Here is a 108,361-nt window from a genome sequence, read left to right as displayed (position 1 = left end):
CTGTTCCCGTCGAGCCGGTGGCACATGCCGCGCCGGAACCGGTGCATGCCGAACCCGTTGTGGTGGAGACGGTCGCAGAGGAGCCCGTACATGCCGAGCCGGCAGGGGAACCCGCCCGGGCAGAGCCGTCGCATCCCGAGCACGCCCACTAAGGTCCGCAGGTCATGGCGCTTCCGTTCGAAACCGCGACGCAGTTCGCGGCACTGGGGCTGACCCTGGTCGCCGGCTGGTTCCTGGGGCTGGCCAGCCGCTCGGGCGGGGCAAAGTGGCGCGAGCGCTATCAGGACGAGGAGCTGGAGCACGCGCGCTACCGCGACGAGGCCGAGGAGCGTATCCGCGCGCTTCAGGCCGAAGTGAAGACGCTGCGCAGCCAGGTGCCTGCCGCCGCGCCGGTCGCCGACGACAAGCCGGGCGCCGCCTGGCGCGGCTGGTTCGGCTGGGGTCGCGACAATCTGGTGCGGATCAGGGGCATCGACGAGCCGCGCGCCAAGCGGCTCAACGAGCTGGGCATCAAGACCTATCGCGAGATCGAGAAGATGGCGCCGGCCGACGAGGCGGCGCTGGAGCAACGGCTCGAACTGTCCGCCGGGACCATCGCCGAACAAGGCTGGCGGGAGCAGGCCGCGCTGCTCGCCGCGGGCAACGAGCGCGAGCATGCGGAGAAATTCGGGCAGGGCTGAGGGCCGCCTGTAACCGTCATCCCGACGAAAGTCGGGATCTCGTGCGGCTCCTTCCCCGCGCCATCGCCTGAGATCCCGACTTTCGTCAAGATGACGGCTTTTGTGCTAAGGCTGATGCACCGGCAGGCAGAGCATGACGGGCGTGTAGTTCTCGACCACCTCGGAGAGCGGACGGCCCTGCCCGTCGAGCACCACCGCGCGCTGACGCACGACATAGGGCGCCACCGTTGCATCCTCGCGCTGCGTGGCGATGCCGAGGGTGCGGCGGCTGGGGGCGAGCGGGCGGATCGCGGCGCCGAAGGGGGTGCCGCCAGCGAGCGCCGCGTTCATCTCGGGCGTGAGACGTGCGGGGATGTACCAATTCTCGGCGACCGACAGCGACACCGGCCCGCATCTCAGCACGACGCTGCGATAGACCACCGGCTCGGCCGGGCCGACATCCAGGTGCGCGCGCTGCTCGGGCGTGGCCGGCTTCTGCGCGCGGTTCACTTCCGCACGGATCGGCGTGGTGCAGCGGCGCTGGAGTACCGCGGTGGCGCTGCGGGCGGCGACAAGCTCCTGGCGGAGGGTCTCCGCCGGGTCTGTCTGGACCGCCAGCAGCGCCGCGAGGATCACGCCCGGCGCAGTGCCGCCTGTGCCGCCGCCAGCCGCGCGATCGGCACGCGGTAGGGCGAGGCGGAGACGTAATCGAGCCGGGTCTCTTCGCAGAAGTCGATGCTGGCCGGATCGCCGCCATGCTCGCCGCAGATGCCGAGCTTGATGTCGGGCCGCGTCGCCCGTCCGCGCTCGGCGGCGATCGCGATCAGCTCGCCCACACCCTCGACATCGAGGCTGACGAACGGATCCTTGGCGTAGATTCCCTTCTCCACATAGGTGGTGAGGAACTTGGCCGCATCGTCGCGCGAGACGCCGAGCGTGGTCTGGGTCAGGTCGTTAGTGCCGAAGGAGAAGAAGGCGCCCGCTTCGGCGATATCGCCCGCACGCAGCGCGGCGCGGGGCAGCTCGATCATCGTGCCGACCAGATATTCGATCGTGCGGTCCTGCTCATCGAACACGTCGCGGGCGGCGCGATCGACCACGGCCTTCATCAGCTCGAGCTCGCGCTTCGTCGCGACCAGCGGGATCATGATCTCGGGGATCGGCGCCTCGCCGCTATTCTCCGCGACGATGCACGCCGCCTCGAAGATCGCGCGGGCCTGCATCTCGTAGATCTCGGGATAGGTCACGCCCAGGCGGCAGCCACGGTGCCCGAGCATCGGGTTGAACTCGTGCAGCTCGGCGGCGCGGCGCTTGAGCGTCTCGACATCGAGGCCGGCCGCCGCCGCGACTTCGGCGAACTCGCTCTCCTCGTGCGGCAGGAATTCGTGGAGCGGCGGATCGAGCAGGCGGATCGTGCAGGGCAGCCCCGCCATCACCTCGAAGATCTCGACGAAATCGCTGCGCTGCTCGGGGAGCAGCTTCTCGAGCGCGACGCGGCGGCCCTTCTCGTCGGCCGCGAGGATCATCTCGCGCACCGCAGTGACGCGCGAGGGCTCGAAGAACATGTGCTCGGTGCGGCAGAGGCCGATGCCCTCGGCGCCGAAATCGCGCGCGGTGCGGCAATCGAGCGGCGTCTCGGCATTGGTGCGCACCTTGAGCCGGCGCTTGGCGTCGGCCCAGACCATCAGCGTGCCGAAATCGCCGGCCAGCTCGGGCTGCACCGTCGGCACCGCGCCGAGCATCACTTCGCCGGTGGCGCCGTCGATCGTGACGAGGTCGCCTTCACGCACCTCGCGCTGGCCGACGCGGAACAGCTTCTCGCGGGCGTTGATCGCCAGCGTGCCGGCGCCCGAGACGCAGGGCCGGCCCATGCCGCGCGCGACCACCGCGGCGTGGCTGGTCATGCCACCACGTGCGGTGAGGATGCCCTTGGCGGCATGCATGCCGTGGATGTCCTCAGGCGAGGTCTCGACGCGGATCAGGATCACCGCCTCGCCATTGCCCGCGCGCTTCTCGGCGGTGTCGCTGTCGAACACCGCGATGCCCGATGCGGCGCCCGGCGAGGCGGGCAGGCCCTTGGTCAGCACGTCGCGCGGGGCGTTGGGATCGAGCGTCGGGTGGAGCAGCTGGTCGAGCGCCTGGGGATCGACGCGCAGGATCGCCTCCTCCTGCGTGATCAGCCCCTCGCTCGCCATGTCGACCGCGATCTTGAGCGCTGCCTTGGCGGTGCGCTTGCCCGAGCGGGTCTGCAGCATCCAGAGCTTGCCGCGTTCGACGGTGAACTCGATGTCCTGCATGTCGCGGTAATGCTTCTCGAGCGTCTCGAAGACCGCCGCGAGCTGCGCATACACTTCGGGCATCGCCTCTTCCATCGAGGCGGGCTTGGCACCCGCCTTCTCGCGGGCGGCTAGGGTGAGATATTGCGGGGTGCGGATGCCGGCGACGACGTCCTCGCCCTGCGCGTTGATCAGGAACTCGCCATAATATGCGTTCTCGCCGGTCGAGGGATCGCGGGTGAAGGCCACGCCGGTCGCCGAGGTGTCGCCCATATTGCCGAACACCATCGCCTGGACGTTGACTGCGGTGCCCCAGTCGCCGGGGATGTCGTTGAGCCGGCGATAGACCTTGGCGCGCTCCGACTGCCAGGAGCCGAACACCGCGCCGATCGCACCCCAGAGCTGGTCATGCACGTCCTGCGGGAACGGCTTGCCCCACAGCTCCTGGACGATCGCCTTGTACTCGGCGACCAGCGCCTGCCAGTCCCTGGCGGTCAGCTCGGTGTCGAGATTATAGCCGCGATCCTCCTTGGCGATCTCGAGCGCTTCCTCGAAGCGGCCATGATCGAGCTCGAGCACCACGTCCGAATACATCTGGATGAAGCGGCGATAGCTGTCCCAGGCGAAGCGCTCGTCGCCGCTGATCGCGGCTAGGCCGACGACGGTGGTGTCATTGAGGCCGAGGTTGAGCACCGTGTCCATCATGCCGGGCATCGAGGCGCGCGCGCCCGAGCGGACCGAGACGAGCAGCGGATCACTGGCGTCGCCGAATTTCTTGCCGGTGATGCCCTCGATATGGGCGATGCCGTTGGCGACTTCGGCCTTCACGCTGTCGGGGAAGATACCGCCTTGGTCGTAATAGACCGCGCACATCGGCGTGCTGATCGTGAAACCGGGAGGCACCGGCAGGCCGATCGAGGCCATGCCATCGAGATTGGCGCCCTTGCCCCCGAGCAGGTTCTTGTCACCCTTGCCCCCGTCCGACACATTCCCGCCGAAGCGGTACACATATTGCGTCATCCACGTCCCTTCTCACGACTTGGGACAGGCGCCTACCGCAGGTGCGAACAAGGGGAAACCCGCTGACTACGTTGTCAGAAGGCAAGTTTTGCTTGGCCGTGATCAAATCACGGCAAGACACCGGTTACGTAAGATAAATCATTGTAGAGACCCAGGCAAATATGCCGGCAATCCACCGACGTGCCCGGCTTTTCCCCGGCGAAGGCCGGGGGCCCAGACTAAGCGTGCGCGGCGAAGACGCGCTATCGCGCGTGATTTCAAGGACTGGGCCCCGGCCTTCGCCGGGGAAAGCGAGGGCGCCGCGGAGGCGCCCTCGTGTTCGATCAGCCTTCGATCTTCGAGAAGTCGGCGACGTTGTTCACCGCGTCGCGGATGCGGGCGAGCAGGCCCAGGCGCATCTCGCGCTTGAACTCGTCCGGATCGACCACGGTGACATCGTCGAAGAACGTGTCAATCGGCGCGCGGAGCGAGGCGAGCGCGGCCATTGCCGCCTCGTAATCCTCGGCCTCGACCGCGGCTTCGGCCTTGGGTTCGGCGGCGTCGAGCGCTTCGCGCAGCGCGGCCTCGGCGGGCTCGGCCTCGTAGATCTCGTTGTCCGCGACTTCGCCCGGCGCCCAGCTCTCCTTCTTGAGGATATTGGCGGCGCGCTTGTAACCGGCGAGCAGGTTCCTGCCGTCCTCCGAGGTGATAAAGGACTGGAGCGCGTGGACGCGGGCGAGCAGGCGGACGAGATCGTCCTCGCCGCCCAGCGCGAACACCGCGTCGATCAGGTCGTGACGAACGCCGGCTTCCTTCTGCTGGACCTTGAGGCGGTCGGCGAAGAAGTCGAGCACGTCCTTGCTGACCGACTTGGTGAGCGGGAAGCGCAGGCCATTGTCGAGGATCAGCGCGATCACGCCGAGCGCCGAGCGGCGCAGCGCGAACGGGTCCTTGGAGCCGCTGGGCTTCAGATCGACGCCGAAGAAAGACGTGATGCTGTCCAGCTTGTCCGCCAGCGCCACCGCCACCGTCACCGGTGCGGTGGGGACGTCGTCGCCCTGGCCAACCGGCTTGTAGTGGTCGCGGATCGCTTCGGCGACCGCAGCCGGTTCACCCTGTACGGCGGCGTAATAGCCGCCCATCAGGCCTTGGAGTTCGGGGAACTCGCCGACCATGCCGGTGACGAGATCGGCCTTGGCGAGGCGCGCGGCACGCTCGGCCATGTCCGCCAATTCCGTCATCCCGGCGGAAGCCGGGATCTCGTGCGGCTCCGTTCCCGCGCCATCGCCCGAGACCCCGGCTTTCGCCGGGGTGACGATGTTGGATTCGACCAACCACCGCGCCAGCTTCGCCACGCGATCCACCTTGTCAGCCACCGTACCCAGCTTCTCGTGGAAGACGATCTTCTCGAGCTTGGGGGTGAGGTCCTCGAGCCGGGTCTTGAGATCGGTCTCGTAGAAGAAGCGCGCGTCGCTCAACCGGGCCGCCAGCACCTTCTGGTTGCCCTCGACGATCTTCGCGCCGCCGTCGGCCGCGTCGATATTGGCGACGCAGACGAAGGCGTTGGCGAGCTTGCCCGAATTATCGCGACAGACGAAATACTTCTGGTTCACGCGCGCGGTGAGCTGGATCACTTCGGGCGGCACGTCGAGGAACGCTTCGTCGAAGCGGCCGAGCAGCGGCATCGGCCATTCGGTGAGGCCGGCATTCTCGTAGAGCAGCCCCTCATCTTCGATCAGCGTCAGACCGGCCTTCTGCGCGGCCATCTTGGCGCCCAGCGCGATGATGTTGCGGCGCTCGGCACCGTCGATGATCACATGGCAGGCGCGCAGCTTCTCGATGTAATCCGCGGCCGAGCCGATCGTGATCCCGCCCGGATGGTGGAAGCGGTGACCGACGGTGACCGAGGCGCTCTTCACGCCCGCGACTTCGACCGGCACCAGCTTGTCGCCGAGCAGCGCGATGATGCCCTGGAGCGGGCGCACCCAGCGCAGGCTCTCGGTCGTCTCCGAGGCGGCGCCCCAGCGCATCGACTTGGGCCAGGGGAAGGCGGTGATGACATGGCTGATCGCGCTGGCGAGCACCGAGCCGGCGACGATGCCGGGGCGGTCGATCACCGCGAACAACACCTTGTTGCCCTTGCCGTCGTCGCGCTCGACGAGTTGCTCGCGCGTCAGGCCGGTCGAGCGCAGGAAGCCCTCGATCGCCTGGGCCGGGGCGTCGGCGCGCGGGCCCTTGCGCTCCTCGCTCGCCGCCGCGGTCATCTCGGCGACACCGCGGACGATCAGCGCGAGGCGGCGCGGGGTGGCGTAGCTCTCGATGCTTTCGAACGGCAGGTTGAGCGCCTGCAAGCGCGCCTCGAACAGCGCGGCCAGATCGGCGCGCGCCTTCTCCTGCATGCGGGCGGGAATTTCCTCCGAGCGGAGCTCAAGCAGGAAGTCTTGCGCGCTCATACCGTCCACTCCGGATACTTGGCCTGCCAGCTGGGCGTCATGTGCTGGATCCAGGCTTCGCAGCTGCCCTTGGCCAGGTCGCGCACGCGGCCGATATAGGCCTGGCGCTCGGCGACGGAGATCACGCCGCGGGCCTGGAGCAGGTTGAACAGATGGCTGGCCTCGATCGCCTGCTCATAGGCGGCGATGGGCACATTGTTGTTCAGGCAGTTCTCGCATTCGGCCACGGCCTTGCGGAAGCCCTCGAACAGCGTCTCGGTGTCGGCGACTTCGAAATTGTACTTCGACATCTGCTTCTCGTTCTCGAGAAACACGTCGCCGTAGGTCACGCCCTGGTCGTTGAAGGCGAGGTCGTACACGCTGTCCTTGTTCTGGATGTACATCGCCAGGCGCTCGAGCCCGTAGGTGAGCTCACCGGCGACGGGCTTGCAATCGAAGCCGCCCATCTGCTGGAAATAGGTGAACTGGGTCACCTCCATGCCGTCGCACCAGACTTCCCAGCCCAGGCCCCAGGCGCCGAGCGTCGGCGATTCCCAATCGTCCTCGACGAAGCGGATATCGTGCCTGGTGAAGTCGATGCCGATCGCCGCGAGCGAGCCCAGGTACAGGTTCTGCAGGTCGGGCGGGCTCGGCTTCAGGATCACCTGATACTGGTAATAATGCTGGAGCCGGTTCGGGTTCTCGCCATAGCGGCCGTCGGTCGGGCGGCGGCAGGGCTGGACGAAGGCGGCGTTCCACGGCTCGGGGCCGAGGGCGCGCAGCGTCGTCGCCGGGTGGAAGGTGCCCGCACCCATGCGCATGTCATAGGGCTGGAGGATCACGCAGCCCTTCTCCGCCCAATAGTCATGGAGCGTGAGGATCATGCGCTGGAAGCTGAGGGGCTCTGCCATAGTGCCCCGCGCTTTGGCGTCTCCTCTCCAACCGGTCAATGGCGACGCTGGATCAAGGTCCGGTTCGGGGCTACCGGTCGGGGATGATCGCACGCCCGATGATCCGCCGCCTGATCCCCGCCCTCGCCGCGCTAACCCTCTGGGGCTGCGGGCAGAAGCCTGCCGCTCCGGCCGAGAAGGCCGATCCGGCGCTGTGGGTGGTCAAGGACGCCGACACCACCATCTACCTGTTCGGCACCGTCCATGTTCTCAAGCCTGGGCTGAGCTGGTTCGACGACGGGATCAGGAAGGCCTTCGATGCCTCCGACACTTTGGTGCTCGAGCTGGTGCTGCCGCCCGATGCCGAAATGCAGCAGATCGTCGCCGAGCTGGGCACCGCCGCCGGTGGCCCGCCGCTGACCGAGCAGCTGCCTGCCGCAGAGGCGGCGAAGATGCGCGCGGCCTTGCCCGGATATGGCATGGCGCCCGATTCGCTCGACCGGGCCGAGCCCTGGCTGGCCGCCACCTTGCTGTCGGTGATGCCGCTCAAGCAGCTGGGATATGACGACAAACAGGGCGCCGAGCTGACCCTGACCAACGCCGCCAAGGCCGCGGGCAAGAAGATCGAGGGGCTGGAGACCGCGCGGCAACAGCTCGGCTATTTCGATGCGCTGCCCCTGCCCGCCCAGCGCAAGCTGCTGATCGAGACGATCGACGACCTGCCCCAGGCGGGCAGCAAGATCGACCAGGCCGTCACTGCCTGGCGCAAGGGCGATGCCGAGGGCCTCGCCAGGCTGGTCAATGCCGACATGGCCTCCGCCCCCGAGGTGAGCCAGGCGCTGCTGGTCAACCGCAACCGCAACTGGGCGGGCTGGATTTCCAGGCGAATGCAACAGCCTGGCACGGTGTTCCTGGCGGTTGGCGCCGGGCATCTGGCCGGCAGCGAGAGCCTGCAGGCCGAGCTGGCGCGGCGGGGGCTGAAGGTCGAGCGGGTTCGGTACTGAGCCGCTGATTCCCCTGAGCTTTTCCCCGGCGAAGGCCGGGGTCCAGGCCTTGAAAATCACGCGCCTTGCCGCGTCTTCGCCGCGCACTGCTTAGTCTGGGCCCCGGCCTTCGCCGGGGTAAGGCTTGTGGATGCCTCGTACCCCTAGGCGAGCAAAGGTGGCGCCGGATTGACATCGTCCCGGACTTAATATAGCTCATCGGTTAAATAACCCATGAGTTAGATATGGACGCCCTGAGCAACACCTTCGCCGCCCTTGCCGACCCTACCCGCCGCGCGATCCTGGCGCGGCTGGCGCTGGGCGAAACCACGGTGGGCGAGCTCGCCCAGCCCTTTGCGATGAGCGGGCCGGCGGTGACCAAGCACCTCAAGGTGCTCGAGCATGCCGGGCTGATTTCGCGCAGCCGGGTGGCGCAGCAGCGCCCGGCCAAGCTGGAGCCGGCGGCGCTCAAGGCGGCGAGCGACTGGATCGCCGAATATCGCCGGTTCTGGGACGCGAAGTTCGACGACCTCGATGCCTATCTCGATGAGCTGCAGAAGAAGAATGGAGAGAGCAAATGACCACGACGGAACTCGGTGTCGGCTATGAAGTGACCATCGACCGCACCTTTGCCGCGCCGCGCGACCTGGTGTTCGACTGCATGACCAAGGCCGAGCATCTCGCCCGCTGGTGGGGTCCGCATCATTTCGACGTGCCCTTCGCCGAGAGCGAGGCGCGGCCGGGCGGCAGGATCCGCCTCGATATGCGCGGGCCCGAGGCGTACGGCACCAATGAAGTGCATGGCGAGTATGAAGTGGTCGATCGTCCGGACACTCTGGTCATGGTTCTTCGCGCCTTCGGTGCGCCGGACGGCAGCTGGGGGATCGAGCACCGCACCCGGATGGAATTCACCGACGCCCCCGGCGGCGGCACGCACATGCACATGACCACGGTGGTGCTGCAGGCGAGCGAGGAGCTGCTGCCCGCGCTTTCGGGCATGCGCGAGGGCTGGAGCCAGAGCTTCGAGAAGCTGGACGCGGTGCTGCCCGAGCTGGTGTAAACTTCGGGGGCCGGAATGTCCTCTCTCCGCTGGCGGGGAGAGGGTTGGGAGAGGGGCAGGACTGGACCGCGCGCGCTGGCGCCCGTGGATCGAGACACACTGCCCCTCTCCCCGGCCCTCTCCCCGGACGGGGAGAGGGAGTAGACTCACCTTGCTTTTCCCGCCTTCCCCCGTTATGCGCGCGCCTTCCGTGCCAGGGTCATCCCTGGAGGCCTGGCCGGATCGAACTAACTTTAGCTGATTGGAACGACACATGAGCGATACGCTTACGCTGTCGGCCGAGACGCGCGAGCAGGTTGGCAAGGGAGCCTCCCGCGAGCTTCGTCGTAATGGCCGCGTCCCCGCCGTGATCTACGGCAACAAGCAGGACCCGAAGAGCATCCACGTCGAGGAGCGCGAGCTCTATCGTCTGCTGATGACCGGGCACTTCTTCAATTCGATCATCATGATCAATGGTGAACGCACCCTGCCCAAGGACGTGGCTTTCGACCCCGTCACCGATCGTCCGGTGCACGCCGACTTCCTGCGCATCAGCGAGCACGCGACCGTGCACGTGAACGTGCCTATCGTCTTCGCCGACGAAGAGCTCGCTCCGGGCCTGAAGCGCGGCGGCGTCCTGAACGTCGTCCGTCACGAACTCGACCTGGTCGTCGACGCCGCCGAGATCCCCAGCGAGATCACCATCTCGCTCAAGGGCCTCGAAGTCGGCGATTCGCTGCACATCTCGGCAGTGACCCTGCCGAAGGGCGCGACTTCGGCGATCACCGACCGCGACTTCACCATCGCGACCGTGGTTGCTCCGTCGGCGCTCAAGTCGAGCGAAGGCGACACGACCCAGACCGAAGCCGAAGGCGAGGAAGCCGGCGAGTAATCGCCCCCTCGAACTTCGCGGTTCAAAAAATCGCCTCCGCGCCCTAGGTGCGGAGGCGATTTTCGTTTGAGCAGGAATTGAGATGCAGCTGTGGGTCGGCCTGGGCAATCCGGGCCCGCAATATGCGATGCACCGGCACAATGTGGGCTTCATGGCGGTGGACGCCATTGCCGAGACCTATGGCTTCACGCCCGAGAAGAAGCAGTTCCAGGGCTGGACCCGCGAGGGCCGGATCGGGACGCAGAAGGTGATCCTGCTCAAGCCCGGTACGTTCATGAACGAGAGCGGCCGTTCGGTGCGCGCGGCGATGGACTTCTACAAGCTGACCCCGGAAGACGTGACCCTGTTCCATGACGAGCTCGACCTGGTGCCGATGAAGGTCAAGGTGAAGCGCGGCGGCGGCACCGCGGGGCACAACGGCCTGCGCTCGACCGACAAGCATCTCGGCCCCGACTTCCGCCGGGTGCGGATCGGCATCGGCCATCCCGGGCACAAGGACCGGGTGCACGGCTATGTGCTGGGCAACTACGCCAAGGCCGAGCTGGCCCCCCTCGCCGACATGCTCGGCGCGATCGCCGCCGAGGCGCCGTGGCTGGCAGCAGGCGACGATGCGCGGTTCATGAGCGACGTGGCGCTGCGGCTGCAGGACTAGGCGGTCAGGCCGAGGGCGGCGGCACCACTCGGTTGGGATCGAGCTTCGAGGCGAAGGCCGCCGACTGCATGATGATCAGCACCGCTATGCGTGGATCGAGGATTTGCAGCGTCTTGCCGAAATTGGCGATGGCGGCCCAGGCAGCGATCGCCGGCCAAAGCCGCACCGGCACCGGATAGTGCCGCTCGCCGATCTTGACGACGCGCCCGATGAAGCATTCCAACGCGTGCGGCCAGACTCCTCGGAGGAGCTGGTCGATCGGCAGATGTGGCTGGTGTGCTTTATCGACCGTGGGGAAGCCTTCTCCCTCCCCGCCCAGCTTCTCGGCCATCGGGCTGAAGATCTCCGCCGGGCTCGGCATGCGTTCGGGCGCGAGCCCGTGTGCCTGCGCCGTTCCGGAGAGCAGCGCCCAGAGATTGCCGTTGGGATCGCCCTGACCGCCGAAGAACTGGGTATTGAGCGCGTCGCCAACGAAATAGCGATGGCCGTTGGTCGCGTTGAGCGTCATCAGCTCGCCCTGGCCGAACTTTTCGCCATTGGCGGCTCGCTGGAACACGGCACACTGGCCACTATAGCCGCAGATTGCGCCAGCGGCAGCGAGCAGCGTCTCGGCATGCACCCGCCCATCGACTTCGATCCACATGGGCAGGCTCTGGGCGAGCCCGGCATAGGCAAGGTTGCCACCGGTCTCGAACTCGCCGCCCTGCCAGGACATCGCCGCGGCGCGACCTCCACTTGGCGCCGGCCCTTGAGGGGGTGGCGGGGGAGCCGGTGGGGCAGTCCCTTTCCTTCCGAAGATTCGCCTGATCATCGCCAAGGTTAGAATGGCCGGGCCCGCGAGATCGAGTGGAATCGGCGCCGCCAAGCCATGAGAAACCACGTTTTCGGCGCCATGGCCGAATCCGGCGAAGCATGGCCTTGTGGTTCAGTCGACACCGAGAAACCGAGGCTGGTGGCAGGGAACGACGCGCGGTTCGTGAAGCACAGGGCGATCTTTCGTGAAGACAGCCATGCAACGACAATCCGATGGGCCACACCCATCTTCCTTAACATGGATCAGCAAGATCCAATAGTTTCCGCAAAGGTAACGACGCCATCGTCATCATCGATTCATCTTTTGGATCGATCTATTTCATCGCGAAGCACGCGCGATGCTCGCGCTCCACGGCATAAGGGGAAGACAATGCCCACTTATACTGGCACCAGCGGCACCGATTACATCACCGGATCAAGCAGCGGCGACACGATCTACGGCCTGGGCGGCAATGATACGCTGGATGGCGGCGCCGGTGCCGACCTCATTCGCGGCGGGGACGGCAACGACACGATCCTCAGCGGCCCGCTCTTCGAGAACAGCTACGACCGGCTCTATGGCGAGAATGGCGACGACACGATCACCGCTGGCGCCGGCGACCTGGTCGATGGCGGATCGGGCACCGATCGGCTCAACGGCAATTACCAGAACGCCACCTCGGCGCTGACGATAGACTTCAGCGCGATCTGGACCGGAGGCTCGATCACCGTCGCCGGCGCCGCGATCACCAATATGGAGAGGCTCGGCACCATCTATGGCTCGGCCTATAACGACACGTTCACCACCGGCAGCCTCGCCGGGAGCAGCACCTCGCTCTACGGCTGGTCGGGCAGCGACGTGCTGATCGGCGGCGCCGGCCGCGACTGGATCGAGGGCTTTTCCTACACCGGCAATGGCGACAGCGAAGCCGATCTCCTCTACGGCCTGGATGGCGACGATCTGCTCGGCGGCGGGGTGAACGACACGCTCGACGGCGGCAGCGGAATCGATTCGGTACGCCTCGTCTTCACCGCCGCCACCTCGGGCGTCACGGCCGATTTCACCGCGGTGCTCGGTGGCAGCACCGCGACGATCGGCGGCATCACGCTCACCAGCATCGAGCACATCCAGACCGTGCTCGGCTCCGACCATGACGATGTGTTCGACGTCAGCGCCGATGCCTATGGCGGCCTTCCCTGGGGCAGCACCGCGCTCGAGGGCAATGGCGGCAACGACATATTGATCGGCAGCGCCACCGGCAATGTCCTGAACGGCGGCACCGGCGACGACTTCATGTCCGGTGGTGCAGGCGGCGACACCTATTCGGTCGACAGCCTGGGTGACGTCATTGTCGAAGCTGCCGGTGGCGGTATCGATGCGGTCAATTCGAGCATCAGCTACACGCTCGGCGCCGAGCTCGAGCAGCTTAGCCTGACCGGCACCGCGGCGCTCGACGGGACGGGCAATGCGCTCGACAACAGCCTCTCGGGCAATTCGGGCGCGAACATCCTGATCGGCGGCGCCGGGCGCGACCAGCTGACCGGCGGTGGCGGTGGCGACACGTTCGGCTTCGCTTCGGGCGATTTCGCCGGGCTCACGGCCAGCACCGCCGACCTGATCTATGACTTCAGCCAGGCGGAAGGCGACCGGATCGACCTGAGTGCGATCGACGCAGTCGCCGGGGGCGCCGATGACGCCTTCGCCTTTCTCGGGGCGGGCGCCTTCACCGGCGTCGCGGGAGAGCTGCGCTACGAATATTCGGGCACGCGGACGATGATCTATGGCGATCTCGACGGCAACGGCGTCGCCGATTTCGCTATCGCGCTGACTGGCAATATCGCGCTGGCCGCGGGCGACTTCCACCTGTGAGGCCAGGGGTGCGGGTCGCTTTGCAGCGGCCCCCCCCCCCCGTGAGCGGGTGGAGCCCCAGGCCCCACCCGCCGCATACCATCACTGCTGCGGCAGCACCGGTGCCGTGAAGGCGCCGTCGACCGAATTGCCGTCGAGGCCATTGTTGCCATAGCTGCGGATGACCGCGCCGGTGCCGGACTGGAGGCCGGCATTGTTGCCGGTGATCGTCGAGTTGCGGACGCGCACGGTGGCCGTGGCGCCGCCGGCGAGGATGCCGCGGTTGCTGTTGTCGAAGATCCCCGTGCTGTCGATCATCACCGCCGCAGTGGTGGTGCCGGCGGGCGTGTTCACCAGCACGCCGATGGGATTGGAGGAGATCATGCTGTCCTTGACCAGGACGATGCTTCCCCCGGTGGCGGTGTTGCCGACGGTATCGACCTGCAGGCCGCTGCCGCCATTGTTGAAGATCCTGACGTCGTTCAGCACGACACGCCCCGTGCCCAGGGCACCGGTGGGATTGACGAAGATCCCGCCGCCCGAGGTGCCGTTGCCGTTGCCGGTGATCGTCACATTGGTCAGGAACAGCTTGGCCGGGCGGCTCGGCTGGAACGAGACGCCATATCCGTTGCCGTTGTTCTGGACGATGACGTTGTCGACGATCAGCGAGGCGCCCGAGATGAAGCGGATGCCGTTCAGCCCCTGAGTCGTGCCCGCCCCATCGACCGACAGGCCGCGCAGGATGACCTTGATGGTGCCCGGCGTCCCCGTAGCGCTGTCGTTGACGATGAAGCCGTTGGTCGCGGAATTCAGCGTGCTGCCGAAGGTCCCGGTGCAATCGATGGTGATCGACTTGGTGATCGTCACCGTGCCGAAGCCGCCCGGATCGATGCAGTTGATCTCGCCGCCCGCCGCGGTCTTCGAGATGGCGCCGGCGAAGGTCTTGCACGGCGCGGTGCGGCTGCACGGGTTGACGTCGTCGCCGACACCCGAGACCCAGGTGCGCGTCGCCTGCGCCTGCGCCTGACCTGCAAATAGAAAACCGCTCCCCAGAAGAGCGACGCCCGTCAACGCGGCGCGCATCACAATATTTGCCATAGCTGAACCCCTTTTAACCAAAGAGGGAGTCGTCTTATCACCATAACAGATCAATCGACAGTCACATCGTTCGAGGTTCTTCACTCGGATCGTGCGGCCGACGAGCGAAGGCCTGCGTCGTTATTTCCTATATTTTTCATCGATATTGAGGGCGGAACTTCCGACATCGCGCGTCTGCGGCCGGCATCAGGCGGCCAGAAGCGGTTGCACCGGCACGGCACAGGGCGCCGTTTTCCCCAAAGAAAAGGGGCCCCGGCGAACCGGAGCCCCTTCGCTGTCTGCTTGGGTGGTGCGGCTTACTTCTTGCCGACGACCACGCCGATCAGGCTCTGGTTGGCGCCGCCGAAGCTGCCGGTGGCCGAGAAGACCGTGCCGACCTGCTCGCCCTGCGAACCGAAGAAGCCGCCGGCCAGCGTGCCGGTGAGCGGGCTGCCGGTGGTGAAGCTGCCGGTCCACTGGTTCTGGCCGACCGGGATCGCGCCCTGGGCGGTGAAGGTGCCATAGGCGACCGGCGCGCCGCCGCCCGTCGGGATCGTCGACAGGGTCAGCGTCATGGTGACGGCGCCGGTGGCGAAGTTGGTCGCCATGGTCACGGTGCCGGTGACCTGGTTGATCGCGGTGGTGGCACCGACGGTGCTTACCAGGCGGCCGGTGACGGTCAGCGTGCTGTAGTTGACGGTGCCGGTGGTCGGCATGTCGGTATAGGCGGTCGAGAAGCCCCAGGCGGTATAGGCGAGGCGCTTCTGGCCCGCGGTCGAATCGCCGCGCCACCAGTTGGCGTAGCTCACCCGGGTGAGCGCCAGCGCGGGGTTGGCGGTGACCTTGTCCTTCACGACGTTGTTCAGGAACTCGACCTGGGCGAACTTGCCCGCGGTGGTCGCGTCGTTGGTGCGGAAGATGAACTCGGGGTTGGTCGTCTCGGCACCGGTGACCAGGGTCGAGGTGCAGGTCTGGCCGGTCGGCACGCAGAAGCGCGATTCCTCGGTGTTCTCGCGCATCACATAGGTGCCGGTGGCGATCGCCGTGTCGGTGGCGAGGCGGACGCGGGCCAGGGCCGTCAGCGCTTCGGTGCTGACCGGGCCGAGGGTGACCGCGCTGGTCGCCGGATCGCCGGTATAGCTGATCGCGGCGTTATAGGTGTTGAACTCGGCCGGGGCGCTCAGCGGGAAGGTGGCATAGGTCGGCGACGCGGTCGGCGTCGGGGTGGGCGTCGCGGTCGGCGTCGGCGTCGCGGTCGAATCGTCGCCGCCACCGCAGCCCGACAGCGCAACCGTCGCGGCAAGCGCGCTCATGAACATGTGACGGCGAATCATTCCCTGCTCCTTAAAACACGCGGGCACCGAAAGGGCCTGCCGCCCCTGTACCCCAGATGAACGGCCCCCAGTCAAGCCGTTCGCGTCCGGCTAATCCGGTCGCAATACGGCGCTTTGAGGGCCTTAGAAGGCGAAACCGCGCGTCGCAACTTCCGCCTTCTTCCCTGTCGGGGACGGAGCCGCCGGCGCCATCCCGCAACCACCCGCGGTTTCCGGCGCGGTGAAGGGCTTCAGGCGTCCTTGTCCTTCAGCGACTTGCGCAGCGCCTCGATGCGGAACATCCGCGCCACCTTGTCCTTGCCAGCGAGCGGACCCTTGCCCATTTCCGCGACGAACTGGACGCACTGCGCCACGGTGTTGAGCCCGCGGCCGCTGCGCTCGGCCGGCGAGACCGTGCCGTCGCCATTGCTGTCCTTGCCGGCGCGGAACTTGGCCTCGACCGTCCTCGGATAGGCCCAGTCGGCATAGTCCTGGATCGTCGCCTTCGACAGCGCCGGGGCGCCGTCGTCGCCCGCCGGGAGCGTCTGGTCGCCGAGCGCGGTCTCCAGCTTCTCGCGGTAATAATCCTCATAGACCTTGGTGTCGCCGGCCCCGGCGGCGGCGATCCCCGCCTTCTGCCAGCGCAGTGCCGAGAGGCAGTCGAAGCTGTGCTCGACGCCTTCCTTCAGCTTCTGGGCCTTTTCGGCACCGGCGGCGCGAGCGGCGGCTTCCGCATTCGCCTTCTGGTTGGCCGCGCTGTCGTCGCAGGCCGACAGGCCGAGCGTGAGCGCAACGCCGGCCGCGGCGAAATAACCGAAACGGATCATATGGTTCGTCCCCTCTTTTATGGCGTCACTGTGCCATGCGCGGCCCCCAAGTCAACGCGCTGGCAAAAGCGGCGCTTTCGCTCTATCGGGGCGCCTTTCCCCAGAACATTGGAACAGGCTTCACATGGGTTTCCGCTGCGGCATCGTCGGGCTTCCGAACGTCGGCAAGTCCACGCTCTTCAACGCGCTGACCGAGACGGCGGCGGCGCAGGCGGCGAACTATCCGTTCTGCACGATCGAGCCGAACGTCGGCAATGTCGCCGTGCCGGATCCGCGGCTGAACAAGCTGGCCGAGATCGCCGGCTCCGCGAAGATCATCGAGACGCAGCTAGGCTTCGTCGACATCGCCGGGCTGGTCCGCGGCGCGAGCAAGGGCGAAGGCCTGGGCAACCAGTTCCTTGGCAACATCCGCGAGGTGGACGCGATCGTCCACGTCCTGCGCTGCTTCGAGAATGACGACATCCAGCATGTCGACAACAAGGTCGATCCGATCGCCGATGCCGAGACCGTCGAGACCGAGCTGATGCTCGCGGACCTGGAGAGCCTCGAGAAGCGCGTGCCCAACCTGCAGAAGAAGGCGGCGCAGGGCGACAAGGACTCGAAGGTCGCGGCCAGCGTGCTCGGCCAGGCGCTCGACCTGCTGCGCGACGGCAAGCCCGCGCGGCTGACCGAGCCGAAGGACCCGGACGAGGCGCGCGCCTTTGCCCAGGCCCAGCTGCTCACCGGCAAGCCGGTCCTGTACGTGTGCAACGTCAACGAGGAAGACGCGGCGAACGGCAACGAGCTGTCGGCCAAGGTGTTCGCCAAAGCCAAGGCCGAGGGCGCCGAGGCAGTGGTCGTCTCCGCCGCGATCGAAGCCGAGATCGCGACGATGCCGGTGGAGGACCGCGGCGAGTTCCTCGGCGAGCTGGGCCTGGAGGAGACCGGCCTCGCCCGCGTGATCCGCGCCGGCTACAAGCTGCTCCACCTGCTGACCTTCTTCACCGTCGGCCCGAAGGAAGCGCGGGCCTGGACCGTCGATGACGGAGCCACCGCACCGAACGCCGCCGGCGTGATCCACAGCGACTTCGAGAAGGGCTTCATCCGCGCCGAGACGATCGCGTACGACGATTTCGTCGCGCTGGGCGGCGAAGCCAAGGCCCGCGAGGCCGGCAAGCTGCGCGCCGAAGGCAAGGCGTACATCGTCAAGGACGGCGACGTGATGCACTTCCTGCACAGCTAAGGTCGAAGCCGAACCGGAGGGGAGAAGCCCGGCATTGCCCGTAATTCCCCCGTCACCCCGGCCTTGTGCCGGGGTCCACCGCGCGGTGAGGGTTGAACTCTAGGTTCCGGGGCATCCAGTGCGGCACTGTGGACCCCGGCACAAGGCCGGGGTGACGCAGTTCTCTATGGGAATAGGAGTCCCCACCCCTTCGCGCATCGAAACGACCTCACGGCCGCTTCACCCCCGGCAGCGTCGCGAGGCGGGCCTTGGGGATCTTGAGGACCATGCCCGCGGCGGCCCCCGGCACCGCGCTCACCCGGTACTCGGCGATCGTGCCGTAGACCTGCGCGATGTCGGCAGGGGCCAGGCCATAGTCCGCCGCCAGCCAGGCGAACATGCTCGACGAGGCGGCGCGGAACGAGGCGTCGAGCGAGCCCTCCATGCCGATCGCGACGAGATGCGTCGGCGTTTCGATGCGGACCCGGCCGGCGCTCTTGCCGCGGATAAGGTCGACCTCGACCTCGACGTCCATCGAGGTCTCGAGCGCGTCGCCGGTGGTCTCGCCGTCGCCCTGCAACGCATGCGCATCGCCGAAATAGAGCAAGGCGCCCGGCACCGCGACGGGAAGGTAGACAATGGTCCCCTCTCCCATCTCGTTGAAGTCCATGTTGCCGCCGAAGCTGCCGACATCGCCCGATCCGGGCGCTGCACCCCGCGGGTTCACTGCCACGCCGATGCCGCCGAGCATCGGCTTGACCGGTACTTCAAAGCCCCTGAGCGCATCGCTCGGCGCATCGGGCGTGGCGACGCCCTTCTCGCGATCGAGCCGCCAGGTGACCGGCTTGCCCGCCCCCGCCATGCGCACCGCAGTGCGCGCATCCTGCCCGCGCTCGGTCATGCCGCTGGAGCTGATCGCCGTGTCGCGGTTGAGCCGTAGCCTGCGGATGCGGACGACAAGCGTATCGCCGGGCATCGCGCCGTCGACATAGAAGGGGCCGGTCTGCGGATTGCCGGGGGCCGCGCGGCGCACCCCGTCCGCATCGATCCCCGCCGCGTCGATCGTCGTCGTGTGGATCGTGTCGCCCGGATTCACGTGCAGCGCCGGCGGATTGAACGGCGAGAATTCGCGGTAGAAGCGCGTCGGCACGAATTCGCGGCGCTGGGGCGCGGCGCCGCTCGGCTGGGGCGGTCGCTCGGCGGTGAAGGTCAGGCGGTGCGGGATGCGCGCCGGCTCGCGCCCATCGACCAGCATCATCTCGCCGGTGATCCTGCCCTTGACCAGCCGCGCAGTGACGTCCTCCGAGCCGCCGGAATTGTCCTTGGCAAGGAAGCGGATCTCGCTGCCCTTCACCGTGCCGGTCAGCACGTCGCCGGTCAGGTCGCCGCTGATCTGGCTGCCGTCCTGCTTGAGATCGAGCGTCCAATAGGTCGGCGTGCCGAAATAATCGACGGTGACGATCCAGCGTCCCGCGACCTGATCCTGCGCCTGCGCCGCCACCGGCAGCGCGCAAACCAGCGCCGCCGCACTCCAGAAACCACCCCGCATATCGCCCTCCCTGCGACTTCGTTTCGATCAAGCAATGGTTCGGAGGCTGAACTTCGAATGAACCCGAACGCCCCCGCGCGACGGTTCGGCTTGCGCTTGCGGCGGCGTGCGGGTGAGATGGCGCCATGCAGCGATCCCCCGCGCGACTCCTCCGCCTGATGGGCATGATCTCCGGATATGGCGTGGCGGGGCTGGGCCTGCTCTACGCGCTGGTGATGGCGATCGGGCTGATCGCCCTGCCCGTGCCCGGCGCGCCGATCGGCCAGCCCTGGTTCGGCATGATGGAAGTGCTGATCCTGCTACTCGTGCCACTTCTGCTCGGTCTGGCCGCGGCGGTGCGCGGCACCGGGCTCGGGCCACGATTCACGCGGCTGGCGCTGCCCTTCATGGCCGCCGCGCTGGCGCTGACCAGCGTGGTGCACCTGTCGATCCTGATGCTGGGGGTGGAGGATTCGTTCGCCTGGCCCTCTTTGCCCTATGCGCTCGACATCATCGCCTGGGACGGGTTCTTCGCAGTCGCCGTGCTGCTGATGGCGCCGGCGTTCCGCGGTGCCGAGGACGAACGGACGGTCCGGCTGCTGTTGATCGCCAGCGGCGTGCTGGCGCTGCTCGGCTGGCTGGGGCCGATCACCGGGGTGATGGGCCTGCGGATGATCGGCGTGCTCGGCTATGCGATCGTCTTCCCGCTCGCCGCTTTGCTGATCGCGCGCTGGTTCAGCCGCTGGAGGCCGGCAGCGCGAACTTGACCGGCGCGGCATCGACCCGGCCCGGCAGCGCCGGCATCGTCCCGTCGCGCAGGAAGCGCATCGTCGCCGCATCGAGATCGGGATGATCGCGCAGCAGCCGGCCACTATGCTGGCCGCGATGGACGATCAGCGCGCGGGCATTGGGGAACCAGGGCAGCACGTCGACCAGATTCTCGACCGGGGTATTGGCGTCCCAATCGCCCTGGACGAACAGGATCGGCGTCTCGTCGCGCACCGGCTGGCGGAAGGCGTCGCCCAGATCGGCGGTGGGCCAGAGATCGGCGGTGGCGGCATAGGCGGCGAAATTCCACGGGCCGAGCATGTCGAGCGCGGGATCGCTCTGGATCTGCGTCCAGCGCGCCGCGGTGACGCCGGTGGCGGTGTCGATCAGCGGGCCGATCAGCGAGGCGGTGCTTGCCTTGCGCGTCTCGGCCTCTTCGGCGGCCCAGGCCTGGTAACGGCCGTTATAGGCATCGATCACGAAGGCCGGCCAGCGGCGCGCATCGGTGACATGGCTGAGCAGCGCGCGCTGGAAGTCGCCGACGCCGAGCACGACCTTGCCGGTGCCGGGCACCTCGACGGTCACCGGGCCCTTGGCGAAGCGGTCGCGCACGGTTCGCGCCGCCGCGATCAGCCCGCCTTGCGGGATGAAGGGTCGGAGCGCCGGGTCCTGCTCCGCCTCGAAGGCGACGCGCTGCATCACCGCGAAGACCTGGGCGGGCATGTCATAGCCATTGGCGAGCGGCTCGACCAAGGAGATCAGCCCCCGTGCGACCGTGCCCGGATGGCGCTTCAGCACGGCAAAGGCCCATTGCGAGCCGAAGCTCGCGGCGGTGAGGCTGATCCTTTGGTAACCGAAGGCGCGGCGCACCGAGTCCACGTCGTCGGCGCATTCGGCAATGGTGTAGCCGGTCAGGTCATGCCCCGGATTGGCCGCCGCTGCACCCTCGGCCAGCTTGCGGGTCACCGCGATATCGTCCTCGATGCGGCTGGGCTGGTCGAGCGGGGCGGCGGGATAGCGCAGCTCGAGCATGTCGCCGCGCAGCGTGTATCCGCGCTGCTCGACGATCACCAGGTCGTTGGCCGCGGCATGATCGAGCCACATGCGCAGCCGGCGCTTCGCGAGCGGGCTGGGATCGCCCAGCGTGTCGAGCAGGGTTACGCCGGGGCCGCCGACGAGCAGGAAGATCGGCGGCTGGCCGATGTCCTTCGCCGCCCTGATGCGCAGCACGCCGACCTTGATCTTGCGGCTGCCGGGTTTCGCGCGGTTCTCGGGGACCTCGATCGCGCCGGCTTCGTAGCGGACGGGGCTGCCGTCCGAGGCGGTCTCGGTTCCGGGGGTGAGGGAAAGCCTGTCCTGCGCCGCGGCGGGCACCGCCAGCCCGAGCGCAACCACCACCGCAAGCAGCATCCGCATCCCGATCCCCTCTTTTCCTGCATCGTGGCGAAGGCGAAATGAACGGCAGGTTAGCACGGCATCCGGAACGAGAGGATTTCGGGAAGGGCTTCAACGACGCGGGGAAGACCCCTTATGCTGATCCCGCCGAAAGGAGATTCGATGGGCCTGCTGGACAAGTTGCTGCGCCGTGGCGGCGCGAAATCCGAGCCGTTGCCGACGGATGACGAGGGCGTGCTGGTCAACGCCTATGCCACGGTGCGCGACCTGCCGCCGCTCGGCTTCTCGCATATATGGCACAACCAGCGCGACCTTTCGGATCCCGAGCTCGCCGCGCATCTCGACGGCTTCGCCGGCTATGTGATGAGCCGCGGCGACGGCCAGATGACTGCGGCACGCTATCATCTGTGGCGCCATGTCCAGCGGGTCCGCCACCAGCTCAGCTTCTCGGTGTCGGCGGAGGCACTGGGCGAGATCGAGCATTGGGCCCGCGACGCCAATGCGATCCTGTTCCTGCCCGACGGATCGGTGCGCGCGCCGGACGGGGCGGTGCTGATCAACGGCGCCGGGGAAAGCGATCCGGCCGCCGCCCTGCCCTATCCGCCCGACGCCGTGGCGCGCCGCGAACGGACGCTGGAGCATCTCGCCGGGATCACGCCGCGCCCGCCCGCCAGCATGCCGCCCGCGTTGGGCGAGGCCGAGTTGCTGCTGCGCCCGGCAGGCGAGACGCTGCCCCGGGCGCTCGCGCTGGCCTGTGTGGCGGTCCATGCCGAGAACCTGCAGAACGGCGACGACGATATCCGGCCCCGGCTGCGCGAGCTGAACCTGATCGGCATGGCGTCGCTCACGCCGAAGGAGACGGCGTTCCTCGAAGCCGAGTCCCCTGATGCGCAGACCGTCACCCAGATGGGCTGGCGCTATGAGGCGCTGAATACCCTGCTCTGGGCACTGGGCAACGAGGCCGTCATCCTCGACGCGAGCGACCGGATTGCGGACGCGGCAGTCCTGGCGCGCGCCGCGCTGGAATTCGCACAGGCGCCACACGCCGATCCGCGCTTCCGCCCGATCCCGGAAATCCTGGATGCGCTCGACCGGACCTGGCGCATGCAATGGATTGTCCGCGAAGCGCACAAGACCGGGCCGGCGCCCGCGGGGCTGAACCCCGATGTGCTGACGGAACGCCATGTCGCGCTGAACTGGCTGACCGGTTTCCAGAACGATCCAGGCACCCCGTGGGACGAGATCGACACGCCGAGCTGATCGCCTAGCCCTCGAACGCCGCGAGGATCGGGCACGGCCCCGCGCCGCCCTTGCCGCATTCGTGCGCGAGCTTGCCCAGCGCGTCGCGGGCGGCGGTGAGCTCGGCGATCTTGCGGTCGAGCATTTCGATCTGCTCGCGGGCGAGCGCACGGGCGCGGGGGCGGTCGTCGCGGGCGTCGAGATCGAGCAGCTCGGCGATCTGCTCCAGGGTGAAGCCCGCGGCCTGGGCGGAGCGGATGAACCTGAGGCGCCGCAGATCGCCCTCGCCATAGCGGCGCACCCCGCCAAGATAGCCGCGCTCGGGCTCCGCCAGCATGCCGCGCCGCTGATAATAGCGGACCGTCTCCACCCCGACGCCGCCCGCTTCCGCCAATTTCCCGATCGTCAATGACATGCCTTGACTCCGTACCATGGTACGGACCCTATATGGGTGCGCATGACAGGGAATGCAAAGCGCGCGACGCTCTACCGGATGGTGATGCCCGATCACGTCTGCCCCTATGGACTCAAGTCCAAATGGCAGCTCGAGCGGCATGGCTATGTGGTCGACGATCGCTGGCTGACCACGCGGGCGGAGACCGACGCGTTCAAGGCCGAGCATGATGTGAAGACCACGCCGCAGACCTTTATCGACGGCAGGCGGATCGGCGGGAATGACGACCTGACCCGCTTCTTCGGGGGCACGGTGGCCGAGCCGGGGACGACCAGCTACCAGCCCGTGATCGCGCTGTTCGCGATGACCGCGGCGCTGGCGATGGCGGCGAGCTTCGCGGTGAACGGCACGCCCTTCACGGTGCGCGCGGCGGAGTGGTTCGTCAGCTTCAGCATGTGCGTGCTGGCGATGCTCAAGCTGCAGGACGTCGAGAAATTCTCGTCGATGTTCCTGAACTACGACCTGCTTGCCCGGCGCTTTGTACCCTATGCCTATGCCTATCCGTTCCTGGAGGCGCTGGCCGGGGTGCTGATGGCCGCGGGCGCACTGACCTGGTTCGCGGCGCCGCTGGGGCTGACGATCGGCGGGATCGGCGCGATCTCGGTGTTCAAGGCCGTCTATCTCGACCGGCGCACGCTGAAGTGCGCCTGTGTCGGCGGGAGCAGCAGCGTGCCGCTGGGCTTCGTCTCGCTGACCGAGAATCTGTTCATGATCGGCATGGGGCTGTGGATGCTCGCCCGGCCGGCCGCGATGGGAATGTAAGAACATGAAGAAGCTGCTCCTCACCACCGCCGCGCTGCTGACGTCTCCCGCTGCCTTCGCGCAGGATCATAGCGGGCATTCGATGCCGGGCATGGACATGCCGGCACCCGCCCCTGCTCCGACGCCTGCGCCGCAGGATCATTCGATGCACGACATGCAGGGGATGGATGGGGAGGACTCCCACGCCCCGGCTGGTGCTGCAAACAGCGCGATCGGATCGGGCACCTCGCGCCTGCCGGTCTCGGACGGGATGAACGGCGGCTTCCATGTGATGACCGGCGACTGGATGCTGATGGCGATGGGATCGGCGACGCTCGCCTATACCGACCAGGGCGGGCCGCGCGGCGACAATGCGACCTACACGGCGAACATGGCGATGTTCCAGGCGCAGCGGCGCTGGGCGGACGGGACGAAGCTGACCTTCGACGTGATGGGCAGCCTCGACGCGGTGAACGGCCAGCGCGGCTATCCGAACCTGTTCGCGAGCGGCGAAACCGCGCATGGCGAGCCGCTGATCGACCGCCAGCACCCGCACGACCTGTTCATGGAGCTGACCGCCCGGCTCGACGTGCCGCTGGGCGGGGGCGTCTCCGGCTTCGTCTATGGCGGGCCGGTGGGCGAGCCGGCGCTGGGGCCTTCCGCCTTCGTCCACCGCAAGTCGGCGCGGTACCTGCCGCTGTCGCCGATCTCGCACCATTGGTTCGACAGCACCCACATCACCTATGGCGTGGTGACCGGGGGCCTCTACACCAATGGCGTGCAGCTCGAGGCATCGGCGTTCCGCGGGCGCGAGCCGGACGAGAAGCGCTGGGACATCGAGAGCCCCAAGCTCGACAGCTGGAGCCTGCGCGCGACCTGGACGCCCTCGCCCAACTGGGTGGTGCAGGCGAGCCATGGCCGGCTGAAGAATCCCGAGGAGATGCACGCCGGCCAGGACGAGAACCGCACCACCGCGAGCGTGCAATATGGCGGCAAGGGCGTGTCGGCGCTGCTCGCCTTCTCGGCCAAGGACCGGGTGCCCGGCGACACGCTGACCGCCTGGATCGCCGAGGCGAACTGGGACCTGAGCAGGCACCACAGCCTGTTCGGGCGGGTCGAAAATGTCGCCAATGACGAGCTGTTCCCCGACCATGCCGACCCGCTGCACGACACCAGGTTCCGGGTGACGCGGTTCGAGGCGGGTTATGCCTATCGCATCCCGCTGTCCGACAAGGGCGAGGTGGCGCTGGGCGGGTCGCTGGCGACCTATGCCAAGCCCGATGCACTCGACAGCGCCTATGGCAAAGCGCCGTTCAGCTACACGCTGTTTGCCCGGCTGGGCCTGGGGATGTAACGACTTACCCCCGCAACATTTCGCTGTCAGGGGGCCGCCCATGCGCTGGTATTCGAAGATCGCCGCCGCGGCGCTTGCCGCCGTCCTCCAGGCCTGCGCGACCGCGCCGGTGGCGGCGCCGCCGCCCGCCGCCGCGCCCGCCCCGGTCGCCGAGCAGCGCGCGCCGGTGACGATCCTCGTCTCGATCGACGGGTTCCGCAGCGACTATCTGCAGCGCGGCGTGACGCCGAACCTGTCGGCGCTTGCCGCAAGCGGCGTCACCGCGCCGATGCACCCCAGCTTCCCGTCCAAGACCTTCCCCAATCACTGGACGCTGGTGACCGGCATGTATCCGGACCATCACGGCATCACCGCCAACAAGATGGAGGATGCCGCGCGGCCAAAGGAAGTCTTCACCATGCAGAGCGACGATCCGTTCTGGTGGAACGAAGCCGATCCGATCTGGGTGGACGCCGAGAAGGCGGGCATCCGCACCGGCACCGAGTTCTGGCCGGGCTCGAACGTCGCGATCGGCGGCAAGAAGGCCGACAAATGGCCCTATGAGATCCAGGGCGGCACCCGGCCGAGCGACTGGGCGCAGTTCAACCAGGTGATCACCGGGGAGCAGCGGGTCAATGCGCTGATCGACTGGCTGCGCCGCCCCGCCGCGACCCGGCCGAAATTCCTGACGCTCTATTTCGACACGGTCGACAGCGCCGGGCACATGTATGGCCCGGACGACCGGCGCACGACCGCGGCGGTGGCCGATGTCGACCGGCTGGTCGGCCAGCTGGTCGACGGGCTCGCCGGGCTGGGCCAGCCGGCCAACCTCGTCATCGTCGCCGATCACGGCATGGCGGCGACCAGCGGCGAGCGGACCGTCGTCGCCACCACCGGGCTGGCACCGGAGGATTATCACCTGGTCGAGGCAGGCCCCTATCTCAGCCTGACTCCGGCGCCTGGCAAGGAAGCCAAGGTCGAGAAGGCGCTGCTCGGCAAGCACGACCATTATGAATGCTGGCGCAAGGGCGAGATCCCGGCGCGCTTCCACTATGGCACCAATGCCCGCATCCCGGCGATCCTCTGCCTGGCCGAGACTGGCTGGTCGGTGAGCGACAAGCCGGGCCGGGCCGGCGAGAGCGGCGGCAATCACGGCTTCGACAATATGTCGCCCGAGATGAGTGCGCTGTTCATCGCCAACGGCCCGGCGTTCAAGCAGGCGGTGCTGCCGGCCTTCACCAATGTCGACGTCTACCCGCTGCTGCGCGACTTGCTCGGCCTGCCGACCAAGGCCGGGGTGGACGGCAGCGATACGCCCTTCCGGGATGTGCTGGTTCGGTAGGCATTTCGCGCCATCTGGGCGCGGGCGGAGCCGGCCAGAAGTGCCTTTCGTTTTCGGAAGCGCTTTCCCCGGCGAAGGCCGGGGCCCAGACTTGAAAATCACGCGCCTTGGCGCGTCTTCGCCGCGCACTGCTTAGTCTGGGCCCCGGCCTTCGCCGGGGAAAACCGTGCCGGCTACCGGTAGCCCATCCCCCTCGAATGAAAGCGGTACGAGGTGGAAGGCGTGCGATGGGTACTTGCCAAGGATCGGTTTTCATCCGAAACTGATCCCATGCTCTATCTGGACGATATGCAAGTCGGCACGAAGCGGAGCTTCGGCCGGTATGAGGTCACGCGCGAAGAAGTGCTCGACTTTGCGCGGAAGTATGACCCCCAGCCCTTCCATCTTTCCGACGAGGCGGCGGCGCAGACGCATTTCGGCCGGCTCGCGGCGAGCGGCTGGCACACCTGCGCGATGACCATGTCGATGTTCGTCGCCGAGATGGGGGTGAATCCGCAGGCCAGCCTGGGCGCGGCGGGCGTGGACGAGCTGCGCTGGCTCAAGCCGGTCTATCCCGGCGACGTGCTGCGCTGCGAGAGCGAGATCCTCGAGGTGAAGCCCTCGCGCAGCCGGCCCGAGATGGGCAGCATGCGGACCCAGACGACGACCTACAACCAGCATGACGAGCCGGTGCTGCGGTTTGTCGCGCTGGCGCTGATGCGGCGACGGGTGGGTTAAACGCTCGCCTCCCTGAAAGGGAGGGGTTGGGGGTGGGTCGATGCACGCGTTACGGCAACCGCCTCGCCTACCCTTCCAGTATCGCCCGGACCCCACCCACCCCTAGCCCCTCCCTTTCAGGGAGGGGAATTGGAAGGGCGCGTCGCCCCTCAATGCCCGTCGAACGCCACCAGCGAATGGACGTGGATTCCATCGCCGCGCAGCGCGTCGGCGCCGCCCAGTTCGGGCAGGTCGACCACGAAGGCCGCCTGGGTGACTTCGGCGCCCGCCTTGCGCAGCAGGCGGACCGCAGCGCGGGCGGTGCCGCCGGTGGCGATCAGGTCGTCGACCAGCAGCACGCGCGCGCCCGGCGCCAGCGCATCGGCATGGATGGCGATCCGGTCGGTGCCATATTCGAGGGCATAGTCCTCGGCGATCGTCGCGCCCGGCAGCTTGCCGTCCTTGCGGACCAGCAGCATGCCCGCGCCGAGCTTCACCGCCAGCGCCGCGCCGAACAGGAAGCCGCGCGCCTCGATCCCGGCGACCAGGTCGACCGGACCGTCGATCGCCTCGGCCATCCGGTCGATGGTCAGCTTCAGCCCCTCGGCATCGAGCAGCAGCGTGGTGATGTCGCGGAACATGATGCCCGCCTTGGGGAAGTCGGGGATCGTCCGGATACGCTGCCGGATGTCGTCATTCATCGAAACTGGACCCTCTGAACACAGGAATCCCGCCCAGGCCGAGCCGGGGCGGGATCCAGATTGATCGGCATTTACCGCCGGAGCGGGATCAGTGCTTAACGCCTGCCCAGACCGAGCGATAGGCACCATAGGTCAGGAAGCCCAGCACGATGAGGAAGGCGAGCACCGCCCAGCCGGCCGTGCGGCGCGTCTGGAGGGTCGGCTCGGCCGTCCACACCAGGAAGGCGGCCACGTCGGTCGACATCTGGTCCACCGTCGCGCGGGTGCCGTCCGAATACTGGACCTGGCCGTCCTGGGTGAGAGGCGGCGGCATCGCGATGTTGAGGTTAGCGAAATACGGGTTGAAGTGCATCCCGTCGGGCGTCTTGGCGAATTCGGGGAAGTGCTTCAGCGCCTCGGCCGAGGGCTTCTCGTTATAGCCGGTCAGCAGCGAGTGCACATAGGCCGCGCCGTCATGCCGCGCCTTGGTGATCAGGCTGAGGTCCGGCGGGGTGCCGGTGCCCGGATAATAGACCTTGGGGAAGCGGTCCGACGGCACGTTGTCGCGCTCGCCCCAGGTGCCGCCCTTCTCGTCGAACACCGGCTGTTTGACTGCCCAGTCCTTGGCGATCTTCTTCACCTCGGGATCGGTGTAGCCAAGGTCCTTCAGATTGCGGAACGAGACCAGGTTGAGCGAGTGGCAGGCCGCGCAGACTTCCTTGTAGACAAGGAAGCCGCGCTGCAGCTGGCGCGCATCGAACTTGCCGAGCGGGCCGTCCGAGGCGAGCTTCAGCTCCTTGGGATGCTTGTGCATCGCATGCTCGGCGGTTTCGGCGGCCGGCTCGTTGACCACGCCCCGGACCGAGCCATAAAGCGCGATCAGCAGCACGAGGATAAAGCCACCGCCGACCAGGAACTTGATCGATTTGATGAACAGTGAAGTCATTGTTCCCAGTCCCCCTTACGCGCCGGTCTTGGCCAGCACGGCCTCGGTGATCGAGCCCGGCAGCGGCTTCGGCGTCTCGAGGTGCGAGATGATCGGCACGATGATCAGGAAGTGCGCGAAGTAATAGGCTGCCGCGATCTGGCTGAGGATCACGTAGAGCGGTTCGGCCGGAGAGCCGCCGCAATAGCCGAGCACCAGCACGTCCGCCACCAGCACCCAGAAGGCGATCTTGTACATCGGGCGATAGCTGCCCGAACGCACCGGCGACTTGTCGAGCCAAGGCAGGAAGAACAGGAGCAGGATCGAGCCGAACATCGCCAGCACGCCCCACAGCTTCGCCGGCAGGATGAAGTCCGCGGTGAAGGCGCGCAGGATCGCGTAGAACGGCCAGAAATACCATTCGGGGACGATGTGCGCCGGGGTGGAGAGCGGATTGGCCGGGATGTAATTGTCCGGATGGCCCAGATAGTCCGGCGCGAAGAAGATCAGCACCGAGAACAGGATCAGGAACACGACCACGCCCAGGCCGTCCTTCGCCGTGTAATATGGGTGGAACGGCACGGTATCCTGCTCGCCCTTCACTTCCACGCCGGTCGGGTTCGACGAGCCCGGGATATGGAGCGCCCAGATGTGCAGGATCACGGCGCCCGCGATCACGAAGGGCAGGAGGTAGTGGAGCGAGAAGAAGCGGTTCAGCGCGGCATCGTCCGGCGCATAGCCGCCGAGCAGCCAGACGCGGACCCAGTCGCCGACCACCGGGATCGCCGAGAAGAAGCCGGTGATCACCTGCGCGCCCCAGAAGCTCATCTGCCCCCAGGGGAGCACATAGCCCATGAAGGCGGTGGCCATCAGCAGCAGGAAGATCACCACGCCGAGCAGCCACACCATCTCGCGCGGCGCCTTGTACGACCCGTAATAGAGGCCGCGGAACATGTGGATGTAGATCACCACGAAGAACATCGAGGCGCCGTTGGCGTGGGCGAAACGCAGGAACCAGCCTGCGTTCACATCGCGCATGATGCCGACATTGACCGAATCGAAGGCACCTGCGGCCGACGAATGGAAGTGCATCGCCAGCACGATGCCGGTGATCAGCTGGCAGACCAGCGCCACCCCGGCGAGCACGCCGAAGTTCCACCAGTAGTTGAGATTGCGCGGCACCGGATAACCGGCGCCGACGGCGTTGTAGACGAAGCGCGGCAGGGGCAGACGGGAATCCACCCACTGCATCACCGGATTCTTCGGCTCATAATGCTTGGCCCAGGGAAAGCTCATCGCGCTCTAATCCTCACCCAACCACGACGACGGTGTCGGACGTGAAATTATATTTTGGAACCTCGAGGTTCTTCGGGGCGGGACCCTGGCGGATGCGACCGGCAGTGTCATAGGCCGAACCGTGGCAGGGGCAGAAATAGCCGCCGAACGGCCCGCGATTCTCGCCCTCGCCCGCGCCCAGCGGCACGCAGCCGAGATGGGTGCACACGCCCAGCGTGATCAGCCAGTTGGTGTGGCCCTTCGCCGTGCGCTGCTCGAGCGTCTGCGGATCGCGCAGGGCCGAGACCGGCACCGCATCCGCCTCGGCGATTTCCTTCGGCGTCAGGTTGCGGACGAACAAAGGCTGCTTGCGGAAGCTGGTCTTGATCGCCTGGCCTGGCTCGATCTTCGACAGGTCCACCTCGGTGGAGGACTGCGCGAGGACGTCGGCCGACGGATTCATCGAATTGACCAGCGGGAACACCACGACGCCCGCACCCACCGCCGCCACCGAAACGGCGGCATATTGGAGATAATCGCGACGACGGGGATTCTCGGGACCGGACGGGTCGTCAATTGCCATGTTTACCCCTTGCACTTCGAACTTACCGCGACGAACGCGCGGGTAGGACGTGACGCTTACACGGGCGCTAAGGGCCCCCTCGTTGCCCTTCGATGTCCCCCGAATAGGCGCGCCGAGGTGATAGACGGCGGTCGCTCGCTTCCGCAACAGGCTTTTTCAGCGGCTTGTTACGCAAGGGAATAGAACGCTAGGAGCGAGGCCATGCGACTAGCCCTGTTCGAACCCGATATTGCCGGCAATGTTGGCGCCGTGCTGCGCCTGGGCGCCTGCTTCGATACGCCCGTCGACCTGATCGAGCCGATGGGATTCGGCTGGAACGACGCGGCATTCCGCCGGGCGGCGATGGATTATGGCGGCGCGGCGGACGTGGCGCGCCATGCCGATTTCCACGCATTCGCCGAAAAGCTGCCCGGCCGGGTGATCCTGTTCACCACGCGCGGATCGATCCCGCTGACCGAGGCGGTGTTCCAGCCGGGCGACACGCTGCTGTTCGGTTCGGAGAGCCGCGGCGCGCCCGATTACGTCCATGACCGTGCCGACCTTGCCGTGCGCATCCCGATCCGCGCGGGCCTGCGCTCGCTCAACCTTGCCGTGTCGGCGGGCATCTCGCTCGCCGAGGCGCTGCGCCAGACCAATGGATTCCCCCCGCAATGATCGAGCTCGACGACCAGCAGCAGCGCGCCCGGGCGTGGTTCGAAAGCCTGCGCACCGCGATCTGCACCGAATTCGAGGCGATCGAGGCCGAGGCGGGATCGGACGCGAAGTTCGAGTATATCGGCTGGGACCGCACCGATCCCAGCGGCGAGCCGGGCGGTGGCGGCGTGCGCGGGGTGATGAAGGGCAAGGTGTTCGAGAAGGTGGGGGTCAACGTCTCCACCGTCGGCGGCAGCCTGGAGGGCGATTTCGCCAAGTCGATCCACGGCGCCGGCGAGGACCCGAAATTCTTCGCCACCGGCGTCAGCCTGGTCGCGCACATGGCCAATCCGCATGTGCCGGCAGTGCACATGAACACGCGCTTCCTGACCACGACCAAGCGCTGGTTCGGTGGCGGCGCGGACCTCAACCCGCCCATGCCCTATGACGAGGACACCGCGGAATTCCATGCCGCGCTCCAGGCGGCATGCGACGCGCATGACGCCGAGCATTATCCGCGCTTCAAGCAATGGGCGGACGAATATTTCTACATCCCCCACCGCAAGACGCATCGCGGCGTGGGCGGGATCTTCTACGACCATCTGGAGGGCGGCTGGGAGGCGGACTTCGCCTTTACCCAGGATGTCGGCCGGGCGTTCCTCGACGTCTATCCGCGCCTGGTCCGCAAGCGGATGGGGATGGAGTTCACCACCGAGGACAAGCAGCGCCAGCTCGAATGGCGCGGCCGCTATGCCGAGTTCAACCTGATCTACGACCGGGGGACGCTGTTCGGCCTGAAGACCGGCGGCAATATCGACGCGATCCTGATGAGCCTGCCGCCAATGGCGGCGTGGTCGTGACTTCCACCCTTTCCGTCTCCTCCCCTTTTTTCGTCATCCCCGCGCAGGCGGGGATCCAGAGTCACGACGGACGTCGCTCTGCTACCCTGGATCCCCGCCTGCGCGGGGATGACGGAGTATTGGGGGATAGCAAAGCCTCCTCGGACGAGGGTTGCACATGGGCCTGATCCCGGTCGCGGGCGACCAGATCGCCACGGTCGTCACCGCGCTCGAGATGCTGGCGAAGCCGCGGCCGCGGCCCCTGCCCGATTCGCCGCTGCGGCTGGTGCGCTGGAACGCGCCCGACCCGGCCAAGTACCGCGCGCTGTTCCGCCGGGTCGGCGAGCCCTGGCTGTGGTTCTCGCGGCTGGTGATGGACGATGCACGGCTGACGGCGATCATCCACGATCCCGAAGTGTGGGTGCATGCGGTGGTCGACCGGGGCGGCATCGAGGTCGGCATGCTCGAGCTCGATTTCCGCGCCGAGGCCACCTGCGAGCTGGGGTTCGTCGGGCTCGTCCCCGAACTCGCCGGCAAGGGGCATGGCGGCTGGCTGATGGCGCATGCGCTGATGCTGGCATGGCGGCCAGGGGTCAGCCGGGTGTGGGTGCATACCTGCACGCTCGATTCGCCGGGCGCGCTCGGCTTCTACCGCAAGCATGGCTTCGTGCCCTACAAACGCACGGTGGAGACCTTCGCCGATCCGCGGCTCGCGGGCGTGCTGGCGGCGGATGCCGCGCCTCAGATCCCCTGCCTGGGTGCGCTGCCGAGCCGATAGGCGGCGATGCGGATCAGTGCGAGCGCGGTCCAGGCCGCGCCGCCGAACAGCGCGGTGGCGAGGTAGGAGACGGCCGTGACTGCCTGGGCACCGCCGACAAGCCCGGCGATCGTGCCCAGGATGCCGCCGGTGAGGATCACCAGCCCGAAGGCCAGGAAGAAGACCATCGAGGCGAGGCCGATCAGCGCGAAGCCGGTCACGCCGCCGCTGCGCCGCCAGCCTTCGCGGAACGCGCCGAACACGCCGGCGCCGGGATCGGCGGCGAGCGCCGGTCCGGCGAGCCAGGTCCGCGCCAGCACGAACAGGCCGGGGATCACGAACAGCGACAGGCCGAACGAGAAGAGCAGCCCGGCGATCAGGTTGAGCACGAAGAATGCCGGGAAGCGCCGGAGCGCGAGCAGCAGCACTTCGCCCAGCGTGCGCCCGCCGCCCTGGAGATAGAGGTTGAAGATCGCGAAGCAGCCGAAATCGATGACGAGGTTGATCGCCAGGATCGGCAGCAGATTGGCGGTGTAGAAGGCCATGAACGCCGCGCGCAGCTTCTCCGGGTCCTCGGTCGCGGGCAGGTCGAGCCCGCCGAGGAGCAGCGCAGCGCCCAGCATCGGCGCAACGAAGAACAGGCCGGCGACCGGCACGAGCAGCGCCCGCTCGGCGCGCCACAGGGTGACGGCATCGAGGAAGATGCCGCGGCTGGTGAGGCTCATGCGCGCAGCACGCCTTCGCGCAGCCCCGCCTCGGCGGTCAGCGCAAGATAGAGCTTGGCAGTGAAGGCGGGGACCAGCACGGTGAAGCCGGTCTGCACCGCCGCGACCACTACCGAGGTGAGCACCCCGGCCAGCGAGATGCCGTCCGCCGGCCCGCCGGCGACTAGCGTGAAGATGCTGCCGAACACCATGTTGGCGGCGAGGATCGAGACCCAGGAGACCAGGGCGAAGAGCAGGATCACCCCGATGATCCGCCAGGTCATGCCGCGGGTCAGCTTCCACGACTGGCGCAGCGCCGAGAACATCCGCTTCTCGCGCACGATCACGGGATTGGTGACCAACAGCCGCGCGCCGAGCCACAGGATCAGGCAGAGCGCGACCAGCCCGTAGAGCGCGATGCCCCCCGCGATCTGCGGGCTGAGCGAGACGGCGTTGCCGCGCGCGATCTCCATCAGGTCGTAGCCGCCCATCTGCAGCACCAGCGGCACCGGCAGCGCCAGCACGAGCATCGCCGCGAAGATCAGCACCGAGACGGCGAGCGCCGGCAGCAACCGCTCGCGCCCGATCCGCCCGGCGGCGCGGACATCGGCCATGTCGAGCGCCATCGCCGCGATGGTCAGCGATCCCCAGATCGAGAGGATGCCGAACGCGATCTGGACCAGATAAAGCGACAGGACCAGCGCCGGCCCCGCCCCGGTCTTGGCCGCCTGGAAGCTGCCCTCGATCGAGGCGGGCACGAAGAAGGCGAGCAGCGCCACGGGCAGGATCGCGCCCAGATTGTCGCTCAGAAACTCCGCCGTCCGATCCCAGACGGTCCCCATCTTCGCCATGCGACCCATGCCTCCCTTATCGGAGCGGTGTTAGCGGGCGGACATTCTGTTGCCAATGCTTGCGGAATCGTCCCGGCATGCGCAATTCGCGCCCATGACCAAGGATATCGAATGGCGGGTCGCGCCGGAGCCGATCGAATATGGCGCCGCGCTCGCCGAGATGGAGGCGCATGTCGCCGCGCTCACCGCCGGCACCGCGTCCGAGCGGATCTGGCTGCTCGAGCACCCGCCCGTCTACACCGCCGGCACCAGCGCCACCGATGCGAGCGAGCTGGTCGACACGACGCGCTTCCCGGTGTTCCGCACCGGGCGCGGCGGGCGCTACACCTATCACGGCCCCGGCCAGCGCATCGGCTATCTCATGATGGACCTTCGCGAACGGAAGCGCGACGTGCGCGGATACGTCCATGCCGTCGAAGGCTGGGTGATCGCGGCGCTGGCCGAGCTGGGCATCGAGGCGTTCCGCGCCGAGGGCCGGATCGGCATCTGGACGCTCGACGGGCAAGGCCAGGAAGCCAAGATCGGCGCGATCGGCGTGCGCATCCGCCAATGGGTGACGATGCACGGCTTCGCGGTGAACCTGTCGCCAAACCTAAATGATTTCAACGGGATCGTCCCCTGCGGCATCGCCGAATTCCCGGTCACCAGCGCCGAGGCGCTGGGCAAGCCGGTAACGCCCGGGCAATTCGATTCGGCGCTTCGCGCCACATTTTTGCCGTTTTTGGAGGCTCTCTCCTAGGCGAGGTCAAATTTCGAGTCTTGAGGGGTTTGCCCGAACCGTCTAATGTCCACTTCGGTTTGGGTATTAAACGGCTATCCGTAATCCAGATCCATAATCTAGGGAGCTTTCTACATGCGTGCAGTCATTTCGAAGATCGTTGCAGGTTCGATGATCGCCGGCGCGGCCCTCCTGGCCTCGGCGTGCACCAGCAACGAGTCGACCAACGTGACCAACACCACCGAAGTCGTTCCGACCGAGAACGTCACCACCACCGACACCATGGTGACCAACATCGACGCCGCCGCCACCGAGAACGGCGCTGTTGTCGAGAACACCACCACCGTCGAGACCAACACCACCACCAACGCCGCGCACTAAGCAGCGCGCCCGTTAGGGTGTTGTGAAAGGGCCGTCCGGGCGACCGGGCGGCCTTTTTCGTTTCCGCTTTTGCGATGAAATGCCGGGATGGCACGGCTCATGGTAAAAAAGGGCTTCAACGCGGACTCGTAAACCCGTAACCCCATGCCCACGGGGTCAATTGGTAGTTTTCGAGGGCAACATGCTCGCATCGCGTATCGCACTTGGGTTGGCCGGGGGGCTCGGCCTGTTCGTCTCGGCGCCGGCTTCGGCGCAGTTCTTCCTCAAGCCGGCCAATCTCGAGAGCGGCCGCGTGAACGGCACCGAGCCCGGCATGACCGGCCCGGCACTGCCCGGCGCCACCGCCGACGAGTTGCGTGCTGCGCTCGCCTGGAACCTGCGCGCCGCATTGAACGTCGCCGCGCTCCAGTGCCAGTTCGAGCCGACCCTGTTGTCGGTCGACAATTACAACTCGCTGATCAAGGATCACGCGATCGAGTTGCGGGACTCATACGCTACGCTCGAGAAATATTTTGCAAGAACGTACAAGAACAAGAAGCAGGGCCAGCTAGAGCTCGACAAGTACGGCACCCGTATCTACTCGGGCTTCTCGACTGTTCAGGGGCAGCTCTCTTTCTGCCAGACTGCCGCCTCAATCGGCCATGATGCCGTATTCGTGAAGGCCGGCAAGTTCAGCGAGCTGGCGCAGGACCGCATCAAGGAGCTTCGCGCCAGCCTGGGCCCATGGGGCGAGCAATATCGCCCGCAGGGCTATGTCGTCACCGGCATGTACGGCGTGAAGATGCCCCCTTTCGGCAACGACAAGTGCTGGAAGAAGGGCATGTACCAGGTCAAGAAGTGCGGGCCGCTGCTGCTCGATTGAGCGCCTGAGCAATCCCCCTCCCTGCAAGGGAGGGGCTAGGGGTGGGTTAGAAAAGGTCGGGCTCGATGCCCGGCCTTTTCTGTTTTTACTGGTCGCATGGCCGAGCTCGCTGCGCTCGCCACCCACCCCCTACCCCTCCCTTGCAGGGAGGGGGGTCAGAAGAGGTACGCCCCTATCGCAGCCCCAGCATCTTGTGCGTCTGCAGCGTCAGCCGCCATTTCGGCCGGTCCATCGCGAAGGCAATCGCCGCCTCGATATTCTCCTGCGCCGCAACGCTGTCCATCGGCTGGATCAGGAAGTTGGCGAAGTCCCAGCCCTCGATCGCCTCGACATCGGTGCCGGGCTGGGGCCAGACCAGCTTCAATTCGTCGCCCGAGCGCTGGACGACCTCGCTGCCCGCCTTGGGGCTGATGCACACCCAGTCGATGCCGGGATGCGCGGGAAGCGTGCCATTGCTCTCGATCGCGATGCGGAAACCGCGGGCATGGAGCGCGTCGACCAGCGCATCGTCCACCTGCAGCATCGGCTCGCCGCCGGTGAGCACGACGAAGCGCTTCTCCGCCCCCCTGCCCCAGAAACCCTCCACTGCATCGACCAGAGCCTCCGCCGTGGCGAACTTGCCGCCGCCCAGCCCATCGGTGCCGACGAACTCGGTGTCGCAGAACTGGCAGATCGCGCTGGCCCGGTCCTGCTCGCGGCCGGTCCACAGGTTGCAGCCGGCAAAGCGGACGAACACCGCGCGCGCGCCGGCATTCACGCCCTCGCCCTGCAGGGTGAGGAACATCTCCTTGACGCTGTAGGTCATAGCCGGGCCCTTACGGCTTGACGGCGTAGCGCGTCGGATCGGGCACGCCGGCTTCCTCGAAGCCCCGGGAGCGCAGACGGCAGCTGTCGCACAGCCCGCAATGCAGGCTGCCCGGCGCCGGATCGTAGCAGGACCAGCTGAGCCCCAGGTCGAGCCCGAGCCGCGTGCCTTCGCGCACGATATCGGCCTTGGTCATGTGCTGGAGCGGCGCGCGGATATGGAAGGGCTCGCCCTCCACCCCGGCCTTGGTCGCCAGCTCGGCGAGCTTCTCGAAGCCTTCGATGAACTCGGGGCGGCAATCGGGATAGCCGGAATAATCGAGCGCATTGACGCCGATATAGATGTCGCGGGCGCCCGAAGCCTCGGCCCAGCCAAGCGCCAGGCTGAGGAAGATCGTATTGCGCGCCGGCACATAGGTGACCGGGATATCCTCCCCCACCCCGGTCTTCGGCACGTCGATATCCGCGGTGAGCGCGGAGCCGCCGAACGCCCGCAGGTCCATCGGCATCACGATATGGCGCTCGGCGCCCAGCGTGGTGGCGATCCGGCGCGCGGCGGCCAGTTCGACCTGGTGGCGCTGGTTATAGTCGAAGGAAAGGGCGAACAGCCGGTGCCCCGCCTCACGCGCGAGCGCGGCCGAGATCATCGAATCGAGGCCGCCGGAAACCAGCACAATTGCAACGCTGTCAGTCATCGCAGGCCCCTAGCCCGATTCATGCTGCAAGGCAAAATGGACCACGTAAGCCGCAGATGCAAAATGGGCCGCTCGGAAGCGGCCCAGTTGTTGGGAAAACCCATGCCAGAGAGGAAAGTGCTCACTAGGAGCAACGCCACGGTAGCCCAGCAGCGATGAAATAAGGGTTAAGCCCCGTTCAGCTGCAGGTGCCGACCTTGCGCGCCTCATATTCCTGGTCGAAAGGCGACCCGTCGAGCACGCCCTGGGTGTCGATCCGAACGAGCCGCGGCGTCTCCACGGTGATCGTGGTGCGACCCAGGCCATGGCCGGCACAGGTATAGCGGATCGTCGAGGCGCGCTGGTCCTGCGCGACGACGAACTGCTCGCAGGGAATGGGGCCGTGGCCGAGCTGGATGAAGCTGTTCGGGCCGGTGAAGCAGATCTTGCGCTCGGTGCCCAGCTTCTCCTTGAGCAGCCACTGGCCGCGCTCGATCTGCGACAGCGCGGATTGCGTGCCGGAGCGCCGCGCCGAAGCCGGCCCGTCATTCACGAGAAACAGCGATGCGGCGGCAATTGCCACGCACATCATACGCCCGAACAACATGCGCAATGTCCTCCCGTCACGAACCCGAAGGTTCGCGCCCCTTGGCACCGATATGGCGCAAGGGGCGCGAATTACAACGCCGGCGGAACGAAATCCTCGAGCCGCACCGGGAATTTCTTCGAGCAGAAGGCACAGTCGACGCTGATCACGCCATGCTCGTCCGCCATCTCCGCCCGCTCCGCTTCGGGGAACTTGGCGAGCACTTCGGTGATGTAGCCCGGATCGCAGCGGCAGCCGCGCGACAGCTCCGCGCCGCTGAGGACGCGCACCTCTTCCTCCTCGTTGAACAGCCGCCAGATGAGCGATTCGAGCGGGATCGCCGCATCGGCGAGCTCGTCGACGCCCATGGTCGAGCCCAGCGCCTCGACATGCTGCCATTCGGGATGGTCGAGCCGCACGTGCAGCCGCTCGCGCCCCGCCTCGCCCTCCGGCAGATGCTGGAGGAACAGGCCGCCGCCAACCCACTTGCCGCTTTCCTTGTCGCGCTGGGCGCCCAGCCGCACCAGGCTGGGGATCTGCTCCGACTGGAGGAAATAGCTCTGCGCCGCCTCGCCCAGCGTGCCGGCGTCGAGCGGCACGATGCCCTGGTAGCGCTCCTTGGTGGTCACCTGGTCGAAGGTGATCGCCAGATGGCCCTTGTGGAACAGCGCGAACAGCGACGGATTCTTGCCGAGCTGCGACAGGCGCAGCGCGTCGAACTGCACATAGCCGCGCAGTTCGCCGTCCTTGTAGTCGCACACCAGCAGGCTGACGATGCCGCCCTGGCTCTGCGCCTGGAGCGTCATCTGCCCCTCGGCCTGCTTGAGCGTGGAGCCGAGCAGCGCGGTGAGGGTCAGCGCCTCGGCGAGCAGCCGCTCGATCTGCGGCGGATAGGCATGCGCCGACAGGATCTCGTCGAGCACCGGCCCCAGCCGCGCAACGCGGCCACGGGTGTGGCGACCGGGAATGGTGAAGCCGATCACGCGATCGAGATCGGTGGGGGGCACAGTGTTGGTCACGTCGATATCCTCGCTGCCCGGCGTTTAGGCCGGGATGCCGTTCGTGGCACTTATTTTCGGAAAGTTGCCGGCTATGTAGGGCGTCGCGGCCCCAAGACAACTCAGGCCGGCCGCGCGCGCGCCATGCACCACGACGCGAACCAGAGCAGCCATCCCGCAGCCAACGCGGAGAGGGCCGTCGAGAAGAGCGCCTCGACGATCCGTCCGGCCACCGCCACGAACGCGACAAAGCCCATGAGACTGCCATCGTCGGGAACGACCAGACGGGCCCAGTCCGCAAAACTCCCGAATGCGATGGCCGCGCCTATCCCGACCATGACGAGCCAGAGGGCAGAGCCCTGCAGCCCTGCGTGGGGACGCCGTCCGAGGCGCGCAACCATCGCCGCGTTTGCAGCGGCAATGAGCCGCGCGGCCAGATAGGGCATCCGATCGGCATAGCCGGCATCATCACGGGGTACGAACCAGAGCAGCGCGAGCAGCGCCGCCAGACCCAGGGCAACCAAGGCTGCGATACGGACCGGCGGCATGGCGCTCCCCTCAGATCTGCCCGAAGCACCACCTTAGCACGGCCTTCTGCGCGTGGAGACGGTTTTCCGCCTCCTGCCAGATCAGCGACTGCGGGCCGTCGATCACCGCGTCGACCACTTCCTCGCCGCGGTGGGCGGGCAGGCAGTGGAGGAAACGGGCATTCGGCTTGGCCGCGGCCATCAGCGCCTCGGTCACCTGGAAGGGCATCATCGCGGCGAGCTTGGTCTCGGCATGGGCCTGGCCCATCGAGATCCAGGTATCGGTGACGATGATGTCGGCGCCTTCCACTGCTTCCTGCGGCGTACCGACGACCTTCGCCCGGCCCTTGCCGCGGGCAAGGTCTTCGTCGCTCGGCTGGTACCCCTGCGGGCAAGCGGCGACCACGTCGAAGCCCATCAGCCCGCCGGCCTCCATGATCGAGGCGAGGACGTTGTTGCCGTCGCCCAGCCAGGCGACCTTGAGCCCCGGCAGGGTGAAGCCGGCCTCGAGGATCGTCTCCATGTCCGCCATGATCTGGCAAGGATGCGAGGCGTCGGTGAGGCCGTTGATCACCGGTACGCTGGCATATTTCGCCATGTCGACCACCTTCTGGTGATCGTCGGTGCGGATCATGATCGCGTCGCAATAGCCCGACAGGATGCGCGCGGTATCGGCGATCGTCTCGCCGCGGCCGAGCTGCATGCTGCCGGCGTCCATCACGATCGAGGTGCCGCCGAGCTGGCGGATCGCCATGTCGAACGAGACGCGGGTGCGCGTCGAGTTCTTCTCGAACACCATCGCGAGCACATGGCCGGCGAGCGGGGCATCGGCATCGACCCTGCCCTTGGTCCAGCCGGTACGGGCCTTTTTCCGCTCGATCGCATCGTCGAGCATCGCCTGGATGCCGGCGGTGCCGGCGTCGGACAGATCAAGGAAGTGGCGGGTCATCGAAAATCCTCCCTCGCGCAGCGGGGGAGGTGGCACGCGAAGCGTGACGGAGGGGGCATCGCCCCAAGCGTCACAGCTCGTGGAGGTGCCCCCTCCACCATGCTGCGCATGGTCCCCCTCCCCCACTTCGCGAGGGAGGAATTGAACTCAATCATCGCTCGGCGGGGCGAACGAACGCGCGCCTTCGCTCAGGCGCTCGATGCACTCTGCGATGTGATCCTCGTTGATCACCAGCGGCGGCAGCACACGGAACACGTTCTCGCCCGCCGCCACGGTGAGCAGCCCGTGATTGTCGCGCAGGTGCGCCACGAAGTCGCGGCTGACGACACTGTCCTTCATCTTGATGCCGAGCATCAGCCCCTTGCCGCGAATCTCCTCGAACAGGTGATCGTGGTTCGGGATCAGCTGCTCGAACGCCTGGCGCAGGCGCTCGCCCATCTTGACGACATGCGGCAGGAAATCGGGCTCGAGCATCACGTCGAGCACTGCCTGGCCGGCCGCCATGGCGAGCGGGTTGCCGCCATAGGTGGAGCCATGGGTGCCGATCACCATGCCCTTGGCCGCTTCCTCGGTCGCGAGGCAGGCGCCGAGCGGGAAGCCGCCGCCAATGCCCTTGGCGACGGTCATGATGTCCGGGGTGATGCCGTAATGCTCATAGGCCCACATCTTGCCGGTGCGGCCATAGCCGCACTGGATCTCGTCGAGGATGAGCAGCAGGCCATGCTCGTCGCACGCTTTGCGCAGGCCCTGGATGAACTCCGGGGTGCCGGCGGTCATGCCGCCCTCGCCCTGCACCGTCTCGACCAGGAAGCCCGCGGTCTCGCCGTCGATCTTGGCGAGCGCGCCTTCGAGGTCGTTGAACTTCACATAGTCGAAGCCCGGCAGCAGCGGTTCGAATCCGTCCCGCATCTTGGCCTGGTCCGTCGCCGAGATCGCGCCGATCGAACGGCCGTGGAAGGCGTTCTTGAAGGTGATCAGCTTGTGGCGCTGCGGATTGCCGTTGACGTAATGGTAGCGGCGCGCGGTCTTGATCGCGCACTCGATCGCCTCGACGCCGCTGTTCGTGAAGAACACCGTGTCGGCGAAGCTGACATCGATGATCCGCTGGGCCAGCGCCTCGCCCTGGGGCGAGCCGTAGAGGTTCGACACGTGCATCAGCGTGGCGACCTGGTCCTGCAGTACCTTGGTCAGATGCGGATGGCCATGGCCAAGCGCGTTGACCGCGATGCCCGCGGCGAAGTCCAGATATTGCTCGCCGCGCTCGCCATAAAGGTACACGCCCTCGCCTCGCACCGGCCGCACAGCGCACCGCGGGTAGACGGGCATGAGCGGGGTGATGGTCATGGGAACGTACTCCTTCAGGTAAAGCTCGGAAACGAGACTCCAGAAACGACAAAGGGCGGCCTGTCGGGACCGCCCGAGGCGGGTGTTTACGAGGGGTGCCCGGGAGAGGTCAATAATCGTTTCGGCGAGGGGCATGCCGGGGCGTTATCGAGCCTTCTACTCCCCTCCCTGCAAGGGAGGGGTTGGGGTGGGCTGCGCCTCCGGCCTTCCGGAGGCGCCCAGCGAGACGGCAGCCCTAAACAGAGAAGGCCGGGCATCGAGCCCGGCCTTCTATAACCCACCCCTGGCCCCTCCCTTGCAGGGAGGGGAATCTGCATGTCGGAAAGCCTAATTCTTGATCTTCCAGCCCTTGCGCAGCAGCGCGTAGCAGAGGAAGCCGAGCACCACGTCGAGCGCCAGGATCACCAGGCTGCCGATCAGGATCGGCGAATCGGCAACACCGAGGAAGCCGTAGCGGAAGCCCGAGATGATGTAGAAGAACGGGTTGGCATGGCTGACGATCTGGAAGGCCGGCGCGAGGCGCTCGACCGAATAGAAGGTACCCGACAGCAGTGCGAGCGGCGCGACGACGAAGTTGGTCACCGCGGCGCTGTGATCGAACTTCTCCGCCCAGATCGAAGTCAGCACACCGAGGAACGAGAGCAGCACCGAACCGAGCAGCCCGAACCACAGCACCGCCCAGGGCTGCACCGGCACCGCCGCGGTGCCGAGATAGAGCAGCATCGCCAGCCACACCGTGCCGCCGACCATGAAGGCACGCGTCACTGCCCCGCCGACCATCGCGGCAAGCAGCTCCGCGGTGGACAGCGGCGGCATCAGATAATCGACGATCGTGCCCTGGATCTTGCCGACGAGCAGCGAGAAGCTCGAATTGGCGAAGGCGTTGTTGAGCATGCCCATCACGACCAGGCCGGGCGCGATGAAGGCGGCGAACGGCACTTCCGTCCCGCCGAGATGCACCGCCCCGCGCGAGCCCAAAGCCGTGGTGAAGACCACCATCAGCAGGAGCTGCGAAATCGCCGGCGCCCATATCGTCTGGAGCTGCACCTTGAAGAAACGGCGCACCTCCTTGATATAGAGGGTGCGCAAACCTCCCCAGTTGACGTTGCGGATAACCGGAACGCCGGGCTCGGGGAGCTGTTGACCGAATTCAGGCTGGCTGCTCATCGCGCGATCGCGTAACCGCTGCACGTGCCGCCTGCAAGGTGAAGGAAGAGAAGTTTTGAGCTGGACCGAAGAGCGGATCGATACGCTGAAGAAGATGTGGGACAGCGGCCTGACCGCAACCCAGATCGCCGAGGAGCTGGGCGGGGTGAGTCGCAATGCCGTGATCGGCAAGGCGCACCGCCTGGGCCTGCCTGCGCGTCCGTCGCCGGTGAAGCCCAACGAGCCCAAGGCCGCTGCCGAGCCCAAGCCGGCCCCCGCGCCGCGCCCGACGCCCGCGCCGACCGCTTCGGCGGCGCCGGCCGCTGCCGCGCCGCGCGCGCCTGCACCCGCCCCCGAATCGGACGATGACGATACCGATGCACCCGCGCCCGCGCCCAAGCGCGAAGGCCCGGTGCTCCGCTCGGTCGGCCCCGGCGGCTTCGTGCGCCAGAATCCGGGCGAGCAGACCCCGCCGATCGCCCCGGCCCCGCCGCGCCGACTCGTCCCGGCCAAGCCGAGCGAGGCGATCGCCGGCAAGACCAGCCTGCTCGATCTCAACGACAAGATCTGCAAATGGCCGATCGGTCACCCGGGCGAGCCGGACTTCCACTTCTGCGGCGACAAGGTGAATCCCGGCTTCCCCTACTGCGTCGACCATTGCGGCCATGCCTATCAGGCCCAGCTGCCCCGCCGCGACCGCCGCCCGCCGCCGCCGCTGCCCTTTGGCGGCCCGCGCGTCCGCTGACTTTTCATCGGGCTGCGGAGCGATCCGCAGCCCGATTGTTTTGAGCCCTACACAGGCGTAGACTGGCGTCCGTCTCGCAAGGGGGCCGGCGATGGCATCTGCGGCTGGAAGCATAGGCGACTATCTGTTCGGGGCGGCATTCGATCATGCCGCGGCGATGGGCCGGCATTTCGGAGACGGCGCCGATGCCAGGCTGCGCGAGATGACCGCGCAGGCCGGTCGGGTCCTGACCGATGAACAGGCGTCCGACGCCGAGATTGAGGCCGCCCGCACGGCGCTGCTCGCGCTGCTCGACCATGCCGCCGAACTCGCCCGCGACCTGCCCGACTATCCCGACGACCTGCTCGGCGAACGCAGCTTCTATCCCGCGCTTTCCTGGTTCTGCCCCCGCCACCCCTTTTGCTGAGGCGCGGGATGGGCACCAGCATCGAAGGGTTCAAGGCCGCGATCGACATCGCCAAGCAGGTCATCGCGCTCTCGACCGGCGCCGTCGCCTTCACCGTGACCTTTCTCGACAAGTTCGTCAGCCGCCCCGCCGGGCAGGCCGCGGTGCTCCCGGCAAGCCTCTACGTCGCCTGGGTGCTGTTCGGCGCAGCGATCTTCTTCGCGATGTTCCAGCTGATGGGGATCACCGGATCGCTCGAGAGCATCGACCGCAAGGCCAATGGCTGGACGATGACCCCCGAGCAGGAAGCCGCAGCGAGCGGCGGCACCGCGCATCTGCGCTGGCCGGCGGTGCTGATGCTGTTCTTCTTCCTGGCGGCGGTGGCGGCGATGATCGTGGCGGGATTCGGCGCACGCTGAACCCGCGCTCACACGTATACGTAATTTACAGTAATGACGTGGTTTACGCGTTTATAACCTATGTAGCCCTAGACGGGCGTAATGAACCGTATTGGAGTAATCTTCGCCCGCCACGCTCTGGGTGCGCAACTCGCACTGGTCGCGGTGGCGCTCGTCTGCGCAGCCTTCTGGCCGCCCAGCCAGGGACGGATGCTCCTCGTTCCCCTGTTTCCCGGCAGCGCCAACCACATGCTCGCCGGCGCGATCGACGGTGGCGCGCAGCTGCTCGGCAGCGGCCCCTTCCCCGGCAGCTTCGTGATCAGCGGCGACCATCTCCCGGTCGCATCCGCGCTCAGCGGCCAGGCGATCCTGATCCTCGCCGCACCGCCCGCGCTGTGCGGAGGGCCGGCGGCATGAGCGAGATCGACCGCCTGCGCCGCCGCGGCGTGCAGACCCTGGTGATCGCCGGCTGGGTCACGGTGCTGGTGGTCTTCCTGCTCGGCCTGATGCTGCGGGGCAGCCAGCGCGAGTGGATCACCCTGCTGCTCGGCGCGGCCGCCAATATCGCGCCGACCATCGTCGCGCTGCGCCATCGCTATGATTCGTCCGCCCGGCTGATCGTCGGCACGCTCGCCGCGATCCATCCCGGCCTCGCCGTCTATGCGCTGTCCGGCCATCCCTGGCAGATGGACACGCACATGTATTTCTTCGTCGCGCTCTCGGCGCTGACGCTGCTCTACGACTGGAAGCCGATCGCGCTCGCCTGCGGGCTGATCGCCGCGCACCACATCATCTTCCAGCTCGCGCTGCCGGCCTGGGTGTTCGAGGGCGGCGGCGATTTCGGGCGGGTCGTGTTCCATGCCGTGGCGGTGCTGCTCCAGTTCGCGGTGCTCGCCTATCTCACCACCCAGCTCGTCCGCCTGATCGAGGCGCAAGCAGAAGCCCGCACCCAGAGCGAGCGCTTCGCCCTGGACGCGACCGCGCGCCGCGACGATGCCGAGGCTGCGCTGACCGCGGTGCGCGCCGCCGAATCGCGCGAACGCGCCGAGCGCGAGCGCCGCGAGGCGAGCGAGCGCGGTGCCGCAGCCGAGCGCCGCCGCGAGATGCTGGCGCTCGCGACGGCCTTCCAGGAATCGGTCGCCGAGACGGTGCGCGAAGTCACCCGCGCGGCGAGCGACCTCGACCGTTCGGCCCATTCGCTCAACACGCTTGCGCACCGCGCCAGCGGCGAGCTCGCCGCCACCGCGCGCATCGCGACCGAGGCCTCGGATACCGCGGGCGGGCTCGCGCACGGCGTGCAGCAGCTCACCGCCTCGATCATGGCAATCGCGTCGAGTGTCGACCAGCAGGCGACGCTGAGCGGCGCGGCGCGCGGCGTCTCGCGCTCGGGCGAGGATGCGGTGCGGGCGCTGGCCGAGCGGGCGAGCACGATCACCGTCTTCGCCGAATCGATCCAGGACATCGCCGCGCGCACCAATTTGCTCGCGCTCAACGCGACGATCGAGGCGGCGCGCGCCGGCGACATCGGCCGCGGCTTTGCGGTGGTCGCGCACGAAGTGAAGGCGCTCGCCAACCAGACCGGCCACGCCACCGAGGAGATCCGCACGCTGGCGGGTACCGTCCATGGCGGCGCCGAGCAGGCGCATGACGCGCTCGGCGAGATCGCCAGCACCGTCGCCGAGGTCGCCGCCGCGGCGGAGGCGATCCGCAACGAAGTCGATGGCCAGCGCTACGCCGCCGGCATGATCGAGGCCACCGCGCTCGACACCGCCGCCGGCGCCACGCGCATGGCCGAGCGGATCGGCGCGGTCGCCACCGTGGCGAGCGATACCGAGGCGCTGTCGGACAACGTCTCCAGCGCCGCGACCGGGCTGTCCGAGGCGGCACTCGCGCTCGAAGTGGCAACCGACCGGTTCATCGCCCAGCTGAAGGCGGCGTAACCAAATCAGATCCTCCCCGAGCTTGTCTCGGGGAGGGGGACCGCGACGCGAAGCGTCGTGGTGGAGGGGCCGCCGCGCAGACGGCGGTGTTCCACCGCCCGCCCCTCCACCACCGGCTTCGCCGGCGGTCCCCCTCCCCCAGCAAGCTGGGGGAGGAATTGGATGCCCCCGCATCCCTTGCACCCTTCCCCCCGCACCCCCTATACGTTCTCCATGGCTGCTGAAGACTTGTTTGCCGCGCCGGGCGTGCCCTCCGGCACCTATGACGCCTCCTCGATCGAAGTACTCGAAGGGCTGGAGCCGGTACGGCGCCGCCCTGGCATGTATATCGGCGGCACCGACGAGCGCGCGCTGCATCACCTTGCCGCAGAGATCCTCGACAATGCGATGGACGAAGCGGTGGCCGGCCATGCCAACCGCATCGAGGTGCTGCTCGAGGCGGGCAACCGCATCACCATCACCGACAATGGCCGCGGCATGCCGATCGATCCGCACCCGAAATTCCCCGACAAGTCGGCGCTCGAGGTGATTCTCTCGATGCTGCACTCGGGCGGCAAATTCTCGGGCAAGGCCTATGCCACGTCGGGCGGCCTGCACGGCGTCGGCATCTCGGTGGTCAACGCGCTGTCGATCGACACCACCGTGGAAGTCGCGCGCGACAAGCAGCTCTATCGCCAGCGCTTCAGCCAGGGAAAGACGCTCGGGCCGCTCGAGCATGTCGGCGGCACGCCCAACCGGCGCGGCACCTCGGTCAGCTTCATCCCCGATACCGAGATCTTCGGCGAGATGCTGTTCAAGCCGACCCGGCTCTACAAGCTGGTCCGCTCCAAGGCCTATCTCTTCGCCGGCGTCGAGATCCGCTGGAAGTGCGATGCCGAGCTGATCAGCGACGACACTCCGCCCGAGGCGGTGTTCCAGTTCCCCGGCGGCCTGGCCGATCACCTGAAGGAGCAGATCGGCGCGCGCGAATGCGCGACCGCCGATTTCTTCGCCGGGCGCCAGGACTTTCCGGGCGAGAATAACGGCCGGGTCGAATGGGCGGTGTCCTGGCCGCTGTGGAGCGACGGCTCGTACAGCTGGTATTGCAACACCATCCCGACCCCCGATGGCGGCACGCACGAGGCCGGCCTGCGCGGCGCGCTGACCAAGGGCATCCGCGCGTTCGGCGAGCTGATCGGCAACAAGAAGGCCAAGGACATCACCGCGGACGACGTGATGACCGGCAGCGAACTCATGCTGTCGGTGTTCATCCGCGAGCCGCAATTTCAGTCGCAGACCAAGGACCGGCTCACCTCGCCCGAGGCGACCGGCCTGGTCGAGAAGGCCGTGCGCGACCATTTCGACCATTTCCTCGCCGACAACATGGACCGCGGCAAGGCGCTGCTCGGCTATGTGCTCGAGCGGATGGACGACCGCCTGCGCCGCAAGCAGGAGCGCGAGGTCAAGCGCAAGACCGCGACCAGCGCCCGCAAGCTGCGCCTGCCCGGCAAGCTCACCGACTGCTCGGCCGACGATCCCGCCGGCACCGAGCTGTTCATCGTCGAGGGCGATTCGGCAGGCGGCAGCGCCAAGCAGGCGCGCGACCGCAAGACTCAGGCGATCCTGCCGATCCGCGGCAAGATTCTCAACGTCGCCAGCGCCACCTCGGCCAAGATCCTGGCCAACCAGGAAATCGCCGACCTGATCCTCGCCATGGGCTGCGGCACCCGCAAGGACTGCGATCCGTCGAATCTCCGCTACGAGCGGATCATAATCATGACCGACGCAGACGTGGACGGCGCCCACATCGCCACGCTGCTGATGACCTTCTTCTTCCAGGAAATGCCCGATCTGGTCCGCCAGGGGCATCTCTACCTTGCCCAGCCGCCGCTCTATCGCCTGACGGTGGGTTCGAAGAGTCTCTACGCCCGCGACGACGCGCACCGGCTGGAAATAGAACAGAACCAATTCAAGGGTAAGAAAGTCGAGGTCAGCCGTTTCAAGGGCCTTGGCGAGATGAATCCCAACCAGCTCAAGGAAACCACGATGGACCCCGCCACACGGGGTCTGCTGCGTATTACCCTGCCGCAAGAATATGAGGAGCGGGCGGGCGTCAAGGACTTGGTCGACCGGCTGATGGGGAACAATCCGGCCCACCGCTTCGCCTTCATCCAGGAGAATGCGGCACGGCTCGACGAGGAAGTCATCGACGCATGATGCCGTTGCGCGCCGCCGTGCTGGGAGGCGCGCTGCTGCTCGCCCCTGTCCTCGCCCAGGCGCAGGACAAGCAGGAATCCGACATCGTCGTCACCGGCACGCCGCTCGACGAGACCGACAAGGCCCTGCGCGACTGCCTGGCGCGGCATTGCCCGCCGGCGGAGGACATCAAGGCGACGCTGCGCCATTCGGAGAACCAGTTCCTCCATGGCGATTATCGCGGCTCGCTCGGCACGCTGCGCCAGTCGGGCGGGCGCAACCGCGAATATCGCAAGCAGGTCGGTCCCGAATTCGCCGACCTGATGCGCGCCACCGCGCTGGTCTCGCGCCATCTCGGCGAGGACCAGCTCTACCGGGTCAGCACCCTCTCCGCCCAGGAAGTGCTGGCCGACACGCTGCCGCCGAACGATCCCGCCCGGCTCACCTCGCAGCTCGAGATCGGCGACATGTACGGCCATGTCGGCCGCGTCGCCGAGGCCGAGAGCAATTACCGCGACGTGCTGGGCAAGGCCAAGGCCGCCGGGCTGGCCGATATCGCCGCCTCCGCCCGGCTGCGCATCGTCAATCTCTACATCCTGCTCGCCCAGTCGCCGGCGGCTGCCAGCACCTATCAGCGCAAGGCGCATGCGATCCTGGCGGACATGGCCGCGGACCCCGATCCGCGCGCGCAGCGCTTCCTGCTCGCCGGCAAGCTGATGGTCGCGCGCATCGCCGCCGACCGGGGCGACGAGAAGGAGCAGAACGAAGCGCTCGCCTATTACAAGGCGCACGCCACCACGCTCAATCCGGTGCTGATCTCGAGCAAGGCGGCGGACCTGCGCGAGGGCCGGCTTTCCGACACCACCTCGTTCAGCAAGAGCGTCAACGGCGCCGACAGCCGGGCGACCCAGCAGCTGGATGGCCAGTGGTTCGACGTATCCTTCTGGGTGAAGCCCGACGGCCGGGTCGAGAGCGTCGATGTGCTGCGCAAGAGCAAGCAGCTCGCCGGCCCCTGGGCAAAGGCGGTGCTCGATACGATCGCCTCGCGCCGCTACGCCCCCTTGCCGCTGCCGCCGCTCGATCCCGGCGTGCTGCGCATCGAGCGCTATACCTATACCTCCCCCTATCGGCGGATCACCGAAACGCGGATCATGCAGCACTCGCCGCATGGCCGGATCGAGATGATCGACCTGTCCAACGACGCCGGCGACCGGCCCAGGCCCGGCGGCTGAGACGGCGATGCCGCTGCTCCGCGCCGGCCTGCTGACGGGAGCGCTGCTCGTCCTGCCGGCTGCGCTCGGCGCGCAGCAGGCGGGGCAGGACAAGCCGAAGGGCGAGAGCGAGATCGTCGTTACCGCGCGGCCGCTCGCCGAGACCGAGAAAGCGCTGGCCGACTGCATCGCCCGCCCTTGCCCGCCGGCCGAGGACATCAAGGCGAGCCTGCGCCACGCCGAGAACCAGTTCCTCCACGGCGACTATTGGGCTGCACTCGGCACGCTGCGCCAGTCGGGCGGGCGCAACCGGCGCTATCGCGAGCAGGCCGGGCCCGAATTCGCCGACCTGATGCGCGCCACCGCGCTGGTCTCGCGCCATGTCGGCCTGGACGACATCTATCGCACCAGCACCCTCTCCGCCCAGGAGGTGCTGGCCGACACCCGCCCGCCGAATGATCCCGCGATTCTCACGGCCGAGCTGGAGACCGGCGACATGTACGGCCATCTCAGCCGCGCTGCCGAGGCCGAGAACAGCTATCGCTCGGTCCTCGGCACGGCGAAGAAAGCCGGTCTGCCCGACGTGGCGGCCTCTGCCCGGCTGCGCATCGTCAACCTCTATATCGCCAAGGCCGCGCGGCCGGCGGTCCAGGCTCTCTATCTCCGCAAGGCGCACGCGATCCTCGACGAGATGGCCGCCGATCCCGATCCGCGCGCGCAGCGCTTCCTGCTCGCCGGCAAGCTGATGGTCGCGCGCATCGCGGCGAACCGCGGCGACGAACGCGAGCTCGACGCGGCGCTGGCCTATTACCGGGCGCACGCCACCTCGCTCAATCCGGTGCTGATCACCGCCAAGGTTGTCGATCTACGCGAGAGCGGACTGGGCGATGGCGGCCTGGTCAACGCCGCCAACCGCTATCCCGCGCAGCTGATGGACGGCCAGTGGCTCGACGTCGCCTTCTGGGTGAAGCCCGACGGGCATGTCGACGACGTCGATATCCTGCGCAAGAGCAAGCGCCTCACCGGGCCGTGGAGCGCGGAAGTGCTCAAATCGGTGCGCGGCCGCCGCTATGCGCCGCTGCCGCTTCCGCCGCTCGACCCCGGCGTGCTGCGCATCGAGCGCTATACCTATACCGCGCCGTTCGAGCGGACGACCGGATCGAAGATCATGAAGCGATCGCCGCATGGCCGCATCGAGATCGTCGATCTCTCCAACGATGCAGGGGCGCCGCCGGCCGCCCGGCCGGCGGATTGAAGAAATGTTGATATCATAATTTATCGGCGGTATGACGGCCGCGCAACGAATCACGATGCCCGTCAAGGAGCCGCCTGCATGCGTCATCTGCTTCTCGCCCTGCCGGCATTCGCCCTGGCATTGCCCGCAACTGCGCAGACCGCCGCCCCTGCTGCATCGGCCGCGGCGGTGGCTCCCAAGGCCGATCCCACCTTCACCGCGCGGCTGAACGAGCTGCTCGCGATCCTCAACGGCGGCGGCGACTATGCGGCCTATTTCGCGCCGGGCTTCCAGGCCCAGGTGCCCAAGGCGGCGTTCGATTCGGTGACCGCGCAGCTGGTCGCCGAGAACGGCAAGCCGGTCGCCATCCTCGGCGTCGAGCAGAAGTCGCCCTGGCACGGCGTGGTGCGCGTCCAGTTCGCCTCGGCCGTGGCGGTGATGCAGCTCGCCGTCGATTCCGCCGCGCCGCACCAGGTCGTCGGCCTGCTCGTCACCGGCTTCGATGCCGCGGAGAAGACGCTTCCCGATGTCGAGCGCGCGCTCGCCGCGCTGCACGGCGATACCGGCTATGCGATCGCACGGCTCGGCACGGGCGCGCCGCAGCTGCTTGCCGGCCGCAACGCGGACAGGCCCTATGCGATCGGCTCGGCCTTCAAGCTGGTGATCCTCGCCGAGCTGGTGCGCGTCACCAATGCGGGATCGCGGAAATGGGACGATCTCGTCACGCTCGACGGCAGCCCGCTGCCGGCCGGCGGCTATAACCGCAAGCCCAGGGGCAGCCAGGTCAGCCTGCGCGAGCTGGCCACGCAGATGATCTCGATCAGCGACAACAGCGCCACCGACATCCTGCTGCACACGCTGGGACGCGAGAAGGTGGAGGCGATGATGCCGGTGCTCGGCATCGCCGATCCGGCGCGCAACCGCCCGTTCCTCTCGACGCTCGACATGTTCAAGCTCAAGGGCGTGGCCGGGCTGGGCGACCGCTATCTCAAGCTCGACGAGGCGGGCCGGCGCGCGCTGCTGGCCGGCGAGGTGGCGGGCGTGCCGCTGATCCTGATCGACCAGACCAGCTTCCTGAAGAAGATCCCGAAGATGATCGACACGCTGGAATGGTTCGAGAGCCCGAACGATCTGGTCCGGGTGATGGACTGGCTGCGCCGCAACACCGAAGGCCCGGCCGGCGCCGATGCGCGCGCGGTGCTGTCGAAGAATACCGGCATGGGCCCAGAGGTCCGGGGCAAGTGGCAATGGGTGGGCTACAAGGGCGGGTCCGAGCCCGGGGTGATGAACATGACCTATCTGCTCCAGGCGGGGAATGGCGACTGGTACGCGATCACCGGCAGCTGGAACGACATGCAGAAGGAGGTCGAGCAGGGCCGCTTCGCCGCGCTGATGGGCAAGGCGGCGGAGCTGACCGCCCCGCCCGCCCGCTAGTTCCGGCTCAGTTGTTGCCCCCGATGAAATTGCCCAACCCGCCGAGCACCGAGCCCTCGCCGCGATTCTGCCCGCCAAAGCCGCTTGCCGCCGACAACATCCGCCCGGCAAGGCGCGAGAAGGGCAGAGACTGAATCCATACCTTGCCCGGCCCGCGCAGCCGCGCGAAGAACAGCCCCTCGCCGCCGAAGAACACGCTGCGCACCCCACCGGCGGTCACCAGGTCGAACTCCACCGACGGCGTATAGGCGGCGAGGCAGCCGGTATCGACGTGCAGCTCCTCGCCGGGCGCCAGCTGGCGCTCGACGACCATGCCGCCGAACTGGACGAACACCCAGCCATCGCCTTCGAGCTTCTGCATGATGAAGCCCTCGCCGCCGAACAGGCCGGTCATGATCCGCTTCTGGAAGGCGATGCCCATCGACACGCCCTTGGCGGCGCAGAGGAACGCGTCCTTCTGGCAGATCAGCGTGCCGCCTACGCTGTCCAGCTTGAGCGGCACGATCGCCCCCGGCACCGGTGCCGCGAAGGCCACCCGTGCCTTGCCCGAGCCGCTATGCGTGAAGACGGTGGTGAACAGGCTCTCGCCGGTCACCAGCCGCTTGCCCGCGCCGAGCAGCGCGCCCATGAAGCCGCCGCCCTGCTGGCCGCTGCCGTCGCCGAACACGGTGGTCATCCCCACCGCCGCGTCCTTCCACACCAGCGCGCCCGCCTCGGCCACCGCGCTCTCGCCGGGATCGAGCTCGATCTCGACGAACTGGAGCTCCTGCCCCTTGATCTCGAAATCGATATCGTCGGAGACACCGCTAGTGCGGCTATGGCTCCAGGGATTCTGCGGCATTGGTCGAAATCTCCTCCTGCACTTGCCCGGTTCCTAACCCGTCCTCGGGCCGGGCGCTATTGTTCTGGACAATTCGAGAGGAATCAGTCCTAATTACTGGCGAAAAGAGGGGAGAAGCAGAATGCGTGCTTTGTTGATGCTCATGGCCATGGCCACCACCGTTACGCCCGCCCTGGCCCAGGAACACCGCCAGGATGCCGGCGGGGCGATCATCGTCACCGGCAGCGCGCTCGCCGAGACGAGCAAGAAGCTCAAGGATTGCATCGCGCGCCATTGCTCGCCGAAGGACGACATCTCGGCGACGCTCGTCCATGCCGAGAGCCAGTATCTCGCCGGCGACTATGACGGCGCCTGGACCACGCTTTCGCGGTCGAACAACCGCAATGCCCGCCATTCCGCCGAGTATCCGCAGGAAGTCGCCAATCTCCAGCGCGCCTATGGCCGGCTGACCGACATCATCGGCCTTCCCGAGAATGGCCGCGTCCTCCAGATCTTCGCGTTCGACACGCTGCGCGACAGCCTTGGCGCGAACGATGCCCGCACGCTCGACCAGCAGCTGGCGACCGGCGACTATTCGCTCGGCACCGGCCGCCTCACCCGCGCGATGGACGTCTATCGCCGCGTCGAGCGCAAGGCCCAGGCCGCCGGCCAGCTCGAGGTCCAGGGCCGGGCGATGCTGCGCCAGGCGGGCATCTATTCCACGCTGGCGACGCGCGACCGCGGCTATGCCAGCCTGGCGCGCGCCAATATCGACCGGATCGCCCAGACCACCGCGCCCGAGCTCGCCACCTATCGCACCGCCGCCGAGATCCTGCGCGCCCGCCTGACGGCGTCGCGCGGCGGCGCGGAGTCGATCGACAAGGCCGTCGCCGGCCTCTCCGGCAAGGCCGTGGGCGTTCCGATCGAAGTCTACAGCCCGCCGCTGCTCGGCCTGGATCCGGGCGTCGGCACCCTGGCCCCCGCCAACCCCGAATGGATCGACGTGCGCTACCGCATCGAGCCGTCGGGCCGGGTCGAGGACATCGAGCAGCTGAACAGCTCCGAGAAGATCACCGGCGACTGGGCCAAGCAGGTCCGCGCTTCGCTGGCCAAGCGCCGCTATGCCCCGGTCGATCCGGGCGCGGACGGCGAGGGCCTGGTCCGCACCGAGCGTTTCAGCCTGGTCTTCGACATCACGCGCGAGACGCAGAGCCGCGTCCTGGGTCGGAACGGCAACCCGCGCATCGTCACGCTCGACCTCGCCGACAAGCCGGAACAGGGCGCTCTATAGGGTCGGACCTGCTCGCCAGTCCGCAGGCAGCAGGCCATAGAGGGCGGTGTCGCGCACGCCGATATGGGTCTCCCATTCGGCACGCAGCACCCCCTCGAGCCGGAAGCCGAGCCGCTCGAGCAGCCCGCGCGACGCGCGATTGTCCGGATCGGTATCGGCGAAGACGCGGCGCTGCCCTTCGGCGAAGAGCCGGTCGATCACCGCGCTGACCGCCTCGGCGGCGATGCCGCCGCCCCAATGCGCCCGGGCGAGCATATAGCCGATCTCGGACACCCCGCCCTGCCGCTTCTCGCCCGCGGCGACGAAGCCGATCGCGCTATCCTCGCCCTTCAGCGTGATCGCCCAGCAGCGCCAGCCCGGCGCCTCGCGGGCGAAATCCGCGCGGGTCTGCGCCATATTCTCATGCGGCGGTCCCGACCAGAAATGCATCAGCTCGGGATCGGACAGGCTCGGGAACAGTGCCGCGGCGTCGCCGGGCACGCGCAGGCGCAGGCGGAGCCGCTCCGTCTCCAGCACCACCGTCTCGCGCGGCGCGGGGCCGGCCGGGTTCACGACGCCAGCGCGTCGACCAGCGACTTCACCTTCTTCTGCCGCCACTGCGGCAGCGGCGCGACCAGCCAGTAGCCGAGCTTCGAGCTCTTGGGCTCGCCGACCACCACTACGCGGCCGGAAGCGATGTCGCTGCGCGCAAGCAGCTCGGGCACGGTCGCCCGGCCCAGCCCCTCGGCCGCGGCATCGAGCGCAAGGCCGGCATCGGCGACACGGACCAACGATCCGGCATCCTCGGCCATGCAGCCCGGCCAGGAGATGCGCACGTCGATGCTGCCGCCCGGCCGCTCGACCGTGACCATGCCGTCGCTCTCCAGCGCCTCGCCCTCATGCTCGCCCGGGCCTTCGCCCCAGCGGATGGCGAGGTCGAGATTGGCCTCGGTGAAGTCGAGCGCGTCGTCGGCGGGCACCAGCACGAAGCGCAGGTCGCTGTCGACCCGGGCGATCTCGGCCAGCCGCGGCATCAGCCATTTGGCGGTCAGGTCGCGCGGCGCGGCGATGGTCAGCGACTTGGACGACTGCCCCGCCTGCATCGCCCGCACGCTCTCCTCGAACTGGAGGAAGCCCGCGCGCAGCGCCGACAGGCCGGCCTCGGCCTCGGGGGTGAGCTCCAGCCCCTTGGTCGTGCGGCGGAACAGCACGACGCCGAGCGTATCCTCGAGCGCGCGGATCTGCTGCCCGACCGCGGCAGGGGTCACCGCCAGCTCGTCCGCCGCGCGGGTGAAGCTCAGATGGCGTGCCGCGGCATCGAGCACGCGCAGGCCGTTGAGGGGGAGATGGGTCCGCTTCATTCCGCCACCGCCGGCGCGGTCAGCGCGAACTTGGGGATGCCGACGTCGAACGCCGAACCGTCTTCCCCGATCATGTGATAACTGCCCTGCATATTCCCCGTCGGCGTGCTAAGCGGGCAGCCCGAGACATAGTCGAAGCTTGCCCCCGGCGCGATCATCGGCTGCTCGCCGACCACGCCCTCGCCTTCCACCGTGTGGCGCGCGCCGCGCCCGTCGGTGATGATCCAGTGGCGGGTGAGCAGCTGCACCGTCATCGGCCCGCTATTCTCGATGCGGATGTGATAGGCCCAGAACCAGCGGCCGCGATCGGGCTCACTCTGCTCGGGCAGATAGCTCACCGACACGCGCACGGTGATCCCGCGCGTTTCCTCCGCATCGGTGAACAATGCGTCCATCACAATCCGGCGGCCCTCAGCGCCTGGTCGAGATCGGCGATCACGTCGTCCGCGTCCTCCAGCCCAACATTGAGCCGCAGCATGCCCTCGGTCACGCCCATCTCCAAGCGCTTCTCTTCGGCGACGCTGGAATGGGTGGTCGAAGCCGGGTGCGTCATCAGCGAGCGCGAATCGCCGATATTGTTCGAGATATCGACCAGCTCGAGCGCGTCGAGCAGCGCATGCGCCTGCTTGCGGCCGCCATCGACCTCGAACGAGAAGATCGGGCCGGCGGCCTCCATCTGGCGCATGAACAGATTGTGCTGCGGGTGGCTGGGCAGCGCCGGGAAGTTGATCTTCGGCACGCGCTTCTCGAGGAAGCTGCCCACCTTCAGCGCATTCTCGCTCTGGCGGCGGATGCGCAGGTCGAGCGTCTCCATCCCCTTCAGCACAACCCAGGCATTGAACGGCGACAGCGTCGGGCCGGTGTTGCGGGTGAAGGGCAGCAGCACCTCGTTGATGAACTGCGACGAGCCGGTGACGGCACCGGCGAGCACACGGCCCTGCCCGTCCATCATCTTCGTCGCCGAATAGGCCACCACGTCCGCGCCGAACTCGAGCGGGCGCTGGAGCGCGGGCGTCGCGAAGGCATTGTCGACCACGGTGGTGATGCCGTGCTTCCGGGCGATCGCGCAGACCGCCTCGAGATCGACCACGTCCATCGTCGGATTGGCCGGCGTCTCGAAGAAGAACACCCTGGTGTTCGGGCGGATCGCGTCCTCGAACTGCTGCGGGTCGCGCGCATCGACGATCGTGGTCTCTACGCCGAAGCGGGGCAACAGGCTGTCGGTCAGCCAGCGGCACGATCCGAACGCGGCGCGGCCCTGGACGATATGGTCGCCGGCGCTCACCTGGCAGAGGATCGCCGCGGTCATCGCCGCCATGCCGGTCGCCATGGTGCGGCAGGCCTCGGCACCTTCGAGCAGCGCGATCCGCTCCTCGAGCATCTCCACCGTCGGGTTCTGCAGGCGCGAATAGGTCATGCCGACCTGCTCGCCCGCGAAGCGCGCGGCGGCGTCGCCGGCGCAGTCATACGCATAGCCGGAGGTGAGGAACATCGCCTCGCTGGTCTCGCCCCATTCGGAACGCGCGGTACCTCCGCGCACGGCCTGGGTGGCGGGTTTCCAGTTGCGGGTGACGCTGCGGTCTTGGCCTGTACGACGCTTCATAGTGCGGGATGCTTTGCGGCTGAGGGGCCGGGGCGTCAACCAAACAAAAAATCCTCCCTCGCAAAGCGGGGGAGGTGGCGCGCGCAGCGCGACGGAGGGGGCGTCTCCGCGAGCCAATCGCCTGCGGCCATGCCCCCTCCACCACGCGCTGGCGCGCGCGGTCCCCCTCCCCCGCTTCGCGAGGGAGGATTTTTGAGGGCATGACGGCCACGAAACGGTCAGCTATCCCACCCGCCATGCTCGATCGCCTCAAGGCCCTGCGCGACCGTCCCTGGACCGTCGCCCTGCTCCTCGCCGTCATCGCCGAGGCGCTGTTCCTGATCCATCTCGATCAGCCCAGCGTGATCATGTTCGACGAGATCCACTATCTCCCCGCCGCCCAGGCGCTGCTCGACCTGTCGGGCCCGCGCAATGTCGAGCATCCGATGCTCGGCAAGGAGCTGATCGCGGCGGGCATGGCGCTGCTCGGTGACAATCCGTTCGGCTGGCGCATCGCCTCGACGGTCGCCGGCACCGCCACCGTGCTCGGCGTCTTCGCCTTTCTCTGGCTGCTCACCGGCAGCATGCGCGCAACTCTGGTCGGCGCGCTGCTGACGCTGCTCAACCAGACCGTCTATGTCCAGGCACGCACCGGCATGCTCGACATCTTCCTCGGCTGCTTCCTGGTCTGGGCGCTGGTGATGGGCCTGTGGTCGATGAAGAGCGGCGGCAGGCACGTCTGGTGGCGATGGCTGGCGGTCGGCGTGCTGCTCGGGATGACCACTGCGGTCAAATGGGCGGGCGTGCCCTATATCGTGCTGGCGGGCCTGGCCTTCCTCGTCATCCGCATCCGCGATGCGCGCCAGGCGAAGAAGCCGGTCCTCGCCGCGCTCTCCGGCAAGGATCAGCCGCACTGGCCCGGCCTGCCCGCCATTCCGGCGCTGCTGGCGATGGGCATGGTCAGCGTGGTGACCTATTTCCTCACCTTCCTCCCCGCCTTCTTCTACGCAACCGATCCGCTGAGCCTGCCCGGCCTGTTCGCCCAGCAGCTCCATATGTGGCAGATGCAGACCCAGATCCTGCCGCACCACACCTATCAGTCGAGCTGGTGGAGCTGGCCGCTGATGCTGCGGCCGATCTGGTATTTCTATGAATGGGATCGCGGCGCCCAGCGCGGCGTGCTGCTGATCGGCAATCCGCTGATCATGTGGGGCGGGCTGGTCGCGGTGCTCGCCTGCTACTGGGCGTGGGTGAAGGACAAGGCGATCCGGTCGCTGGCCATGGCGCTGCTGTGGACGGCCAGCCTGGCGATCTATGTCGTGATCCCCAAGTCGATCGGCTTCTATTACTATTACTACCCCAGCAGCATCTTCCTGTGCATGGCGCTGCCGGTCGCCTTCCTGCACTTCGACAAGGGCAGGAATCGCGGCTGGGAGGAATGGTTCGTAGCGCTCTCGCTGCTGATGTTCGGCTATTTCTACCCGATCCTCTCGGGCGCGCCGCTCGCGGACAGCCAGGGGTTCCTTCACTGGATGTGGATCGGCAGCTGGCGGTAAAGCGCCAGCCTCATTCCCCTCCCTGCAAGGGAGGGGTTAGGGGTGGGTTAGAAAAGGTCGGGCTCGATGCCCGGCCTTTTCTGTTTTCCGATACCGTCTCGCTGGGCGCCTCCGGAAGACCGGAGGCGCAACCCACTTCGCCCCTCCCTTGCAGGGAGGGGAGATTTCAGTACCGCCCCCAGACGAAGCGCGACGACAGCGCGAAGTTCCACACCGCCGCCACCGCGATTCCCGCCAGCGCCGCGAAGCGCCAGTCACCATGCTGGACATTGTGGAGGAACGCCGCGACGCCGACATTCGCCGCAGCACCGATGCTGCACACCAGGCAGAACGACACCCAGCCGCCCAGCATCGCCTTCGCCCCCTTCAACCTTTGCTCGCGATAGGTCAGCGCGTTGTTGAGGAAGAAGTTGAAGGTCATCGCCGCCGCGGTGGCGAGGATGGTCGCACCGACGAACGGCCAGTTCAGCCCACGGAAGAACAGGCCGAGGATCAGGAAATGCACGCCGGCGCCGAGCGCGCCGATGCCCGAGAACATCACGAAGCGCACCGGCACCACCCGGCCGAACATCCGGTCGTACAGCGCGATCAGATATTCCATCGCCACGACGTAATCGAGCTTGGACTCGCCCAGCGCCCGGGTGCGGAACACATAGGGCAGCTCGAGGAACTTCAGCGGCTTGGGCGACGCCGTCATGATGTCGAGCAGGATCTTGAAGCCGATCGCCGACAGCGTCGGCACCAGGTCGCGCACGATCTGGGTGCGCATCGTGAAGAAGCCGCTCATCGGGTCGGACAGGTCCGCCTTGAGCACCCGGCGCGACAGCCTGGTGGCGAAGGCAGACTTTGCCACCCGCTCCCGGTCCCACTCGCCCGTGCCGCCGCCATCGACGAAGCGCGAGCCGATCACCACGTCGAGCGTGGAATCGCCTTCGAGCGCGTCGAGCATCCTGGGCAGCAGGGTCTCGTCATGCTGCAGGTCGCCGTCGATCACCGCCACGAACGGCGCGGCGGTCGCGCACATGCCCTCGATGCAGGCGGACGAGAGCCCGCGCCGGCCGATCCGCTGGATCACCCGCACCCGCGGGTCGCGACGGCCCAGCGCGCGGGCGGCATCCGCCGTCCCGTCCGGGCTGTTGTCGTCGACGAAGATCGCTTCCCAGTTCCGCCCCGCCAGCGCCGCATCGAGCTTCTCGATCAGCAGCGGTACGTTCGCCCGCTCGTTGAACGTCGGGATGACGACCGCGAGCTCGAGCTGGTCCGGAATCACGCGAGCGCCTTGAGCACCGCGTCGCCCATCTCGGTCGTCGACATCGTGCCGCCGAGGTCCGCCGTCCGCGCACCGCCGGCAAGCGCCGCCGCGACGGCCGCCTCGACCTTCAGCGCCGCTTCCTCGTTGCCCAGCGAATGGCGCAGCAGCATCGCCGCCGACAGGATCGCCGCGCAGGGATTGGCCTTGCCGGTGCCGGCAATGTCGGGCGCCGAGCCGTGGATCGGCTCGTACATGCCATTGTCCCCGCTCCACGCGCGCAGCGAGGCCGAGGGCAGCATGCCGATCGAGCCGGCACACATGCTCGCCTGGTCGGACAGGATGTCGCCGAACAGATTGCCGGTGACGATCACGTCGAATGCCGACGGCGCGCGCACCAGCTGCATCGCGGCATTGTCGACATACATGTGGGTCAGGTGGACGTCGGGATATTCGGTCGACAGCTCGTTGACCACGTCGCGCCACAGCTGCGACGTCTCGAGCACGTTCGCCTTGTCGACCGAGCACAGCTTCTTCTTGCGCCGCCGGGCCATTTCGAAGCCAACGCGGGCAATACGCTCCACTTCGGCCTCGTTGTAGCTCATGATATCGAAGCCTTGGCGCAGCCCCTCGGCGTCATGGCGCCGGCCCTTCTCGCCGAAATAGACGTCGCCGACCAGCTCGCGGACGATGACGAGGTCGAGCCCGGCCACCACTTCGGGCTTGAGCGGCGAGGCATCCGCAAGAGCCGGGAACAGGGTCGCCGGGCGGATATTGGCGAACAGGCCGAGCTCGCGGCGGATGCCGAGCAAAGCCGCCTCGGGGCGGAGCCGGCGCTCCAGCGCCTCGAAGCGCGGATCGCCGATCGCGCCGAACAGCACGGCATCGGCCTTCTTGGCCAGCGCGAGCGTCTCTTCGGGCAGCGGCCGCCCGGTCAGCAGATAGGCCGCGCCGCCGACGGGCGCCTCCTCGAAGTCCAGGCCCAGGGCCAGAGCTTCCAGAACCCGGCGCGCCTCGCGCGTAACCTCAGGCCCGATCCCGTCACCGGGCAGAACAGCAATCAGTGGCAATTCATGCTCCCCACGTCTTCGCTGCCCGCTTTGCCGCTGTTGTGGCCGTCACGCAACAGCGCGCTTCAACCGATCGACCAGCCGGGCACGCGCCGCGAGCAGTTCCGCACCCTTTCCGATCAGCAGGTCGCGCTCGAGGAAATGGCCGGTGAGCCTGATTCCGTCGAGGATATCCTCCCACCCGGCCTCCCCGCCCTCGACCAGGAAGCGCGGCAGGCGGAGCAGCCGGTTCTCATAGCCCTCGGCACCGAGCCGACTGACCGCGATGCCACTCTTGGGGCTGACATAGACAAGGTCGTCGTTGCGCCCGGTCGCCGCGCAATGCTCGAGGTCCAGCCCGAACCCCAGCTCGGCGAGCAGGAGCAATTCGTATCGTACCATAGCCACCGCCCACCCCCGCGCCGCCGGCGCCGCCTCGATCGCCGCCAGCACGCCATCGAGCGCGGCGAAGAGCCGCGGATAGGGCAGCCCCTCGGGCAGCGAGAAGGCGGTGAGCGCGGTCGTCCATTGGAAGGCGGCGGCCGGCAGCGCCTCGGAGAACATTGCCGCGCGGCTGTGGAGCAGCTCGACCGTCAGCCCGGCCAGCGCATCCTCGGTCCGCGAACGCCATTCGCCCTGCACCAGGTTCGCCGGCTGGAGCACCGGTCGCAGCGTCCGGCCATGGCCGCCGCGGACATAGCCCGGCTGCACGCCGTCCTCCTCGGTCAACGCCCGCACGATCGCCCCATGCTCGCCATGGGCGCGGACGGAGAGGATGATGGCTTCGGCGCGGAGATGCATGGGGCGCTATATAGGCTCCCCGCGCCGGGCTTGGGAATTCAGCCCCTCGGCTTGCGGAACCGGTAGATGAACTGGTCGGTCTTGCCGCGGATCTCGGGGGTGAAGACGTTGGCGGTGTGCGGATCCGCGGCGTTGCGCAGCAGCGGCAGCTCGCCGTCGAACTTGAAGCCGACGGATTCGATCTCCGCACGGGCGGCGGCGGGATCGATGCGGTGGAGCGTCTGCGGCAGGGCAAAATCCGGATCGGAATTGGCGGCATGGTCGATCACCAGCAGCACGCCGCCCGGCTTGAGCGAATCGTAGAGCTTCTGCGCGATCGCCTTGGCGGCGCCCGGAGGGGCGGCCTTGAGGTGCAGGTCGTGCCAGTTCTGTACCGTCATGATCGCGTCGAGCGGCTCGGGAAAGGCGAAGCTCTTCAGGCTGTCGCTCGACGCCACGACATTGGCGCGGCCCTCGACCGCGGCCTTCTGCTCATCGCCATAGGCGGCGCGGAACTGGATGAACTCGGCGGGCTGGTACGCATAGACCTTGCCCCCCGGCCCGACGATGCCGGCAAGGATGCGCGTCCAGTAACCGCCACCCATGATGAAGTCCGCGACCTCCTGGCCGGGCGCGATGCCGGCAAAGGCGAGGATCTCGCCGGCATGGCGCGACGCGTCGCGGTCCTTGTCCGCCTGGGGCCGGCTGGCATCGCCGAGCGCGGCGGTGATCGGCGCGGGGACGGTCTGGGCATGGGCGGCGAGCGGTGCGGCCAGCGCGAGCAGCGCGGCGGAAAGGGCGAGCTTCATGGGGACGACTCTCCTCGGTGTGTTTGAGTGGAGCATGACACATCCGTGTGGCCGTTCAAGGCATCCCCCCCACTCCGTCATCCCGGCGAAAGCCGGGATCTCGTGCGGCTCCTGCCTCGCACCTTCGCCTGAGATCCCGGCTTTCGCCGGGATGACGATAAGGGCGGGATGACGATATGGTCGCGATCAGGGAGTGGCGGTCGCGCGCTTCCGCGCCTAAATCCCCTTCGACGATGTCCGATCCCAATTCGCCCAACCGCTTCAACGAAGAGACCGCCACCTATGCCGTGCGCGGCGCCGATGCGCCCGACCTCGAAGCCGGGGTGGCGGCGATCCGCAACGTGCTCAAGACGCTGCCGGTGCGCCCGGGCGTCTACCGGATGCAGGACGCGCGCGGCGACGTGCTTTACGTGGGCAAGGCGCGGGCGCTGAAGAACCGCGTGACCAACTATACCCAGGTCATGCGCCTGTCGAAGCGGCTCCAGCGGATGGTGGCGCAGACGCGCTCGATGACGATCGTCACGACGAACAACGAGGCCGAGGCGCTGCTGCTCGAGGCGCAGCTGATCAAGCGCTTCCGCCCGCCCTACAATGTCCTGCTGCGCGACGATAAGTCGTTCCCCTTCATCCTGCTGCGGCGCGACCACGACTATCCGCGCATCCAGCTCCACCGCGGCGCGCGCAAGGTGAAGGGCGATTATTTCGGGCCGTTCGCCGGCGCCGGCCAGGTGCGCAAGACGCTCAACGCGCTGCAGAAATTGTTCCTGCTGCGCAGCTGCACCGACAGCTTCTTCAACACCCGCGACCGGCCGTGCCTACTCTACCAGATCCGTCGCTGCTCCGCGCCGTGCGTCGATCGCATCGAACCGGCGGCCTATGAGGAACTGGTCGACGACGCGCGCGACTTCCTGATGGGCAAGTCGACCAAGGTGCAGGCCAAGCTCGGCGCGCAGATGCAGGACGCGGCGGAGAATCTCGATTTCGAGCTGGCGGCGATCCTGCGCGACCGGCTCAAGGCGCTGACCTTCATCCAGGGCAGCCAGGCGATCAATGCCGAGGGCGTTGGCGATGCCGACATCTTCGCGCTCGCCAGCAAGTCGGGCGTGATGGGCATCCAGGCCTTCTTCATCCGCGGCGGCCAGAATTGGGGCCATCGCAGCTTCTTCCCGGCGCACACCAACGATGTGTCCGAGGACGAGGTGCTCGCGGCGTTCCTGATGCAATTCTACGAGGAAGTGCCGCCGCCGAAGACGATCTTCGTCGATCGCAACCTGGAGGAAGCGGCCCTTCTCGCCGAGGCGCTGCGGGAACGCGCCGGGCACAAGGTCGCGCTGGGCGTGCCGCAGCGCGGGCCGCGCCGCCGGCTGCTCGAGCAGGCCAGGCGCAACGCGGTGGAAGCGCTCGACCGGCGGCTGGCCGAGGGGACGACCCAGGCCAAGCTGCTCGCCGAGGTCGCCGACCTGTTCGAACTGCCCGAACCGCCCGAGCGGATCGAAGTGTACGACAACTCGCATATCCAGGGCACCAATGCGCTGGGCGCGATGGTGGTGGCGGGCCCCGAGGGCTTCCAGAAGAACCAGTATCGCAAGTTCAACATCAAGCGCGCCGAGACCGTGCCGGGCGACGATTACGGCATGATGCGCGAAGTGCTCACGCGCCGCTTCGCCCGAGCAGTGGAGGAGGACCCCGACCGGCAAGGCGGCACCTGGCCGGACCTGGTGCTGCTCGACGGCGGGCGCGGGCAGCTCAATGCCGCCAAGGCGGTGCTCGAGGATCTCGGCATCGAGGACGTCTGCATGGTCGGCGTCGCCAAGGGGCCGCATCACGGGCGCGACGGGCGCGAGGTGTTCCACCTGATGGACGGGCGCGAGCTGATGCTGCCGGTCAACTCGCCCTTGCTCTTCTATCTCCAGCGGCTGCGCGACGAAGTGCACCGCTTCGCGATCGGCGCGCACCGCGAGAAGCGCGCCAAGGCGATCGGGGCGAGCCCGCTCGACGAGGTCCCCGGCATCGGCCCGGCCCGCAAGAAGGCGCTGCTGATGCATTTCGGCACGGCGCGGGCGGTGCGCGCGGCGAGCCTGGAGGATCTGCAAAAGGCGCCGGGGGTGAGCGCCGGCGTCGCGCAGCAGGTCTATGATTATTTCCACGCCCGCTGAGCCGGAAACACTAAAGCACCATTTCTGCACAGATAATCCGCATCTCCTCGCTTGTGGCGGCAGGGCGGGGCGCTAGGCTCCCCTCCGGAAATTCGGGGGGATTATCTTTGCGTATCGTTCTGTCGTCCGTCGCGCTCACTCTGCTGACGGGCACCGCCCATGCCGGCGACAAGCCGCTTTACCAGCCCGCACCCGCCTGGGTGCGGCCCGCGCCGGCGCCCGACGCCGCCAAGCTGACCGATGCCGATCCGGCAACGGTGCTGAGCGACCAGCAGCAGCGCCTGAGCAGCGGGCAGGTCTGGGCCTATAACGACCAGGCGACGCGGATCGTCTCGCCGCAGATGCTGACGCAGTTCGGCACGGTACAACTGCCCTGGCAGCCCGAGGAAGGCGATCTGATCGTCCACAAGGCCGAGATCATCCGGGCAGGCGAGCATATCGACCTGCTCGCCGGCGGGAAGGGCTTCGAGGTGCTGCGGCGCGAGGAGCAGCTCGAACAGCTGCAGATCAACGGCACGCTGACCGCGACGATGACGGTGCAGGGGCTGCGCGTCGGCGATGTGCTGCGCCTCTCTTATTCGGTAACCAGCCATGACAAGGCGCTGGGCGGCAACGCGCAGACTTTCGTGCCGCTGGTCGCGGCGCCCGAGCGGGTGGGCTATGCGCGGGCGCGCGTTTCCTGGCCCTCGGGCACGCCGCTGCGCTGGCGCAGCTATGCCGATGGCGCCGTGCCGAAAGTGACCAAGCAGGGCGGCTTCGACGAGATCGAAGTGACGCTGCCGCTCCCCAAGCCCGCCGAGCTGCCCGCCGATGCGCCAGGCCGCTACCAGAAGCCGGCACTGCTCGAAGTGACCAGCTTCACCGATTGGAAGTCGGTCTCCGCCGTGATGGGGCCGCTCTACGCGACCGAGGGACTGATCGCGCCGGGCAGCCCGCTGGCGGCCGAGGTCGACAAGATCAAGGGCAGGTCGGCCGATCCGCGGGTGCGCGCCGCGCTGGCGCTGCGGCTGGTGCAGGACGAGATTCGCTACCTGTTCGAAGGGATGAACGGCGGCAATTACGTGCCCCAGAAACCCGCCGACACCTGGACGCGCCGCTATGGCGACTGCAAGGCGAAGGCGCTGCTGCTGCTCTCCCTGCTCCGCGCCATGGACATCGAGGCCGAGCCGGTAGCGGCCAGCATGGGCATGAGCGGGCTGGTCGCCCAGCGCCTGCCCAGCGCCGGTGCCTTCGATCATGTGCTGGTGCATGCGACGATCGGCGGCAAGCCGCTGTGGCTCGACGGCACCGGCTCGGGCACGCGGCTGGAGGATCTCGACGATACCCCGCCGTTCCGCGACGTGCTGCCGCTCCGGCCCGGGGGCGCGGAGCTGATTCCGCTGCCGATGCATGCGCCGGCGCGCCCGATGATGGAAACCGCGCTCGAGTTCGACCAGCGGGCCGGGCTCAGTCTGCCGACGCCGTTCACCCTCACGATCAAGATGCGCGGCCAGATGGCCGAGATGGTGCGGGCGATGTCGAGTCAGGCGAGCAAGGAGCAGCTCGAGGATATGGGCCAGGGCATGGTCGCCGGCGTGATCGGGGATGCGCTGGTGGTCGAGCGCAAGCTCTCCTACGATTCCGAGACGGCGACCGCGACCGCGACGGCAAGCGGCATCGTCGGCTCGCCCTGGAAACTGAACGAGCGCCGGTACCGCGCGCAGCTCGACCGCATCGTCTCCGCTGCCGATTTCTCGCCGGACCGCGCCCGGCCGGCCTGGAAGGACATTCCGGTGGTCACCACGCCAGTGCCGTTCGCAGCGGTGATGCGGACGCGCATCCGTCTGCCCGGGCAGGGCGCCGGCTTCACGCTGGATGGCGACCAGACGCTGCCGGCGCGGTTCGCAGGCATCGGGCTGACACGCAAGGTCACCGTCGCGAACGGCGAAGTGGTGGTCGAGGACAGCCTGGCGAGCGACGCGGCGGAAGTGGCGCCGGCGGACCTGCCGGCAGTGCGTGCGCAGGTCGCGCTCGCCAAGTCGCGGCTGCTCGAGATGCTTGCCCCCACCGACTATCCGGCGCGCTGGCAGATCGTCGCCAACGCCGGCAAGACGGGGTTCCCGGCGATCATGGCGGTCTACGCCAAGGGCATCGCCGATGCGGCGCCCGACGAGACGCTGGGTTACACCAATCGCGCCTCCTTCCTCGCCGGGATCTGGGATTGGAAGGGCGCCGCCGCCGATTACGACAAGGCGATCACGATCGAACCGACGGTGCCGCTCTATCTCGCCCGGGCGCGGATGCGGCAGGCGATGCGCGACGACAAGGGCGCGCGCGCCGATGTAGAGGCGGCGCTGGCGCTGGATCCCGGTTCGCTGGCCGCGATCAACATGCTCGCCTCGCTGCGCTTCCGCGCCGGCGAGCGGGATGCTGCCATGGCGCTGATCGATGAGCGGATCGCGGCGGGCGGCAAGGCCAAGCAGGGCTTCGTCACCAAAAAGGCGGACCTGCTGGGCGAGGCCGGCCGGGCCGAGGAAGGCGTCAAGCTGATCGACGAAGAGATTCGCGTCACGCCCGGCAACGAGATCCTGCTCAACTCGCGCTGCTGGCTGAAGGGCACGAGCAACATCCTGCTCGATACCGCGCTGAAGGATTGCACGCGGGCGATCGAGATCGCCGAGGACCCTTCGTCGATCTATGACAGCCGCGCGATGGTCTATTTCCGCATGGGCAAGATGGAAGAGGCGATGGCCGATCTCAACGCCGCACTCGAAGTCTCGCCAATGCAGGGCGCCAGCCTCTTCCTGCGCGGCGTGGTGCGCCGGCGGACCGGAGACATCAAGGGCAGCGACACCGATCTCGCCGCCGCCCGGCTGATGTGGCCGCGCGTCGACGAGGATTATGCGCGCTATGGTATCAAGCCCTAGGCCATATTCGACATTCAGCCTCCCCTCCCTCGCGAGGGAGGGGAGTTAGAGCCCCCCTTTCCCCAATCCCCGCGCATTCGCCTTTTCTTCACGCCCCTGCTTTAAGGGGGCAGCATGGCTACCCGGGTCTTCATCACGATCGACACCGAGATCATGTGGCGGCACCATGTCGCCGGGCTCGATGTCGAGACGATCGTCCAGCGCTCGCTGGAGCCCGCCAATGTGGGCGTCGCCTGGCAACTCGAGCAGCTGGCCCGGCACGGGCTCAAGGCCTGCTTCTTCGTCGATCCGATGCCGGCCCTGGTTTACGGCCTCGACCCGATCAAGCGGGTGGTCGGCGCGATCCTCGAGGCCGGGCAGGAAGTGCAGCTGCACCTCCACCCCAACTGGACCGGCGCGCATGCGGACGACAAGGGCGCGACCTATGGCGCCTTCGAGCTGATCGACTATAGCTTCGACGAGCAGGTCGAGCTGCTGGCCGGTGCCTCCGACATGCTGGTCGCCTGCGGCGCGCCCGAGCCGATCGCCTTCCGCTCCGGCTCCTATTCGGCGAGCGACGACACGCTGGGCGCGCTGGCGCAGCTCGGCTTCGAATATGACAGCAGCCACAACGGCTCCGAGCATCCCTGGCCGAGCGCGATCAACCTGGGCGAGCGCCAGATCGCCCCGGTCGCGCATCGCGGGCTGATCGAAGTGCCGGTGACGCTGATCGAGGACCGGGCCGGGCATCTCCGCCATTTCCAGATCTGCGCACTCTCGGCCGGCGAGATGCGCGCCGCGCTCGACCATGCCGTGGTGCGCAGCCATTCGGCCGTGACGATCGTCAGCCACGGCTTCGAGCTTGCAAATCGCGCCGGGACGCGGCCTAACGCCGTGCACGTACGGCGCTTCCACGCGCTGTGTCGCATGTTGGCCAGCCGCCGGGGGGTGTTGGTGACCGAACATTTCGCAGACCGGCCGAAGATGCCGCTCGGGCAGGACGACGCGCCGCTCGGGCCGAGCCTGATCCGCACGCGCTGGCGCCAGGCCGAGCAGCTCTGGTCGAACCTGGTCGAGGAGCGCGCCGCGTGAACGCGATGAGCGAAGTCACCGCCGAGCTGCCCCAGGCGAAGCCGACCAGCCTGAAGTTCGAGATCGGCGCGCGCACGCTCGCCACGATCCAGCGCTCCCTGGTGCGCCTGCCGCTGACGCTGGACGAGGCGCGGGCCGACCGCCTGCCGGTGCTGGCGCCGCTGCCGCGCGAGGCGCATGGCTATGTCGTCACCTCGCTGCCCGAGCATCTGGTGCCGGGGCTGGTCAAGGCCTCGGGCGACATGCTGCCCTTCATCCGCCAGCGCTACACCCGCTATTTCACCGATTTCGCACCCGGCTTCGATGCCTGGTGGAACGGGCTGTCGTCCAACGCCCGCCAGGGGATCAAGCGCAAGGCGAAGAAGATCGCGGCCGAGAGCGGCGGCGAGCTCGACGTGCGCGCGTTCCGCGGACCGCAGGCGCTGGAGGATTTCCACGACGTCGCGCGGCGGATCTCGCTGAGGACTTACCAAGAACGCCTGCTCGGCTCGGGCCTGCCCGACAGCCCCGAATTCATCGCGACGATGCTCGCGCAGGGCGCCGCCGGCCAGGTGCGTGCCTGGCTGCTCTACATTGCGGGCGAGCCGGCGGCCTATCTCTATTGCCCGGTGATCGAGGGCGGCGTGGTGATCTACGCCTATGTCGGCCATGATCCCGCGTTCAACGACCTCTCCCCCGGCGCGGTGCTCCAGCTCGAGGCGATGCGCGACCTGTTCGAGGAAGGGAAATTCTCCCGCTTCGACTTCACCGAGGGCGAGGGCCAGCACAAGCGCCAGTTCGCCACCGGCGGCGTGGCGTGCGTCGACCTGTTCCTGCTACGGCCGTCGCTCGCCAACCGGGTGACGATGGCGGCGCTCGGTGGGTTCAACCGCGGCGTGGCCGGGATCAAGGCGCTGGTGCAACGCGCCGGGCTGGAAAAGGCAGCGAAGAAGCTGCGGCGCGGCGCCTAGCCCCTACCCCGCCCTCAACGCCCTGCTTCATTCTCCAGCGCATTGGCCCGGGCCTCGATCCGCTCCATCGTCTCCTGCGCGCGCGTGCCGATGTCGCCGGCGCGGCGCTGCTCCTCCACGGCGCTGTGCCATGCGACTGCGATCATCAGGACGAGCAGCGCGGCGGTGAGCGCGGTGGCGAGCTGGAGCCAGCGTTGGGTGGTCATGCCGCGACCCTAGCCGCCCCGGGCCGCTCCCGCCAGCCGGCCGCCTTGCCTGCGCCCTGAACGCGAAAAGGGCGCACCGCCCGAAGGCAGCGCGCCCTTTTCGTCCAGCCTGCCGCCGAAGCGGAGGATCAGTTCAACCGACCCAGCCCCGCGATCGTCTTGTCGACGAGCGGCTTGTCCGCACCGGCACCATGCTTCTCCGCGATGATCGCTGCAGCAGCAGCGGCGGCAGCATCGGCAGCCTTGGCACGGACGTCGGCAATCGCAGCGCGCTCGGCGGCGGCGATCTTGTCCTCGGCCATCTTGGTGCGGCGCTGCGTGAGCAGCTTGGCATCCGCCTCCGCCTTGGCGATCAGCGCGGTGGCCTCCTGCTCGGCATGGGCGACGATCGCGGCGGCGTCGTTGGCGCTCGCCGCGGTGCGCGCCTTGGCGTCCGCGAGCAGCTTCTCGGCCTCCTCGCGGATCGCACGGGCGCGGTCCAGCTCGGCGCGGGTGTCGGCGATGCGCTTGTCCAGCGCCTCGGCGATCTTCTTCGGAGCCTTGCCGACGAAGATCGCCAGCAGGATGAAGATGGTCAGCCCGACATAGACCCAGCCTTCGGCACCGAGACCGAGCAGCGTGGGGCCTTCATGGTGCGCGCCGCCATCGGCTTCGGTAAGCGCGACGGTCTGGTCGGCGGGAGTATGTGCACTCATGTCAGGTCCTTCAGCCCGCCACCGCGCGCGCCGCCTTGGCGGCGTCGGCAGCGGTCGGGCGCTTGCCGGTCAGCTGCTCGACCAGGTCGCTCGCCACGTCCGCGGCGATCGCCTCGACCTCGCCCAGCGCCTTGGTGCGGGCTTCGGTCAGCTCGGCCTCGGCCGCTGCCGCCCGCTCGGCGAGCTTGGCATCGGCCTTGGCCAGCTTGGTCTCGAGCGACTTGGTCGCCTTGGCGTGCGCGGCGTTGAGCGCCGCGCGCGCCGATTCCTGGGCCTCGGCCACGCCGGCTTCATAGTCCGCGGCGAGCTTATCGGCCGACGCCTTGGCAGCCTCGGCGGCGTCAAGGTCGCCGGTCACCTGGTCCTCGCGCGCCTGCATGGTGCGGCCCAGCTTGGGCAGCGTCGGCAGGACGACCGCAAAGTAGAGGACCGCGAAGAAGATCGCGAGCCACACCAGCTGCGGCAGGAAGACATTGGCGAAATCGAACTGTGGCATGGCCGGCTGGCCCCGTCTTTCTTACGAGAAGGCGAGCGCGAGCGCGACGACGGCGGCGATCAGGCCGAGCGCCTCGGTCACGGCGAAACCGAAGATCAGGCGGCCGCCCATCTTGGCGTCAGCCGCCGGGTTGCGCAGCGCACCCTGCAGGTAGAGACCGAAGATGGCGCCCACGCCGATGGCGGCGAGGCCAGCACCGATGGCAGCGAGGCCGGCACCGATCTTGGCTGCAACTGCTACGTCCATGATATTCCCTTCCTTGAGACTAAGTCGATTAATGGAGATTGATGGCGTCGTTCAGGTAGAGCGAAGCCAGAAGCGCGAAGACATAGGCCTGCACCACCGCAATCAGCACCTCGAGCGCGGAAAGCGCGACGTTCACCGAAAGCGGCAGGATGCCGAAGACATAGGGCAGCGCGCCGAACGAGCCGAGCGACACGACGAAGGTGCCGAACACCTTCAGCAGCACGTGGCCGGCAGTCATGTTGGCGAACAGTCGGATGGCGAGCGTGAACGGGCGGCTGAGGAAGCTCAGCACCTCGATGATGAACACGAACAGGCCGAGCGCGATATTGGCGTCCTTCGGCCAGAACAGGCTGAAGAAGTGCAGGCCGTGGCGCGCGAAGCCGACGATGCAGACGGTGATGAACACCAACATGGCAAGGCCGAGCGTCACCGAGATATGGCTGGTCGGCGTGAACGCGCCCACCCAGGGGATCAGGCCCAGCAGGTTGCAGGCGAGCACGAAGATGAAGATCGCGAAGATCAGCGGCGCGAAGCGGCGCCCCTCGGGGCCGACATTCTCGTCCAGCATGCGTCTTACGAAATCGTAGACATACTCCACCGCGGCCTGCCAGCGGCCGGGCACGAGCTGCGGACGGGCGGTGCCGACGAACAGGAAGATCGAGACCGCGGCCAGCGCGATCGCCATCCACAGCGACGAGTTGGTGAACGACAGGTCATAGCCCCCCGCGTTGATCGGGTGGAGCACCTTGACTGCGAACTGTTCCATCGGGCCGGCCATGGTGGTCGGTTATTCCTTGCTATCGGTGTTGGGATCGGCGTCGAATTCGGCGGAAGTCTGCATCGCGCGGCGAACGCCGGCGGCGAAGCCGAGCAGCAGCATCACCACCATCGCCCAGGGCTTGGTGCCGAGGCCGGCATAATTGTCGATCAGCCAGCCAATGAAGCCCGAGACGAGCACGGCACCGACGAATTCGATGCCGATGGCCCAGCCACGGGTTTCCGCCTTGCCTTCGGCGTTGGTCACGCCGCGCACATGCTCAGCCTTCGCATCCTTGATGCGGCGATCGAGGTCGTCGGGATTGCGGTCGTCGGACAAGGTTCGTGCGATCCAGATATGAAAAAGCCGCCGCGCAGGTGCCGGCGACACGTGGCATCCTGTGCCAAGGCCCCTGATGCGCCGCCGCTTTAGGAATGCTCGCGGGACGAGTCAACTCTATCGCCAAATCGGCGAAATCCTCGCCTTGAATAAAGCGGCGTTTGCAGGAACAAATCGGGCATGTCCGAGGCCCCCGACAATAGCGGCCACCGCGCGCGCCTGCGCCGCCGCCTGTTCGAGGGCGGGCCGGACGCGTTGCTCGATCACGAACTGGTCGAATACCTCCTCGCGCTGGCGATTCCCCGCCAGGATACCAAGCCGCTGGCCAAGGCGCTGCTCCATGAGTTCGGCGGGATCGCGGGACTTCTCACCGCCGATGCCGAGGCGCTTGCCCGGGTGAAGGGCATGGGCGAGACCAGCGTCGCGGCCCTGAAGGCCAGCCACGCAGCCGCGCTCCGCCTGCTGCGCGCCGAAGTCGCCGAGCGCCCGGTGCTCGCCAACTGGCAGGCGCTACTCGATTACCTCCGCGCCGACATGGCACATCACGTCATCGAGCGCTTCCGTGTCCTCCACCTCAATTCGAAGAACATGCTGATCCGCGACGAGCTGATGGGCGAAGGCACGATCGACGAAGCCGCGGTCTATGTCCGCGAAGTGATCCGCCGGGCGATCGACCTCGGCTCGGCGGCGCTGATCCTGGTCCACAACCACCCCTCCGGCGATCCCTCCCCCAGCCGCGCCGATATCGAGATCACCCGCCAGATCATGGCCGCCGGCAAGGGCATGGGGATCGCGGTGCACGACCATATCATCATGGGCCGCGACGGGCATGCCTCGCTGCGGGGACAGGGGCTGCTCTAGGACCTCTCAGGGGCCCGCGCCGCATAGGCCTCGCCCCACAGCTTCATTGCCTCCAGCACGGGCGTCAGCGTCCGCCCCAGCTCGGTCAGCGAATATTCGACCCGGGGTGGCACTTCGGCGAACACCTCGCGCCGGACGATGCCATGCTCCTCCAGCTGTCGCAGCTGGAGCGTGAGCGAGCGCTGCGTCACCCCGCCGATCAGCCGGCGCAGCTCGCCGAACCGCTTCGTCCCGCCCAGCAGATAATGGAGGATGAGCGGCTTCCACTTGCCGCCGGCGATGTCGACCGTGACTTCGACGGCGCAGCGGAACGGCTCCGATTCCCTGGTCATGCGCCCAATAGTATACTTACTATCCCTATATATCAAACCGTTGCCTTCTTGCGAAACCGCCTGCGTGTCCAGACCTCCCGCCCCGCATCGCCAATTCCGGCGATGACCAGCAGGAGCGACCAATGCGTGCCATCTATTATGACCGACAGGGACCAGCGGACGAGGTCCTGACCCTGGGCGAGATCCCCGACCCCACCCCTGCGGCAGGAGAAGTCCTGGTCCGCATCCACATGTCCGGCATCAACCCCACCGACCTGAAGGCGCGGACCGGCTTCTCCGCCCCGATGCGCCATCCGCGCATCGTGCCGCACCAGGATGGCGCCGGCATCATCGTCGCGGTCGGCACCGGTGTTGCGCCTGCACGGATCGGCGAGCGCGTCTGGGTGTTCGAGGCGCAATCCGGGCGCGCCGAGGGAACCGCGGCAGAGTATGCCGCCATCCCCGCCGCCAACGCGGTGTCGCTGCCGGCCGGGGTCTCGTTCGAAGTCGGCGCAGCGCTCGGCATCCCGGCCCTCACCGCGCATCGCTGCCTGTTCGCCGACGGCGACCTCAAGGGCCGGCGCGCCCTCGTCCAGGGTGGTGCCGGAGTCGTCGGATCGGCCGCGATCCAGCTCGCCAAATGGGCAGGCGCCTGGGTCGTGGCGACCGTCCTGGATTCCCAACAGGAGGTGATCGCGCGGGAAGCGGGCGCCGATCTGGTGCTCAACTTGCGCAGCGACGATGTTGTGGCGAGGATAGCGGAAGCGACTGCCGGCGAAGGCGTGCACTGCATCGTCGATGTCGATATCGCCGCCAATCTCGAACTCGACCTCGCCTGCCTGGCGAATGGCGGGGTGATCAGCGCCTATGCGATGCGCGACGCGGCGGACGCCTGCGCGATCCCGCTGCTCCGCGCGATGATCGGCGGCGCCGTCTTTCGCTTCGTCTATATCTACACGGTACCCGCCGAGGCCAAGCAGGCCGCCATCGCCGACATCACCGCGGCGCTGGAGGCCAATGCCTACACCCCCAGGATCGGGCTGGTCGTGCCGCTGCGCCGCACCGCGGAGGCCCATCTGGCACTCGAGCAGGGCGCGGTGACGGGCAAGGTGCTTGTCCAGCTGGCGGACTGACGCCCTGACAAACCAAACGGCCGCCGGAGGCAAGTCCGGCGACCGTTCGGGAGTAGCGCCATGCGTATCCGGCGCGACGAAATATTTAACCCGGCTGCTTGGGCGTCAGGAACACCGTCAGCTCCTGCTTGTTCACGGCGGCGTTCTTGTCCGTGTCGGCATTGGTGAAGGCCTGGCTGGACCAGGTCGTCGCCTCGGCCGAACCCGGCTGGAAGCCCGGCTCCGCGGCCTTGCGCAGCGAGCCCATCCAGTCGGCAAACTCGGTCTTGCTCAGCTTGCCGTCGGCATCCTTGTCATAGCTGCCGAAGTCACGGCCGACCGCCTGGGCGACCTGCTCCTGCGAAGCCGCGGGCGTGGCCGCCGGAGTGGCGGCAGCGGTCGCCGTGGCGGGCTGGGCACCCGGCTGGGCGGCAGGCGCCGCCGAAGCGGTAGCGGCAGGCGAAGCCTCGGTCGTGGCCTGCGCCACACCCTGCGCCGGGGCCGGCTGGGTCGGCTGCGGAGTCGCCTGGGCGGTGGTCGCCGCATCCTGCGGCTCTTCCTGCACGCCCGGCGCCTTGTCGTCCGTCACCGGCGGCGCGGCCTGATCCTGAACCGGTGCCGCCTGGGCCGGCCGGCTATTGTCCGGCTTCGGCGTCTCCTGCGCCAGGGCCGGAACAGCAAACATCATGGAAGTAGCAAGAAGCATGGGCTTCAGCATCAGCAATCTCCTTGTTGTACTTCAGACCTTATTTCTTCGGGCCTGAGCGATTATCTTCAGATACATTCAGGCAACCAACCGATAATCCTGCGGTGATGTTCCGGACTTTTTCCGATCAAGCCTCAACCCAACCCCGAACGGCGCCGATTCATCGCATTTCATTTGCCCTGTGGCCCACCGGCAACGCCCGCCGCTTGGTTGCCCCCCTATCCCCCGCTTGCTAGGGGCACCCCGACTCCCCCGGCGAAAGGCTTGCAATGGTCCCCCGTTATTCGCGCCCCGAGATGACCGCCCTCTGGTCGCCCGAAGCGCGCTTCCGCATCTGGTTCGAGATCGAGGCGCACGCCACCGAGGCGCTGGCCGAACTCGGCGTGGTGCCGAAGAGCGCCGCCAAGGCGCTGTGGGACTGGTGGGCGACCAACCCGGCGATCGACGTCGCCGCGATCGACGCGATCGAGGCCGTGACCAAGCACGACGTCATCGCCTTCCTCACCTGGGTGGCCGAGCAGGTCGGCGACGAGGCGCGCTTCATGCACCAGGGCATGACCAGCTCGGACGTGCTCGACACCTGCCTCGCGGTCCAGCTCGCCCGCGCCTCGGACATCCTGCTCGCCGATCTCGACCAGCTGCTCGAAGTGCTCAAGCGCCGCGCCTATGAGCACAAGCTCACCCCGACGATCGGCCGCAGCCACGGCATCCATGCCGAGCCGGTCACCTTCGGCCTCAAGCTCGCCGAGGCCTATGCCGAGTTCAAGCGCAACAAGGAGCGCCTGCTCGCCGCCCGCGCCGACATCGCCACCTGCGCGATCTCGGGCGCGGTCGGCACTTTCGCCAATATCGATCCGCGCGTCGAAGCGCATGTCGCCGAGAAGCTCGGCCTGTCGGTCGAGCCGGTCTCGACCCAGGTGATCCCGCGCGATCGCCACGCGATGTTCTTCGCCACGCTCGGCGTGATCGCCTCGTCGATCGAGCGCCTCGCCGTCGAGGTCCGCCACCTCCAGCGCACCGAAGTCCTGGAAGCCGAGGAATATTTCTCGCCCGGCCAGAAGGGCTCGTCGGCGATGCCGCACAAGCGCAATCCCGTCCTGACCGAGAACCTGACCGGCCTCGCCCGCATGGTCCGCAGCGCGACCATCCCCGCGATGGAGAATGTCGCGCTGTGGCACGAGCGCGACATCTCGCACTCCTCGGTCGAGCGCTATATCGGCCCCGATGCGACGATCACGCTCGATTTCGCCCTGGCCCGCCTCACCGGCGTGATGGACAAGCTGCTCGTCTATCCGGCGCGCATGCAGAAGAATTTGGATCGAATGGGCGGCCTCGTGCATTCGCAGCGCGTGCTTCTAGCCCTCACCCAGGCCGGCGTCAGCCGCGAGGACAGCTACCGGCTGGTCCAGCGCAACGCGATGAAGGTGTGGGAATCGGACGGCGAGCTCTCGCTGCTCGAGCTGCTCAAGGCCGATCCCGAAGTGACCGCCGCGCTCTCCGTGCAGGAGATCGAGGACAAGTTCGACCTCGGCTATCACTTCAAGCAGGTCGACACGATCTTCGAGCGCGTCTTCGCTTGAGGAACCCCGTCCACAAGGCGCTGCGCGAAGCCACGGCCGAAGCGCACGACCGGGTGGACGCGGCCTTCGCCGATTTCGACCTGACCGACCGGGAAAGCTATGCCCGCTTCCTCGCCGCCCATGCCGATGTGGTGTGGCCGCTGGAAGCGGCGCTGCCCGGCGAGCGGGTGGTGGGGGATTGGGAAAGCCGCAAGCGCGGCGCGCTGCTGAGAGAAGACCTGACCCATTTACGTCATCCCGACGAAAGTCGGGATCTCAGGCGATTGCGCGAGGAAGGAGCCGCACGAGATCCCGGCTTTCGCCGGGATGACGATAGTTGGATCGCCGGCACCCTCTACGTCCTCGAAGGCTCTCGCCTCGGCGGCAAATTCCTCTCGCGTCGTCTCCCCGCCGGATTTCCCCGCGCCTATCTTGATGCAGATCAGCGCGCCGAAAAGTGGCAGCAACTACTGACGGTTATCAACAGTCTCCTGCGCGACCCCGCTGCGCTGGAGACGGGCCTTGCCGCGGCGCTTGCCACTTTCGCGGCGTTCGAACGTTCGGCGGCAGATTGGCGAAAGGTCGAGATTGGCGACGGACGATAATTTCGAGGTCGATCTCACCAATTGCGATCGCGAGCCGATTCACGAGCTGGGCGCCGTCCAGCCCTTCGGCTTCCTGCTCGCCCTCTCCGTCGACTGGCTGATCCGCCGCGTCTCGGCCAATGCCGAGCAGTATCTCGGGAAATCCGCCGACGATCTGCTCGGCACGTCCGCCGTGGCCCTGCTCGGCGACCATGCCGTCCATACGCTGCGCAACCGCCTGGCGATGCTGCGCGGCAACGATGCGGTCGAGCGCGTCTTCGGGCTGAAGATCGCCAGCGGCCGCAGCTTCGATTTCGCGCTGCACATGATCGGCGACACGATCGTGCTGGAAGGCGAGGAGAGCCGCGACGAGGCGACCACCGATGTCGGCTCGGCGATCCGCGCGATGATGGCTCGGCTCGACGAGACCAGCGATGCCCCGAGCTTCTACCGCGAAGGCGCCCGCCAGGTCCGTGCGCTCACCGGCTTCGACCGCGTCATGGTCTATCGCTTCGATCGCGACGGCTCGGGCGTGGTGGTGGCCGAGGCCGCCCGCGCCGGCATCGGCAGCTTCCTCGACCTGCGCTACCCGGCCAGCGACATCCCGCAACAGGCGCGCAAGCTCTACGTCCGCACGCCGTTCCGGATCATCGCCGATGTGAACGCGAACCCGGTGCCGGTCCTCCCGCGGCTCGACGAGAGCGGCGCGCCGATCGACCTGTCGCTCTCCGTCCTACGCTCGGTCTCGCCGATCCATATCGAATATCTGAAGAACATGGGCGTCGGCGCCTCGCTGTCGATCTCGATCATCGTCGAGGGCCAGCTCTGGGGCCTGTTCGCCTGCCACCATTATTCGGCGCGCTGCCCCAGCTTCGAGCGTCGCTCGATCGCCGAGCTGTTCGGCCAGATGTTCGCACTCAAGCTCGAAAGCCGCGAGCGCAAGGAACTGGCCGCGTACGAGATGGCCGCGCGCTTCTCCAGCGACCGCCTCCTCGCCGCCGTGGCGGGCGACGCCACGCTGCTCGACAATCCCGAATGGCTCGGCACGATGCTGCGCGAGACGGTGCCGTGCGACGGCATCGCGATCTGGATAGACGGCAAGGTCGGCTATTCGGGCATGACACCGCCGCCCGACGCGATCTCGACGATCACCCGCCGCCTCAACGCCATGGCCGCCGGCAAGATCTTCGCGACCGACCGGCTCGCCGATACCCTCCCCGCCGCCGCCGACTATGACGACGTCGCCGCCGGCATGCTGGCGATCCCGATCTCGCGCCGCCCGCGCGACTATGTCCTGCTGTTCCGCCAGGAGAAGATCCGCACGGTCAAATGGGCAGGCGACCCGCACAAGCCCGCCCAGCTCGGCCCCAACGGCCCGCGCCTTACGCCGCGCAAGAGTTTCGAGCTGTGGAGCCAGGAAGTCCGCGGCCGCTCCGAGCTGTTCTCGAACGTCGAGCTGCGCGTCGCCGAGATGCTGCGCGCGTCGCTGATCGAAGTCGTGCTCCGCCTCAGCGACGATGCCCAGGAGGAGCGCCGCCGCTTCTCCGAGCGGCAGGAGCTGCTGATCGCCGAGCTCAACCACCGCGTCCGCAACATCCTCAGCCTGATCCGCGGGCTGGTCCGCCAGTCGCTCGATCCCGAGGCCGATGCGCGCGAGACCATCCATCTGCTCGAAGGCCGGATCGAGAGCCTCGCCCGCGCGCACGACCAGATCACCCAGGACAATTGGTCCGCCGCGCCGCTCTCGCGCCTGATCGAGACCGAGGCGGCGGCCTATCTCGGCGGCAAGGCCGATCGCGTGGCGATCGACGGCCCGGCGGTGATGCTCCACCCCCAGGCCTTTTCGACGCTGGCGCTGGTGCTGCACGAGCTGATGACCAATTCGGCCAAGTACGGCGCGCTCTCCGACAATGGCGCGGTCCAGGTCGGCTGGTCGCTCGATCGCGAGGGCGACCTCCAGATCGAATGGCGCGAGCAGGGCGGCCCCGCCGTCCAGCCGCCCAAACGCCAGGGCTTCGGCACCACGATCATCACCCGCTCGATCCCCTATGACCTGGGCGGCCGCGCCGAGGTGCGCTATCCGCTCACCGGGCTCGAGGCCGATTTCTGCGTGCCCGCCCGCCATATCGAAGTCGATTCCCGCCGCGCCGCCCGCCCCGCTCCGGCGCCCGAGCCCACCCCCGGCGCAGTCGAGACGAAGCTGCTCTCGGGCGTGGTGCTGCTGGTCGAGGACAGCCTGATCATCGCGATGGACGCGGAGGACATCCTCACCAGGCTCGGCGCCCGCCGCGTCGTCACCGCCGGCAGCCTCGCCCAGGCGCGCGACGAGATCGGCCGCGAGGCGTTCGAGGCCGCGGTCCTCGACGTCAATCTCGGCGCCGAGACCAGCCTGCCGCTCGCCGCCGACCTCGCCGCCGCCGGCGTGCCCTTCCTCTTCGCCACCGGCTATGGCGAGCAGCTCAAGCTCCCGCCCGAGCATGCCGACGCGATGGTCACCCAGAAGCCCTATACGCTGGCCAGCATCTCACGGGCGATCTCGGACCTGCTGGCAAAGTAGGATTTCGCCGGTTAGCTAATTCCTCCCCGAGCTCGCTCGGGGAGGGGGCCGTTCGCGTCAGCGAATGGTGGAGGGGCCGGCGCAACGCGCCGGTACCGCCGCGCCCCTCCACCACGCCCTGCGGGCGCGGTCCCCCTCCCCCAGACAAGCTGGGGGAGGAATTGTTGAAGAGGGAAATCCAATGCCCATCGGCGCATCGGTAGGGAAGAACGGCGTCAACGACCTGGCGGACGTGCTGGTCGTCCAGCACCTGCTCAACGACTGGCTCGGCTATACCGGCCAGAAGCTGCTTCCCACCACCGGCGAATGCGGCTCGCTGACCATCGCCGCGATCAGCGGCTACCAGGCGAAGGTGCTGGCCGCCGCCAAGCCCGACGGGCTGATCTCGCCCGGCGGCAAGACCTGGACCGCGCTCGCCGCCGGCCAGGGCGCCCGCCCGCCGCTTTCGGGCGCGGACTGGTGGAACGCCAACCAGGCAAAATACCCGAACAGCGCCGCGGTCGCCGACCTGGTCCAGCCGTTCCGCGACAATGTCACGGCCTTCCTCAAGGCGCTCAAGGATGCCGGCGCCACGGTCGCCATCTCCTCCACCCGCCGCAACGCCACCCGCGCGCATCTGATGCATTACAGCTGGCGCGTCGCGAACGGCGCGGTCGCGCCGAACAAGGTGCCCGCCCTGCCCGGCCTCGCCATCCAATGGGATCATGGCGACCTCGCCAAGTCGAAGGCCGCCGCCCAGCAAATGGTGAAGCTGTTCCAGATCGCCTACGAGCCCTCGCTCACCTCGCGCCATATCGAGGGTCGCGCGATCGACATGACGATCTCCTGGGCCGGCACGCTCAAGGTGAAGGACAAGCAGGGCAAGCCCCGCGAGATCGGCGCCCCGCGCTCGGGCGAGAGCAACACCGATCTCCACAAGCTCGGCGCGGGCTACGGGCTGATCAAGCTGCTCAGCGATCCGCCGCATTGGAGCGACGACGGGCGGTGATCTCGAAAATCCTCCCTCGCGAAGCGGGGGAGGGGGACCGCGCCCGAAGGGCGTGGTGGAGGGGGCTTAGCCGCGAGCACACCGCCCGCGGAGATGCCCCCTCCACCCCGACGCTGCGCGTCGCGGTCCCCCTCCCCCAGACAAGCTGGGGGAGGATTTGATCACCCTTCCTCCCCCATCGCATCGAACCGCCGCCGCGCCGCCTCCAGCTCGGGCAGGTTCGCCGTCACCCATTGCCCAAGCGCCTTCACCGGCACCTGCAGCGAGCGCCCGAGCGGGGTCAGCGTATATTCCACCCGCGGCGGGATCGTCGGGAACACCTCGCGCGTCACCAGCCCGTCGCGCTCGAGGCCGCGCAGGGTGAGCGTCAGCATCCGCTGCGAAATCCCGTCGATCCCGCGCTGCAGCTCGCTGAACCTTTTGGTCCCGTCGCTCAGCATCATGATCGTCAGGATGCTCCACTTGTCGCCGATCTTGGCGAGCATCGAGCGGACCGGGATGCAGCTATCATGCGTGTGCCTGGGTTCCAGAAATGTGCCTCCTTGTGGGGATGCGGCCACCGCATCATTTGATCCCCTGTTACGATTCGTAACCGGAAAGGGTCCAGATTTCCATGCTCAACCTCGCACTCATCATCGGCAGCACGCGTCCCCAGCGTTTCGCGGACGTCCCCGCCCAGTGGATCGCCGCCGGCGCCGCCGAGCGCACCGACTTCGCGCTCGATATCCTCGACCTGCGCGACCAGAACCTGCCCCTGTTCGAGGAGCCCGTCGCTCCGGCCTGGACCCAGGGCGTCTATTCCAATCCGCTGGCCGAGGAATGGCGCCAGAAGATCGGCAAGTATGACGGGTTCATCATCACCGCCGCCGAGTACAATCACGGCCCCACCGCGGTGCTGAAGAACGCGCTCGATTCGGCCACCTTCGAATGGCGCCGCAAGCCGGTGGCGTTTGTCGGCTATGGCGGCGTCGGCGGTGCCCGCGCGATCGAGCAGCTGCGCGGCGTCGCGGTCGAGCTGCACATGGCGCCGATCAAGGCCGAGGTGAACATCGGCATGGAGCCGTTCCTCGGCATCCTCCAGCAGGGCAAGACGCTCGACGACTATCCCTATCTCGCTGCGTCGCGCACCACCCTGTTCGACGAGATCGCCTGGTGGGGCAACGCACTCAAGGCCGCTCGTACAGCCTGAGTCCCGAGGGTGGACCGATACTAAATCCTCCCCCGCCAGGGGGAGGTGGCGCGCGTAGCGCGACGGAGGGGGAGGTAAGCGAACCATAGCTGGTCGCCAGCCTCCCCCTCCACCGCCTTCGGCGGTCCCCCTCCCCTTGGCGGGGGATTGAACGAGAGCAAGTGGTGGCCTGAAGTCGATTCAGCCTAAGCTAGCCCAGCGCCCGCAGCCGCTCGGCGGTGATCGCGTCGGCCGGGTAGAAGGCCTCGATCGCCAGCTCGTCGAGCGTCACGTCGAGCGGGGTGCCGAACACGGTGGTGGTGCTGATGAAGCTGAGCTCGCCCAGCGGAGTCGCCAGCCGCAGCGGGATCGCCACCCCGCCGAAATCCTCGGCATGCCCGGCGCCGTCCGGAAAGGGATAGGCGGCCAGCTCGGCGACCAGGGCGTCCAGCCCTGCATCGCCCGTCGTCAGCGCCTGGCGCCGCAGCCGGTCGAGCAGATGCGCCCGCCACTCGGCCAGATTGAGGATCCGCGGCGCCAGCCCCTCGGGATGCAGGCTCAGCCGCAGCACGTTGACCGGCCCCTCGAGCAGATGCGCGGCACAGCCCGCGAGCAGAGGCGCCACCGCCGCATTGGCTGCGACCAGATGCCAGTGCCGGTCGATCGCCAGCGCCGGCCAGGGCTCGTGCCCCTTCAGCACCAGGTCGATCGCCCGCCGCGCCGCCGCCAGCGCCGGATCGTCGAGCGCCCGCTCGGCATAGAGCGGCGCGAACCCCGCCGCGAGCAGCAGCGCGTTGCGCTCGCGCAGCGGCAGCTCGAGCTGGTCGGCCAGCTTCAGCACCATCTCGCGGCTCGGCCGGGCCCGCCCGGTCTCGATGAAGCTCAGGTGCCGGGTCGATATCTCGGCATCGAGCGCCAGGTCCATCTGGCTCAGCCGGCGCCGCCGGCGCCATTCCTTGATCTGGTCGCCAAGCGGGCGGACGGCTGGCTGCACGGGCAATTCTCCTTCGCCCCGACCCTGCCCCGATCGATCGCCCGTTTCCATTACCTCCCGCGTAATCGACCCGGCGCGCCGATCGCGTCAGCCTTGCGCCATCAACCAGCAAGGGAGACGACCCATGACCAACCCGATCCAGTTCCTCCGCGCCGTGCTGACCGTCGATGCAGTCACCTGCCTGGCGATGGGCGCGCTGCTCGTCGCCATGGCCGGCCCGCTCGCGGCGTTGCTCGACCTGCCGGCCGCACTGCTGTTCGAAGCCGGGCTGCTGATCTTCCCCTCTGCGGCGTTCATGCTCTGGGCCGCACGCCACACCGATCGGCTCGAATGGCCGGTCCGCGCCATTGCCTGGCTCAATCTCGGCTGGACCGCGGCGAGCTTCGCGGTGATCGCGCTGCTCGCGCCGAACCCGCTCGGCATCGCCTTCCTCACCGCCCAGGCGCTGGCGGTGGCCGGGCTCGCCGCACTCGAATTCCACGGCCTGTCGCTGTTCCGCCGCGCCTTTGCCTGAAACGACAAGGGGCCCGGCGTTTCCACCGGGCCCCGTGCCTCCTCAGATCGAGGGTTTAGCGGCAGCGACGGCCGCCATTGTCCTTGTCGATCGCCTGGCCGACCAGCGCGCCGCCGAGTGCACCGAGCAGGGTGCCGGGGGTGCGGTCGCCGTAACGGTCGATGCTGCGGCCGACCAGGGCACCGGCGACGCCGCCGAGCAGCAGGCCGGTCGTACCGTCCGAACGGCGGCAATAGTTGCGGCCGTCACGGCCGCGCCAGGTCGGGCCGTTATAATGGCCGCGGTCGTTGTAGCCCCGGTCATAGCCGCGGTCGCGATAGTCGCGGGCATAGCGGCCATGATCGCGGTACCCGCCATAATAGTCCTGCGCGTTCGCAGTGGCAGGCAGGGCGGGAAGGGCAACGGCCATGGCCGCAAGGCCCAGAAGCATCTTCTTCATGTTCTCAACTCCTCTTCTGGCCGGTGCCTGGGCACCGGGGATGAGGCTCTTCTATGCGAGTCGCACTGAGGCGATGCTGAACTGGGTTTGCAGCTGACGTTCACGTAATGAATCAGGCCCGCGTGGCCGGCGGGTGCACTACATCCACTATGGTGCGATCTCGGTTTTCCCCGTCATATGAATTGGCTACCTCTGCATCCTGCCGTGCCGAACACGGCCAGAGGGGGGAATCACATGAAGAAGCATCTGCCGGGCGGCGTCGCCCTGTCCCTGCTTGCCGCCTGCAGCGGCGGCGGTGGCGGAGGGGATATGGGCGGGAGCGGCGGTACCGGCTCGGTCACCCCCACGCCGACGCCCACCGCCACCGCAAGCCCGACCCCCACCCCGTCGCCGTCGCCCACGCCGACGCCCAGCTATCCGCTCTTCTCCGCGCTCGCCGGCGATCAGAGCTATGCCAGTGCCTGCACCGGCACCAGCCCGGCCACGGACCGCGCGGGCACCCTGACCACCACCGCCTTCTATTATCGGGGTGGCGGCCCGATCTCATATGCCGCGGCGACGCAGACCTACACGGTCTATTCGACCACCAATGCGCGCAACAGCTTCGTTCCCGCCGATCGCGACAACACCGCGCCCGCCAATGTGATCGCCTTCAGCAAGCCCTCGGTGAACACGCCGGGCACCGAGCGTTTCCAGATCATCCAGCCCTCGGCCGGGGGCGTGTCGTTCGACTATAGCCGCACCGCCTTCATGGACATGTCGGGTGGCCCCGGCTCGGGCAATGTCGCGCGCTCGACCAATTACTGCATCCTTGGCGTGCCGACCCTGCTCACCGACATTCCGTCCGCCCCGATCGTGACCTTCACCCGCTTCGCGGTGGGCGGCGAGGCGCAGGATTCCACCAGCGGCCATCTGCTGGTCTACACGCTCGCCAAGAGCAGCGCGACGATGCAGGTCGATCTCACCACGGGCATGATCGCCGTCAGCCTGCATCTGGTCGGCACCAATGGCGGCACCGACAAGGACTTCGGCACCTTCAGCAGCACCACCAATATCGACCAGAGCAATGCGGGCTTCTTCGGCGTCGGCCTCATCGGCGGCGTGCCCGCGCCGGGCGTCGCCTCGCTCCCCTATCAGGGCGGCTTTTTCGGCCCCCAGGGCAAGGAGTTCGCCTATGCCTTCTCGAAGACGGAGCTCGACATCAGCGGCCGCCCGGCGCTGACCATCATCGGCACGGTGAACGGCGCCCGCTGACGAAAATGGCCCGCGCCCGATCCCGGGCACGGGCCATCCATTGCTTCCCAGGGGCCGGACTTCAGCCCAGCGCCGCCTTGAGCTTAGCGAAGAAGCCGGTCGCCTGGGGGCATTCGTCCCCCGTTTCGGTCGCGCGGAATTCCTCGAGCAGCTCGCGCTGCTTGGACGTGAGCTTGGTCGGCATCTCGACGACCAGCTCGACGACCAGGTCGCCGCGCCCGCGGCCCTGCAGCACCGGCATGCCGGCGCCGCGCTGGCGCACCTCGCGGCCGCTCTGCGTGCCGGGGGCGATCTTCACGACATGCTTCTCGCCGTCCAGGCCGGGCAGGACGATCTCGCCGCCCAGCGCCGCGGTGGTGAAGCTGATCGGCGCATGGGCGAACAGGTTCGTCCCCTCGCGCTCGAAGATCGCGTGCTTCTTGACGTGCAGGAAGATGTAGAGGTCGCCGGCCGGCGCGCCGCGCGCACCTGCCTCGCCCTCGCCCTGCAGGCGAATCCGCGTGCCTTCGTCCACGCCGGGCGGCACGTTGATCTTGAGCGTCTTGGTCTTGTCGGTCCGGCCCTCGCCGCGGCAGTCGCGGCACGGCTCGTCGATGATCTCGCCGGCGCCGTGGCAATGCTGGCAGGCGCGCTCGACCACGAAGAAGCCCTGCTGCGCGCGCACCTTGCCGTGCCCGCCGCAATATTTGCACTGGGTCGCCTTGGTGCCCGGCTTGGCGCCGGTGCCTTCGCAGCTGTCGCAATGGCCGGAGACGTCGACGGTGATCTCGGTCGTGGTGCCGTCGAACGCGTCCTCGAGCGTGATCTCCATGTCGTAGCGCAGGTCGGCGCCGCGGCGCTGCTGGCGCTGGCCGCCGCGTCCGCCGCCCATGAACTCGCCGAACACGCTTTCGAAGATGTCGCTGAACGCGCCGAAATCGGGCTGGCCGCCGGGGCCGCCGCCGCCACCCATGCCGTTCTTGAAGGCGGCATGGCCGAAGCGGTCATAGGCTGCGCGCTTCTGGGGATCCTTCAGGCAGTCATAGGCTTCGTTGATCGCCTTGAACTTGGCCTCATGGTCCTTGCACCCGGCATTCTTGTCGGGGTGGTACTTGATCGCGAGCTTGCGATAAGCGGACTTGAGCGTGGCCTCGTCCGCGGTGCGCTCGACTTCGAGCAGCTCGTAGAAATCGACTTCGGTGGTCATCAATAAAAGCCCTCTCCCCTCCGGGGAGCGGGTTGGGAGAGGGGCAGTCCGTCAGCAATTACCGACATCGCTCGCCTCCTCGCTCAGCCCCCTCTCCCCGACCCTCTCCCCGAAAGGGGAGAGGGAGGGAGGTTTGAGTTACGCCTTGTTGTCATCCACCTCGGAGAACTCGGCATCGACGACTTCCTCGCCGCCCGCCTCGTTCCCGGCAGCCGCGCCCGCCTGAGGCGAAGCCTCGGCAGCCTGCTGCTTGTCGTAGATCGCCTGGCCGAGCTTCATCGCCACCTGGGCGAGGTTCTGGCTCTTGGCCTGCATGTCGTCGGCGTCGCCGCTCTCGACCGCAGTCTTGGCCTCGGCCAGCGCCGCCTCGATCTCGGCCTTCAGGCCGGCATCGACCTTGTCGCCATTATCCGCCAGCTGCCTTTCGGTAGTGTGGATCAGGCTCTCGGCGTTGTTCTTCGCCTCGGCCGCGGCACGGCGCTTCTTGTCCTCTTCGGCGAAGCTCTCGGCGTCGCGGACCATCTGCTCGATGTCGCTGTCTGAAAGACCGCCCGAGGCCTGGATGCGGATCTGCTGCTCCTTGCCGGTGCCCTTGTCCTTGGCCGACACATTGACCAGGCCGTTCGCGTCGATGTCGAAGGTCACTTCGATCTGCGGCACGCCGCGCGGCGCCGGCGGGATGCCGACCAGGTCGAACTGGCCGAGCAGCTTGTTGTCCGCCGCCATTTCGCGCTCGCCCTGGAAGACGCGGATCGTCACCGCCTGCTGACCATCGTCGGCAGTCGAATAGACCTGGCTCTTCTTGGTCGGGATCGTGGTGTTGCGGTCGATCATGCGGGTGAACACGCCACCCAGCGTCTCGATGCCCAGCGACAGCGGCGTCACGTCGAGCAGCAGCACGTCCTTGACATCGCCCTGGAGCACGCCGGCCTGGATCGCCGCGCCGATGGCGACGACTTCGTCCGGGTTCACGCCGGTGTGCGGCTCCTTGCCGAAGAACTCCTTCACGATCTGGCGGACCTTCGGCATGCGGGTCATGCCGCCGACCAGCACCACTTCGTCGATCGCCGAGCCCTTGACGCCGGCATCGGCCAGCGCCTTGCGGCACGGCTCGAGCGTGCGCTGGATCAGGTCCTCGACGAGGCGCTCCAGCTCGGCGCGGTTGATCGTCTTCACCAGGTGCTTCGGCCCATTGGCGTCGGCGGTGATGAAGGGCAGGTTCACTTCGGTGGTCTGCGCGCTCGAAAGCTCGATCTTCGCCTTCTCGGCGGCTTCCTTCAGACGCTGGAGAGCCAGCTTGTCCTTGGTGAGGTCGATGCCTTCGGCCTTCTTGAAGTCGTCGGCCAGGAACTGCACCAGCTTGGCGTCGAAGTCCTCGCCGCCCAGGAAGGTGTCGCCGTTGGTCGCCTTAACCTCGAACACGCCGTCGCCGATCTCGAGCACCGAGATGTCGAACGTGCCACCGCCAAGGTCATAGACCGCGATCGTCTTGCCGTCGTTCTTCTCGAGGCCATAGGCGAGCGCAGCCGCCGTCGGCTCGTTGATGATGCGCAGCACTTCGAGGCCCGCGATCTTGCCGGCGTCCTTGGTCGCCTGGCGCTGCGCGTCGTTGAAGTAGGCCGGAACGGTGATGACCGCCTGGGTCACGTTCTCGCCGAGATAGGCCTCGGCGGTTTCCTTCATCTTCTGCAGGATGAAGGCCGAGATCTGCGACGGCGAATAATCCTCGCCGCCCGCCTGCACCCAGGCGTCTCCGTTGGAGCCGCGCACGATGGTGTAGGGCACCAGCTCGGTGTCCTTCTTGGTGACGGGATCGTCGAAGCGGCGGCCGATCAGGCGCTTCACCGCGAAAACCGTGTTGTCCGGATTGGTCACCGCCTGGCGCTTGGCCGGCTGACCGATCAGACGCTCGCCGTCCTTGGCGAAGGCGACGATCGAAGGCGTGGTACGTGCGCCTTCCACATTCTCGATGACCTTGGGCTTGCCGCCCTCCATCACTGCGACGCAGCTGTTGGTCGTCCCCAGGTCGATACCGATAACTTTAGCCATGGTCCCTCGTTGGCCCCCAGTAAAATTCAAACACTTGGCCCCCAACGCCCCTGCTAGGAGGCAGCGCGGAGAACCGATCACGTCGCCGGATATAGGTGCGCTGGCGCTTGCCGCAAGAAGCACGGCCTTCTACGGGCTTTCCCGAAATGGGAGTATGGCAGATGCGGCGGTTTTCAGCGATCGTTACGGTGGCGGCACTTTCCGCCTGCGCGCCCAAGGGTGAGCTTTCCGCGAGCAATGCCTGGGTTCGCCTGCCCGCCGTCTCCGGCCAGCCGGGCGCGGCCTATTTCACCGTGAAGGGCGGCGCGACCGCCGATACGCTGCTCGCCGTCTCCACGCCCGCCGCGCTCAAGGCCGAGTTGCACGAGAGCATGAAGGGCGATCACGGCATGATGGCGATGGCGCCGCTCAAGGACGTCGCCGTCCCCGCCGCCGGCAAGCTCGAATTCGCCCCCGGCGGCCGCCACGTCATGCTCCATTCGATCGGCCCCGCGGTGAAGTCCGGGCAGAAGATTCCGCTCACTCTGTCCTTCGCCAGCGGCAAGACGTTGCGGATCGAGGCGAACGTGGTCGGCGCAGGCGATCCGGCACCCGGCAGCTGAGCCCGGATTATGAACGGCAGGACAGGTTAAGCTACTGTAATCGCACGGATGCGTAGTTCACCGTAACCCTCCGTAAACTACTCCTCGGCCATATTGGTGCAAAGCCCAGACAATGGGTGACCCGCGTCGGGTTGCGGGTCGGAGTGGTCGCGCGTGAAACAAGATCGGGAATCATCGCGGTTCATGACCCGCCTCGCGCGGGACCGTCGCGGCAACACGCTCGCGATGATGGCGGCGATGCTGGTCCCGCTCGCGGCCTTTTGCGGCTGCGCGGTCGATGCGGCGCGCCTCTATGTCGTCAAGACGCGGCTCCAGCAGGCCTGCGACGCCGGCGTGCTCGCCGGCCGCAAGTTCATGACCGACAGCTCGCTCAGCAACACCAATCTCGATTCGACCGCGAGCGCCCAGGCGCAGACCTTCTTCGCCAATAATTTCCGCACCGGCTGGTTCAAGACCACCGCAGCCACCTTCACGCCCAGCAAAACCTCGAACGCCCAGGTCGCCGGCACCGCGACCGCGACGGTGCCGATGACGATCATGTCGATGTTCGGCGTGCCCAGCCAGACGCTCACCGTCACCTGCGAGGCGAGCTACGACGTCGCCGATACTGACGTGATCTTCGTGCTCGACACCACCGGCTCGATGGCATGCCTGCCCAACGACGACGACAATACCTGCAACAACTATGTCGGCTCGGCCGGCACCACCAGCTACTCCCGCCCGGCGGACGGCTCGGGCAGCGGCAATGACAGCGTCGCCGGCTATCCCGGCAGCACCGCCTATTATGTTCCCGAGAAAAACGGCTCGCGCATCGCGGCGCTGCGCTCGGCGGTGCTGAGCTTCTACGACACGATGGCTTCGGCGGCGGACCCCTCCACCCATATCCGCTACGGCTTCGTCACCTACACTTCGACGGTGAACGCCGGAAAGGCGATCGTCTCGCTGTCGCCGGCCTATATGGTCGGCGGCACGGGCAGCGCGAACAGCCAGTGGAACTATGAATCGCGCTACCAGACCGGCACCAGCAACGGCCAGCCGACCTGGCGCTACCAGCAGCAGAGCTTCGACGTCCGCAACTTCGTGAGCGGCAGCGCGGTCACTGATCCGAGCAAGACCACCGGCGCCACCAATCGCTGGACCGGCTGCATCGAGGAGCGCGCCACCACCGCCGGCATGTCGAGCTTCAGCCAGTCTGCGCTGCCGCCCGATCTCGATCCGGACCTGGTGCCCAATTCGAACATCGACACCCAGTGGAAGCCGATGTGGCCGGAGCTGTTCTACGCCCGCAACAATTACGGCAGCACGAGCAGCGCGACCTCGACGGGCGACAGCTCGAGCCATCCGAACATCGGCACGACGCCCTATTTCCAGGCGGGCTATGTCTCGTGCGGCAAGCCGGTCTCGCGGCTGGCGGTGATGACCCGCACCCAGGTGTCGAACTATGTCAACGCCAGCGACTTCCGCCCGATCGGCGGCACCTATCACGACACCGGCATGATCTGGGGCACCCGGATGATCTCGCCGACCGGCATCTTCGGCACCGACACCGCCGCCTGGCCGTCGCGCCAGGCGCCGAACCGCGTGATCGTGTTCCTCACCGACGGCGACATGGCGCCCAACACCGGCGTCTACGGCATGTACGGCAACGAATATTATGACCGCCGGGTCAGCGGCGGCGACTTCAACAACCTCAAGGCCTATCACAACGCCCGCTTCCTCGCCGAGTGCAGCGCGGCCAAGGCGCGCAACATCCAGGTCTGGACGGTGACGATCGATTCGAGCGCCACGACCGAGATGAAGTCCTGCGCCACCACCACCAACCAGGCGCTCGCCACCACCACCGGCTCGGGCCTGGCGACTGCCTTCGCCTCGATCGCCAAGCAGGTGGCGATGCTGCGGGTATCGCAGTGATCCGGCACGCCCTGCGGCACTTCCTCCGCGACCGGCGCGGCGCGACGGTGGTCGAATTCGCCATCGTGCTGCCGGTGATGCTCGTCCTGATGATGGGCATGTGCGAGCTCGGCTATCAGGCCTATGTCCAGTCGGTGCTCACCGGCGCGGTGCAGAAGGCCGGGCGCGACAGCGGCATCCAGGGCGCGACACCCGCCTCGATCGACGCGCGGGTGCTCGGCCAGGTCCAGGCGGTCGCGCGCAGCGCCGCCTATGTCAACGGCTATCCGGCGCGGCGCAGCTACACCAGCTTCAGCGCTGTCGCGCCCGAGCCCTTCGTCGACACCAACGGCAACGGCACGCGCCAGGCCGGCGAGTGCTACACCGACATCAACGGCAACGGCCAATGGGACGCCGATGCCGGCCGCTCGGGCCAGGGCGGCGCCAATGACGTGACGGTCTACACCGCCTCGGTCACCTATACCCGACTGTTCCCCGTGGTGCGCCTGCTCGGCTGGCCGGGCACCGCGACGCTCAGCGCCACCACCACGCTGATGAACCAGCCCTACGCCACCCAGAACATCCCCACCCCGCCGACGATCTGCACATGAAGCACCTGCCCCTCCCCGCCCGGCTCCGCCGCCTCGCCGCCGACCGCTCGGGCCTTGCGATGCTCGAGTTCGCGCTCGCGCTGCCCGTGGTGCTGGTGCTCGGCTGCTACGGTGTCGAGACGGCGAACCTCGCCATCGCCAATCTGCGCGTCAGCCAGCTCGCCTCGAACCTTGCCGACAATGGCTCACGCCTCGGCCTGATGAGCGGCTCCTCCTCGACCGTCCAGCTGCGCGAGATCGACATCAACAACGCGCTCCAGGCCACCCGCCTGCAGGGCAGCTCGCTCGGCATCGGCGCCAATGGCCGGGTGATCCTGTCGAGCCTCGAATATGTCCAGCAGAGCTATGACACCGCCCCGGTGATGCGCATCCACTGGCAGCGCTGCTTCGGCCAGAAGAGCGGCACCGGCTATGATTCGAGCTATGGCACCACCGGCGCCAGCGCGGGGACCGACGCGACCAAGGCCAATGCCGGCACCACCGTCACCGGCATGGGCGATCCCGGCGCGGTCGTCACCGCCCCCAGCGGCTCGGGGCTGATCTTCGTCGAAGTGAATTACGATTATCAGCGGCTGTTCGGCTCCACCTTCATGGCGCCGGTGAAGCTCCATTACGTCGCCTCGTTCATCGTGCGCGACCGCCGCGACTTCGCCCAGCTCTACAATCCCTCGCCCGCCGCGACCCGCTCGACCTGCGACAAATATACGACGTGAGTTGCCGCGGCGGCGATCCGCGCTATCCTCCCGGCACATCGCCGTGGGGAGTGCCCGAATGCCGCAAGTCCTGGACCGTTTCCGTTCCTCCACGCTCGGCTGGCTGATCGGCACGCTCGCCGGCTGGGGCACCTGCCTGCTCTTCCTGCTCGGGCTGGCCGGCACCTTCTATTTCCTGGCGCAGGGCACGCTGGTCGGCGCCGCCTGGGTCGCCCCGCTGCTGCTCGCTGTCGCGATCGTCGTGCTGATCCTGAAATGGATCGAGAATCTTGGCATCGCCTATGAGATCACCGACGACCGGCTGATCCTCCACAAGGGCATCCTCCAGAAGTCGATCGACGAGGTCGAGCTCTACCGGGTCAAGGACGTCCGCATCGACTTCTCGATCATCAACCAGCTGGCCGACATCGGCACGATCAGCATCGCCTCGTCCGACGAGACCACCCGCGAGGCCCCGCTGGTGATCCGCGACGTGGCGCAAGCCCGTGTCCGCCGCGAGAAGCTCCGCGAACTGGTCAACACCGCCCGCCGCAACCGCGGCGTCCGCGAGATCGACATGGTCCAGGAGGGCCTCGGCGAGCCGCCGCTGGCGTAATTCCCTCTCCCCTTGTGGGTGCATCGGGTCGGTCATGCCCCCGGCATGACCTAAACAGCGCGGGGCGCTGTTTACCCGATGCAGGAGGGAGCCGACGCAGTCGGCGGAAGGGTGAGGGGGAGTGAGACTCAAGCCCCCTCATCCTTCCCACTCGCTCCGCGAGCGGGCCTTCTCCCACAAGGGGAGAAGGAGACTACGTTCACCGCTTCTCCAGCACCGCCAGCCGCCGCCCGATGATCGCGGTCTGCACGACGAACAGCGTGATCAGGATCGCCGCGATGGCGCCGACGAACGTGTCGAACGCCGGCACCGGCCCGATATGGTCGCGGCCGGGCCCGACGATCAGCATCGCCACGGTCATCGCGATCAGCATCAGCCGCAGCTCGGTCGGCCCGGCGGCGACATAGGAGAGCCGCAGCTCGCCGGTCACCCGGGCGGACAGGAAGGCGTGCACCGACATCAGCAGGTATCCCGCCAGCGCGACCATCGCGATGTCCATCGTCACGAAGGGCGACAGGCCGATCCCCGCAACGATCATCAAATTGGCGAGGCCATCGCAGCTATGGTCGATGAAATAGCCATAGGAGGGCCGTTCGATCTTGCGGAAGCGCGCCAGGCTGCCGTCCATCGAGTCGCCGAACCACTGCACCGCGTACCCGGCCAAAGTCAGCAGCAGCCAGGCGGTAGAGAGGTTGCTCGCGACATAGCCGGCAAAGACCAGAAACGCCCCGACCATCCCGAGCGCAGTCAACCGGTCGGGCGTCACCGAAGGCGGCATCTTCGAGCAGAGCCAGATCAGCAGGCGCCGTTCGTGTCGCGCCAGCCAGTTTGCCTGAATCCGGGTGAGAGCGGCGCCGTCGCCGGGGGGAGTCGTCATGGGGCGCTATGCGGCATGTCGGGTGCCCCGGCAATCGAATAGTCGTAACAGAAACGTCACATGCCTCGAATGCGGGACAGTCCGTTGCCTAGCGCGCCACCGCGACTTCCCGCGCCACCCCGATCGCCTCCAGAAAGGCCCGGTCGTGGCTCACCACCAGCAGCGCCCCATCATAGCCCGCCAGCGCCGCCTCGAGCACCTCCACCGATTCCATGTCGAGATGATTGGTCGGCTCGTCGAGCAGCAGCAATTGTGGCACCACCGCGCCGCCCAGCACGCAGGCCAGCCCCGCACGCAGCCGCTCGCCGCCGCTCAGCTCACGCACCAGCTTCAGCGCATCCCGGTTGCGGAAGGCGAAGCGGGCGCACGCCGCATATCCCTCGCGCTCGGTGGCGCCGGGATGCAGCCGCCGGAAATTGTCCAGCACCGTCGCGTCCGCATAGAGCAGCCCGACATGCTGGTCGAGCATCGCCACCCGCCCCTCGGCCCGCCGCACCATGCCGCGGTCCGGCGCCAGCTCCCCCGCCGCCAGCCGCAACAGGCTGGTCTTGCCCGCGCCATTGGGCCCGGTCACCGCCACCCGCTCGGGCCCCGTGATCTCGAACCGCCACGGCCCGAACACCCGCTCCCCGCGCACCAGCGCCGCATCCTCGAAGGCCAGCAGCCGGCGATTGGCAGGCAATCCCGTCGACGACAGCTCGATGGTGAGCGGCGTGATCACCTCCACCGCCTCGCGCGCCGCCGCCAGCCGCGCCTCGGCATCGCCGACCAGCCGCTCGCCCACGCCCGCGCCGCGCCCGGCGGAATTCTCCGCCCGCTCCTTCTGCCGCCCCAGCAGGATCTTCGGCGCCGATCCGCTCGCCGCATAGGCACGCCCGGCCCGATCGCGCCGCGCCTGCCGCTCCTGCGCGCGCTGCGCCCCCGCCTCGGCCCCGCGCAGCGCATCGCCCGCCCGCTCGACCTCGGCCGCCGCCCGCCCCCGCTCCGCCTCGCGCGCTTCCGCAAAGCCCGACCAGCCCCCGCCGAACACCCGCGCGCCCAATGGGGTCAGCTCGACGATCCGGTCCATATGCTCGAGCAGCGCCCGGTCATGGCTGGCGACCAGCACGCCGCCGCGCCACCCGTCGACCAGCGCCATCACCGCCGCGCGCCCTTCGGCATCGAGATTGTTGGTCGGCTCGTCGAGCAGCAGCAGGTCGGGCGCGTCGATCCGCAGCCGGGCGATGCCCACCCGCGTCCGCTCGCCGCCCGACAGCGTCGCCACGCGCCGGTCGAGCGCCACGCCTTCCAGCCCGGTCTCGGCCAGCGCCGCGACCACCCGCTCCTCCAGCGTCCAGTCGGCCTCGGCCAGATCCTCTTCGTCGCCCTCGCCCGCCAGCACCCGCGCCAGCCGCTCGAGCCCGGCGCGCACGCCCAGCACTTCGTCGACCCGCCACTCGCCCGGCCATTCCTGGCGCAGCACGCCCACCGAGCCGGAGCGCACCAGGCTCCCGCCCGCCGGCGCCGCTTCGCCCGCGAGGATCCGCAACAGGGTCGACTTGCCCGAACCGTTGCGCCCGACCAGCCCGGTGCGTTCCCGCCCCAGCGCCAGCGTCAGATTGTCGAAAAGCGGCCGGCCCTCAGGCGTGGCGGCGGAAAGAATATCCAGGGTTGCGAAGGACATGAGGCACCTGCGGGCAGAACGAGACGATCGGGCGAACGATGGTCTTTTCCTGGCGCATGGCGGCTAACTCCCTGGGAATGCTGGAGCCCGCTATCTGGCGGAGGCGCGGGCGGATGACAAGCCCGGCAGGCGTCAGCCGAAGGTAGGCCCGCTGCTTATCTCGATTTCCGCTTCGGGATTGTGGAGGTGAAGAAGCAGGTACGCACGCACGGCCACATAGGTGCCCGCCGTCATCAGGCCGACGAAGAACCAGCTCATTTCGACAACCCCGCGCACGCAACTGCCTTTTTCCGCATCTCCGGAGTCACATTCTCCGCAGGTCCCTGCATGATCTGGGCTATAAAATCGCAACCTGGCTGTGCCGGGCAAGAGGGCTTCTGGAGGATGGCAACCGTTATCGCGCCAACAGCCCCGATAATTGCCGCGAATGTTCCCGACCATAGTTGGATCTTGAGGCTTTCACGCAATGTCATCACGCTTCCCCCACCCCGATATCCTTGACGTTCTACAGAATTACTTCACGAATATGAAGGAGCAATTCGCACCATGCATTGCTTTCGCGCGCCGATGACCATCCGGGTCCGGCATCCCATATCCCATCCATGACCGCCTCCCGCCCCCTCACCCAAGGCGAAGCCGCGCTCGCCCGCTTCGTGTTCGGCGATGCGCTCGATCCCGCCCGCGCGGCGGTCGCCAATCGCAAATGGGCGTTCTTCCAGCCGCGCAACACCACCATGGCGCCGCTCGGCACGATCCATTTCAACCCGGCCTCGGGCCTTTATCGCGACGATTTCGCCACCGCCCCGCTCGCGCTGCAGGGGCTGTTCGTCCACGAACTGGTCCATGTCTGGCAGCACCAGTCGGGCATCTTCCTGCCGCTCCGCCGCCATCCCTTTTGCCGCTATGGCTATGCGCTCGAGCCCGGCCGGCCGTTCGCGCGCTATGGCATCGAGCAGCAGGCCGAGATCGTCCGCCACGCCTTCCTGCTCCGGTGCGGCGCCGACCTGCCTGGCGCCGCGCCGCTCGCCCTTTACGAGGCGCTGCTGCCCTTCCGTACCGTCTAGGCATTGAGCCCAAAAGCCCTCTCCCTTGATGGGATCATCAAGGGAGAGGGGTTCATCCTTCTGCGCCCAAGGCTCGAGCGCCGATCTAGTTGGCGCACCGCCTATTCGATGTCGTGGTTCATCTTGGGCGGGCGCGGCGGCGGGGCCGGGCGCGGTGCGGGCGGGGTATAGCTCGGCCGTGGCGGCGGGGTGTAATTGGGGCGCGGCGCCGGCGGCGTATAGCTCGGGCGCGGTGGCGGCGGGCTGCTTGCCGCAGGCGGAGTCGGACGCTGCCAGCCGCCTTCAGGCCGCGAAGGTCGCGGCGGCGCCGGATTGCCCGTAGCGGCCGGCGGCACCGGCCGCTGCCACCCACCTTCGGGCCGGACCGGACGTGTCGGCATCGGCGCGGGGGTGCCCGCCGGCGGCGTCGGGCGGTTCCAGCCCCCTCCGGCCGGGTCGGACGCACAGGCGCTTCCCCGGTCACCGGCGGACGCGGGCGACCCCAGCCGCCTTCGGGCCGTGGCGGGCGCGACCAGCCCGGGCGCGGCGGCGGCGCCTCGCCCGTCGCGGGCGGAGTCGCTGGCGTCGGAGTCACCACCGGCGGCACAGGCCCAGGCGTCGGCGTGACCGCACCTGGCACCGGCGGTCTCGGCCGCCCCCAGCCGCCGCCACTCCCATCGGGACGCGGCCGCGGCGGGCGCGTGCCCGGAGTCGCGGGAGTGTCGGTGCCGGGCGCCGTTCCCGGCGCACCCGGCCGCCCGCCGCCCCAGCCCCCGGCCGGCGCGGACCATCGGGATTGCCGTTCCACGGCCGTGTCATCGGCGGCCGGTTGGGACCCGCCGGACCATCAGGCGAAGCGTCGGGCACGCCCGGACGCGGCGGTGGATTGCTCCCCGGCGCCCCGGGACCACCGGGTCGCCCAGGCCGCCCCGGCCAGTTCGGACGGCCACCGCCCGGCTGGTTCGACCAGCCCCAGCCCGGCTGGTGCGGTCGTCCCGTCCCCGGCCGGCCCGACCGGCCGGGGCGATGGAAGCGGCCCGGCGGTGGTCCCTGGAAGCCGCCCTCGCGCCAGCGGCGGAAGCGCTCGGCCATCTCGCGGCGACGGCGCTGCTCGCCGTCGAAGCGGTGGCGCCATGCCGCCGCGTCGCTCCGCGCCCGATAGCGCGCCCAGCCCGGATAGCGGTTGTAGCCGCCGTCCCAGACCTGGATGAAGCTGAACAGATAGGGGCTGGCGTCGATCCACGCCTGGGTATCGACCGGGCGATAGTCGCGCCCGGCCAGCGCGTCCTGCAGCCGCACGCCGCGGTCGTACAGATCCTCGGCCGGATCGTCATAATCGGCGAACTCGGCGCGCGGCGCGGCCTCGCCATCGGCGTCATAGACCATCGCCAGCCGCCCGGCGTCATAGCCGAAGCTCATCCCCGGCTCGACCGCCAGGAACGGCCCGCGCGCGCCCGGCGCGAAATAATAGCTGCGGATCCCGCCCGTGCCGGCATCCTCGACGATGATCGTATAGCCGTCGGCGGTCTGCCACGCCCAGGGCTCGGCGCCTTCGAAGGAGAAGGCGAAGTCGGGCGGCGCGTCGCCGATCGCGTCCCACAGCGCATCGGCCCGGTCGATCCACTCATAGTCTTCCGCCGATTGCTCCGCGGACTGCTGCCCCGCCGCCACCGGCACCGCCCCGCCTGCCGCCATCGCCGCCCCGGGCAGCGCCAGCGCCGCGCCGGTCAGCATCGCAAGCCGGATCATCCTCTCGAACCGCATCGCCCTGCTCCCTCCTGCATGATCCCGCAAATCTCCGCCTCCGCCGCTGAACGGCGTGTGAAATGTGCATGCAGCTTTGCGAAAGGAAAGGGGGCGAGCCGTCGCCGCAATGCGAAAGCCCGCGCAACTGGCGCTTCCGCCCGGGCGTTCCTACATCCCACTAGAAACCCAATCAGAACAAAGCTAGAACCTCCGGCATGGCACTTACCACCATTTCCGTCCGCGGCGCGCGTGAGCACAATCTCAAGGGCGTGGATGTCGACATCCCGCGCGACACGCTCACGGTGATCACCGGCCTTTCGGGCTCGGGCAAGTCGAGCCTCGCCTTCGACACCATCTATGCCGAGGGGCAGCGCCGCTATGTCGAGTCGCTCTCGGCCTATGCACGCCAGTTCCTCGAGCTGATGCAGAAGCCCGATGTCGATCATATCGAGGGCCTCAGCCCCGCCATCTCGATCGAGCAGAAGACGACCTCGCGCAATCCGCGCTCGACGGTCGCCACGGTCACCGAGATCTACGACTATATGCGCCTGCTCTGGGCGCGTGTCGGCGTGCCCTATTCCCCGGTCACCGGCCTGCCGATCAGCGCGCAGACCGTGTCGCAGATGGTCGACCGCGTCCTCGCGCTCCCCGAAGGCACGCGCCTGCTCCTCCTCGCCCCCGTCGTCCGCGGTCGCAAGGGCGAGTACAAGAAGGAGCTCGCCGAATGGCAACGCGCCGGCTTCCAGCGCGTCCGCATCGACGGCGAGACCTATCTGATCGAGGAAGCCCCCGCCCTCGACAAGAAGTACAAGCACGACATCGAAGTGGTGGTCGATCGCCTCGTCGTGTCCGACAGCATCGGCACCCGTCTGGCGGAAAGCTTCGAGACCGCGCTCAAGCTCGCCGAGGGCCTGGCCTATGTCGACCTGGTCGACACCACGGTCGCCGCCCTGCAAAGCCCCTCCCCTTCAGGGGAGGGGTTGGGGGTGGGGGCTGTCCGTGAGGCACCCCAGGCGTTCATTGCAGAAGGCATGCCCCACCCCAACCCCTCCCCTGAAGGGGAGGGGCTCAAGAAGAACGCCACCGGCGGCCAGCTCAAGGGCGCCGGCATCCCCGACAACCGCATCGTCTTCTCCGAGAAGTTCGCCTGCCCCGTCAGCGGCTTCACCATCCCCGAGATCGAGCCCCGCCTCTTCTCGTTCAACGCGCCCCAGGGCGCCTGCCCGGCCTGTGACGGCCTGGGCGAGAAGCTGGTGTTCGACGAGGATCTCGTCGTCCCCAACCACGACCTGACGATCAAGAAGGGCGCGATCGTGCCCTGGGCCAAGTCCAACCCGCCCTCGCCCTATTACATGCAGGTGCTGGGCTCGCTCGCCCGCGAGTTCGGCTTCAGCCTCGACACGCCGTGGCGCGACCTGCCGGGCGAGGTCCAGCTGATCATCCTCCACGGCACCGGCGGCAAGCCGGTCACCCTCACCTTCGTCGACGGCAAGAAGTCGTACGACGTGAAGAAGCCGTTCGAGGGCGTGATCGGCAACCTCAACCGCCGCATGCTGCAGACCGAGTCCGCCTGGATGCGCGAGGAGCTGAGCAAGTACCAGGCCGCCCACCCCTGCGAAGTCTGCGACGGCGCCCGCCTCAAGCCCGAGGCGCTGGCGGTCAAGATCGCCGGCGAGGACATCAGCCACGCCACCCGCCTATCGGTGGTCGACGCGCTCGCATGGTTCGAGAAGCTCCCCGCCACGCTCACCCCGCAGCAGAAAGAGATCGCCCGCGCGATCCTCAAGGAGATCGACGAGCGGCTCGGCTTCCTCAACAATGTCGGCCTCGACTATCTCAACCTCAACCGCACCTCGGGCACCCTGTCCGGCGGCGAGAGCCAGCGCATCCGCCTCGCCAGCCAGATCGGCTCCGGCCTGTCGGGCGTGCTCTACGTCCTCGACGAGCCGAGCATCGGTCTCCATCAGCGCGACAACGACATGCTGCTCGCCACGCTGCGCCGCCTGCGCGACCTCGGCAACACCGTGATCGTCGTCGAGCATGACGAGGACGCGATCCGCACCGCCGACTATATCCTCGACATGGGCCCCGGTGCCGGCGTCCATGGCGGCGAAGTCGTCGCGCGCGGCACGCTCGACGAGATCCTCACCGCCAAGGGCTCGGTCACCGCCGACTATCTCAACGGCACCCGCGAGGTCCCCGTGCCGGCCAAGCGCCGCAAGGGCACCGGCAAGAAGCTGACGGTCGAGAACGCCACCGCCAACAACCTGCGCGGCGTCACCGCGAGCATCCCGCTCGGCACCTTCACCTGCATCACCGGCGTCTCCGGCTCGGGCAAGTCGAGCTTCACGATCGACACGCTCTACGCCGCCGCCGCGCGCCAGCTCAACGGCGCGCGCCTGCTCGCCGGCAAGCATGACCGGATCACCGGCCTCCAGCATTTGGACAAGGTGATCGACATCGATCAGTCGCCGATCGGCCGCACCCCGCGCTCGAACCCGGCGACCTATACCGGCGCCTTCACCTCCATCCGCGACTGGTTCGCCGGTCTGCCCGAGGCGCAGGCGCGCGGCTACAAGCCCGGCCGCTTCAGCTTCAACGTCAAGGGCGGCCGCTGCGAGGCGTGCCAGGGCGACGGCGTGCTCAAGATCGAGATGCACTTCCTGCCCGACGTCTATGTCACCTGCGACGTCTGCCACGGCGCCCGCTACAACCGCGAGACGCTCGAGGTGAAGTTCAAGGGCAAGAGCATCGCCGACGTGCTCGACATGACGGTCGAGGACGCGGTCGAGTTCTTCAAGGCAGTCCCGCCGATCCGCGACAAGATGGCGATGCTCGCCGAGGTCGGCCTGGGCTACGTCAAGGTCGGCCAGCAGGCGACGACGCTCTCGGGCGGCGAGGCGCAGCGCGTGAAACTGGCGAAGGAGCTGGCGCGCAGAGCCACCGGCAACACGCTCTACATCCTCGACGAGCCCACGACGGGCCTCCACTTCGAGGACGTCCGCAAGCTGCTCGAAGTGCTCCACGCACTGGTCGAGCAGGGCAACACCGTGGTGGTGATCGAGCACAATCTCGACGTCATCAAGACCGCGGACTGGATTTTGGATCTGGGTCCGGAGGGCGGCGTCAAGGGCGGCGAAATCGTCGCCCAGGGCACCCCGGAAGAGGTGGTGAAGGAACCGCGGAGCTTTACCGGGAAGTATCTCGCGCCGTTGCTGGGGAAGGGGAAGGTTCGGGAGAGCGTGGCGGCGGAGTAAGATTCTATTCACGCCCAGCGAGAAATCTGAACGCCTAAGCCTCACTTGAGAGCATTAAGGTTAATCTTGACCATCGAAAGGTTTGAATTCTAACCTAATCGGATGCTCTCATTTGCGACTGAATTTCCGGTTTGTGAAACCTCCTCTGAGAGGTTTGTTGAGGCCGTTCGTACTTGGATTTCAGGTTCGCCGCACGCCAAACTGACCGCGGAGCATCTTTCCACCATTCCTAATTCTGGCCGCTGGAAGGTGGACAGTGGCTCAGTAAGTCTCGAAGCCATTCTCACGAAAGAGAATCAGAATGAGATTGCTGCATTTAGGTATTCGGCGTTGGACCGCGACATCCAGTGGGTGACCGAAGTTACCTATTCGAAAACGCCCGAGGATGACTGGATCGGCATTCGTACGGATCGGGAGGCCATTCGTCCCTTAGTTTCCCTTCCGCCGGCCAAAAAGCCGTACATTGTCAGGACCCTAATCGAAAAACTGGGCGGCGGCCTAGATGATGAACTGCACGTTTCGGATTCCGCCCATCACTTCTCGGAACTCGATACGCGCATGGCTATCCGACTGCTCAATGCCGACGCCGAGAACTACCTCCCGCTCGTATATGTTAGCTGCCCCTTTTCTGGGCAAAGCGTTATAAAATCTGAACTTCTTGCCAAATCCCTCGGTGGAATGGCCCATGTAATCGTTGAGCCCAGCCGCTCTTTTTCGAAGAGCATCCAACGAGATGTTGGCTCAAGGAATGTCTATGGAGGCAGCATCGGTGTCTACTGGCCCAACGGCGAGAAATATCGATACTACATCAATGACTTAACTCCAAACGAAGCAGCGATCCGCCAAGCGATTGTCGCCGATATCAGATCTGCGCTTATTAATCGGCGCCCCCTGGCAAGATGCACTTGGGCAAGGGCTGAAGCGGACCTTGCGCGTTCCGTCTTCGAGACGCTCAAAAACTCGGGATCCGAAGACGTTTCCGAGTATGTGGCCGCCTTCGACTCAGAAGTCAAAGCAAAGGATAAGCAGCTTTCCGAGGCAGAAGAGGAGGTTAAGCGCTTAAAATCCAGAATAAGGTCACTTGAATTTAAAAACTCGACCCATCATGCAACGAGCTGGGAAATTCGTTCAGAGCAGCAACTTCGTAAAGGCGAATTTGACGAAGTCATTCGAGATGCGCTTGTTTTTGCTGCAGCAAATGCACAGAGCGGTAGCCGAAGGCAGGACATCATAAATGCGGCAGCTTCTGAGATCCCAGAATCTAATCACCTAAAAGATAGTCGAGATACTCTAAAGCAACTCCTTAAAAATTACACCTCCATGAGCGGAGATATTCCTAAAAAGCTCAAGGAGCTCGGATTTGATATCTCAGATGATGGAAAGCACTATAAGCTCACATACATGCAAGATGACAGATATGTTTTCTCCCTACCAAAAAGTGGAAGTGATTGGCGTGGCGGAATGAATTCTGTCAGCGATATTGCCAAACGAGTCTTTTGAAGACGGCTGGCATCTATTCGTTAGAATCATTGAGTCACACCGCCAAGTTGACTCTCTCCATTCCGGACACATCCCGCCGCCCGCGCCTTCCCCCGCCCCACCGGCAGCGCTATATTCCCCCCATGGCAAAGCTCTCGCCCATCGTCTCCGAATTCGCCTCGACCGAGGAAGAGGCGGCGCATGATGCCTGGGTTCGCGCCAAGGTGGAGAAGGCGCTCGCCTCCACCGCGCCGTGCATCCCACATGAAGAGGTGATAGCGGAGATGCAGGCGATCCTCGACAGGCATAAGGCACCTGGCAAGTACTAGTCCGGATATTCGCGCCTCAACTCGCGCCACTGCGCAAGTGTGGCATCGAAGCGCCGCTGAAAAATGGCGGCTTCATTTCCCTGCAATGGACTACGGTCGAGCGAAAACGTTCGCCCCCTGATGATATCCAAAATGCGAAGCTCCTCGGAAGCCACATTTGGAAATGCCCGCCCGAGCGCCCAGAGTGCCAGGCGCGCCATCTCGTCATTAAGGGGAGGCTGCGGGAACCAATAGGGATAAACAAAGTGATCCTCGCCGTGACCGTCGCGAACTGACAGGATGTTAGCCATCTTAATCGATGCATCAACGCTCGGCAGCCGGATCGTATTTTTCAAACTCGCTGCGGGCACAAACGGTTCGTTGGTCCAGCGCCGGCGCTCATCCCACCAGAGCAGGAACCCATTTTGCAATTGGTTGTAGAGATTTGCACGCCCGGGTAAGCGCTCGATTCTCGCCTGGGTACGATCTCTAAGATCTGCTACGTCAAAAACGTGATCTTTGGCATCACGCCAGAACGGCCCATAGAAATCACCGCCGCCATCACCACCGCCCTGCGCCCGAGCGATTTCCTCGCGAATATCGGTTCGTAGTGCGGTAACCCTCGCTCCGCCTTCAAGATACATGATCTTAAGCAGTTTGCGGAGGTGTATATCTTGTAATGACATCACCCGTTCCTTCACACGGCCAAGCTGATCGCTGCGCTTGTTGTTACGGGAAGACAATCAACCGATTAAACCATTTCGGACTATCCCCTCACCCACACAGGAACAAACCATAAACAAACCGCTGTCCTACAGCCCCCAATCCAGCATACCTAACCGGTCCTCAAACCGACTCGAGAGGACCACCCGATGAGCGCACACCAGAACTTCCTCCCCCCGTACGGCGATGACGACGTCGTCGAGCTGGCGGTGGACGAGTACACCAAGTCCCCCTCCCAGCGGATCGCCGGCTGGTCCGGCGCGAACCAGGCGCGGTTCCTGCGCGCGATAGCCGACGGGGCCACGGTCGGCCAGGCGTGCCGGCTGGTCGGGCTCACCCAGCAATCCGCCTATGCCTTTCGCCACTCCGCCCGCGGCGCGCAGTTCGGCATCGGCTGGCAGGCGGCGGCGCTCCATGCCCGCAACCACCTCGCCGACACGCTGATGGAGCGCGCGCTCCACGGCACGGTCGAGACGATCACCCGCCCCGACGGCAGCGAGGTCGAGCGCCACCGCTTCGACAACCGGCTCGGCATGGCGATGCTCGCCCGGCTCGATCGCATGGCCGACAAGGCGGCGAGGGAGACCACCCATGCCGCCGCGCGGCTGGTCGCGCAGGAGTTCGAGCCGTTCCTCGAGCTGATCGAGCGCGATGCCGGTCCGGCCCGCGCCGGGCTGTTCCTCGCCCGCCGGATCGAGCCGGCCGGCGAGGACGATCTCGCCCCCATCCGCGCGCTCGCCCGCGCCGATACCTGGCTGCGCACCCATACCGATCTCGCCGAGCCGCTCGCGCTCGACGATCTCGATCCCGATGCGCGCCAGGCCTGGAGCGGCGAGCAATGGCTCCGCGCCGAGGCGGCCGGGCTGGTCTCGCTCGCCCCCGCACCCGCGATGGCGATTCAAGAGATTCAAGATTTTGCCCAGGGCGCGGAGGACGAGGACGAGCCGGTCTGGTGGGACGACAATCTGCGTATCTGGCACACCCATTTCCCGCCGCCCGCCGGGTTCCGCGGCGACGAGGCGAGCGAATATGGCCAACCGGATTATGAGCGCGAGCTCAGCCCGGAGGAGGAGGAAGCGGTCGATGCGTCGATGCGCGCCAAGCTCGAGGCGCGGCGCACCTTCGAGGCCGAGGCGCGCGACCGCTGGTTCGCCGCGCTCGCCATCCCGCCGGCCGATGCCGCCGCGCCCCTCCCTGCGCTCCCCCAGCAATCCGCGCCATGACCCACCTCCGGGGCCACGGCGCGGACCGGTTTGGGTCAGGCGGTGGCGGGCTTGGGTGCCGCCTGGGCCAGCGCCAGCGGCGTGTCGGCGGTGCCGCTCGGCGCGCTGAACTGGATGGTGTCTTCGGTCAGCGTGATCGTCACCGTGCCGCCCGCGTCCTCGTCGCGCAGCAGGAACTCCTTGTACCCCTCGACCGAGGTGTCGTTGGTCGCCGCGGTCAGCACGTCGACCAGCCCGCCGGCGATGTCGCCCGCGCCCAGCGTCTCGGGGCCGGCGACCTCGAGCGCGGTGGCGATGATGTCGCCGAAATGGGCGATGCCCCAGTCGGTCTTGTCCCACAGCCAGCGGGCATTGGAGGGATCGGTGTTCCAGACATTGCCCTCGGAATCGACCGCGAGCAGGAACCACCAGTCCTCGCCGGTGGTGCCGAAGCCGGTATTGTACTCCACGCTCAGCGCCGGGCTGGTGGTCTGGCCGGGGGCGAGGTTCTCCCAGCTCGCCTGGCTCGAATACACGTCGCTATATTTGTGCGACAGGCCGATCGAGACGAAGGTCCTGCTGCTGTTGTTGGTGATCACGGCGGATGCGGTGTTCGCGGTCGTCATGAGTCTCTCCCAGAGTCGCCCCGCTCGCGCTTTCCCCTATCGATTCCGTGGCTTGCAGGCAGCAAGGGATGCATCCGATCCCGTGGCGAAAGCGGTTCTGGTGGCGCAACGAGCCGCTTGGTGCGCGGGCCCCGGCGCCATCTCCGGATCGGAGGAATCTGGCCCCGGCTTGAAAAATCCGGCGATGTTCGCTATATGGTCTCCAGGCGCCCACCGCTTTTGTGCGGCGAACCGTTTCCGCGATGCGGAACCGCAGCGCCTTTTCACCGCTTATCCGCCTGTGCGAGCGCCACGCGCCGTCCCGGCCGTGCACCCGCTCAGCGCGATGAGCCAAGAACCATAAACAAGGAAACACATGAACTTTTTCGACAAGATCCACGAAACCCAGATTACCCGTACCAGCAAGAACCCGTTCCAGGCATTCGTGCCGCCGCATCGTCGGCTTTTCCCGCTCGCCAGCCCGCGCAATTGCGCCGTGGCCCGCGCCGCGGCGATCGAGGTTCTCGGCTAATACCGGCGTGGCTGCGGGGGCGTTCCGGCCCCCGCCCTTGCCTTTCCGGACCCCGGGGTCCACAACGCACCCCGCTTCAGTCGCACATTGACGGCCTCCGGCGCCCAGCGGCTCCCTTGACCCTCCTTCTGCCCCTTGCAGCGCGAAGCGCGCCTACACCGGGCGCGCCGCAAAGGAGTATCTCCCATGAGCCATACCGGCACCGTCAAGTTCTTCGATGCCGTCAAGGGCTTCGGCTTCATCAAGCCGGACGGCGGCACCCAGGACCATTTCGTCCATATCAGCGCCGTCGAGCGCTCGGGCATGTCGACGCTCAACCCGGACCAGCGCGTGACCTACGACCTGGAAGAGGACAAGCGCGGCCGCCCGTCGGCGGCGAACCTCTCCGCCGCGGAATAGGCCGGGCCGGCGGCCTCCGCTTGCCGGAGCGCCGCCTTTCCTCCCCTCCCGGCAGGAGCAGCGCCACATGGCACAGCCCGATTATCTCGCCCAGGCCGCCCGTTGCAGGGCGGAAGCGGATCTCGCCACGCTCGAGAATGTCCGCGACCGATGCCTGCGCGCCGAAGCCGCCTGGCTCGACATGGCGGCACGGCAGGAACAGGTCGCCACTGCCCGCGCCCGGCGCGAAGGCGCGGCGGCAAACTGACCTCCAGACTCTCTCAACCCCCTTCCGCGGTGCGCGCGGAAGGGGGTCTTGTGCTGCCCGACGCATCGGTCGGTCCGGTATCCTGGCGCGACCAGCCGTGCGCGGCAGTGGTTTCGCCTGCACATCCTTGCAGCCTATGGTCCGCCCCGGGGCG

111 protein-coding genes (1 of these 111 cut by a window edge) are annotated in these 108,361 nt (G+C 67.4%); 58 read left to right on the top strand and 53 right to left on the bottom strand.

Annotated elements, in window-relative coordinates:
• Nucleotides 1-152: the final stretch of a hypothetical protein gene (locus ACEN8G_RS01075; protein ID WP_413416103.1), read on the top strand. Its footprint begins 457 nt before the window's first position; the window shows 152 of its 609 coding nt (coding positions 458-609); its start codon lies beyond the left edge, outside the window; its stop codon occupies nt 150-152.
• A 12-nt stretch (nt 153-164) separates the two neighbouring features.
• Nucleotides 165-680 (top strand): hypothetical protein, encoded by a 516-nt coding sequence (locus ACEN8G_RS01070; RefSeq protein ID WP_413416102.1) that lies wholly within the window; start codon nt 165-167, stop codon nt 678-680.
• Between the two features lie 105 nt (nt 681-785).
• Here the strand turns inward: ACEN8G_RS01070 and ACEN8G_RS01065 are convergent, their stop codons facing one another.
• From ACEN8G_RS01065 to ACEN8G_RS01050, 4 genes are all read right to left on the bottom strand, one after another.
• Nucleotides 786-1,295 (bottom strand): hypothetical protein, encoded by a 510-nt coding sequence (locus ACEN8G_RS01065; protein ID WP_413416101.1) that lies wholly within the window; start codon nt 1,293-1,295, stop codon nt 786-788.
• Entirely contained in the window at nt 1,292-3,955 is a 2,664-nt protein-coding gene (gene ppdK, locus ACEN8G_RS01060; protein ID WP_413416100.1) for a pyruvate, phosphate dikinase, read from the bottom strand. The genes ACEN8G_RS01065 and ppdK overlap by 4 nt, the downstream gene beginning before the upstream one ends.
• A gap of 323 nt (nt 3,956-4,278) precedes the next feature.
• Nucleotides 4,279-6,387 carry a glycine--tRNA ligase subunit beta gene (glyS, locus tag ACEN8G_RS01055; RefSeq protein ID WP_413418257.1) on the bottom strand — a complete coding sequence of 703 codons (2,109 nt, stop codon included), beginning with the start codon at nt 6,385-6,387 and terminating at the stop codon, nt 4,279-4,281.
• Nucleotides 6,384-7,277: a glycine--tRNA ligase subunit alpha gene (locus ACEN8G_RS01050; RefSeq protein WP_413418255.1), complete on the bottom strand. Its 894-nt coding sequence runs from the start codon at nt 7,275-7,277 to the stop codon at nt 6,384-6,386. The genes glyS and ACEN8G_RS01050 overlap by 4 nt, the downstream gene beginning before the upstream one ends.
• 83 nt (nt 7,278-7,360) lie before the next feature.
• Here ACEN8G_RS01050 and ACEN8G_RS01045 point away from each other — a divergent pair, with 83 nt between their 5' ends.
• The 5 genes from ACEN8G_RS01045 to pth all read left to right on the top strand — a co-directional run bounded on the left by ACEN8G_RS01045 (nt 7,361) and on the right by pth (nt 10,822).
• Nucleotides 7,361-8,260, top strand: coding sequence for a TraB/GumN family protein (locus ACEN8G_RS01045; RefSeq protein WP_413418253.1), 900 nt, complete (start codon nt 7,361-7,363; stop codon nt 8,258-8,260).
• A gap of 224 nt (nt 8,261-8,484) precedes the next feature.
• Complete coding sequence (locus tag ACEN8G_RS01040) at nt 8,485-8,820, top strand: ArsR/SmtB family transcription factor (RefSeq protein WP_307119811.1); 336 nt, start codon at nt 8,485-8,487, stop codon at nt 8,818-8,820.
• Nucleotides 8,817-9,299 carry an SRPBCC family protein gene (locus ACEN8G_RS01035; RefSeq protein WP_413418251.1) on the top strand — a complete coding sequence of 161 codons (483 nt, stop codon included), beginning with the start codon at nt 8,817-8,819 and terminating at the stop codon, nt 9,297-9,299. Before ACEN8G_RS01040 ends, ACEN8G_RS01035 begins: the two co-directional genes overlap by 4 nt.
• A 253-nt stretch (nt 9,300-9,552) precedes the next feature.
• Complete coding sequence (locus ACEN8G_RS01030) at nt 9,553-10,170, top strand: 50S ribosomal protein L25/general stress protein Ctc (protein ID WP_307119809.1); 618 nt, start codon at nt 9,553-9,555, stop codon at nt 10,168-10,170.
• Nucleotides 10,171-10,252: 82 nt separating this feature from the next.
• A complete protein-coding gene (gene pth / locus ACEN8G_RS01025) occupies nt 10,253-10,822 on the top strand; it encodes an aminoacyl-tRNA hydrolase (protein WP_413418249.1) in 570 nt (189 codons plus the stop codon).
• Between the two features lie 4 nt (nt 10,823-10,826).
• Here pth and ACEN8G_RS01020 read toward each other — a convergent pair whose 3' ends face one another.
• Nucleotides 10,827-11,537: a hypothetical protein gene (locus ACEN8G_RS01020; RefSeq protein ID WP_413418247.1), complete on the bottom strand. Its 711-nt coding sequence runs from the start codon at nt 11,535-11,537 to the stop codon at nt 10,827-10,829.
• 468 nt (nt 11,538-12,005) lie between these two features.
• On the opposite strand from ACEN8G_RS01020, the gene ACEN8G_RS01015 reads away from it, so the two are divergent.
• Complete coding sequence (locus ACEN8G_RS01015; protein ID WP_413418245.1) at nt 12,006-13,484, top strand: calcium-binding protein; 1,479 nt, start codon at nt 12,006-12,008, stop codon at nt 13,482-13,484.
• An 81-nt stretch (nt 13,485-13,565) separates the two neighbouring features.
• Here the strand turns inward: ACEN8G_RS01015 and ACEN8G_RS01010 are convergent, their stop codons facing one another.
• The 3 genes from ACEN8G_RS01010 to ACEN8G_RS01000 form a co-directional block, all read right to left on the bottom strand.
• Nucleotides 13,566-14,561 carry a hypothetical protein gene (locus ACEN8G_RS01010; protein WP_413417470.1) on the bottom strand — a complete coding sequence of 332 codons (996 nt, stop codon included), beginning with the start codon at nt 14,559-14,561 and terminating at the stop codon, nt 13,566-13,568.
• A gap of 296 nt (nt 14,562-14,857) precedes the next feature.
• The gene (locus ACEN8G_RS01005; RefSeq protein WP_413417468.1) at nt 14,858-15,874 is read right to left on the bottom strand and encodes a hypothetical protein; all 1,017 of its coding nucleotides are present in this window, start codon (nt 15,872-15,874) and stop codon (nt 14,858-14,860) included.
• A gap of 230 nt (nt 15,875-16,104) precedes the next feature.
• A complete protein-coding gene (locus ACEN8G_RS01000; RefSeq protein WP_413417466.1) occupies nt 16,105-16,680 on the bottom strand; it encodes a hypothetical protein in 576 nt (191 codons plus the stop codon).
• 124 nt (nt 16,681-16,804) lie between these two features.
• On the opposite strand from ACEN8G_RS01000, the gene ychF reads away from it, so the two are divergent.
• Nucleotides 16,805-17,902: a redox-regulated ATPase YchF gene (gene ychF / locus ACEN8G_RS00995; protein WP_413417464.1), complete on the top strand. Its 1,098-nt coding sequence runs from the start codon at nt 16,805-16,807 to the stop codon at nt 17,900-17,902.
• 208 nt (nt 17,903-18,110) lie between these two features.
• On the opposite strand, the gene ACEN8G_RS00990 is transcribed toward ychF, so the two are convergent.
• Complete coding sequence (locus ACEN8G_RS00990; protein ID WP_413417462.1) at nt 18,111-19,430, bottom strand: acetamidase/formamidase family protein; 1,320 nt, start codon at nt 19,428-19,430, stop codon at nt 18,111-18,113.
• A gap of 125 nt (nt 19,431-19,555) precedes the next feature.
• On the opposite strand from ACEN8G_RS00990, the gene ACEN8G_RS00985 reads away from it, so the two are divergent.
• Nucleotides 19,556-20,176: a hypothetical protein gene (locus tag ACEN8G_RS00985; protein ID WP_413417460.1), complete on the top strand. Its 621-nt coding sequence runs from the start codon at nt 19,556-19,558 to the stop codon at nt 20,174-20,176.
• Here ACEN8G_RS00985 and ACEN8G_RS00980 read toward each other — a convergent pair.
• Complete coding sequence (locus tag ACEN8G_RS00980; protein WP_413417458.1) at nt 20,145-21,593, bottom strand: alpha/beta hydrolase; 1,449 nt, start codon at nt 21,591-21,593, stop codon at nt 20,145-20,147. The genes ACEN8G_RS00985 and ACEN8G_RS00980 overlap by 32 nt on opposite strands.
• A 141-nt stretch (nt 21,594-21,734) precedes the next feature.
• Between ACEN8G_RS00980 and ACEN8G_RS00975 the strand changes: the two genes are divergently transcribed.
• Nucleotides 21,735-22,832, top strand: a complete 1,098-nt coding sequence (locus ACEN8G_RS00975) for a DUF4272 domain-containing protein (RefSeq protein WP_413417456.1) — start codon at nt 21,735-21,737, stop codon at nt 22,830-22,832.
• Between the two features lie 4 nt (nt 22,833-22,836).
• Here the strand turns inward: ACEN8G_RS00975 and ACEN8G_RS00970 are convergent, their stop codons facing one another.
• Nucleotides 22,837-23,226 (bottom strand): MerR family transcriptional regulator, encoded by a 390-nt coding sequence (locus ACEN8G_RS00970; RefSeq protein WP_413417454.1) that lies wholly within the window; start codon nt 23,224-23,226, stop codon nt 22,837-22,839.
• A 42-nt stretch (nt 23,227-23,268) separates the two neighbouring features.
• On the opposite strand from ACEN8G_RS00970, the gene ACEN8G_RS00965 reads away from it, so the two are divergent.
• The 4 genes from ACEN8G_RS00965 (at nt 23,269) to ACEN8G_RS00950 (ending at nt 27,398) form a co-directional block, all read left to right on the top strand.
• The gene (locus tag ACEN8G_RS00965; protein ID WP_413417452.1) at nt 23,269-24,027 is read left to right on the top strand and encodes a MauE/DoxX family redox-associated membrane protein; all 759 of its coding nucleotides are present in this window, start codon (nt 23,269-23,271) and stop codon (nt 24,025-24,027) included.
• Nucleotides 24,028-24,031: 4 nt separating this feature from the next.
• Nucleotides 24,032-25,360, top strand: a complete 1,329-nt coding sequence (locus ACEN8G_RS00960) for a hypothetical protein (RefSeq protein WP_413417450.1) — start codon at nt 24,032-24,034, stop codon at nt 25,358-25,360.
• Between the two features lie 40 nt (nt 25,361-25,400).
• Nucleotides 25,401-26,681, top strand: a complete 1,281-nt coding sequence (locus ACEN8G_RS00955) for an ectonucleotide pyrophosphatase/phosphodiesterase (RefSeq protein ID WP_413417448.1) — start codon at nt 25,401-25,403, stop codon at nt 26,679-26,681.
• A 270-nt stretch (nt 26,682-26,951) separates the two neighbouring features.
• Nucleotides 26,952-27,398, top strand: coding sequence for a MaoC family dehydratase (locus ACEN8G_RS00950; protein ID WP_413419442.1), 447 nt, complete (start codon nt 26,952-26,954; stop codon nt 27,396-27,398).
• A gap of 149 nt (nt 27,399-27,547) precedes the next feature.
• Here the strand turns inward: ACEN8G_RS00950 and ACEN8G_RS00945 are convergent, their stop codons facing one another.
• The 4 genes from ACEN8G_RS00945 to petA all read right to left on the bottom strand — a co-directional run bounded on the left by ACEN8G_RS00945 (nt 27,548) and on the right by petA (nt 30,840).
• A complete protein-coding gene (locus ACEN8G_RS00945) occupies nt 27,548-28,078 on the bottom strand; it encodes an adenine phosphoribosyltransferase (RefSeq protein ID WP_413418329.1) in 531 nt (176 codons plus the stop codon).
• An 88-nt stretch (nt 28,079-28,166) separates the two neighbouring features.
• Nucleotides 28,167-29,003 (bottom strand): cytochrome c1, encoded by an 837-nt coding sequence (locus tag ACEN8G_RS00940; RefSeq protein WP_413418327.1) that lies wholly within the window; start codon nt 29,001-29,003, stop codon nt 28,167-28,169.
• 15 nt (nt 29,004-29,018) lie between these two features.
• On the bottom strand, nt 29,019-30,278 hold the full coding sequence (locus tag ACEN8G_RS00935) for a cytochrome b (RefSeq protein ID WP_413418325.1): 1,260 nt from the start codon (nt 30,276-30,278) through the stop codon (nt 29,019-29,021).
• 13 nt (nt 30,279-30,291) lie between these two features.
• Nucleotides 30,292-30,840: a ubiquinol-cytochrome c reductase iron-sulfur subunit gene (gene petA, locus ACEN8G_RS00930; protein ID WP_413418323.1), complete on the bottom strand. Its 549-nt coding sequence runs from the start codon at nt 30,838-30,840 to the stop codon at nt 30,292-30,294.
• A gap of 201 nt (nt 30,841-31,041) precedes the next feature.
• Here petA and ACEN8G_RS00925 point away from each other — a divergent pair, with 201 nt between their 5' ends.
• The 3 genes from ACEN8G_RS00925 to ACEN8G_RS00915 all read left to right on the top strand — a co-directional run bounded on the left by ACEN8G_RS00925 (nt 31,042) and on the right by ACEN8G_RS00915 (nt 33,090).
• Nucleotides 31,042-31,494 (top strand): tRNA (cytidine(34)-2'-O)-methyltransferase, encoded by a 453-nt coding sequence (locus ACEN8G_RS00925; RefSeq protein WP_413418321.1) that lies wholly within the window; start codon nt 31,042-31,044, stop codon nt 31,492-31,494.
• Nucleotides 31,491-32,333, top strand: a complete 843-nt coding sequence (gene hemF, locus ACEN8G_RS00920; protein WP_413418319.1) for an oxygen-dependent coproporphyrinogen oxidase — start codon at nt 31,491-31,493, stop codon at nt 32,331-32,333. The genes ACEN8G_RS00925 and hemF overlap by 4 nt, the downstream gene beginning before the upstream one ends.
• Nucleotides 32,334-32,490: 157 nt before the next feature.
• The gene (locus tag ACEN8G_RS00915) at nt 32,491-33,090 is read left to right on the top strand and encodes a GNAT family N-acetyltransferase (RefSeq protein WP_413418317.1); all 600 of its coding nucleotides are present in this window, start codon (nt 32,491-32,493) and stop codon (nt 33,088-33,090) included.
• On the opposite strand, the gene ACEN8G_RS00910 is transcribed toward ACEN8G_RS00915, so the two are convergent.
• Complete coding sequence (locus ACEN8G_RS00910; protein WP_413418315.1) at nt 33,054-33,794, bottom strand: hypothetical protein; 741 nt, start codon at nt 33,792-33,794, stop codon at nt 33,054-33,056. The genes ACEN8G_RS00915 and ACEN8G_RS00910 overlap by 37 nt on opposite strands.
• Entirely contained in the window at nt 33,791-34,624 is an 834-nt protein-coding gene (locus tag ACEN8G_RS00905; protein ID WP_413418313.1) for a glycerophosphoryl diester phosphodiesterase membrane domain-containing protein, read from the bottom strand. Before ACEN8G_RS00905 ends, ACEN8G_RS00910 begins: the two co-directional genes overlap by 4 nt.
• A 55-nt stretch (nt 34,625-34,679) precedes the next feature.
• Between ACEN8G_RS00905 and lipB the strand changes: the two genes are divergently transcribed.
• From lipB to ACEN8G_RS00890, 3 genes are all read left to right on the top strand, one after another.
• On the top strand, nt 34,680-35,363 hold the full coding sequence (gene lipB / locus ACEN8G_RS00900; protein WP_413418311.1) for a lipoyl(octanoyl) transferase LipB: 684 nt from the start codon (nt 34,680-34,682) through the stop codon (nt 35,361-35,363).
• Between the two features lie 114 nt (nt 35,364-35,477).
• A complete protein-coding gene (locus ACEN8G_RS00895; protein ID WP_307119783.1) occupies nt 35,478-35,723 on the top strand; it encodes a hypothetical protein in 246 nt (81 codons plus the stop codon).
• 181 nt (nt 35,724-35,904) lie between these two features.
• Entirely contained in the window at nt 35,905-36,585 is a 681-nt protein-coding gene (locus tag ACEN8G_RS00890; RefSeq protein WP_307119782.1) for a hypothetical protein, read from the top strand.
• 172 nt (nt 36,586-36,757) lie between these two features.
• Here the strand turns inward: ACEN8G_RS00890 and queE are convergent, their stop codons facing one another.
• The 8 genes from queE to ACEN8G_RS00850 form a co-directional block, all read right to left on the bottom strand.
• Complete coding sequence (gene queE, locus ACEN8G_RS00885) at nt 36,758-37,390, bottom strand: 7-carboxy-7-deazaguanine synthase (RefSeq protein ID WP_413419081.1); 633 nt, start codon at nt 37,388-37,390, stop codon at nt 36,758-36,760.
• A gap of 10 nt (nt 37,391-37,400) precedes the next feature.
• A complete protein-coding gene (gene queC / locus ACEN8G_RS00880) occupies nt 37,401-38,084 on the bottom strand; it encodes a 7-cyano-7-deazaguanine synthase QueC (protein ID WP_413419083.1) in 684 nt (227 codons plus the stop codon).
• Nucleotides 38,085-38,262: 178 nt separating this feature from the next.
• Nucleotides 38,263-38,670, bottom strand: a complete 408-nt coding sequence (locus tag ACEN8G_RS00875; protein ID WP_413419085.1) for a hypothetical protein — start codon at nt 38,668-38,670, stop codon at nt 38,263-38,265.
• A gap of 71 nt (nt 38,671-38,741) precedes the next feature.
• Entirely contained in the window at nt 38,742-39,668 is a 927-nt protein-coding gene (locus ACEN8G_RS00870; RefSeq protein ID WP_413419087.1) for an Hsp33 family molecular chaperone HslO, read from the bottom strand.
• 101 nt (nt 39,669-39,769) lie between these two features.
• Entirely contained in the window at nt 39,770-40,195 is a 426-nt protein-coding gene (locus ACEN8G_RS00865; RefSeq protein ID WP_413419089.1) for a hypothetical protein, read from the bottom strand.
• Between the two features lie 10 nt (nt 40,196-40,205).
• Nucleotides 40,206-41,123 (bottom strand): ornithine carbamoyltransferase, encoded by a 918-nt coding sequence (argF, locus tag ACEN8G_RS00860; RefSeq protein ID WP_413419091.1) that lies wholly within the window; start codon nt 41,121-41,123, stop codon nt 40,206-40,208.
• A 147-nt stretch (nt 41,124-41,270) separates the two neighbouring features.
• Nucleotides 41,271-42,467, bottom strand: a complete 1,197-nt coding sequence (locus tag ACEN8G_RS00855) for an aspartate aminotransferase family protein (RefSeq protein WP_413419393.1) — start codon at nt 42,465-42,467, stop codon at nt 41,271-41,273.
• Nucleotides 42,468-42,794: 327 nt separating this feature from the next.
• Nucleotides 42,795-43,634 carry an ABC transporter permease gene (locus tag ACEN8G_RS00850; protein ID WP_413419109.1) on the bottom strand — a complete coding sequence of 280 codons (840 nt, stop codon included), beginning with the start codon at nt 43,632-43,634 and terminating at the stop codon, nt 42,795-42,797.
• A gap of 55 nt (nt 43,635-43,689) precedes the next feature.
• Here ACEN8G_RS00850 and ACEN8G_RS00845 point away from each other — a divergent pair, with 55 nt between their 5' ends.
• From ACEN8G_RS00845 to ACEN8G_RS00805, 9 genes are all read left to right on the top strand, one after another.
• The gene (locus tag ACEN8G_RS00845) at nt 43,690-44,358 is read left to right on the top strand and encodes a GcrA family cell cycle regulator (RefSeq protein ID WP_413419111.1); all 669 of its coding nucleotides are present in this window, start codon (nt 43,690-43,692) and stop codon (nt 44,356-44,358) included.
• 91 nt (nt 44,359-44,449) lie between these two features.
• A complete protein-coding gene (locus tag ACEN8G_RS00840) occupies nt 44,450-44,764 on the top strand; it encodes a hypothetical protein (protein WP_413419113.1) in 315 nt (104 codons plus the stop codon).
• An 8-nt stretch (nt 44,765-44,772) separates the two neighbouring features.
• Entirely contained in the window at nt 44,773-45,162 is a 390-nt protein-coding gene (locus tag ACEN8G_RS00835; protein ID WP_413419115.1) for a hypothetical protein, read from the top strand.
• An 81-nt stretch (nt 45,163-45,243) separates the two neighbouring features.
• Nucleotides 45,244-45,558, top strand: coding sequence for a hypothetical protein (locus ACEN8G_RS00830; RefSeq protein ID WP_413419117.1), 315 nt, complete (start codon nt 45,244-45,246; stop codon nt 45,556-45,558).
• Nucleotides 45,555-47,081: a methyl-accepting chemotaxis protein gene (locus ACEN8G_RS00825; RefSeq protein WP_413419119.1), complete on the top strand. Its 1,527-nt coding sequence runs from the start codon at nt 45,555-45,557 to the stop codon at nt 47,079-47,081. The genes ACEN8G_RS00830 and ACEN8G_RS00825 overlap by 4 nt, the downstream gene beginning before the upstream one ends.
• Nucleotides 47,082-47,294: 213 nt before the next feature.
• Nucleotides 47,295-49,277 (top strand): DNA topoisomerase IV subunit B, encoded by a 1,983-nt coding sequence (gene parE / locus ACEN8G_RS00820; protein ID WP_413417937.1) that lies wholly within the window; start codon nt 47,295-47,297, stop codon nt 49,275-49,277.
• Nucleotides 49,274-50,488, top strand: coding sequence for a hypothetical protein (locus ACEN8G_RS00815; RefSeq protein WP_413417939.1), 1,215 nt, complete (start codon nt 49,274-49,276; stop codon nt 50,486-50,488). The genes parE and ACEN8G_RS00815 overlap by 4 nt, the downstream gene beginning before the upstream one ends.
• A gap of 7 nt (nt 50,489-50,495) precedes the next feature.
• Nucleotides 50,496-51,722, top strand: coding sequence for a hypothetical protein (locus tag ACEN8G_RS00810; RefSeq protein WP_413417941.1), 1,227 nt, complete (start codon nt 50,496-50,498; stop codon nt 51,720-51,722).
• A 78-nt stretch (nt 51,723-51,800) separates the two neighbouring features.
• Nucleotides 51,801-53,135, top strand: coding sequence for a serine hydrolase (locus ACEN8G_RS00805; RefSeq protein WP_413417943.1), 1,335 nt, complete (start codon nt 51,801-51,803; stop codon nt 53,133-53,135).
• A 7-nt stretch (nt 53,136-53,142) separates the two neighbouring features.
• Here the strand turns inward: ACEN8G_RS00805 and ACEN8G_RS00800 are convergent, their stop codons facing one another.
• Nucleotides 53,143-53,976, bottom strand: a complete 834-nt coding sequence (locus tag ACEN8G_RS00800) for an AIM24 family protein (protein WP_413417945.1) — start codon at nt 53,974-53,976, stop codon at nt 53,143-53,145.
• 121 nt (nt 53,977-54,097) lie between these two features.
• On the opposite strand from ACEN8G_RS00800, the gene ACEN8G_RS00795 reads away from it, so the two are divergent.
• A complete protein-coding gene (locus ACEN8G_RS00795) occupies nt 54,098-55,246 on the top strand; it encodes a hypothetical protein (RefSeq protein ID WP_413417947.1) in 1,149 nt (382 codons plus the stop codon).
• Here ACEN8G_RS00795 and ACEN8G_RS00790 read toward each other — a convergent pair.
• From ACEN8G_RS00790 to ACEN8G_RS00775, 4 genes are read right to left on the bottom strand one after another with little or no spacing between them, the layout of a single operon-like run.
• Nucleotides 55,241-55,798, bottom strand: a complete 558-nt coding sequence (locus ACEN8G_RS00790) for a GNAT family N-acetyltransferase (protein WP_413417949.1) — start codon at nt 55,796-55,798, stop codon at nt 55,241-55,243. The genes ACEN8G_RS00795 and ACEN8G_RS00790 overlap by 6 nt on opposite strands.
• Complete coding sequence (locus ACEN8G_RS00785; protein WP_307119764.1) at nt 55,795-56,586, bottom strand: LysR family transcriptional regulator; 792 nt, start codon at nt 56,584-56,586, stop codon at nt 55,795-55,797. Before ACEN8G_RS00785 ends, ACEN8G_RS00790 begins: the two co-directional genes overlap by 4 nt.
• The gene (gene apaG, locus ACEN8G_RS00780; RefSeq protein WP_307119763.1) at nt 56,583-56,981 is read right to left on the bottom strand and encodes a Co2+/Mg2+ efflux protein ApaG; all 399 of its coding nucleotides are present in this window, start codon (nt 56,979-56,981) and stop codon (nt 56,583-56,585) included. The genes ACEN8G_RS00785 and apaG overlap by 4 nt, the downstream gene beginning before the upstream one ends.
• Nucleotides 56,981-58,189 carry a trans-sulfuration enzyme family protein gene (locus ACEN8G_RS00775; RefSeq protein ID WP_413417952.1) on the bottom strand — a complete coding sequence of 403 codons (1,209 nt, stop codon included), beginning with the start codon at nt 58,187-58,189 and terminating at the stop codon, nt 56,981-56,983. Before ACEN8G_RS00775 ends, apaG begins: the two co-directional genes overlap by 1 nt.
• Before the next feature lie 236 nt (nt 58,190-58,425).
• Between ACEN8G_RS00775 and ACEN8G_RS00770 the strand changes: the two genes are divergently transcribed.
• Nucleotides 58,426-59,724 (top strand): glycosyltransferase family 39 protein, encoded by a 1,299-nt coding sequence (locus ACEN8G_RS00770; protein WP_413419391.1) that lies wholly within the window; start codon nt 58,426-58,428, stop codon nt 59,722-59,724.
• A 166-nt stretch (nt 59,725-59,890) separates the two neighbouring features.
• On the opposite strand, the gene ACEN8G_RS00765 is transcribed toward ACEN8G_RS00770, so the two are convergent.
• Genes ACEN8G_RS00765 through ACEN8G_RS00750 form a run of 4 tightly spaced genes read right to left on the bottom strand, consistent with a single transcriptional unit; the run spans nt 59,891 to nt 63,611 of the window.
• On the bottom strand, nt 59,891-60,994 hold the full coding sequence (locus tag ACEN8G_RS00765; RefSeq protein ID WP_413419181.1) for a glycosyltransferase: 1,104 nt from the start codon (nt 60,992-60,994) through the stop codon (nt 59,891-59,893).
• The gene (gene leuB, locus ACEN8G_RS00760) at nt 60,991-62,043 is read right to left on the bottom strand and encodes a 3-isopropylmalate dehydrogenase (RefSeq protein WP_413419179.1); all 1,053 of its coding nucleotides are present in this window, start codon (nt 62,041-62,043) and stop codon (nt 60,991-60,993) included. Before leuB ends, ACEN8G_RS00765 begins: the two co-directional genes overlap by 4 nt.
• 48 nt (nt 62,044-62,091) lie before the next feature.
• Nucleotides 62,092-62,823 (bottom strand): DNA repair protein RecO, encoded by a 732-nt coding sequence (gene recO / locus ACEN8G_RS00755; protein ID WP_413419177.1) that lies wholly within the window; start codon nt 62,821-62,823, stop codon nt 62,092-62,094.
• Nucleotides 62,824-62,861: 38 nt separating this feature from the next.
• The gene (locus ACEN8G_RS00750) at nt 62,862-63,611 is read right to left on the bottom strand and encodes a class I SAM-dependent methyltransferase (protein WP_413419175.1); all 750 of its coding nucleotides are present in this window, start codon (nt 63,609-63,611) and stop codon (nt 62,862-62,864) included.
• A gap of 233 nt (nt 63,612-63,844) precedes the next feature.
• Between ACEN8G_RS00750 and uvrC the strand changes: the two genes are divergently transcribed.
• From uvrC to ACEN8G_RS00730, 4 genes are all read left to right on the top strand, one after another.
• Nucleotides 63,845-65,767 carry an excinuclease ABC subunit UvrC gene (gene uvrC / locus ACEN8G_RS00745; RefSeq protein ID WP_413418507.1) on the top strand — a complete coding sequence of 641 codons (1,923 nt, stop codon included), beginning with the start codon at nt 63,845-63,847 and terminating at the stop codon, nt 65,765-65,767.
• A 107-nt stretch (nt 65,768-65,874) separates the two neighbouring features.
• A complete protein-coding gene (locus tag ACEN8G_RS00740; RefSeq protein ID WP_413418505.1) occupies nt 65,875-68,673 on the top strand; it encodes a DUF3857 domain-containing protein in 2,799 nt (932 codons plus the stop codon).
• 114 nt (nt 68,674-68,787) lie between these two features.
• Nucleotides 68,788-69,744 (top strand): polysaccharide deacetylase, encoded by a 957-nt coding sequence (locus tag ACEN8G_RS00735; RefSeq protein WP_413418503.1) that lies wholly within the window; start codon nt 68,788-68,790, stop codon nt 69,742-69,744.
• 5 nt (nt 69,745-69,749) lie between these two features.
• A complete protein-coding gene (locus ACEN8G_RS00730) occupies nt 69,750-70,694 on the top strand; it encodes a GNAT family N-acetyltransferase (RefSeq protein ID WP_413418509.1) in 945 nt (314 codons plus the stop codon).
• 14 nt (nt 70,695-70,708) lie between these two features.
• Here the strand turns inward: ACEN8G_RS00730 and ACEN8G_RS00725 are convergent, their stop codons facing one another.
• The 6 genes from ACEN8G_RS00725 to ACEN8G_RS00700 form a co-directional block, all read right to left on the bottom strand.
• Nucleotides 70,709-70,900 carry a hypothetical protein gene (locus ACEN8G_RS00725; protein WP_413418501.1) on the bottom strand — a complete coding sequence of 64 codons (192 nt, stop codon included), beginning with the start codon at nt 70,898-70,900 and terminating at the stop codon, nt 70,709-70,711.
• A gap of 128 nt (nt 70,901-71,028) precedes the next feature.
• Nucleotides 71,029-71,595: a hypothetical protein gene (locus ACEN8G_RS00720; RefSeq protein ID WP_413418499.1), complete on the bottom strand. Its 567-nt coding sequence runs from the start codon at nt 71,593-71,595 to the stop codon at nt 71,029-71,031.
• A gap of 10 nt (nt 71,596-71,605) precedes the next feature.
• Entirely contained in the window at nt 71,606-72,091 is a 486-nt protein-coding gene (locus ACEN8G_RS00715; RefSeq protein ID WP_413740715.1) for an ATPase, read from the bottom strand.
• Nucleotides 72,092-72,112: 21 nt separating this feature from the next.
• Nucleotides 72,113-72,337 carry a F0F1 ATP synthase subunit C gene (locus tag ACEN8G_RS00710; protein WP_307119751.1) on the bottom strand — a complete coding sequence of 75 codons (225 nt, stop codon included), beginning with the start codon at nt 72,335-72,337 and terminating at the stop codon, nt 72,113-72,115.
• A 28-nt stretch (nt 72,338-72,365) separates the two neighbouring features.
• The gene (locus tag ACEN8G_RS00705) at nt 72,366-73,103 is read right to left on the bottom strand and encodes a F0F1 ATP synthase subunit A (protein WP_373422999.1); all 738 of its coding nucleotides are present in this window, start codon (nt 73,101-73,103) and stop codon (nt 72,366-72,368) included.
• 21 nt (nt 73,104-73,124) lie between these two features.
• A complete protein-coding gene (locus ACEN8G_RS00700; RefSeq protein WP_413418193.1) occupies nt 73,125-73,433 on the bottom strand; it encodes an AtpZ/AtpI family protein in 309 nt (102 codons plus the stop codon).
• 180 nt (nt 73,434-73,613) lie between these two features.
• On the opposite strand from ACEN8G_RS00700, the gene radC reads away from it, so the two are divergent.
• A complete protein-coding gene (gene radC / locus ACEN8G_RS00695) occupies nt 73,614-74,294 on the top strand; it encodes a RadC family protein (RefSeq protein ID WP_413418191.1) in 681 nt (226 codons plus the stop codon).
• Here radC and ACEN8G_RS00690 read toward each other — a convergent pair.
• Nucleotides 74,291-74,626, bottom strand: coding sequence for a winged helix-turn-helix transcriptional regulator (locus tag ACEN8G_RS00690; RefSeq protein WP_413418189.1), 336 nt, complete (start codon nt 74,624-74,626; stop codon nt 74,291-74,293). The two genes, radC and ACEN8G_RS00690, sit on opposite strands and share 4 nt — an antisense overlap.
• 122 nt (nt 74,627-74,748) lie before the next feature.
• Between ACEN8G_RS00690 and ACEN8G_RS00685 the strand changes: the two genes are divergently transcribed.
• Nucleotides 74,749-75,738, top strand: coding sequence for an NADPH:quinone reductase (locus ACEN8G_RS00685; RefSeq protein WP_413418187.1), 990 nt, complete (start codon nt 74,749-74,751; stop codon nt 75,736-75,738).
• A gap of 85 nt (nt 75,739-75,823) precedes the next feature.
• On the opposite strand, the gene ACEN8G_RS00680 is transcribed toward ACEN8G_RS00685, so the two are convergent.
• A complete protein-coding gene (locus ACEN8G_RS00680) occupies nt 75,824-76,405 on the bottom strand; it encodes an EF-hand domain-containing protein (protein WP_413418185.1) in 582 nt (193 codons plus the stop codon).
• Nucleotides 76,406-76,692: 287 nt separating this feature from the next.
• Between ACEN8G_RS00680 and purB the strand changes: the two genes are divergently transcribed.
• The 4 genes from purB (at nt 76,693) to ACEN8G_RS00660 (ending at nt 82,111) form a co-directional block, all read left to right on the top strand.
• On the top strand, nt 76,693-78,003 hold the full coding sequence (gene purB, locus ACEN8G_RS00675) for an adenylosuccinate lyase (protein WP_413418183.1): 1,311 nt from the start codon (nt 76,693-76,695) through the stop codon (nt 78,001-78,003).
• The gene (locus ACEN8G_RS00670) at nt 78,000-78,587 is read left to right on the top strand and encodes a biliverdin-producing heme oxygenase (protein ID WP_413418181.1); all 588 of its coding nucleotides are present in this window, start codon (nt 78,000-78,002) and stop codon (nt 78,585-78,587) included. The genes purB and ACEN8G_RS00670 overlap by 4 nt, the downstream gene beginning before the upstream one ends.
• Nucleotides 78,571-81,123: an HWE histidine kinase domain-containing protein gene (locus ACEN8G_RS00665; RefSeq protein WP_413418179.1), complete on the top strand. Its 2,553-nt coding sequence runs from the start codon at nt 78,571-78,573 to the stop codon at nt 81,121-81,123. The genes ACEN8G_RS00670 and ACEN8G_RS00665 overlap by 17 nt, the downstream gene beginning before the upstream one ends.
• Nucleotides 81,124-81,304: 181 nt before the next feature.
• A complete protein-coding gene (locus ACEN8G_RS00660; RefSeq protein ID WP_413419436.1) occupies nt 81,305-82,111 on the top strand; it encodes a hypothetical protein in 807 nt (268 codons plus the stop codon).
• 161 nt (nt 82,112-82,272) lie between these two features.
• On the opposite strand, the gene ACEN8G_RS00655 is transcribed toward ACEN8G_RS00660, so the two are convergent.
• On the bottom strand, nt 82,273-82,596 hold the full coding sequence (locus ACEN8G_RS00655; RefSeq protein WP_413419245.1) for a winged helix-turn-helix transcriptional regulator: 324 nt from the start codon (nt 82,594-82,596) through the stop codon (nt 82,273-82,275).
• Nucleotides 82,597-82,724: 128 nt separating this feature from the next.
• Between ACEN8G_RS00655 and ACEN8G_RS00650 the strand changes: the two genes are divergently transcribed.
• Entirely contained in the window at nt 82,725-83,300 is a 576-nt protein-coding gene (locus ACEN8G_RS00650; RefSeq protein ID WP_413419247.1) for an NADPH-dependent FMN reductase, read from the top strand.
• Between the two features lie 190 nt (nt 83,301-83,490).
• Here ACEN8G_RS00650 and ACEN8G_RS00645 read toward each other — a convergent pair whose 3' ends face one another.
• Nucleotides 83,491-84,273, bottom strand: coding sequence for a helix-turn-helix domain-containing protein (locus ACEN8G_RS00645; RefSeq protein ID WP_413419249.1), 783 nt, complete (start codon nt 84,271-84,273; stop codon nt 83,491-83,493).
• A 124-nt stretch (nt 84,274-84,397) separates the two neighbouring features.
• Here ACEN8G_RS00645 and ACEN8G_RS00640 point away from each other — a divergent pair, with 124 nt between their 5' ends.
• A complete protein-coding gene (locus ACEN8G_RS00640; RefSeq protein WP_413419251.1) occupies nt 84,398-84,787 on the top strand; it encodes a hypothetical protein in 390 nt (129 codons plus the stop codon).
• A 55-nt stretch (nt 84,788-84,842) separates the two neighbouring features.
• Here ACEN8G_RS00640 and ACEN8G_RS00635 read toward each other — a convergent pair whose 3' ends face one another.
• A complete protein-coding gene (locus ACEN8G_RS00635) occupies nt 84,843-85,226 on the bottom strand; it encodes a glycine zipper 2TM domain-containing protein (protein WP_413419253.1) in 384 nt (127 codons plus the stop codon).
• A gap of 234 nt (nt 85,227-85,460) precedes the next feature.
• Here ACEN8G_RS00635 and ACEN8G_RS00630 point away from each other — a divergent pair, with 234 nt between their 5' ends.
• Nucleotides 85,461-86,480, top strand: a complete 1,020-nt coding sequence (locus tag ACEN8G_RS00630) for a hypothetical protein (protein WP_413740714.1) — start codon at nt 85,461-85,463, stop codon at nt 86,478-86,480.
• Nucleotides 86,481-86,541: 61 nt separating this feature from the next.
• Here the strand turns inward: ACEN8G_RS00630 and dnaJ are convergent, their stop codons facing one another.
• Both dnaJ and dnaK read right to left on the bottom strand, forming a co-directional pair.
• Nucleotides 86,542-87,666: a molecular chaperone DnaJ gene (dnaJ, locus tag ACEN8G_RS00625; RefSeq protein WP_413417994.1), complete on the bottom strand. Its 1,125-nt coding sequence runs from the start codon at nt 87,664-87,666 to the stop codon at nt 86,542-86,544.
• Between the two features lie 138 nt (nt 87,667-87,804).
• Complete coding sequence (dnaK, locus tag ACEN8G_RS00620; RefSeq protein ID WP_413417992.1) at nt 87,805-89,715, bottom strand: molecular chaperone DnaK; 1,911 nt, start codon at nt 89,713-89,715, stop codon at nt 87,805-87,807.
• A gap of 161 nt (nt 89,716-89,876) precedes the next feature.
• Here dnaK and ACEN8G_RS00615 point away from each other — a divergent pair, with 161 nt between their 5' ends.
• From ACEN8G_RS00615 to ACEN8G_RS00595, 5 genes are all read left to right on the top strand, one after another.
• The gene (locus ACEN8G_RS00615; RefSeq protein WP_413417990.1) at nt 89,877-90,317 is read left to right on the top strand and encodes a copper chaperone PCu(A)C; all 441 of its coding nucleotides are present in this window, start codon (nt 89,877-89,879) and stop codon (nt 90,315-90,317) included.
• A gap of 183 nt (nt 90,318-90,500) precedes the next feature.
• Nucleotides 90,501-92,228 carry a pilus assembly protein TadG-related protein gene (locus ACEN8G_RS00610; protein ID WP_413417988.1) on the top strand — a complete coding sequence of 576 codons (1,728 nt, stop codon included), beginning with the start codon at nt 90,501-90,503 and terminating at the stop codon, nt 92,226-92,228.
• Nucleotides 92,225-92,818 carry a TadE/TadG family type IV pilus assembly protein gene (locus tag ACEN8G_RS00605; RefSeq protein ID WP_413417986.1) on the top strand — a complete coding sequence of 198 codons (594 nt, stop codon included), beginning with the start codon at nt 92,225-92,227 and terminating at the stop codon, nt 92,816-92,818. The genes ACEN8G_RS00610 and ACEN8G_RS00605 overlap by 4 nt, the downstream gene beginning before the upstream one ends.
• A complete protein-coding gene (locus ACEN8G_RS00600; RefSeq protein ID WP_413417984.1) occupies nt 92,815-93,531 on the top strand; it encodes a TadE/TadG family type IV pilus assembly protein in 717 nt (238 codons plus the stop codon). Before ACEN8G_RS00605 ends, ACEN8G_RS00600 begins: the two co-directional genes overlap by 4 nt.
• A 58-nt stretch (nt 93,532-93,589) precedes the next feature.
• Nucleotides 93,590-94,126, top strand: a complete 537-nt coding sequence (locus tag ACEN8G_RS00595) for a PH domain-containing protein (protein ID WP_413417982.1) — start codon at nt 93,590-93,592, stop codon at nt 94,124-94,126.
• Nucleotides 94,127-94,325: 199 nt separating this feature from the next.
• Here ACEN8G_RS00595 and ACEN8G_RS00590 read toward each other — a convergent pair whose 3' ends face one another.
• The 3 genes from ACEN8G_RS00590 to ACEN8G_RS00580 form a co-directional block, all read right to left on the bottom strand.
• Nucleotides 94,326-95,003 (bottom strand): CDP-alcohol phosphatidyltransferase family protein, encoded by a 678-nt coding sequence (locus tag ACEN8G_RS00590; RefSeq protein WP_413417980.1) that lies wholly within the window; start codon nt 95,001-95,003, stop codon nt 94,326-94,328.
• A gap of 88 nt (nt 95,004-95,091) precedes the next feature.
• Complete coding sequence (locus ACEN8G_RS00585; RefSeq protein ID WP_413740713.1) at nt 95,092-96,666, bottom strand: ABC-F family ATP-binding cassette domain-containing protein; 1,575 nt, start codon at nt 96,664-96,666, stop codon at nt 95,092-95,094.
• A 132-nt stretch (nt 96,667-96,798) separates the two neighbouring features.
• Nucleotides 96,799-96,924: a hypothetical protein gene (locus ACEN8G_RS00580; protein ID WP_413419363.1), complete on the bottom strand. Its 126-nt coding sequence runs from the start codon at nt 96,922-96,924 to the stop codon at nt 96,799-96,801.
• A gap of 344 nt (nt 96,925-97,268) precedes the next feature.
• Here ACEN8G_RS00580 and ACEN8G_RS00575 point away from each other — a divergent pair, with 344 nt between their 5' ends.
• The gene (locus ACEN8G_RS00575; RefSeq protein ID WP_413419365.1) at nt 97,269-97,730 is read left to right on the top strand and encodes a vgr related protein; all 462 of its coding nucleotides are present in this window, start codon (nt 97,269-97,271) and stop codon (nt 97,728-97,730) included.
• 570 nt (nt 97,731-98,300) lie between these two features.
• On the opposite strand, the gene ACEN8G_RS00570 is transcribed toward ACEN8G_RS00575, so the two are convergent.
• Complete coding sequence (locus ACEN8G_RS00570) at nt 98,301-99,473, bottom strand: hypothetical protein (RefSeq protein ID WP_413740712.1); 1,173 nt, start codon at nt 99,471-99,473, stop codon at nt 98,301-98,303.
• A gap of 197 nt (nt 99,474-99,670) precedes the next feature.
• On the opposite strand from ACEN8G_RS00570, the gene uvrA reads away from it, so the two are divergent.
• From uvrA to ACEN8G_RS00555, 3 genes are all read left to right on the top strand, one after another.
• The gene (gene uvrA, locus ACEN8G_RS00565; protein ID WP_413740711.1) at nt 99,671-102,712 is read left to right on the top strand and encodes an excinuclease ABC subunit UvrA; all 3,042 of its coding nucleotides are present in this window, start codon (nt 99,671-99,673) and stop codon (nt 102,710-102,712) included.
• A 102-nt stretch (nt 102,713-102,814) separates the two neighbouring features.
• Nucleotides 102,815-104,212, top strand: a complete 1,398-nt coding sequence (locus ACEN8G_RS00560; protein ID WP_413419197.1) for a hypothetical protein — start codon at nt 102,815-102,817, stop codon at nt 104,210-104,212.
• A 122-nt stretch (nt 104,213-104,334) separates the two neighbouring features.
• Entirely contained in the window at nt 104,335-104,520 is a 186-nt protein-coding gene (locus ACEN8G_RS00555; RefSeq protein ID WP_413740710.1) for a stability determinant, read from the top strand.
• Here the strand turns inward: ACEN8G_RS00555 and ACEN8G_RS00550 are convergent.
• Nucleotides 104,517-105,242, bottom strand: coding sequence for a hypothetical protein (locus tag ACEN8G_RS00550; RefSeq protein WP_413418531.1), 726 nt, complete (start codon nt 105,240-105,242; stop codon nt 104,517-104,519). The genes ACEN8G_RS00555 and ACEN8G_RS00550 overlap by 4 nt on opposite strands.
• A 129-nt stretch (nt 105,243-105,371) precedes the next feature.
• Between ACEN8G_RS00550 and ACEN8G_RS00545 the strand changes: the two genes are divergently transcribed.
• Nucleotides 105,372-106,445, top strand: coding sequence for a hypothetical protein (locus tag ACEN8G_RS00545; RefSeq protein ID WP_413418533.1), 1,074 nt, complete (start codon nt 105,372-105,374; stop codon nt 106,443-106,445).
• A 35-nt stretch (nt 106,446-106,480) separates the two neighbouring features.
• Here ACEN8G_RS00545 and ACEN8G_RS00540 read toward each other — a convergent pair whose 3' ends face one another.
• Nucleotides 106,481-107,050, bottom strand: coding sequence for a hypothetical protein (locus ACEN8G_RS00540; protein ID WP_413418535.1), 570 nt, complete (start codon nt 107,048-107,050; stop codon nt 106,481-106,483).
• Nucleotides 107,051-107,405: 355 nt separating this feature from the next.
• Between ACEN8G_RS00540 and ACEN8G_RS00535 the strand changes: the two genes are divergently transcribed.
• The 3 genes from ACEN8G_RS00535 (at nt 107,406) to ACEN8G_RS00525 (ending at nt 108,207) form a co-directional block, all read left to right on the top strand.
• Nucleotides 107,406-107,561 (top strand): hypothetical protein, encoded by a 156-nt coding sequence (locus ACEN8G_RS00535; protein ID WP_307119713.1) that lies wholly within the window; start codon nt 107,406-107,408, stop codon nt 107,559-107,561.
• Nucleotides 107,562-107,747: 186 nt separating this feature from the next.
• Entirely contained in the window at nt 107,748-107,960 is a 213-nt protein-coding gene (locus tag ACEN8G_RS00530; protein WP_307119712.1) for a cold-shock protein, read from the top strand.
• A gap of 67 nt (nt 107,961-108,027) precedes the next feature.
• Nucleotides 108,028-108,207, top strand: a complete 180-nt coding sequence (locus ACEN8G_RS00525; protein ID WP_413418537.1) for a hypothetical protein — start codon at nt 108,028-108,030, stop codon at nt 108,205-108,207.
• The last annotated feature ends 154 nt before the right edge of the window (nt 108,208-108,361 follow it).

The sequence above is a fragment of the Sphingomonas sp. Sphisp66 genome, from assembly GCF_047324325.1.
In the GTDB taxonomy this organism is placed as follows: domain Bacteria; phylum Pseudomonadota; class Alphaproteobacteria; order Sphingomonadales; family Sphingomonadaceae; genus Sphingomonas.
The sequence above is the reverse complement of the archived record's forward strand: the minus strand, read 5'-3'. Positions and strand labels throughout refer to the sequence as shown.

What these genes read in the sequence shown, in the direction of transcription:
- ACEN8G_RS01070 (WP_413416102.1), top strand. Translation starts at nt 165, where the DNA reads ATGGCGCTTCCGTTCGAAACCGCGACGCAGTTCGCGGCACTGGGGCTG.
- ppdK (WP_413416100.1), bottom strand. Translation starts at nt 3,955, where the DNA reads ATGACGCAATATGTGTACCGCTTCGGCGGGAATGTGTCGGACGGGGGC.
- glyS (WP_413418257.1), bottom strand. Translation starts at nt 6,387, where the DNA reads ATGAGCGCGCAAGACTTCCTGCTTGAGCTCCGCTCGGAGGAAATTCCC.
- ACEN8G_RS01050 (WP_413418255.1), bottom strand. Translation starts at nt 7,277, where the DNA reads ATGGCAGAGCCCCTCAGCTTCCAGCGCATGATCCTCACGCTCCATGAC.
- ACEN8G_RS01045 (WP_413418253.1), top strand. Translation starts at nt 7,361, where the DNA reads ATGATCGCACGCCCGATGATCCGCCGCCTGATCCCCGCCCTCGCCGCG.
- ACEN8G_RS01040 (WP_307119811.1), top strand. Translation starts at nt 8,485, where the DNA reads ATGGACGCCCTGAGCAACACCTTCGCCGCCCTTGCCGACCCTACCCGC.
- ACEN8G_RS01035 (WP_413418251.1), top strand. Translation starts at nt 8,817, where the DNA reads ATGACCACGACGGAACTCGGTGTCGGCTATGAAGTGACCATCGACCGC.
- ACEN8G_RS01030 (WP_307119809.1), top strand. Translation starts at nt 9,553, where the DNA reads ATGAGCGATACGCTTACGCTGTCGGCCGAGACGCGCGAGCAGGTTGGC.
- pth (WP_413418249.1), top strand. Translation starts at nt 10,253, where the DNA reads ATGCAGCTGTGGGTCGGCCTGGGCAATCCGGGCCCGCAATATGCGATG.
- ACEN8G_RS01020 (WP_413418247.1), bottom strand. Translation starts at nt 11,537, where the DNA reads ATGTCCTGGCAGGGCGGCGAGTTCGAGACCGGTGGCAACCTTGCCTAT.
- ACEN8G_RS01015 (WP_413418245.1), top strand. Translation starts at nt 12,006, where the DNA reads ATGCCCACTTATACTGGCACCAGCGGCACCGATTACATCACCGGATCA.
- ACEN8G_RS01010 (WP_413417470.1), bottom strand. Translation starts at nt 14,561, where the DNA reads ATGGCAAATATTGTGATGCGCGCCGCGTTGACGGGCGTCGCTCTTCTG.
- ACEN8G_RS01005 (WP_413417468.1), bottom strand. Translation starts at nt 15,874, where the DNA reads ATGATTCGCCGTCACATGTTCATGAGCGCGCTTGCCGCGACGGTTGCG.
- ACEN8G_RS01000 (WP_413417466.1), bottom strand. Translation starts at nt 16,680, where the DNA reads ATGATCCGTTTCGGTTATTTCGCCGCGGCCGGCGTTGCGCTCACGCTC.
- ychF (WP_413417464.1), top strand. Translation starts at nt 16,805, where the DNA reads ATGGGTTTCCGCTGCGGCATCGTCGGGCTTCCGAACGTCGGCAAGTCC.
- ACEN8G_RS00990 (WP_413417462.1), bottom strand. Translation starts at nt 19,430, where the DNA reads ATGCGGGGTGGTTTCTGGAGTGCGGCGGCGCTGGTTTGCGCGCTGCCG.
- ACEN8G_RS00985 (WP_413417460.1), top strand. Translation starts at nt 19,556, where the DNA reads ATGCAGCGATCCCCCGCGCGACTCCTCCGCCTGATGGGCATGATCTCC.
- ACEN8G_RS00980 (WP_413417458.1), bottom strand. Translation starts at nt 21,593, where the DNA reads ATGCGGATGCTGCTTGCGGTGGTGGTTGCGCTCGGGCTGGCGGTGCCC.
- ACEN8G_RS00975 (WP_413417456.1), top strand. Translation starts at nt 21,735, where the DNA reads ATGGGCCTGCTGGACAAGTTGCTGCGCCGTGGCGGCGCGAAATCCGAG.
- ACEN8G_RS00970 (WP_413417454.1), bottom strand. Translation starts at nt 23,226, where the DNA reads ATGTCATTGACGATCGGGAAATTGGCGGAAGCGGGCGGCGTCGGGGTG.
- ACEN8G_RS00965 (WP_413417452.1), top strand. Translation starts at nt 23,269, where the DNA reads ATGACAGGGAATGCAAAGCGCGCGACGCTCTACCGGATGGTGATGCCC.
- ACEN8G_RS00960 (WP_413417450.1), top strand. Translation starts at nt 24,032, where the DNA reads ATGAAGAAGCTGCTCCTCACCACCGCCGCGCTGCTGACGTCTCCCGCT.
- ACEN8G_RS00955 (WP_413417448.1), top strand. Translation starts at nt 25,401, where the DNA reads ATGCGCTGGTATTCGAAGATCGCCGCCGCGGCGCTTGCCGCCGTCCTC.
- ACEN8G_RS00950 (WP_413419442.1), top strand. Translation starts at nt 26,952, where the DNA reads ATGCTCTATCTGGACGATATGCAAGTCGGCACGAAGCGGAGCTTCGGC.
- ACEN8G_RS00945 (WP_413418329.1), bottom strand. Translation starts at nt 28,078, where the DNA reads ATGAATGACGACATCCGGCAGCGTATCCGGACGATCCCCGACTTCCCC.
- ACEN8G_RS00940 (WP_413418327.1), bottom strand. Translation starts at nt 29,003, where the DNA reads ATGACTTCACTGTTCATCAAATCGATCAAGTTCCTGGTCGGCGGTGGC.
- ACEN8G_RS00935 (WP_413418325.1), bottom strand. Translation starts at nt 30,278, where the DNA reads ATGAGCTTTCCCTGGGCCAAGCATTATGAGCCGAAGAATCCGGTGATG.
- petA (WP_413418323.1), bottom strand. Translation starts at nt 30,840, where the DNA reads ATGGCAATTGACGACCCGTCCGGTCCCGAGAATCCCCGTCGTCGCGAT.
- ACEN8G_RS00925 (WP_413418321.1), top strand. Translation starts at nt 31,042, where the DNA reads ATGCGACTAGCCCTGTTCGAACCCGATATTGCCGGCAATGTTGGCGCC.
- hemF (WP_413418319.1), top strand. Translation starts at nt 31,491, where the DNA reads ATGATCGAGCTCGACGACCAGCAGCAGCGCGCCCGGGCGTGGTTCGAA.
- ACEN8G_RS00915 (WP_413418317.1), top strand. Translation starts at nt 32,491, where the DNA reads ATGGGCCTGATCCCGGTCGCGGGCGACCAGATCGCCACGGTCGTCACC.
- ACEN8G_RS00910 (WP_413418315.1), bottom strand. Translation starts at nt 33,794, where the DNA reads ATGAGCCTCACCAGCCGCGGCATCTTCCTCGATGCCGTCACCCTGTGG.
- ACEN8G_RS00905 (WP_413418313.1), bottom strand. Translation starts at nt 34,624, where the DNA reads ATGGCGAAGATGGGGACCGTCTGGGATCGGACGGCGGAGTTTCTGAGC.
- lipB (WP_413418311.1), top strand. Translation starts at nt 34,680, where the DNA reads ATGCTTGCGGAATCGTCCCGGCATGCGCAATTCGCGCCCATGACCAAG.
- ACEN8G_RS00895 (WP_307119783.1), top strand. Translation starts at nt 35,478, where the DNA reads ATGCGTGCAGTCATTTCGAAGATCGTTGCAGGTTCGATGATCGCCGGC.
- ACEN8G_RS00890 (WP_307119782.1), top strand. Translation starts at nt 35,905, where the DNA reads ATGCTCGCATCGCGTATCGCACTTGGGTTGGCCGGGGGGCTCGGCCTG.
- queE (WP_413419081.1), bottom strand. Translation starts at nt 37,390, where the DNA reads ATGACCTACAGCGTCAAGGAGATGTTCCTCACCCTGCAGGGCGAGGGC.
- queC (WP_413419083.1), bottom strand. Translation starts at nt 38,084, where the DNA reads ATGACTGACAGCGTTGCAATTGTGCTGGTTTCCGGCGGCCTCGATTCG.
- ACEN8G_RS00875 (WP_413419085.1), bottom strand. Translation starts at nt 38,670, where the DNA reads ATGTTGTTCGGGCGTATGATGTGCGTGGCAATTGCCGCCGCATCGCTG.
- ACEN8G_RS00865 (WP_413419089.1), bottom strand. Translation starts at nt 40,195, where the DNA reads ATGCCGCCGGTCCGTATCGCAGCCTTGGTTGCCCTGGGTCTGGCGGCG.
- argF (WP_413419091.1), bottom strand. Translation starts at nt 41,123, where the DNA reads ATGACCCGCCACTTCCTTGATCTGTCCGACGCCGGCACCGCCGGCATC.
- ACEN8G_RS00855 (WP_413419393.1), bottom strand. Translation starts at nt 42,467, where the DNA reads ATGACCATCACCCCGCTCATGCCCGTCTACCCGCGGTGCGCTGTGCGG.
- ACEN8G_RS00850 (WP_413419109.1), bottom strand. Translation starts at nt 43,634, where the DNA reads ATGAGCAGCCAGCCTGAATTCGGTCAACAGCTCCCCGAGCCCGGCGTT.
- ACEN8G_RS00840 (WP_413419113.1), top strand. Translation starts at nt 44,450, where the DNA reads ATGGCATCTGCGGCTGGAAGCATAGGCGACTATCTGTTCGGGGCGGCA.
- ACEN8G_RS00835 (WP_413419115.1), top strand. Translation starts at nt 44,773, where the DNA reads ATGGGCACCAGCATCGAAGGGTTCAAGGCCGCGATCGACATCGCCAAG.
- ACEN8G_RS00830 (WP_413419117.1), top strand. Translation starts at nt 45,244, where the DNA reads ATGAACCGTATTGGAGTAATCTTCGCCCGCCACGCTCTGGGTGCGCAA.
- ACEN8G_RS00825 (WP_413419119.1), top strand. Translation starts at nt 45,555, where the DNA reads ATGAGCGAGATCGACCGCCTGCGCCGCCGCGGCGTGCAGACCCTGGTG.
- parE (WP_413417937.1), top strand. Translation starts at nt 47,295, where the DNA reads ATGGCTGCTGAAGACTTGTTTGCCGCGCCGGGCGTGCCCTCCGGCACC.
- ACEN8G_RS00815 (WP_413417939.1), top strand. Translation starts at nt 49,274, where the DNA reads ATGATGCCGTTGCGCGCCGCCGTGCTGGGAGGCGCGCTGCTGCTCGCC.
- ACEN8G_RS00810 (WP_413417941.1), top strand. Translation starts at nt 50,496, where the DNA reads ATGCCGCTGCTCCGCGCCGGCCTGCTGACGGGAGCGCTGCTCGTCCTG.
- ACEN8G_RS00805 (WP_413417943.1), top strand. Translation starts at nt 51,801, where the DNA reads ATGCGTCATCTGCTTCTCGCCCTGCCGGCATTCGCCCTGGCATTGCCC.
- ACEN8G_RS00800 (WP_413417945.1), bottom strand. Translation starts at nt 53,976, where the DNA reads ATGCCGCAGAATCCCTGGAGCCATAGCCGCACTAGCGGTGTCTCCGAC.
- ACEN8G_RS00795 (WP_413417947.1), top strand. Translation starts at nt 54,098, where the DNA reads ATGCGTGCTTTGTTGATGCTCATGGCCATGGCCACCACCGTTACGCCC.
- ACEN8G_RS00785 (WP_307119764.1), bottom strand. Translation starts at nt 56,586, where the DNA reads ATGAAGCGGACCCATCTCCCCCTCAACGGCCTGCGCGTGCTCGATGCC.
- apaG (WP_307119763.1), bottom strand. Translation starts at nt 56,981, where the DNA reads ATGGACGCATTGTTCACCGATGCGGAGGAAACGCGCGGGATCACCGTG.
- ACEN8G_RS00775 (WP_413417952.1), bottom strand. Translation starts at nt 58,189, where the DNA reads ATGAAGCGTCGTACAGGCCAAGACCGCAGCGTCACCCGCAACTGGAAA.
- ACEN8G_RS00770 (WP_413419391.1), top strand. Translation starts at nt 58,426, where the DNA reads ATGCTCGATCGCCTCAAGGCCCTGCGCGACCGTCCCTGGACCGTCGCC.
- recO (WP_413419177.1), bottom strand. Translation starts at nt 62,823, where the DNA reads ATGCATCTCCGCGCCGAAGCCATCATCCTCTCCGTCCGCGCCCATGGC.
- ACEN8G_RS00750 (WP_413419175.1), bottom strand. Translation starts at nt 63,611, where the DNA reads ATGAAGCTCGCCCTTTCCGCCGCGCTGCTCGCGCTGGCCGCACCGCTC.
- uvrC (WP_413418507.1), top strand. Translation starts at nt 63,845, where the DNA reads ATGTCCGATCCCAATTCGCCCAACCGCTTCAACGAAGAGACCGCCACC.
- ACEN8G_RS00735 (WP_413418503.1), top strand. Translation starts at nt 68,788, where the DNA reads ATGGCTACCCGGGTCTTCATCACGATCGACACCGAGATCATGTGGCGG.
- ACEN8G_RS00730 (WP_413418509.1), top strand. Translation starts at nt 69,750, where the DNA reads ATGAGCGAAGTCACCGCCGAGCTGCCCCAGGCGAAGCCGACCAGCCTG.
- ACEN8G_RS00725 (WP_413418501.1), bottom strand. Translation starts at nt 70,900, where the DNA reads ATGACCACCCAACGCTGGCTCCAGCTCGCCACCGCGCTCACCGCCGCG.
- ACEN8G_RS00720 (WP_413418499.1), bottom strand. Translation starts at nt 71,595, where the DNA reads ATGAGTGCACATACTCCCGCCGACCAGACCGTCGCGCTTACCGAAGCC.
- ACEN8G_RS00715 (WP_413740715.1), bottom strand. Translation starts at nt 72,091, where the DNA reads ATGCCACAGTTCGATTTCGCCAATGTCTTCCTGCCGCAGCTGGTGTGG.
- ACEN8G_RS00710 (WP_307119751.1), bottom strand. Translation starts at nt 72,337, where the DNA reads ATGGACGTAGCAGTTGCAGCCAAGATCGGTGCCGGCCTCGCTGCCATC.
- ACEN8G_RS00705 (WP_373422999.1), bottom strand. Translation starts at nt 73,103, where the DNA reads ATGGAACAGTTCGCAGTCAAGGTGCTCCACCCGATCAACGCGGGGGGC.
- radC (WP_413418191.1), top strand. Translation starts at nt 73,614, where the DNA reads ATGTCCGAGGCCCCCGACAATAGCGGCCACCGCGCGCGCCTGCGCCGC.
- ACEN8G_RS00690 (WP_413418189.1), bottom strand. Translation starts at nt 74,626, where the DNA reads ATGACCAGGGAATCGGAGCCGTTCCGCTGCGCCGTCGAAGTCACGGTC.
- ACEN8G_RS00685 (WP_413418187.1), top strand. Translation starts at nt 74,749, where the DNA reads ATGCGTGCCATCTATTATGACCGACAGGGACCAGCGGACGAGGTCCTG.
- ACEN8G_RS00680 (WP_413418185.1), bottom strand. Translation starts at nt 76,405, where the DNA reads ATGATGTTTGCTGTTCCGGCCCTGGCGCAGGAGACGCCGAAGCCGGAC.
- purB (WP_413418183.1), top strand. Translation starts at nt 76,693, where the DNA reads ATGGTCCCCCGTTATTCGCGCCCCGAGATGACCGCCCTCTGGTCGCCC.
- ACEN8G_RS00660 (WP_413419436.1), top strand. Translation starts at nt 81,305, where the DNA reads ATGCCCATCGGCGCATCGGTAGGGAAGAACGGCGTCAACGACCTGGCG.
- ACEN8G_RS00655 (WP_413419245.1), bottom strand. Translation starts at nt 82,596, where the DNA reads ATGCTCGCCAAGATCGGCGACAAGTGGAGCATCCTGACGATCATGATG.
- ACEN8G_RS00650 (WP_413419247.1), top strand. Translation starts at nt 82,725, where the DNA reads ATGCTCAACCTCGCACTCATCATCGGCAGCACGCGTCCCCAGCGTTTC.
- ACEN8G_RS00640 (WP_413419251.1), top strand. Translation starts at nt 84,398, where the DNA reads ATGACCAACCCGATCCAGTTCCTCCGCGCCGTGCTGACCGTCGATGCA.
- ACEN8G_RS00635 (WP_413419253.1), bottom strand. Translation starts at nt 85,226, where the DNA reads ATGAAGAAGATGCTTCTGGGCCTTGCGGCCATGGCCGTTGCCCTTCCC.
- ACEN8G_RS00630 (WP_413740714.1), top strand. Translation starts at nt 85,461, where the DNA reads ATGAAGAAGCATCTGCCGGGCGGCGTCGCCCTGTCCCTGCTTGCCGCC.
- dnaJ (WP_413417994.1), bottom strand. Translation starts at nt 87,666, where the DNA reads ATGACCACCGAAGTCGATTTCTACGAGCTGCTCGAAGTCGAGCGCACC.
- dnaK (WP_413417992.1), bottom strand. Translation starts at nt 89,715, where the DNA reads ATGGCTAAAGTTATCGGTATCGACCTGGGGACGACCAACAGCTGCGTC.
- ACEN8G_RS00615 (WP_413417990.1), top strand. Translation starts at nt 89,877, where the DNA reads ATGCGGCGGTTTTCAGCGATCGTTACGGTGGCGGCACTTTCCGCCTGC.
- ACEN8G_RS00610 (WP_413417988.1), top strand. Translation starts at nt 90,501, where the DNA reads ATGACCCGCCTCGCGCGGGACCGTCGCGGCAACACGCTCGCGATGATG.
- ACEN8G_RS00600 (WP_413417984.1), top strand. Translation starts at nt 92,815, where the DNA reads ATGAAGCACCTGCCCCTCCCCGCCCGGCTCCGCCGCCTCGCCGCCGAC.
- ACEN8G_RS00595 (WP_413417982.1), top strand. Translation starts at nt 93,590, where the DNA reads ATGCCGCAAGTCCTGGACCGTTTCCGTTCCTCCACGCTCGGCTGGCTG.
- ACEN8G_RS00590 (WP_413417980.1), bottom strand. Translation starts at nt 95,003, where the DNA reads ATGACGACTCCCCCCGGCGACGGCGCCGCTCTCACCCGGATTCAGGCA.
- ACEN8G_RS00585 (WP_413740713.1), bottom strand. Translation starts at nt 96,666, where the DNA reads ATGTCCTTCGCAACCCTGGATATTCTTTCCGCCGCCACGCCTGAGGGC.
- ACEN8G_RS00580 (WP_413419363.1), bottom strand. Translation starts at nt 96,924, where the DNA reads ATGAGCTGGTTCTTCGTCGGCCTGATGACGGCGGGCACCTATGTGGCC.
- ACEN8G_RS00575 (WP_413419365.1), top strand. Translation starts at nt 97,269, where the DNA reads ATGACCGCCTCCCGCCCCCTCACCCAAGGCGAAGCCGCGCTCGCCCGC.
- ACEN8G_RS00570 (WP_413740712.1), bottom strand. Translation starts at nt 99,473, where the DNA reads ATGCGGTTCGAGAGGATGATCCGGCTTGCGATGCTGACCGGCGCGGCG.
- uvrA (WP_413740711.1), top strand. Translation starts at nt 99,671, where the DNA reads ATGGCACTTACCACCATTTCCGTCCGCGGCGCGCGTGAGCACAATCTC.
- ACEN8G_RS00560 (WP_413419197.1), top strand. Translation starts at nt 102,815, where the DNA reads ATGCTCTCATTTGCGACTGAATTTCCGGTTTGTGAAACCTCCTCTGAG.
- ACEN8G_RS00555 (WP_413740710.1), top strand. Translation starts at nt 104,335, where the DNA reads ATGGCAAAGCTCTCGCCCATCGTCTCCGAATTCGCCTCGACCGAGGAA.
- ACEN8G_RS00545 (WP_413418533.1), top strand. Translation starts at nt 105,372, where the DNA reads ATGAGCGCACACCAGAACTTCCTCCCCCCGTACGGCGATGACGACGTC.
- ACEN8G_RS00540 (WP_413418535.1), bottom strand. Translation starts at nt 107,050, where the DNA reads ATGACGACCGCGAACACCGCATCCGCCGTGATCACCAACAACAGCAGC.
- ACEN8G_RS00535 (WP_307119713.1), top strand. Translation starts at nt 107,406, where the DNA reads ATGAACTTTTTCGACAAGATCCACGAAACCCAGATTACCCGTACCAGC.
- ACEN8G_RS00530 (WP_307119712.1), top strand. Translation starts at nt 107,748, where the DNA reads ATGAGCCATACCGGCACCGTCAAGTTCTTCGATGCCGTCAAGGGCTTC.
- ACEN8G_RS00525 (WP_413418537.1), top strand. Translation starts at nt 108,028, where the DNA reads ATGGCACAGCCCGATTATCTCGCCCAGGCCGCCCGTTGCAGGGCGGAA.